The organism is Ciceribacter thiooxidans (genome assembly GCF_014126615.1).
Classification (GTDB): Bacteria; Pseudomonadota; Alphaproteobacteria; order Rhizobiales; family Rhizobiaceae; genus Allorhizobium; species Allorhizobium thiooxidans.
Genome location: NZ_CP059897.1, coordinates 976769 through 1090995, shown reverse-complemented (window position 1 = coordinate 1090995; position 114227 = coordinate 976769). Strand labels below are relative to the sequence as shown.

Annotated in this window: 101 protein-coding genes and 4 pseudogenes (1 of these 105 cut by a window edge); 64 read left to right on the top strand and 41 right to left on the bottom strand. The window is 62.6% G+C overall.

Features of this window, described 5'->3' with window-relative positions; genetic code table 11:
• Nucleotides 1-161 precede the first annotated feature (161 nt).
• The 6 genes from H4I97_RS23075 to H4I97_RS23050 all read left to right on the top strand — a co-directional run bounded on the left by H4I97_RS23075 (nucleotide 162) and on the right by H4I97_RS23050 (nucleotide 6110).
• Complete coding sequence (locus tag H4I97_RS23075) at nucleotides 162-1259, top strand: ABC transporter ATP-binding protein (RefSeq protein WP_182308025.1); 1098 nt, start codon at nucleotides 162-164, stop codon at nucleotides 1257-1259.
• Between the two features lie 31 nt (nucleotides 1260-1290).
• A complete protein-coding gene (locus H4I97_RS23070; RefSeq protein WP_182308024.1) occupies nucleotides 1291-2580 on the top strand; it encodes an ABC transporter substrate-binding protein in 1290 nt (429 codons plus the stop codon).
• Nucleotides 2581-2785: 205 nt separating this feature from the next.
• Nucleotides 2786-3691, top strand: a complete 906-nt coding sequence (locus tag H4I97_RS23065) for an ABC transporter permease (RefSeq protein WP_182308023.1) — start codon at nucleotides 2786-2788, stop codon at nucleotides 3689-3691.
• Between the two features lies 1 nt (nucleotide 3692).
• A complete protein-coding gene (locus tag H4I97_RS23060; protein WP_182308022.1) occupies nucleotides 3693-4511 on the top strand; it encodes an ABC transporter permease in 819 nt (272 codons plus the stop codon).
• Between the two features lie 13 nt (nucleotides 4512-4524).
• Nucleotides 4525-5268 carry an aspartate/glutamate racemase family protein gene (locus H4I97_RS23055; RefSeq protein ID WP_182308021.1) on the top strand — a complete coding sequence of 248 codons (744 nt, stop codon included), beginning with the start codon at nucleotides 4525-4527 and terminating at the stop codon, nucleotides 5266-5268.
• Nucleotides 5268-6110, top strand: a complete 843-nt coding sequence (locus H4I97_RS23050; protein WP_182308020.1) for a GNAT family N-acetyltransferase — start codon at nucleotides 5268-5270, stop codon at nucleotides 6108-6110. Before H4I97_RS23055 ends, H4I97_RS23050 begins: the two co-directional genes overlap by 1 nt.
• On the opposite strand, the gene H4I97_RS23045 is transcribed toward H4I97_RS23050, so the two are convergent.
• Nucleotides 6080-8176 (bottom strand): ATP-binding protein, encoded by a 2097-nt coding sequence (locus H4I97_RS23045; protein ID WP_182308019.1) that lies wholly within the window; start codon nucleotides 8174-8176, stop codon nucleotides 6080-6082. The genes H4I97_RS23050 and H4I97_RS23045 overlap by 31 nt on opposite strands.
• On the bottom strand, nucleotides 8173-8916 hold the full coding sequence (locus H4I97_RS23040) for a response regulator transcription factor (RefSeq protein ID WP_182308018.1): 744 nt from the start codon (nucleotides 8914-8916) through the stop codon (nucleotides 8173-8175). Before H4I97_RS23040 ends, H4I97_RS23045 begins: the two co-directional genes overlap by 4 nt.
• A gap of 249 nt (nucleotides 8917-9165) precedes the next feature.
• On the opposite strand from H4I97_RS23040, the gene H4I97_RS23035 reads away from it, so the two are divergent.
• The 8 genes and pseudogenes from H4I97_RS23035 to H4I97_RS23000 all read left to right on the top strand — a co-directional run bounded on the left by H4I97_RS23035 (nucleotide 9166) and on the right by H4I97_RS23000 (nucleotide 19552).
• Nucleotides 9166-10158 carry an ABC transporter substrate-binding protein gene (locus H4I97_RS23035; protein WP_378144415.1) on the top strand — a complete coding sequence of 331 codons (993 nt, stop codon included), beginning with the start codon at nucleotides 9166-9168 and terminating at the stop codon, nucleotides 10156-10158.
• Between the two features lie 140 nt (nucleotides 10159-10298).
• Complete coding sequence (locus H4I97_RS23030) at nucleotides 10299-11324, top strand: ABC transporter substrate-binding protein (protein WP_182308016.1); 1026 nt, start codon at nucleotides 10299-10301, stop codon at nucleotides 11322-11324.
• 87 nt (nucleotides 11325-11411) lie between these two features.
• Nucleotides 11412-13642: pseudogene (locus H4I97_RS23025) on the top strand (ABC transporter permease).
• Entirely contained in the window at nucleotides 13639-14700 is a 1062-nt protein-coding gene (locus tag H4I97_RS23020; RefSeq protein ID WP_182308015.1) for an ABC transporter ATP-binding protein, read from the top strand. The pseudogene H4I97_RS23025 and the gene H4I97_RS23020 overlap by 4 nt, the downstream one beginning before the upstream one ends.
• A 24-nt stretch (nucleotides 14701-14724) precedes the next feature.
• On the top strand, nucleotides 14725-15522 hold the full coding sequence (locus tag H4I97_RS23015) for an inositol monophosphatase family protein (RefSeq protein WP_182308014.1): 798 nt from the start codon (nucleotides 14725-14727) through the stop codon (nucleotides 15520-15522).
• A 434-nt stretch (nucleotides 15523-15956) separates the two neighbouring features.
• Entirely contained in the window at nucleotides 15957-16886 is a 930-nt protein-coding gene (locus H4I97_RS23010; protein WP_182308013.1) for a sugar ABC transporter substrate-binding protein, read from the top strand.
• Nucleotides 16887-16954: 68 nt separating this feature from the next.
• Nucleotides 16955-18493, top strand: a complete 1539-nt coding sequence (locus H4I97_RS23005) for a sugar ABC transporter ATP-binding protein (protein WP_182308012.1) — start codon at nucleotides 16955-16957, stop codon at nucleotides 18491-18493.
• 30 nt (nucleotides 18494-18523) lie between these two features.
• Complete coding sequence (locus H4I97_RS23000) at nucleotides 18524-19552, top strand: ABC transporter permease (RefSeq protein ID WP_182308011.1); 1029 nt, start codon at nucleotides 18524-18526, stop codon at nucleotides 19550-19552.
• 132 nt (nucleotides 19553-19684) lie between these two features.
• Here H4I97_RS23000 and H4I97_RS22995 read toward each other — a convergent pair whose 3' ends face one another.
• The 9 genes from H4I97_RS22995 to H4I97_RS22955 form a co-directional block, all read right to left on the bottom strand.
• A complete protein-coding gene (locus H4I97_RS22995) occupies nucleotides 19685-19939 on the bottom strand; it encodes a type II toxin-antitoxin system HicB family antitoxin (RefSeq protein ID WP_182308010.1) in 255 nt (84 codons plus the stop codon).
• The gene (locus H4I97_RS22990) at nucleotides 19936-20355 is read right to left on the bottom strand and encodes a putative toxin-antitoxin system toxin component, PIN family (protein ID WP_182308009.1); all 420 of its coding nucleotides are present in this window, start codon (nucleotides 20353-20355) and stop codon (nucleotides 19936-19938) included. The genes H4I97_RS22995 and H4I97_RS22990 overlap by 4 nt, the downstream gene beginning before the upstream one ends.
• A 58-nt stretch (nucleotides 20356-20413) precedes the next feature.
• Complete coding sequence (locus H4I97_RS22985) at nucleotides 20414-21526, bottom strand: Gfo/Idh/MocA family protein (RefSeq protein WP_182308008.1); 1113 nt, start codon at nucleotides 21524-21526, stop codon at nucleotides 20414-20416.
• A 39-nt stretch (nucleotides 21527-21565) separates the two neighbouring features.
• Entirely contained in the window at nucleotides 21566-22381 is an 816-nt protein-coding gene (gene iolB / locus H4I97_RS22980; RefSeq protein ID WP_182308007.1) for a 5-deoxy-glucuronate isomerase, read from the bottom strand.
• Nucleotides 22378-22623: a hypothetical protein gene (locus tag H4I97_RS22975; protein ID WP_114364636.1), complete on the bottom strand. Its 246-nt coding sequence runs from the start codon at nucleotides 22621-22623 to the stop codon at nucleotides 22378-22380. The genes iolB and H4I97_RS22975 overlap by 4 nt, the downstream gene beginning before the upstream one ends.
• The gene (iolE, locus tag H4I97_RS22970; protein WP_182308006.1) at nucleotides 22620-23525 is read right to left on the bottom strand and encodes a myo-inosose-2 dehydratase; all 906 of its coding nucleotides are present in this window, start codon (nucleotides 23523-23525) and stop codon (nucleotides 22620-22622) included. Before iolE ends, H4I97_RS22975 begins: the two co-directional genes overlap by 4 nt.
• 2 nt (nucleotides 23526-23527) lie before the next feature.
• Nucleotides 23528-25348, bottom strand: a complete 1821-nt coding sequence (gene iolD, locus H4I97_RS22965) for a 3D-(3,5/4)-trihydroxycyclohexane-1,2-dione acylhydrolase (decyclizing) (protein WP_182308005.1) — start codon at nucleotides 25346-25348, stop codon at nucleotides 23528-23530.
• Nucleotides 25345-27258 carry a bifunctional 5-dehydro-2-deoxygluconokinase/5-dehydro-2-deoxyphosphogluconate aldolase gene (locus H4I97_RS22960; RefSeq protein ID WP_182308004.1) on the bottom strand — a complete coding sequence of 638 codons (1914 nt, stop codon included), beginning with the start codon at nucleotides 27256-27258 and terminating at the stop codon, nucleotides 25345-25347. The genes iolD and H4I97_RS22960 overlap by 4 nt, the downstream gene beginning before the upstream one ends.
• Before the next feature lie 124 nt (nucleotides 27259-27382).
• Nucleotides 27383-28201 carry a MurR/RpiR family transcriptional regulator gene (locus tag H4I97_RS22955; RefSeq protein ID WP_182308003.1) on the bottom strand — a complete coding sequence of 273 codons (819 nt, stop codon included), beginning with the start codon at nucleotides 28199-28201 and terminating at the stop codon, nucleotides 27383-27385.
• A gap of 164 nt (nucleotides 28202-28365) precedes the next feature.
• Between H4I97_RS22955 and iolG the strand changes: the two genes are divergently transcribed.
• Entirely contained in the window at nucleotides 28366-29361 is a 996-nt protein-coding gene (gene iolG, locus H4I97_RS22950; RefSeq protein ID WP_182308002.1) for an inositol 2-dehydrogenase, read from the top strand.
• Between the two features lie 38 nt (nucleotides 29362-29399).
• Here the strand turns inward: iolG and H4I97_RS22945 are convergent, their stop codons facing one another.
• Nucleotides 29400-30299 carry a LysR family transcriptional regulator gene (locus H4I97_RS22945; RefSeq protein ID WP_182308001.1) on the bottom strand — a complete coding sequence of 300 codons (900 nt, stop codon included), beginning with the start codon at nucleotides 30297-30299 and terminating at the stop codon, nucleotides 29400-29402.
• A gap of 115 nt (nucleotides 30300-30414) precedes the next feature.
• Here H4I97_RS22945 and H4I97_RS22940 point away from each other — a divergent pair, with 115 nt between their 5' ends.
• The 4 genes from H4I97_RS22940 to H4I97_RS22925 are packed head-to-tail and all read left to right on the top strand — an operon-like array spanning nucleotide 30415 to nucleotide 34144.
• Nucleotides 30415-31497: a 4-oxalomesaconate tautomerase gene (locus tag H4I97_RS22940; protein ID WP_182308000.1), complete on the top strand. Its 1083-nt coding sequence runs from the start codon at nucleotides 30415-30417 to the stop codon at nucleotides 31495-31497.
• Nucleotides 31498-31542: 45 nt separating this feature from the next.
• Nucleotides 31543-32544 carry an ABC transporter substrate-binding protein gene (locus H4I97_RS22935; RefSeq protein WP_182307999.1) on the top strand — a complete coding sequence of 334 codons (1002 nt, stop codon included), beginning with the start codon at nucleotides 31543-31545 and terminating at the stop codon, nucleotides 32542-32544.
• 12 nt (nucleotides 32545-32556) lie between these two features.
• Nucleotides 32557-33387 carry an ABC transporter ATP-binding protein gene (locus tag H4I97_RS22930; protein ID WP_148157021.1) on the top strand — a complete coding sequence of 277 codons (831 nt, stop codon included), beginning with the start codon at nucleotides 32557-32559 and terminating at the stop codon, nucleotides 33385-33387.
• The gene (locus H4I97_RS22925) at nucleotides 33371-34144 is read left to right on the top strand and encodes an ABC transporter permease (protein ID WP_182307998.1); all 774 of its coding nucleotides are present in this window, start codon (nucleotides 33371-33373) and stop codon (nucleotides 34142-34144) included. Before H4I97_RS22930 ends, H4I97_RS22925 begins: the two co-directional genes overlap by 17 nt.
• Nucleotides 34145-34223: 79 nt before the next feature.
• On the opposite strand, the gene H4I97_RS22920 is transcribed toward H4I97_RS22925, so the two are convergent.
• From H4I97_RS22920 to H4I97_RS22910, 3 genes are read right to left on the bottom strand one after another with little or no spacing between them, the layout of a single operon-like run.
• A complete protein-coding gene (locus tag H4I97_RS22920) occupies nucleotides 34224-35309 on the bottom strand; it encodes an ABC transporter substrate-binding protein (protein ID WP_182307997.1) in 1086 nt (361 codons plus the stop codon).
• Complete coding sequence (locus tag H4I97_RS22915; protein WP_182307996.1) at nucleotides 35306-36697, bottom strand: sensor histidine kinase; 1392 nt, start codon at nucleotides 36695-36697, stop codon at nucleotides 35306-35308. The genes H4I97_RS22920 and H4I97_RS22915 overlap by 4 nt, the downstream gene beginning before the upstream one ends.
• Entirely contained in the window at nucleotides 36684-37361 is a 678-nt protein-coding gene (locus H4I97_RS22910; protein WP_182309048.1) for a response regulator transcription factor, read from the bottom strand. Before H4I97_RS22910 ends, H4I97_RS22915 begins: the two co-directional genes overlap by 14 nt.
• Before the next feature lie 370 nt (nucleotides 37362-37731).
• Between H4I97_RS22910 and H4I97_RS22905 the strand changes: the two genes are divergently transcribed.
• From H4I97_RS22905 to H4I97_RS22895, 3 genes are all read left to right on the top strand, one after another.
• Nucleotides 37732-38706, top strand: coding sequence for a Bug family tripartite tricarboxylate transporter substrate binding protein (locus tag H4I97_RS22905; RefSeq protein ID WP_378143624.1), 975 nt, complete (start codon nucleotides 37732-37734; stop codon nucleotides 38704-38706).
• A 203-nt stretch (nucleotides 38707-38909) separates the two neighbouring features.
• Nucleotides 38910-39368 (top strand): tripartite tricarboxylate transporter TctB family protein, encoded by a 459-nt coding sequence (locus tag H4I97_RS22900; protein WP_182307994.1) that lies wholly within the window; start codon nucleotides 38910-38912, stop codon nucleotides 39366-39368.
• Nucleotides 39369-39418: 50 nt separating this feature from the next.
• Nucleotides 39419-40930 (top strand): tripartite tricarboxylate transporter permease, encoded by a 1512-nt coding sequence (locus tag H4I97_RS22895; RefSeq protein WP_182307993.1) that lies wholly within the window; start codon nucleotides 39419-39421, stop codon nucleotides 40928-40930.
• 86 nt (nucleotides 40931-41016) lie between these two features.
• Here H4I97_RS22895 and rbsK read toward each other — a convergent pair whose 3' ends face one another.
• The 6 genes from rbsK to H4I97_RS22865 all read right to left on the bottom strand — a co-directional run bounded on the left by rbsK (nucleotide 41017) and on the right by H4I97_RS22865 (nucleotide 47231).
• Nucleotides 41017-41946, bottom strand: coding sequence for a ribokinase (gene rbsK / locus H4I97_RS22890; RefSeq protein WP_182307992.1), 930 nt, complete (start codon nucleotides 41944-41946; stop codon nucleotides 41017-41019).
• Complete coding sequence (locus H4I97_RS22885; protein ID WP_182307991.1) at nucleotides 41943-42404, bottom strand: RbsD/FucU family protein; 462 nt, start codon at nucleotides 42402-42404, stop codon at nucleotides 41943-41945. The genes rbsK and H4I97_RS22885 overlap by 4 nt, the downstream gene beginning before the upstream one ends.
• Before the next feature lie 59 nt (nucleotides 42405-42463).
• On the bottom strand, nucleotides 42464-43480 hold the full coding sequence (locus H4I97_RS22880; RefSeq protein WP_182307990.1) for a LacI family DNA-binding transcriptional regulator: 1017 nt from the start codon (nucleotides 43478-43480) through the stop codon (nucleotides 42464-42466).
• A gap of 14 nt (nucleotides 43481-43494) precedes the next feature.
• Entirely contained in the window at nucleotides 43495-44406 is a 912-nt protein-coding gene (locus H4I97_RS22875; RefSeq protein ID WP_182309047.1) for a carbohydrate ABC transporter permease, read from the bottom strand.
• Nucleotides 44406-45524, bottom strand: a complete 1119-nt coding sequence (locus H4I97_RS22870; RefSeq protein ID WP_182307989.1) for a carbohydrate ABC transporter permease — start codon at nucleotides 45522-45524, stop codon at nucleotides 44406-44408. The genes H4I97_RS22875 and H4I97_RS22870 overlap by 1 nt, the downstream gene beginning before the upstream one ends.
• Nucleotides 45525-45590: 66 nt before the next feature.
• A complete protein-coding gene (locus H4I97_RS22865) occupies nucleotides 45591-47231 on the bottom strand; it encodes an extracellular solute-binding protein (RefSeq protein WP_182307988.1) in 1641 nt (546 codons plus the stop codon).
• 344 nt (nucleotides 47232-47575) lie between these two features.
• On the opposite strand from H4I97_RS22865, the gene H4I97_RS22860 reads away from it, so the two are divergent.
• From H4I97_RS22860 to H4I97_RS22850, 3 genes are all read left to right on the top strand, one after another.
• Entirely contained in the window at nucleotides 47576-48637 is a 1062-nt protein-coding gene (locus H4I97_RS22860) for an ABC transporter ATP-binding protein (protein WP_182307987.1), read from the top strand.
• 280 nt (nucleotides 48638-48917) lie between these two features.
• Nucleotides 48918-50015, top strand: coding sequence for a carboxynorspermidine decarboxylase (locus H4I97_RS22855; protein WP_182307986.1), 1098 nt, complete (start codon nucleotides 48918-48920; stop codon nucleotides 50013-50015).
• A gap of 51 nt (nucleotides 50016-50066) precedes the next feature.
• On the top strand, nucleotides 50067-51305 hold the full coding sequence (locus H4I97_RS22850; protein ID WP_182307985.1) for a saccharopine dehydrogenase family protein: 1239 nt from the start codon (nucleotides 50067-50069) through the stop codon (nucleotides 51303-51305).
• A 103-nt stretch (nucleotides 51306-51408) separates the two neighbouring features.
• Here the strand turns inward: H4I97_RS22850 and H4I97_RS22845 are convergent, their stop codons facing one another.
• A complete protein-coding gene (locus tag H4I97_RS22845; RefSeq protein WP_182307984.1) occupies nucleotides 51409-52314 on the bottom strand; it encodes an alpha/beta fold hydrolase in 906 nt (301 codons plus the stop codon).
• A 276-nt stretch (nucleotides 52315-52590) separates the two neighbouring features.
• Here H4I97_RS22845 and H4I97_RS22840 point away from each other — a divergent pair, with 276 nt between their 5' ends.
• The 3 genes from H4I97_RS22840 (at nucleotide 52591) to H4I97_RS22830 (ending at nucleotide 53721) form a co-directional block, all read left to right on the top strand.
• Nucleotides 52591-53094, top strand: a complete 504-nt coding sequence (locus H4I97_RS22840) for a hypothetical protein (RefSeq protein WP_182307983.1) — start codon at nucleotides 52591-52593, stop codon at nucleotides 53092-53094.
• Between the two features lie 65 nt (nucleotides 53095-53159).
• Complete coding sequence (locus H4I97_RS22835; protein WP_182307982.1) at nucleotides 53160-53462, top strand: BrnT family toxin; 303 nt, start codon at nucleotides 53160-53162, stop codon at nucleotides 53460-53462.
• Nucleotides 53446-53721 (top strand): BrnA antitoxin family protein, encoded by a 276-nt coding sequence (locus H4I97_RS22830; protein ID WP_182307981.1) that lies wholly within the window; start codon nucleotides 53446-53448, stop codon nucleotides 53719-53721. The genes H4I97_RS22835 and H4I97_RS22830 overlap by 17 nt, the downstream gene beginning before the upstream one ends.
• Before the next feature lie 179 nt (nucleotides 53722-53900).
• On the opposite strand, the gene H4I97_RS22825 is transcribed toward H4I97_RS22830, so the two are convergent.
• Nucleotides 53901-54674, bottom strand: a complete 774-nt coding sequence (locus tag H4I97_RS22825; protein ID WP_182307980.1) for an AraC family transcriptional regulator — start codon at nucleotides 54672-54674, stop codon at nucleotides 53901-53903.
• A 92-nt stretch (nucleotides 54675-54766) separates the two neighbouring features.
• On the opposite strand from H4I97_RS22825, the gene H4I97_RS22820 reads away from it, so the two are divergent.
• Entirely contained in the window at nucleotides 54767-55513 is a 747-nt protein-coding gene (locus H4I97_RS22820) for an SAM-dependent methyltransferase (protein ID WP_182307979.1), read from the top strand.
• Nucleotides 55514-55588: 75 nt separating this feature from the next.
• On the opposite strand, the gene H4I97_RS22815 is transcribed toward H4I97_RS22820, so the two are convergent.
• From H4I97_RS22815 to H4I97_RS22805, 3 genes and pseudogenes are all read right to left on the bottom strand, one after another.
• Nucleotides 55589-56341, bottom strand: a complete 753-nt coding sequence (locus tag H4I97_RS22815) for an ABC transporter ATP-binding protein (protein ID WP_182307978.1) — start codon at nucleotides 56339-56341, stop codon at nucleotides 55589-55591.
• Nucleotides 56335-57416, bottom strand: a pseudogene (locus H4I97_RS22810) (FecCD family ABC transporter permease). The gene H4I97_RS22815 and the pseudogene H4I97_RS22810 overlap by 7 nt, the downstream one beginning before the upstream one ends.
• Before the next feature lie 121 nt (nucleotides 57417-57537).
• Nucleotides 57538-58674 (bottom strand): ABC transporter substrate-binding protein, encoded by a 1137-nt coding sequence (locus H4I97_RS22805; RefSeq protein ID WP_182307977.1) that lies wholly within the window; start codon nucleotides 58672-58674, stop codon nucleotides 57538-57540.
• Nucleotides 58675-58787: 113 nt separating this feature from the next.
• Here H4I97_RS22805 and H4I97_RS22800 point away from each other — a divergent pair, with 113 nt between their 5' ends.
• The 4 genes from H4I97_RS22800 to H4I97_RS22785 all read left to right on the top strand — a co-directional run bounded on the left by H4I97_RS22800 (nucleotide 58788) and on the right by H4I97_RS22785 (nucleotide 62693).
• Complete coding sequence (locus H4I97_RS22800; protein ID WP_182307976.1) at nucleotides 58788-59594, top strand: class I SAM-dependent methyltransferase; 807 nt, start codon at nucleotides 58788-58790, stop codon at nucleotides 59592-59594.
• A gap of 179 nt (nucleotides 59595-59773) precedes the next feature.
• Nucleotides 59774-61888: a bifunctional diguanylate cyclase/phosphodiesterase gene (locus H4I97_RS22795; RefSeq protein WP_182307975.1), complete on the top strand. Its 2115-nt coding sequence runs from the start codon at nucleotides 59774-59776 to the stop codon at nucleotides 61886-61888.
• A 129-nt stretch (nucleotides 61889-62017) separates the two neighbouring features.
• Complete coding sequence (locus tag H4I97_RS22790; protein WP_182307974.1) at nucleotides 62018-62278, top strand: type II toxin-antitoxin system prevent-host-death family antitoxin; 261 nt, start codon at nucleotides 62018-62020, stop codon at nucleotides 62276-62278.
• The gene (locus H4I97_RS22785; protein ID WP_182307973.1) at nucleotides 62271-62693 is read left to right on the top strand and encodes a hypothetical protein; all 423 of its coding nucleotides are present in this window, start codon (nucleotides 62271-62273) and stop codon (nucleotides 62691-62693) included. The genes H4I97_RS22790 and H4I97_RS22785 overlap by 8 nt, the downstream gene beginning before the upstream one ends.
• A gap of 53 nt (nucleotides 62694-62746) precedes the next feature.
• Here H4I97_RS22785 and hutC read toward each other — a convergent pair whose 3' ends face one another.
• Together hutC and H4I97_RS22775 are read right to left on the bottom strand one after the other, a co-directional pair.
• Nucleotides 62747-63544 carry a histidine utilization transcriptional repressor HutC gene (gene hutC, locus H4I97_RS22780; RefSeq protein WP_182307972.1) on the bottom strand — a complete coding sequence of 266 codons (798 nt, stop codon included), beginning with the start codon at nucleotides 63542-63544 and terminating at the stop codon, nucleotides 62747-62749.
• A 40-nt stretch (nucleotides 63545-63584) separates the two neighbouring features.
• Entirely contained in the window at nucleotides 63585-64931 is a 1347-nt protein-coding gene (locus tag H4I97_RS22775; RefSeq protein WP_182307971.1) for a formimidoylglutamate deiminase, read from the bottom strand.
• 110 nt (nucleotides 64932-65041) lie between these two features.
• On the opposite strand from H4I97_RS22775, the gene hutI reads away from it, so the two are divergent.
• The 4 genes from hutI (at nucleotide 65042) to hutU (ending at nucleotide 70390) form a co-directional block, all read left to right on the top strand.
• Nucleotides 65042-66256 (top strand): imidazolonepropionase, encoded by a 1215-nt coding sequence (hutI, locus tag H4I97_RS22770; RefSeq protein WP_182307970.1) that lies wholly within the window; start codon nucleotides 65042-65044, stop codon nucleotides 66254-66256.
• 112 nt (nucleotides 66257-66368) lie between these two features.
• Complete coding sequence (gene hutH / locus H4I97_RS22765; protein ID WP_182307969.1) at nucleotides 66369-67904, top strand: histidine ammonia-lyase; 1536 nt, start codon at nucleotides 66369-66371, stop codon at nucleotides 67902-67904.
• 1 nt (nucleotide 67905) lies between these two features.
• Nucleotides 67906-68706 carry an N-formylglutamate deformylase gene (gene hutG, locus H4I97_RS22760; protein WP_182307968.1) on the top strand — a complete coding sequence of 267 codons (801 nt, stop codon included), beginning with the start codon at nucleotides 67906-67908 and terminating at the stop codon, nucleotides 68704-68706.
• A 10-nt stretch (nucleotides 68707-68716) separates the two neighbouring features.
• Nucleotides 68717-70390, top strand: a complete 1674-nt coding sequence (gene hutU / locus H4I97_RS22755) for a urocanate hydratase (protein ID WP_182307967.1) — start codon at nucleotides 68717-68719, stop codon at nucleotides 70388-70390.
• Nucleotides 70391-70411: 21 nt separating this feature from the next.
• Here the strand turns inward: hutU and pdxA are convergent, their stop codons facing one another.
• A complete protein-coding gene (gene pdxA, locus H4I97_RS22750; protein ID WP_182307966.1) occupies nucleotides 70412-71404 on the bottom strand; it encodes a 4-hydroxythreonine-4-phosphate dehydrogenase PdxA in 993 nt (330 codons plus the stop codon).
• A gap of 56 nt (nucleotides 71405-71460) precedes the next feature.
• Nucleotides 71461-72594 carry an iron-containing alcohol dehydrogenase gene (locus H4I97_RS22745; RefSeq protein ID WP_182307965.1) on the bottom strand — a complete coding sequence of 378 codons (1134 nt, stop codon included), beginning with the start codon at nucleotides 72592-72594 and terminating at the stop codon, nucleotides 71461-71463.
• Between the two features lie 400 nt (nucleotides 72595-72994).
• On the opposite strand from H4I97_RS22745, the gene H4I97_RS22740 reads away from it, so the two are divergent.
• On the top strand, nucleotides 72995-74089 hold the full coding sequence (locus tag H4I97_RS22740; protein WP_182307964.1) for a four-carbon acid sugar kinase family protein: 1095 nt from the start codon (nucleotides 72995-72997) through the stop codon (nucleotides 74087-74089).
• On the top strand, nucleotides 74082-74870 hold the full coding sequence (locus tag H4I97_RS22735) for a FadR/GntR family transcriptional regulator (RefSeq protein WP_182307963.1): 789 nt from the start codon (nucleotides 74082-74084) through the stop codon (nucleotides 74868-74870). Before H4I97_RS22740 ends, H4I97_RS22735 begins: the two co-directional genes overlap by 8 nt.
• A 9-nt stretch (nucleotides 74871-74879) precedes the next feature.
• On the opposite strand, the gene H4I97_RS22730 is transcribed toward H4I97_RS22735, so the two are convergent.
• The 6 genes and pseudogenes from H4I97_RS22730 to H4I97_RS22705 form a co-directional block, all read right to left on the bottom strand.
• Nucleotides 74880-76520, bottom strand: a complete 1641-nt coding sequence (locus H4I97_RS22730) for a GNAT family N-acetyltransferase (protein ID WP_182307962.1) — start codon at nucleotides 76518-76520, stop codon at nucleotides 74880-74882.
• 131 nt (nucleotides 76521-76651) lie between these two features.
• Nucleotides 76652-77128, bottom strand: a pseudogene (locus tag H4I97_RS22725) (hypothetical protein); the annotation flags it as partial.
• Between the two features lie 22 nt (nucleotides 77129-77150).
• On the bottom strand, nucleotides 77151-78500 hold the full coding sequence (locus tag H4I97_RS22720; RefSeq protein WP_182307961.1) for an HlyD family type I secretion periplasmic adaptor subunit: 1350 nt from the start codon (nucleotides 78498-78500) through the stop codon (nucleotides 77151-77153).
• A 3-nt stretch (nucleotides 78501-78503) separates the two neighbouring features.
• The gene (locus H4I97_RS22715) at nucleotides 78504-80813 is read right to left on the bottom strand and encodes a type I secretion system permease/ATPase (protein ID WP_182307960.1); all 2310 of its coding nucleotides are present in this window, start codon (nucleotides 80811-80813) and stop codon (nucleotides 78504-78506) included.
• A 22-nt stretch (nucleotides 80814-80835) separates the two neighbouring features.
• Entirely contained in the window at nucleotides 80836-82860 is a 2025-nt protein-coding gene (locus H4I97_RS22710; RefSeq protein WP_182307959.1) for a hypothetical protein, read from the bottom strand.
• A 126-nt stretch (nucleotides 82861-82986) separates the two neighbouring features.
• Nucleotides 82987-83940 (bottom strand): fibrinogen-binding protein, encoded by a 954-nt coding sequence (locus tag H4I97_RS22705; protein ID WP_182307958.1) that lies wholly within the window; start codon nucleotides 83938-83940, stop codon nucleotides 82987-82989.
• 759 nt (nucleotides 83941-84699) lie between these two features.
• Between H4I97_RS22705 and H4I97_RS22700 the strand changes: the two genes are divergently transcribed.
• The 3 genes from H4I97_RS22700 (at nucleotide 84700) to H4I97_RS22690 (ending at nucleotide 86719) form a co-directional block, all read left to right on the top strand.
• Entirely contained in the window at nucleotides 84700-85401 is a 702-nt protein-coding gene (locus H4I97_RS22700) for a helix-turn-helix transcriptional regulator (protein ID WP_378143621.1), read from the top strand.
• A gap of 502 nt (nucleotides 85402-85903) precedes the next feature.
• The gene (locus tag H4I97_RS22695; protein WP_182307957.1) at nucleotides 85904-86206 is read left to right on the top strand and encodes a type II toxin-antitoxin system TacA family antitoxin; all 303 of its coding nucleotides are present in this window, start codon (nucleotides 85904-85906) and stop codon (nucleotides 86204-86206) included.
• A gap of 3 nt (nucleotides 86207-86209) precedes the next feature.
• Entirely contained in the window at nucleotides 86210-86719 is a 510-nt protein-coding gene (locus H4I97_RS22690; protein WP_182307956.1) for a GNAT family N-acetyltransferase, read from the top strand.
• Between the two features lie 37 nt (nucleotides 86720-86756).
• On the opposite strand, the gene H4I97_RS22685 is transcribed toward H4I97_RS22690, so the two are convergent.
• Nucleotides 86757-88520: a hypothetical protein gene (locus H4I97_RS22685; RefSeq protein ID WP_244658835.1), complete on the bottom strand. Its 1764-nt coding sequence runs from the start codon at nucleotides 88518-88520 to the stop codon at nucleotides 86757-86759.
• A 149-nt stretch (nucleotides 88521-88669) separates the two neighbouring features.
• Between H4I97_RS22685 and H4I97_RS22680 the strand changes: the two genes are divergently transcribed.
• The 3 genes from H4I97_RS22680 to H4I97_RS22670 are packed head-to-tail and all read left to right on the top strand — an operon-like array spanning nucleotide 88670 to nucleotide 91340.
• Nucleotides 88670-89773: an inositol-3-phosphate synthase gene (locus H4I97_RS22680; protein ID WP_182307955.1), complete on the top strand. Its 1104-nt coding sequence runs from the start codon at nucleotides 88670-88672 to the stop codon at nucleotides 89771-89773.
• Entirely contained in the window at nucleotides 89770-90369 is a 600-nt protein-coding gene (locus H4I97_RS22675) for a histidine phosphatase family protein (RefSeq protein WP_182307954.1), read from the top strand. Before H4I97_RS22680 ends, H4I97_RS22675 begins: the two co-directional genes overlap by 4 nt.
• Nucleotides 90370-90395: 26 nt before the next feature.
• On the top strand, nucleotides 90396-91340 hold the full coding sequence (locus H4I97_RS22670) for a glycoside hydrolase 5 family protein (RefSeq protein ID WP_182307953.1): 945 nt from the start codon (nucleotides 90396-90398) through the stop codon (nucleotides 91338-91340).
• Here the strand turns inward: H4I97_RS22670 and H4I97_RS22665 are convergent.
• Together H4I97_RS22665 and H4I97_RS22660 are read right to left on the bottom strand one after the other, a co-directional pair.
• Nucleotides 91314-92744: a Coenzyme F420 hydrogenase/dehydrogenase, beta subunit C-terminal domain gene (locus H4I97_RS22665; RefSeq protein WP_244658834.1), complete on the bottom strand. Its 1431-nt coding sequence runs from the start codon at nucleotides 92742-92744 to the stop codon at nucleotides 91314-91316. The genes H4I97_RS22670 and H4I97_RS22665 overlap by 27 nt on opposite strands.
• Nucleotides 92719-93822 (bottom strand): polysaccharide pyruvyl transferase family protein, encoded by a 1104-nt coding sequence (locus H4I97_RS22660; protein WP_425306248.1) that lies wholly within the window; start codon nucleotides 93820-93822, stop codon nucleotides 92719-92721. Before H4I97_RS22660 ends, H4I97_RS22665 begins: the two co-directional genes overlap by 26 nt.
• A 298-nt stretch (nucleotides 93823-94120) precedes the next feature.
• Here H4I97_RS22660 and H4I97_RS22655 point away from each other — a divergent pair, with 298 nt between their 5' ends.
• A complete protein-coding gene (locus tag H4I97_RS22655; protein ID WP_182307952.1) occupies nucleotides 94121-94393 on the top strand; it encodes a WGR domain-containing protein in 273 nt (90 codons plus the stop codon).
• A 45-nt stretch (nucleotides 94394-94438) separates the two neighbouring features.
• On the opposite strand, the gene H4I97_RS22650 is transcribed toward H4I97_RS22655, so the two are convergent.
• Nucleotides 94439-94675: a type II toxin-antitoxin system CcdA family antitoxin gene (locus tag H4I97_RS22650; protein ID WP_182307951.1), complete on the bottom strand. Its 237-nt coding sequence runs from the start codon at nucleotides 94673-94675 to the stop codon at nucleotides 94439-94441.
• A gap of 104 nt (nucleotides 94676-94779) precedes the next feature.
• Here H4I97_RS22650 and H4I97_RS22645 point away from each other — a divergent pair, with 104 nt between their 5' ends.
• From H4I97_RS22645 to H4I97_RS22625, 5 genes are read left to right on the top strand one after another with little or no spacing between them, the layout of a single operon-like run.
• The gene (locus H4I97_RS22645) at nucleotides 94780-95481 is read left to right on the top strand and encodes a CerR family C-terminal domain-containing protein (RefSeq protein WP_182307950.1); all 702 of its coding nucleotides are present in this window, start codon (nucleotides 94780-94782) and stop codon (nucleotides 95479-95481) included.
• Entirely contained in the window at nucleotides 95478-96494 is a 1017-nt protein-coding gene (gene hlyD / locus H4I97_RS22640) for a secretion protein HlyD (protein ID WP_182307949.1), read from the top strand. The genes H4I97_RS22645 and hlyD overlap by 4 nt, the downstream gene beginning before the upstream one ends.
• Nucleotides 96495-96498: 4 nt before the next feature.
• Complete coding sequence (locus H4I97_RS22635; RefSeq protein ID WP_182307948.1) at nucleotides 96499-98223, top strand: ATP-binding cassette domain-containing protein; 1725 nt, start codon at nucleotides 96499-96501, stop codon at nucleotides 98221-98223.
• A complete protein-coding gene (locus H4I97_RS22630; protein WP_182307947.1) occupies nucleotides 98220-99371 on the top strand; it encodes an ABC transporter permease in 1152 nt (383 codons plus the stop codon). The genes H4I97_RS22635 and H4I97_RS22630 overlap by 4 nt, the downstream gene beginning before the upstream one ends.
• A gap of 1 nt (nucleotide 99372) precedes the next feature.
• Nucleotides 99373-100485, top strand: coding sequence for an ABC transporter permease (locus H4I97_RS22625; RefSeq protein ID WP_182307946.1), 1113 nt, complete (start codon nucleotides 99373-99375; stop codon nucleotides 100483-100485).
• Between the two features lie 8 nt (nucleotides 100486-100493).
• Here the strand turns inward: H4I97_RS22625 and H4I97_RS22620 are convergent, their stop codons facing one another.
• Nucleotides 100494-101654, bottom strand: coding sequence for a glycosyltransferase family protein (locus H4I97_RS22620; protein ID WP_182307945.1), 1161 nt, complete (start codon nucleotides 101652-101654; stop codon nucleotides 100494-100496).
• Between the two features lie 310 nt (nucleotides 101655-101964).
• Here H4I97_RS22620 and rfbB point away from each other — a divergent pair, with 310 nt between their 5' ends.
• From rfbB to tnpC, 13 genes and pseudogenes are all read left to right on the top strand, one after another.
• Nucleotides 101965-103017, top strand: a complete 1053-nt coding sequence (gene rfbB / locus H4I97_RS22615) for a dTDP-glucose 4,6-dehydratase (protein WP_182307944.1) — start codon at nucleotides 101965-101967, stop codon at nucleotides 103015-103017.
• Nucleotides 103018-103125: 108 nt separating this feature from the next.
• A complete protein-coding gene (gene rfbC, locus H4I97_RS22610) occupies nucleotides 103126-103698 on the top strand; it encodes a dTDP-4-dehydrorhamnose 3,5-epimerase (protein ID WP_182307943.1) in 573 nt (190 codons plus the stop codon).
• 13 nt (nucleotides 103699-103711) lie between these two features.
• Nucleotides 103712-104617 (top strand): dTDP-4-dehydrorhamnose reductase, encoded by a 906-nt coding sequence (rfbD, locus tag H4I97_RS22605; protein WP_182307942.1) that lies wholly within the window; start codon nucleotides 103712-103714, stop codon nucleotides 104615-104617.
• Nucleotides 104614-105542: pseudogene (gene rfbA / locus H4I97_RS22600) on the top strand (glucose-1-phosphate thymidylyltransferase RfbA). Before rfbD ends, rfbA begins: the two are co-directional and overlap by 4 nt.
• Nucleotides 105543-105672: 130 nt before the next feature.
• On the top strand, nucleotides 105673-106866 hold the full coding sequence (locus tag H4I97_RS22595) for a glycosyltransferase family 2 protein (protein ID WP_182307941.1): 1194 nt from the start codon (nucleotides 105673-105675) through the stop codon (nucleotides 106864-106866).
• A gap of 24 nt (nucleotides 106867-106890) precedes the next feature.
• Nucleotides 106891-109071 carry a capsular polysaccharide export protein, LipB/KpsS family gene (locus H4I97_RS22590; RefSeq protein WP_182307940.1) on the top strand — a complete coding sequence of 727 codons (2181 nt, stop codon included), beginning with the start codon at nucleotides 106891-106893 and terminating at the stop codon, nucleotides 109069-109071.
• Between the two features lie 44 nt (nucleotides 109072-109115).
• Nucleotides 109116-109898, top strand: coding sequence for a hypothetical protein (locus tag H4I97_RS22585; RefSeq protein ID WP_182307939.1), 783 nt, complete (start codon nucleotides 109116-109118; stop codon nucleotides 109896-109898).
• A gap of 14 nt (nucleotides 109899-109912) precedes the next feature.
• Nucleotides 109913-110995, top strand: coding sequence for a GSCFA domain-containing protein (locus tag H4I97_RS22580; protein WP_182307938.1), 1083 nt, complete (start codon nucleotides 109913-109915; stop codon nucleotides 110993-110995).
• 209 nt (nucleotides 110996-111204) lie between these two features.
• On the top strand, nucleotides 111205-112152 hold the full coding sequence (locus H4I97_RS22575) for a radical SAM/SPASM domain-containing protein (RefSeq protein ID WP_182307937.1): 948 nt from the start codon (nucleotides 111205-111207) through the stop codon (nucleotides 112150-112152).
• A gap of 140 nt (nucleotides 112153-112292) precedes the next feature.
• On the top strand, nucleotides 112293-113111 hold the full coding sequence (locus tag H4I97_RS22570) for an SDR family oxidoreductase (RefSeq protein WP_244658833.1): 819 nt from the start codon (nucleotides 112293-112295) through the stop codon (nucleotides 113109-113111).
• Nucleotides 113080-113487 carry an IS66-like element accessory protein TnpA gene (gene tnpA, locus H4I97_RS22565; RefSeq protein ID WP_182307262.1) on the top strand — a complete coding sequence of 136 codons (408 nt, stop codon included), beginning with the start codon at nucleotides 113080-113082 and terminating at the stop codon, nucleotides 113485-113487. The genes H4I97_RS22570 and tnpA overlap by 32 nt, the downstream gene beginning before the upstream one ends.
• Entirely contained in the window at nucleotides 113484-113834 is a 351-nt protein-coding gene (gene tnpB, locus H4I97_RS22560) for an IS66 family insertion sequence element accessory protein TnpB (protein WP_182307263.1), read from the top strand. The genes tnpA and tnpB overlap by 4 nt, the downstream gene beginning before the upstream one ends.
• A 60-nt stretch (nucleotides 113835-113894) precedes the next feature.
• Nucleotides 113895-114227 carry the 5' end (the start) of an IS66 family transposase gene (tnpC, locus tag H4I97_RS22555; protein WP_182307264.1) on the top strand. It continues 1305 nt past the right edge of the window, so the window shows 333 of its 1638 coding nt (coding positions 1-333); its start codon is at nucleotides 113895-113897; its stop codon lies beyond the right edge, outside the window.

Below are 114227 nucleotides of genomic sequence, written 5' to 3'. Positions count from 1 at the left end.
GATCGCCATCAGCCGTCCAGAATCTGTGCACAGCAGGCCGGACGCGGCTCCATGCACGACAATCGAAGCGCAATAGCCTTTCCTTTTCAATTAGTTGAAGCAGCCAGACAAGAACTGGCACGGGCGATGCATGCTCTTTTGCGGACCTGGAGAGGGCGCGCATGAGCAAAGCCGCAGACATAGACATCGCATCGATCACCAAGATCTACGGCACCACGACGGCCGTGGATGCCGTCAGCCTGAAGATCCGCGCCGGCACGTATTGTTGCCTCCTCGGCCCCTCGGGCTGCGGCAAGACCTCGACGCTCAGGATGATCGCCGGCCACGAGACGGTCACCAGCGGCGACATCCTGCTCGGGTCCACGATGGTGACCGACCTGCCGCCCGCCCGGCGCGGGACGGCGATGATGTTCCAGTCTTACGCCCTCTTTCCCCATCTCGATCTCGTCGACAACGTCGCCTTCAGCCTCAAGATGAAGGGGATGGGGCGTGAGGCGCGCCGCGCCAAGGCGCTCGAGATGCTGGCGCTCATGCAGCTAGAACCCTATGCGACGCGACGGTCGGCGCAGCTTTCCGGCGGCCAGCAACAACGCGTGGCGCTCGCCCGCGCCCTGATCACCGATCCGGCGGTGTTGCTTCTCGACGAACCGCTTTCGGCGCTCGATCCCTTCCTCAAGGTCCGGATGCGCGCGGAACTGAAGAAGCTCCAGACCTCACTCGGCATCACCTTCGTCCATGTCACCCACAGCCAGGAAGAAGCGATGGCGCTCGCCGATCTCATCGTGGTGATGAACGACGGCAGGATCGAACAGGCGGCTGCGCCGCGCACCGTCTTCGAGGCGCCGGCGACCGCCTTCGTTGCCCGATTCATGGGCGACCACAACGTGATCTCCGGCCGCGTCGCCGCCTCCGACGCCGCGGGGCCGGTCATCGAGGTGCCGAACGGGGGCCGTTTCCGGGCAAATGGACCGGCGGCGGAAATCGGCGCGCTGGCGGACATTGCGGTCCGCACCGACCGTGTCCGCCTCGGCGATCCGATCGCGGAAGGCTACGGCTTCCAGGGGATCGTCGGCAACATCGAATATCTCGGCGCAACCGTACGGCTTTCGATCACGGGGGCCGGCCTCGACGAATTCACCGTCGTTGCGCGCGATACCGACTTCTTTGCCCGCGAACCGAAAATCGGAGAGGCCCTGCCGCTCTCCTGGAGCCAGAGCGACGCGATCGTCCTCGGCCGCCCGCAACACCGCAATCCCTGAGCAACCAAGAAAAACCAGAGGAGAACTGCGCATGACCGAGACCAATACCGAGAAGACGGGCATCACCCGCCGCAACCTGCTCAAGACCGCCTCCGCCGCGGCCGGTCTCGCCGCCGGCTCCGGCGCGATCACCGGCTTCCCGACCATCTGGGCACAGAACCCGATCACGCTGCGCCAGTTCGGCACGGGCGTGTCGAACATCAATGCCATCGCCGAGAAGTGCAAGGCCGATCTCGGCATCACGCTCGAGATGACGGCGACCGACAGCGACGCAGCCGCCCAGCGTGCCGTCACCCAGCCGAATTCCTACGACATCGCCGACATCGAATACTGGATCCTGAAGAAGGTCTACCCGACCGGCGTGATCCAGCCAATGGAGACGAAGAAGCTCAAGTATTACGACAAGGTCGTGCCGCTCTTCAAAACCGGCAAGCTCCTGCCCGACAGTGTGATCGCGCAAGGGACCGCGCCGCACACCGTCGGCTATGTCGAAAGCAAGGACGCCAAGACCTTTGCCAAGGGCGAGACCGAATTCTTCACGATGATGCCGACGATCTACAATGCCGATACGCTCGGCATCCGTCCGGACCTCGTCGGCCGCGAGATCTCCAGTTGGGCCGACATCATGGACCCGGCCTACAAGGGCAAGACCTCGATCCTCAACATTCCGTCGATCGGCATCATGGATGCGGCGATGATCATGGAGGCCATGGGCAAGATCAAGTACGCCGACAAGGGCAACATGACCAAGGAAGAGATCGACAAGACGATCGATTTCCTGATCGAGGCCAAGCAGGCCGGCCAGTTCCGCGCCTTCTGGAAGTCGTTCGACGAGAGCGTGAACCTGATGGCCTCCGGCGAGGTCGTCATCCAGTCCATGTGGTCTCCGGCGGTCGCCGCCGTGCGTTCCAAGGGCATCGCCTGCAAGTACCAGCCGCTGAAAGAAGGCTACCGTTCGTGGGGCGGCGGTCTCGGCCTCGCCTCGCACCTTTCCGGCGCGCAGCTCGACGCGGCCTATGAATACATCAACTGGTACACGTCCGGCTGGGTCGGCGGCTACCTCAACCGGCAGGGCTACTATTCCGCCTGCATGGAGACGGCGAAGGAATTCATGTCCGCCGACGAATGGGGCTACTGGATCGAGGGCAAGCCGGCCGCAGGCGACATCATGTCTCCTGAAGGCAAGGTGATGGAAAAAGCCGGTGCCGTGCGCGACGGCGGTTCCTTCGAGGAACGCATGGGCAAGGTCGCCTGCTGGAACTCGGTCATGGACGAGGACCGCTACATGGTCCGCCGCTGGAACGAGTTCATCGCGGCTTGATTGTCCACCCTCCTCTTGAGGGGGAGGGTCGGCGCATAGCGCCGGGGTGGGGTGATCGTTGCCAATGGGTCACCCCACCCGCGGCTACGCCGCGACCTCCCCCCTCAAGGGGGAGGTGTTTCCCCCTTCTCCCCGCTTGCGGGGAGAAGGTCCCGGCAGGGGGATGAGGGGCATTTATTGCGACCAATCGAAGGGTGAGACAATCATGACCACAGTCCGATTTCTCGGCGTCGGCGAACCGAAGCCGAAACGCGTGATCCGCGTCCCGCTCGGGCTTGTCTCCTATCTGCAGGCGACGCCGCTAGCGCTGATCCTCGGTTGTTTCCTGCTCCTGCCGATCCTGATGATCGCGACCGTGTCCTTCTGGGACTACGACTTCGCCCAGATGTATCCGGATTTCGTCACCTTCAACTATTCCGAGACGCTCGGCTCCTGGGTCACCTGGAAGACCTATCTCAACACGATCAAGTTTGCGGCGATCGTCTGGGCGATCACCCTCTTCATCGGTTTCTGGGTCGCCTATTTCCTCGCATTCCACGTTCGCAGCGCCGCGATGCAGACCGTGCTCTTCCTCGTCTGCACGGTGCCGTTCCTCACCTCGAACATCATCCGCATGATCTCGTGGATACCAGTCCTCGGGCGCAACGGGCTGATCAACAGCGCGCTTGTTTCCTCGGGCATCGTCACGGAGCCGGTGGAATGGCTCCTCTATTCCGATTTCGCCGTCGTGCTCGCCATGGTCCATCTCTATACGCTGTTCATGGTGACGCCGATCTTCAACACCATGATGCGTATCGACCGCTCCCTTCTCGAAGCGGCACGGGACGCCGGTGCCTCCGGCTGGCAGACGCTGGCGAACGTCGTGATCCCGCTTGCAAAACCCGGCATGGCGATCGGCACGATCTTCGTCGTCACGCTGGTGATGGCCGATTTCTCGACCGTCCAGGTGATGTCCGGCGGCCAGAGTGCCTCGGTCGCGCTGATGATGAAGAACCAGATGTCGCTGCTGCAATATCCGGCAGCGGCGGCGAATGCGGTCGTGCTGCTCGTCCTCGTCCTCCTGATGGTCGCAGCGATCCTGCGCGTCGTCGACATCCGCAGGGAGCTCTGACATGTACCGGGAAAAGCGTTCGCGCGAATTCAACGTCCTCGCCATCTTCTTCGCCCTCTTCGTGCTGTTCCTCTACGGTCCGCTCTCGGCGATCCTCATCCTCTCCTTCCAGGGGCCGAACGGCGGCCTGACCTTCCCGCTGAGCGGCGTGTCGCTGCACTGGTTCGCCAATCTCTTCGAACAGCAGGCGGTCGGAGATTTCGGCGGTTCCTTCCGCCGCTCCTTCGCGCTCGGCCTGATGGTAATGGTGGTCACCGTCCTCGTCTCGCTGCTTGCGGGGCTCGCCTTTCGCCGCCGCTTCGTCGGCGCCTCGGCGCTCTTTTATCTTTCCGTCGCAAGCCTCGTCGTCCCTTCGATCATCATCTCGCTCGGGATCGGCGTGCTCTTCAGCCAGCTCGGATTGCAGCCGGCCTGGTACTCGTCGGCCTTCGGCGCGCACCTCACCTGGACACTTCCCTTCGGCGTGCTGATCATGTTCGCCGTCTTCAACCGCTTCTCGCCCGCTTACGAGGAGGCCGCCCGCGACCTCGGGGCGAGCGCCTGGCAGACCTTCCGCCACGTCGTGCTGCCGATGATCGCGCCCTCCCTCGTCGGCATCGGCCTCTTCGGCTTCAGCCTCTCCTATGACGAGTTCGCCCGGTCGCTAATGACGTCCGGCACCTACAACACGCTGCCGCTCGAGATCTACGGCATGACCACCAACGTCACCACGCCTGTTCTCTATGCGCTCGGCACGGTGACCACGCTCTTCTCCTTCCTCGTGATCGGCGGGACGCTGGCGCTGATCTCCTTCATCAATCGCCGTCGTCGCGACGGTTGAGGTTTGCCCGCTCATGCGCATCGCCGTCATCAATCCGAACACGACCGCCAGCATGACCGCGACCATCGGCGATGCCGCCCGTCGCGTCGCCAATCCCTCGACCGTCATTGACGCGGTCACCTCTTCGATGGGGCCGACCTCGATCGAGGGCTACTACGACGAGGCGCTCGCGGTACCGGGACTCCTGCTCGAAATCGCCCGGGCGGAGAGAGAGGGCGCCGCTGCCGCGATCATCGCCTGTTTCGACGACACCGGACTCGACGCGGCGCGCGCGCTTGCCGCAATCCCGGTCATCGGCATCTGCGAAGCGGCACTCGCCGCGACCTCCTTCATCGCCCAGCGCTTCTCCGTCGTCACGACCATGGAACGGTCACGCCTGCCGGTCGAGGCGCTCGTCCACCGCTACGGCATGGCGGGGCGATGCAGGGTGCGCGCCGCTGACATTCCCGTGCTCTCGCTCGAAGACCCGCAATCGAACGCCCGCGACCGGCTGCGCAGCGAAATCGCAGCGGCGCTGAAGGAGGATCGGGCGGAGGCGATCGTGCTCGGCTGCGCCGGCATGGCCGATCTCTGCCTCGATCTCCGGCGCGAATTCGCCGTACCCGTGGTCGACGGTGTCGCGTCCGCCATCAAGCAGGCGGAAGCGCTGGTGGCCATGGGCTTGTCCACGGCCAAGCGAAGCGCTTATGCTCGGCCGGTCGACAAGCGATATGACGGGGCGATGGAGGCCTTCGCGCCGTCAACCATGGGGGTGTGATGGACCAGCCGAAACCGGAAATCCGCGTTCTCGACGGTGCCGGGGTCGAGCGCCTCGTCGTCTGGGCAAGAGACGAAGGCTGGAACCCCGGGCTTGCCGACGCTGCGGCATTCCAGACGGCTGACCCTGAAGGCTTCCTCGGCTGCTTCCTCGACGCCGAGCTAGTCGCCGGCATTTCCGCCGTCGCCTACGGAGAGGGCTTCGGCTTCATCGGCCTCTATATCTGCCGTCCGGAGCATCGCGGCAGGGGCTACGGCAAGCTGGTCTGGGACGCTGGCATGGCCCGGCTTGGGGCGCGCACGATCGGGCTCGACGGCGTCCCGGCGCAGCAGGCGAACTACGCCCGCATGGGCTTCGTCGCGGCCTACGACACGCTGCGCTGGAGCGGGCGCCCCGCGCACCCGCAACCAGGAGCCCATATCGTCACCGTGACACCGGAGCTTGTTCCCCAGATCCTCGCCTATGACCGCCCTCACTTTCCGGCCGAACGGGACGACTTCTTGCGAGCATGGCTGGCTCAGCCACGTCACGCCCGCGCGGTACTGCGCAACGGAAACGTGTACGGCTATGCCGTCGTCCGGGAGTGTCACGAGGGCTTCAAGATCGGGCCGCTCTTCGCTGACGGCCTCCAAGATGCAAAGGCCCTTCTCGCAGCCTGCGCCGCGGCTTCGGGCAGCGGCACGCTTCATATCGACGTCCCTGTCGGCCAGGAAGCGTTCGCCGAACACCTCTGGGCGCTCGGCTTTTCGGAAGGGTTCGCGACCAAGCGAATGTACCGGGGGCCGGCGCCGAGGCTTGCGATGGGCGGCATCTACGGCACGACGACACTCGAACTCGGGTGAAGCTCCAGCGTCACGGTGGTTCCCACTCCAGCCCTGGACTCGATCTTTGCGTCTCCACCGCTCTGCCGGACGAAGCCGTAGACCATCGCAAGCCCGAGGCCCGCTCCGCCGTCTTCGCTTCGGGTGGTGAAATACGGTTCGAAGGCCTTGTCGACGGCTTCTGGCGACATGCCGACACCGCTGTCCTTCACGGACACCGAAACGACGTTACCATCCGCCCTCGCCCCGACCTCGATAGTACCGCCATCCGGCATCGCTGCAGCGGCATTCAGGCAGAGGTTGAGAACCGACTGCTCGAAGAGCGCAGCGTCGACGTCGATCGTCGGAAGATCGCTCGCGAGATCGAGCCGGATATGACATTTCGGGCCGACGGCGATCTCCAGAATGTCGGCCATGCCGCGCAGAAGGGCAGAAAGGTCGACCGTGCTCGGGCTGATCGGATGCTGGCTGCCCACCGACAGCATGCTCGCGGCGAGGGCCCGGCCGCGGTCGGCCGCCTTCCGGATACGGGCGATGTGACGTTTCTGACGATCGTTGAACCCCTGATCCCGTTCCAGGAGCCCGAGACTGCCGGTTATGATGCCGATCATGTTGCCGACTTCGTGGCTCACCTGATGGGTCATGCGCATGATCCCGTCGAGGCGCTGGGCCTTGGCGGCTTCCGCCTCCTGGCGATCTGTTTCGGTCACGTCGCGCGCGAGAAGCACGATGCCGCCGTCCGGCTGTCGGGACAGTGATATCTCGATGATACGTCCGCTGTCCGAGCGATGGCGCAGCACGGCGCGCTCGGCAAGCCGCCCCGCCTCGTCCGCCTGTGGCAACAGGGCCGGGTCGATCTCCGGGATCTGTTCGACAAACCGGCGCAAGGGAAGCTTGCGCGCGGAGCCCGACTGTCCGACGAGCTCGATCACGCGGCGGTTCATGGTGATGGGGCGACCGGCGGCATCAAAGAGCGCGATGCCTTCGTTCATGGTGCGAAAGGTCGAGCGTATGGTGCGGGCGGCCGCCTCAGCCGTTCGTCGCAGCCGCGACACGCGGTCGACGCTTTCCTTGAACGCCGAGAAGGCGACCAGCAGCCGCACCAGTTCCGTCTCGGAGCCATCATAGGCAGGCAGCGCGACATTGCTTTCACCCTTGGCGAGGGCGTTCATGCCGTTCGAGAGCGCGACGATGCCGCGCGAGACGCGCATGACGGAGCGTATCGAAACCACCGCGACGACGAGAACCAGGAGCGAGGCCACGGCAACGATCACCAGCAGACGGCTCAGCGCCGCCGACGTCGTGGCGAGATCCTCGTTGAGGCTGCGGGTTATTACCTCGCTTTGGGTTTCCGTCGCATGCGAGAGCTGGCGGGAGACGGAATGGAGACGGGTTACGGCTCCCCGGATCGCGAACATTTCGAGCAGGTAGCGTGTCTGCGCGTCGAATACGCGCTTGTAGGGTTCAAGGTCCGCCTCCGCAACGACGACCGACGGTGCTGAGGTTTCCGCGACGTAGCGGCGCAGCAGTTCCCCGAGCTGGAAGAGGCTGTCAGAATTCGATGCCGCCTGAACGATCCCGTTGAGGCGCCGCCGCAGACCGGTATCGACGATGATCTGCCCGGTGGCGATTTCGCCGAGTGCCGCCGCCGCATCCGCCTTGTGCCTCTGGGCAGCCTCGGCATCGTCCACCAGATGCACGGTTTGCGTGCGGATCGTCTGCAGGAGCATCAGAACCTCCCGGCTCGCAAAGCTCTTCTGCGCGTTCTCGCGCGACTGGCTCTCTATGGTCTTCAACAGATTGTCGACCTGGATCACCACAGCACGGCTTTCACTGGAGACGCGATACGGCGATGTCGCATTCATGAGGAAGGGGGCGCTGGACACGAGGTCGGATACTTGCCGTGAGACCAGCGAGGCCTTGGCAAGACCGGAAAAGGCCTGGAGCCCATAGGCCGCCATCTCGTCGCGTGCCTTCTGAAGACCGTAGATCGCCGTAACCGCCAGGCTGAGCGCCAGAAAGCAGATGAAGAGAATGGCAAAGGGCAGTCGGAATGCGATGGAGGAAAGGAACGGACGACTGATCACAGCACCGGCTCGGCATCGTCGGTGTGGAGGACGTAGCCCTTGCCCCGGCGTGTCTGGATATGCCGCGGCAAATCCGGGTTGCGCTCGATCTTGCGCCGCAGCCGCAGGATCAGAACATCGACATTGCGGTCGATGTAGCGATCGCTTTCCGCCCCGAGGCGATCGAGGATCTGGGCGCGGCTCACCGGCACGTTCGGACGCTCCGCCAAGATCTCGAGCAGCGCAAATTCCGCCGTCGTCAGTGTGCGGCTGCGGTCGACGAGGCAAACCGCGTGGCGGCCCTTGAGATCGACGGCCCAGTCGCCGAGGCGGAGCGACGATGAGGGTTGCTGCTCGCGCTCACCTTCCCTTTCCTGTTTCAGCGAAGGGACGGTCCGTCGAAGCACCGCCTTGATGCGGGCAGTGAGTTCGATCGGTTCGAACGGCTTGACGACGTAATCGTCCGCGGCGGTTTCGAGCCCGAGTACGCGGTCGGTCGCACTTCCCGCGGCTGTGACCATGACGATGCCCACGCTGGTCTGCGCGCGAAGGCGCTGGGCGAAGGCGCGACCGGAGGTGCCCGGAAGATTGTGATCGACCAGAACCAGATGGACGGTCTCATGCTCCAGCAGCCCGGCCGCCTCCTCCGCCGAGCCTGCGGTGACCGGCTGCCAACCTTCGGTCTCGACGAGATCGGAGATGAGCTCCGCCATATCCGGATCGTCCTCGACGATCAGAATCCTCACCTTCTCCTTCAACATGCGTCAGTCCTCCCCCGCCATCATAGGCAGACGGAGCGCAATGTTCAAAGGCTCGCTGGTTATGGCCGTTCGTCACATTTGTAACTTTTGTAACGCCTGCAACGCCCTTCGGCACTGCGGCGAAATATCGGTAACCATTCTTAAATTGCAGCTTGCGCGGGATCTGCCATGTTGTCTCGCAGGATCGGAACGGGGAGGTTCCGAGGGAGGAGCGTCAAGGTGCGAACAGTCGTCGTCATCAGTCTGGGAGTGGCCGTCTGGCTCGGCTCGACGCAGCCGGGCGCAACGGCGGCATCCCTCAACGTCCTCTGCGGCGTCGACGAGAGCTGGTGTTCGGTGATGAAGGCTGCCTTCCAGGCGAAGACCGGCGCCGACATCACGATGGTGCGAAAGAGCACGGGCGAAATCCTCGACCAGATCCGCGCCGAACGCGACCAGCCGACGGTGGACGTCTGGTGGGGCGGCACAGGTGACACGCATCTGCAGGCCGCGTCCGAAGACCTTCTTCTCGGATACACGTCGTCGGAGGAACGGGATCTCCTTCCGTGGGCGCAGAACTTCTACGCGATGTCCGGCGGCCGGTCGGCGGGCGTCTATGCCGGGGCGTTGGGCTTTGCCTACAATTCCGAGCTTCTTGCCCGACACAAGGTGCCGGCGCCGACCTGCTGGCGCGATCTCGCCAATTCCGCCTATCGCGGCCTTATCCTTGCGGGCAATCCCAACTCCTCGGGAACGGCGTTCACGACCCTTGCGACCTTCGTGCAGCTCTTCGGCGAAGAGGAGGCATTCCGGTTCATGGAGATCCTCGACCGCAACATCGGCGATTACACGAAGGCCGGTGCGGATCCGGTCAAGGCTGCCGCCCGGGGCGAAACCCTGATCGGGATATCCTTCATGCATGACGCGGTGACGCAGAAGGAGGCAGGCTTTCCCCTGGTAATCGTCGCGCCCTGCGAGGGAACGGGCTACGAGATCGGCGCCGTCAGTATCGTCAAGGGCGCCCACAACCTTGACGCGGCACGTGCCTTCGTCGATTTCGCCCTCAGTCCCGAGGGTCAGGCGACGGGGATCGCGGCCGGGCAGAACCAGGTTCCGTCGAATGCGAAGGCGGCGCTGCCGGCGACGGCACCCGACATCTCGATGATCAAGATGGTGGACTACGACTTCGCCACGTTCGGCTCGCCGGAAGAGCGAAGTCGATTATTGAGACGCTTCGACACGGACATACTCGCCGTCCGCTGACGGCCCGCAGAGTTCCAGAACCGAACTAGATTCCACGTAACGGACCGCGGCAGCGCGGCACCGAAGGGCCCGGCCGTGCCCGCAACGACCACGGCTCGGTCCCGAACAAATGTCAGACGCAACGCAACAGGAGGAAAGCCATGCGACTGAAATCCCTCTCGATCCTGCTCTTCGCCGGCACCGCACTCGGTGCCGTCGAGGCCCGCGCCGCGGGCGAACTCAATCTCATCTGCTCGGCCGATGTCGTCATCTGCGAACAGATGAAGGGCGACTTCGAAAAGAGCCACGACATCAAGGTGAACATGGTCCGCCTGTCGTCGGGCGAAACCTATGCCAAGATCCGCGCCGAAGCCCGCAATCCGAAGACCGACATCTGGTGGGCCGGCACTGGTGACCCGCACCTGCAGGCGGCATCCGAGGACCTGACGCTCGAATACAAGTCCCCGGCGCTCGACCAGTTGCAGGACTGGGCGCAGAAGCAGGCGGAAAGCTCGGGCTACCGGACCGTCGGCGTCTATGCCGGCGCCCTCGGCTGGGGCTACAATTCCGAAATCTTCAAGACGAAGGGCTACAAGGAACCGGCCTGCTGGGCCGATCTGCTCGCGCCGGAGCTGAAGGGCGAGATCCAGATCGCCAATCCGAACTCCTCCGGCACCGCCTATACCGCACTTGCGACCCTTGTGCAGATCATGGGTGAGGACCAGGCCTTCGACTACCTGAAGAAGCTCAATGCCAACGTCTCGCAATACACCAAGTCCGGCTCGGCGCCGGTCAAGGCGGCCGCACGCGGCGAGACCGGCCTCGGCATCGTCTTCATGCATGACGCCGTCGCCCAGGCGGTGGAAGGCTTCCCCGTGAAGGTTGCGGCTCCCTGTGAAGGCACCGGCTACGAGATCGGCTCGATGTCGATCGTCAAGGGCGCCCGCAATCTCGACAATGCCAAGGTCTGGTATGACTGGGCGCTCTCGCCCGAAGTGCAGTCGCGCATGAAGGACGCGAAGTCCTTCCAGCTCCCGTCCAACAAGACGGCCGAAGTACCGGAACAGGCGCCGAAGTTCGAGAACATCAAGCTCATCGACTACGACTTCAAGACCTACGGCGACTCGGCCAAGCGCAAGGCGCTGCTGGAGCGCTGGGATCGCGAGATCGGCGCGATCGCCAACTGACGAGGCAATGACCGCCGCACCCGGGCGACAAGCCGGGGTGCGGCCCATTCTCAGAGATTTTCAAACGTGACGAGAGCGAGGTTCGCCGTGATGAATGGCAATCGCAAACTGGACATCGTCCTTGCGCTGGGGGCGGCGGCACTGACGCTCGTGCCCTGGTACCGGATCGAGGGCGGGTTCTTCGGCTTCGGCTGGATCGCCGACTTCCCTGCCACGGCAGATACCGCACCGGGGCTGCTGCAGATAACGAGCCACGGCAAGATCTGGCTCGCCGGCGCGGTGTTGTTCCTCGCGCTCGCAGGCCTCGCCCGAACCCTGCGCGATCCGGCGCGGCGTGGCCGCGGCCTGGTTCTCGCCGGATCTCTCGGGCTCCTGTTCCTCTCGCTTCAGGGCCTTGCGATCGGCTTCACGGGCTGGACCTGGACGATCAGCGAGCAGCTGTTCGGCATGCTTGCCGACGGCCAGCCGTCCATGGGGGCCGGCGCCGTCCTGATGTCGATGGTCTTCGTGCTTCTTGTCGCCTTCGGCCTTGCCGAGCAAGGTGCGATGAAGGGCGACGCCTTCATCGTCGGCTCGATTTCCATGCTCATCTTTCTGGTGACGGTCTTCGTCTTCTATCCGATCGGCAGCATGTTCGTCGGCGCGGTGCAGGATTTCGATGGCTCCTTCAATCCGGACAATTTCATTCGCAACGCTCAGGACCCGGGCATCTGGAGCCTCGGTTGCGTGTCTGGCGGCGAGCGTTGCGGTGTCGCCTGGCGCACCCTCACTCTCGCGATCATGACGGCGCTCGGCTCGACCCTGCTCGGGCTCGCATTCGCGCTTCTGTCGACACGCACGCGCTTTCCTTACAAGAAGGGGCTGAGGCTGCTGACCGTCCTGCCGATCATCACGCCGCCTTTCGTCATAGGCCTTGCCCTGACGCTGCTCTTCGGGCGTGCCGGCGTCGTTACCGAAGCGATATCCGACCTGTTGGGTCTCGAGCCCGGCCGGTGGCTTTACGGTCTGACCGGCATCTGGATCGCACAGGTTCTCTCGTTCACGCCAATCTCCTTCCTGGTGCTGATCGGCGTCGTCGAAGGTGTGAGCCCCTCGATGGAGGAGGCCTCGCAGACCCTGCGCGCAGACCGCTGGCGGACGTTCGTCCGCGTGTCGTTGCCGCTGATGAAGCCCGGCCTCGCCAATGCCTTCCTGATCGGCTTCATCGAAAGCATGGCCGATTTCGGCAACCCGCTGGTGCTGGGGGAAGCCATGGCGTACTGTCGACGGAGATATTCTTCGCGGTCGTCGGATCGCAGAACGATCCGTCCCGCGCCGCCGTACTCGCGATTGTGCTTCTCTGCTTCACGCTTTCCGCGTTCGTCGCGCAGCGCGTCTGGCTCTCCGGCAAGAATTTCGCGACAGTGACCGGCAAGGGCGACAACGGCGTTCACATCGCCCTGCCCCGCGGCCTCTCGATCGCCGTGCATGCGGTGGCGATCCCGTGGATGATCTTTACCGTGGTCGTGTACGGGATGATCCTGTTCGGCGGTTTCGTGAAGACCTGGGGCCTCGACAATTCGCTGACCTTCGACCACTACGCGCGGGCCTTCTCGGTCGGCTTCGAAAACGGAGCGATCGCCTGGACCGGCGTTGCGTGGAACTCCTTCTGGACGACGATGGAGATCGCGCTCGTCTCGGCGCCGCTCACCGCCGCTGTCGGGCTGCTCACCGCCTATATCATCGTCCGGCAGAGATTCACCGGCCGCAACCTCTTCGAATTCGCGCTGATGATGAGCTTCGCCATTCCGGGCACAGTGATCGGCGTCAGCTACATCATGGCCTTCAACCTACCGCCGGTCGAAATGACTGGGACCGCGCTAATCCTGATTGCGTGCTTCGTCTTCCGGAATATGCCGGTCGGCGTACGCGGCGGGATCGCGGCGATGAGCCAGCTCGACAAGAGTCTCGACGAGGCGTCGCTGACATTGAGAGCCGACAGCTTCCGCACCATCCGCAAGGTGATCCTGCCGCTCATGAGGCCGGCGATCAACGCCGCGCTCGTCTATTCGTTCGTGCGGGCGATCACCTCGATCAGCGCCGTCATCTTCCTCGTCAGTGCCCAATACAACATGGCGACGTCCTACATCGTCGGCCTCGTGGAGAACGGCGAATATGGCGTGGCCATCGCCTATTCCTCGATGCTGATCGTCGTGATGCTTGCCGTCATCACAGGTTTCCAGTTCCTCGTAGGAGAGCGTCGCCTGCGCCGCGAAAATCGTGTCGCCGGCAGCTCCCGCACTCCCTCTGTCGCCATCGGCCAGGAGAAAACCGCATGACCAGCCATGAGCCCGGTTCCGTCGTCTTCGAGAATGTTCGCAAGAGTTTCGGCGCCTTCACCGCAATTCCCGATCTTTCCCTCACCATAGAGCCCGGTACGCTAGTGACCCTGCTCGGGCCCTCCGGTTGCGGCAAGACGACGACCTTGCGCATGTTGGCCGGCCTCGAACACCCGACCTCGGGACGCATCCTGATCGGCGGCAAGGACGTCACCATGCTGCCGGCGAATGCTCGCGACGTGTCGATGGTGTTCCAATCCTATGCGCTCTTCCCGCACATGACCGCGCTCGAGAACGTCGCTTATGGTCTCGAGTCCTCCCGTCTCGGCAAGAAGGTCGCGCGGGAGAAGGCGGAGCACGGGCTGGAACTCGTGGGCCTTGCCGGAATGGGCGGGCGCCTGCCCGCGGAACTCTCCGGTGGGCAGCAACAGCGCGTCGCCGTCGCACGTGCACTGGTGCTGGAGCCGCAGGTGCTGCTCCTCGACGAGCCGCTTTCCAACCTCGACGCGCGCCTGCGCCGCAAGGTGCGCACCGATATCCGCGATCTTCAGCAACGGCTGGGCTTTACCGCGGTCTATGTGACTCATGACCAGGACGAAGCGCTCGCCGTGTCCGACCGGATCATCGTCATGAAGGACGGCGTGATCGCACAGTCCGGCGCACCGCGCGAACTTTACGAGGCGCCCGCCTCGCCCTTCATCGCGGACTTCATGGGTGAAGCGAACGTCGTTTCCTGCGAGGTTCTTTCCGTCGATGCCGGTCGAGCGCTCGTGAAGGTCGGCGGTCTCGAACACCACCTGCCGGGACACAACGCGAAGCCCGGAAGCGCCAGGCTGGCGGTGCGGCCGGGCGCGATCCGCCTCGGCGGCGGCGATGAACCCGGGCTCAGGGGCCGAGTCGTGCACTCAGCCTATCTCGGCGACCACATCGAATACGAGGTCGAAACGGATTTCGGCGCCTTCTTCGTCATCGATCATTCCGTCGAGCGCAGCTTCGCTCTTGCCGCCGACGTCACAGTGGCTTTCAAGAACCGTGGCATTGCACTGATCACGGCCTGACATCTCTACCCGAAGGAAAGAAGCATGAGCATGCAAGACACCGATGTCGATCAACGGTTTTCTCTGGCCCGGTCGATTGCGGAGGAGGCCGGAAGGCTTGCCTTCGACTATTTCGAGAACCGCGGCAGTCTCGTGATCGAGACGAAGCGCGATCTTCAGGACGTCGTCTCGATCGCCGACCGCAACGTCGAGACGCTGATCCGCGACCGGGTGGCGTCCGCCTTCCCGCAAGACGGCTTCCTCGGCGAGGAGTTCGGGCACGTCGACGGAACCTCCGGTTTCACGTGGGTGGTCGACCCGATCGACGGGACGGCGCCCTTCGTCAACGGGATGCCGACCTGGTGCGTCTCGATCGCCGTCCTTCGCGGCAGCGTCCCGGTGGTCGGCGTGGTGCATGTGCCTTGCGACGGTGAACTCTATGCCGCGGCGGCGGGTCGCGGAGCGAGCCTCAACGGCAAGCCGCTTACACTCGACCCCACCCGCACCATCCAGAACGCGATGACCGGAATCGGTTGCAACACCTATGTGGCTCCCGAACGGGTCGGCCAGATCATTGCGGGCCTGCTCGGCATCGGCGGCAACTTCATCCGCAACGGGTCCGGCGCGCTGATGCTGGCTTACGTCGCCGCGGGTCGCCTCGTCGGCTACTACGAACCCCATATGCGCGCCTGGGATTGCATGGCCGGCTACTGCCTCGTGAAAGAAGCCGGCGGCGACTATCTGCCGTTCCCGGCCGAGGGCGAAGCCCTGATGGAGGGGCATCCGGTTCTGGCGAGCAATCTCTCCGTCTATTCCGAGCTGCTGGCGCTTCATCAAGGCTGACCGCAGCCCAAGTTCCGGCCGGATCCGACGAATGATGCAGCCCCGCGACCTCATCGCGGGGCTTTTTTGTTCCGCCAGGTCGCGCGCAAGATGCCTGCATTCGACCCCGCGCGGCCGCCACAGCCGCCGATGACGGGTGAAGCGGTCGTTGCCCGCGGGGTCTCACCCCCGTGAGAAATGGAACAGGAATTCCAGTTCCGCCTGCTCTCCGTCGTTCCCTTTTCCACAATTCACCGGATTCTTTGCCGCAGGCTCATATTCGCCCGTTGACGGCCCTCCGAAAAAATGGAATAAATTATCTGCATTTTGACGAACACGGTCTGTTTATTCCGTTTTGCACATCGCGTGGGGAGCGCGGGCCGAATGCACAGGGCCGGAAAATCCGGCTTCCGGCAGGAACAAGGTGACGCCGGGCACCACTGAGGAGGAAAGAAATGAAGAAGTATATTCTTGGCGCTGCGCTGTCCGTCCTTATGGGCACGGCCGCCCACGCGGAAACCATCGGCGTCTCCATGGCGCTGTTCGACGACAACTTCCTGACGGTCCTGCGCAACGGCATGTCCGACTATGCCAAGACGCTCGACGGTGTGACCCTGCAGATCGAAGACGCCCAGAACGACGTTGCCAAGCAGCAGAGCCAGATCCAGAACTTCATCGCCGCCGGCGTCGACGCCATCATCGTCAACCCGGTCGATACCGACGCCACCGCCGCGATGTCGAAGATTGCCGCCGATGCCGGCGTTGCGCTCGTCTACGTCAACCGCGAGCCGGTCAACGTCAACGAACTGCCGGAGAAACAGGCCTTCGTTGCCTCCAACGAAGCCGATTCCGGCACGCTCGAAGCCAAGGAAGTCTGCCGTCTGCTCGGCGGCAAGGGCAAGGCCGTGCTGATGATGGGCGAACTCTCCAACCAGGCCGCGCGCATGCGGACCCAGGACGTCCATGACGTCGTCGCCACCGACGAGTGCAAGGGCATCGAGATCGTCGAAGAACAGACCGCCAACTGGTCGCGCACCCAGGGCGCCGACCTCGTGACCAACTGGCTGTCCGCCGGTCTCGAGTTCAATGCCGTCATCGCCAATAACGACGAAATGGCGATCGGCGCGATCCAGGCGCTCAAGGCCGCCGGCAAGGACATGAAGGACTACGTGGTCGCCGGTGTCGACGCCACGCAGGACGCGCTCGCAGCCATGGAAGCCGGCGACCTCGACGTCACCGTGTTCCAGAATGCCGCCGGTCAGGGCAAGGGTTCGGTGGACGCCGCCTTGAAGCTCGCCAAGGGAGAGGCTGTCGAGAAGAAGGTCTACATTCCCTTCGAACTCGTCACCCCGGAAAATCTGAAGGACTATCAGGCGAAGAACTGATTTCGCCAGCGAGACTGCGGGAGTGCGGGTCCGCCCGCATTCCCGATGCTTAGGGAGGAGAAGTCGCGATGGTCAGCCCGTCCACCATGGCCGCCGTCCGCAAGAGCGGTGCGGTTCCGAACGCCGAGTACCTTCTTGCAGCCGAAGGCGTGCGCAAGGAATTCCCGGGCGTCGTCGCCCTCGATGACGTATCCTTCCGCCTGAAGCGCGGCAGCGTGCATGCGCTGATGGGCGAAAACGGCGCCGGCAAGTCGACGCTGATGAAGATTCTCGCGGGCATCTACCAGCCGGATCGGGGAACGGTACGGCTGAAAGGCGCTGAAATCGAGCTCAACTCGCCGCTCGACGCGCTGGAAAACGGTATCGCCATGATCCATCAGGAGCTCAACCTGATGTCCTACATGACGGTCGCCGAGAATATCTGGATCCGCCGCGAGCCGCTCAATCGTTTCGGCTTCATCGACCACGCCGAGATGCACCGCCGCACGGCAGCCCTTTTCGACCGCCTCAACATATCGATCCATCCGGAGACGCCTGTCGGCGAGCTTTCCGTCGCCAATCGCCAGATGGTCGAGATCGCCAAGGCCGTTTCCTACGAATCCGACGTCCTCATCATGGACGAACCGACCTCGGCGCTGACCGAGCGCGAGGTGGAACACCTGTTCCAGATCATCCGCGGCCTGCGCTCGCAAGGAATCGGCATCGTCTACATCACCCACAAGATGAACGAGCTCTTCGAGATCGCCGACGAATTCTCCGTCTTCCGTGACGGCAAGTATATCGGCACACATGCGTCGAGCGACGTCACCCGCGACGACATCATCCGCATGATGGTCGGCCGTGAAATCACCCAGATGTTCCCGAAGGAGGACGTTCCGCTCGGCGACGTCGTGCTCTCGGTCAAGAACCTGACGCTCGACGGCGTGTTCCACGATGTTTCCTTCGACGTGCGCGCCGGCGAAATCCTCGGCGTCGCCGGCCTCGTCGGCTCCGGCCGGTCGAACGTCGCCGAAACGCTCTTCGGCGTGACGCCGGCATCCTCCGGCGAAATCACGATCGACGGCAAGCCCGTCGCGATCGACAGCCCGACGGAAGCGATCCGCCACCGCATGGCATTCCTGACGGAAGACCGCAAGGATACCGGCTGCCTGCTGATCCTCAACGTTCTCGAGAACATGCAGCTCGCAGTTCTCCAGGATCGCTATGTCCGGAACGGCTTCGTGCAGCAAAGCAGTCTTTCGGCCGATTGCGAGGAGATGTGCCGGAAGCTCCGGGTCAAAACCCCGAGCATGGACGAGCGCATCGAAAACCTTTCCGGCGGCAACCAGCAGAAGGTGCTGATCGGCCGCTGGATGTTGACGGACCCCAGAATCCTGATCCTCGACGAACCGACCCGCGGGATCGATGTCGGCGCCAAGGCCGAAATCCATCGCCTGGTCACGGAGATGACCCGGAAGGGCGTTGCGGTCATCATGATTTCATCGGAAATGCCCGAGGTCCTCGGCATGAGCGACCGCGTCATGGTGATGCATGAGGGCCGTGTCACGGGCTTCCTCGACCGGGCGGAAGCCACACAGATCAAGGTCATGGACCTGGCGTCGAGCTGACGCCGTCTGGGGACCGACAGGGAGGTTAGAATGAATCAACAGACCGCGACCAAGGGCGATGTCGACCTGAAGATGGGCCAAACGCGTACGCGCCGGATGCCCTCCGAGGCCAACATCTTCCTGGTGCTGATCGGCATCGCGCTCGTCTTCGAACTGCTCGGCTGGCTGTTCGTCGGCCAGAGCTTCCTGATGAACCCGCAGCGCCTGACCATCATGATCCTTCAGGTGTCGGTGATCGGGATCATCTCCGTCGGCGTGACGCAGGTCATCATCACCGGCGGCATCGATCTTTCCTCCGGCTCCGTCGTCGGCATGACCGCAATGTTTACCGCGAGCCTTGCCCAGGCGTCGTCATGGTCGCGGGCGCTCTATCCGAGCCTCACCGACCTGCCCTTCTTCATCCCGATCGGGGTCGGCATCCTGATCGGCATGCTTGCCGGCTTCATCAACGGACAGCTCATCGCGAGGACAAAGATCCCGCCCTTCATCGCCACGCTCGGGATGATGGTGACGGCACGCGGTATTTCGAAGTGGTATACCAAGGGTCAGCCGGTTTCGGGCCTGACCGACCAATTCAACTTCATCGGGTCCGGTGTCTGGCCGGTGATCGTCTTCCTCGTCGTCGCGCTGATCTTCCACATCGCGCTGCGCTACACACGCTACGGCAAGTTCACCTATGCGATCGGCGCCAACGTGCAGGCCGCCCGCGTCTCCGGTATCGACGTCGAAAAGCACCTGATCAAGGTCTACGCGATCGCCGGCATGCTGGCGGGCCTCGCCGGCGTCGTCACCGCCGCTCGCGCCCAGACCGCACAGGCCGGCATGGGCGTGATGTACGAACTCGACGCGATCGCGGCGGCCGTCATCGGCGGCACCTCGCTGGCAGGTGGTGCAGGCCGCATCACCGGCACGGTGATCGGCACGATCATCCTCGGGGTGATGACCTCCGGCTTCACCTTCCTGCGCGTCGACGCCTATTACCAGGAGATCATCAAGGGCATGATCATCGTCGCGGCCGTCGTCGCCGACGTCTATCGCCAGAAGAAGCGCAAGGTCTGACGAACTCCTCCCCGTCAAACCGACTGGCGGCGCTCCGGCGCCGCCTTTGTTCTTCCGGGCTTCGCACAGCGGATAACCGTCGGCCGACACGGCGCGGCCCAGGCGACCCGGGTGCCTCCCGCGACTGTCTTATCAGATGCTGTCCTCAGGAAGCGCCGGCGTGTCCGGCGCCTTGTCGAGCAAGCTCGTCAAGTCGCCGCGCGTTGCTGCACCGGCTCGCGACTTCAGAAACTCACTGGCCGTCTCGACGGCCCCGATCTTCTGCGCCACTGCCGAGACAATCCACTGATTGAGCGACACGCCATCCTCCAAAGCGAGACGGGTCGCCGTCTCCTTGAGCGACTGAGGGAGCTGCAACGGGTATTTGTAGCGTTGGGTCTGGGTCATGTGTTCAGCATCCTGACAATTTCTCCCGGCGTGATAACAGTGACGCCAAGCCTGAGCGCCGGACGAAAATCCTTGACGTTGTGCGTCACGATCGCCTCGGCCTGTCCGTTCAACGCGGCCTCGAGCACCATCTCATCCGCAACATCGGAAAGCATCGGCCGTGTCCGAAAGGAGATATCGACGCCCTCGGAGATGGCGGCGAGCGCGCGCATGACCGCGGCGACCCCTTCAAGGCTATGGCCGGTTGCCTTGCGAATTTCTTCCCGGCTCAGGACAGCCTCGTACTCCAAAAACAATGCCGTCGAACAAAGCGGCGTCACCATGCCGCGATCGGCGAAACGCAGGAGCAGGTTGCTCGCTCCGTTGCGGCTACGGAATGCCGCCACGATCACGTTGGTGTCGAGAACCAATCTCATGCGAATAGATTATAGACATCTCATAAGATGTCAATGTACTGTGGCGTAACCCCCGCCGTCAGACGACCACCCATCGCCGTTCGGCGAAGGAGCGCGCCATGGCGTGGACGGACTGCTCGATCCGCAATCCCTCCTCGAAGTCGACGACGTGCGCCTTGTCGCCGCCGATCGCCGCGATCAGCTCGCGGCATTCGATCACCTTCAGATCGTTGAAGCCGAGGCCGTGGCCGGGTGCGGGAATAAAGCGGTCATAGGGCGGATGATGGGGTGCTGCCAGAACGGTACGGAAACCCTGTTCCTCGGGCCGGCCATCCGCCTGATAGATCTGGAACTCGTTCATCCGCTCCTGGTCAAAGAGGATAGAGCCCGCAGAACCGAAGATCTGAAGCGCGATGCGCCCCTTGCGACCCCAGGCGGAACGGTTCGCCATCAGCACGGCTGAAATGCCGCCTTCAAGCGTCATCAAGACACTTGCAACATCGTGGTTCTCCACCGCCCGGTTTCCGCCCTCTTTCAGCGGCCGCTCCGCATAGGGTTTCACGAGATCCGCGACGACCGTCGCGACATGCCCGAAGAGGGTGAAGAGCAGCGAGAGCGGATGGACGGCGAAGTCATCGAGCGCGCCGTAGCCGGAGGCGGCCTCGCTCTTCCAGTAGAAGGGCACGCAAGGATCGGCCATAAAATCCTCGTCCATCTCGACGCGGACATGGTTGACGATACCGATTGCGCCCTCATCGACCAGCCGCCTGATGTGCCGGATCATCGGGTTCTGGATATAGTTGTATCCCATGACGGCGGTGCGGCCGCTCCTCACCGCCGCGTCACGCATACGGACGGCGTCGGCGTAGGCAGGCGCCATCGGCTTTTCACACCAGACGTGCTTGCCGGCGTCGAGGGCGGCGATCGCCATTTCCGGGTGGAAGGCGTTGGGCGTCGTCACCGAGATCACGTCGATTTCCGGATTGGCAAGCAGGTCGTGCCAGTTCCCGGTCGCGGTTTCGAAGCCGAACTCGGCGGCCTTCTTCGCCGCGAGCTCGGCGTTCACCTCGGCGAGCGCCACCAGCCGCGGCCGTGCCACGTCACCGAAGACGCTCGCGACATTGTTCCACGCGAGTGCATGGCATTTGCCCATGTAACCGGTGCCGATGAGACCGATTCCGAGACCTCTCATGCCTTCCTCCCAGAAGCAGGATTTCCGATGAACTGCAGGTCAGGCTTGCGGGTTGTCGCGCCTGAAGATCCAGTCATGGTCCGGATGGTTCTTGAAGCGCCATTTGCGGAGCGGCCCCGCCATGACGTTCAGGTAGTACATCTCGTAGCCGTAGGGCGAACCGCAGGGATGGTGACCCTTCGGCACCAGGACGACATCGCCGTCGGAGACCGCCATGGTTTCGTCGAGCGAACCGTCTTCGGTAAAGACGCGCTGGAAGCCGAAGCCCTGGGCGGGGTTCAGGCGGTGATAATAGGTCTCCTCGAGATAGGTCATCTCGGGATAGTTGTCCTCGTCGTGCCGGTGCGGCGGATAGGACGACCAGTTGCCGGACGGCGTGAAGACCTCGGTGACGAGCAGACTGTCGGCGACGTCGCGGTCTTCCATGGCGATCGGATAGATGTAGCGGGTGTTCGCACCCTTGCCGCGCTCGGTGAGCGCGATGCCTTCCGGCCCGATCACCTGTGCCTCGCGGCCCGGCATGGCGGGTGCGGTGCAGACGGCGAGCGTGCAGTCGGTCGCAGCCGTCGCCGACCAGTCGTTGCCGGCCGGCACGTAGACGCAATGCGGCGGCTTGCGCTCGAAGACATTCATGCGGTCGCCGAGCGCGCCGAAATCCTTACCGCCGCCCGAAATCTCCGCCTTGCCCTCGACCAGCACGAGGATCACCTCCGTCTCGCCGGTCTTCTCGGCCGCCTTTTCACCGGCCTTCAGGCGATAGAGCCCGAAGCCGACATAGCCCCAGCCCGCACTTTCCGGCGTGATGTCATGAACCTTGCCGTTCGTGCCCTGCGGCTTGCGCAGAAGATCGCTCATGCCTCGTCTCCCTTATCGGTTTCCCGGCTTTCGGCAGGCTTTTCGTCAGTTGACGGGGCCTTTGCGTCCGGCGACAGGAACAGCTGCCAGCCGGCATAGCCGGCGGCAGCCAGAAAGATGACCGCCCAGCCCGTCGCTCCGTTCGACCACTCGACCACGGCCCAGATCGCCGGAAGAACGACCGTCAGGATACGCAGCCAGAGCGGCCGGAAGAACGGATGCTGCGGGTCGAGAAATTTCACGCCGTCTCCTTGTCCAGGCCGGCGGTCTTCGCCATGGCCTTCAGCGATTTCAGTCCGAGGCTCTGGTATTCGAAGGGATTGCGGACATCGGGGTCCTGCTCGGCTTCGATCACCAGCCATCCTTCGTAACCATGCTCCGCCGCAATCCGCAAGACCGGCGCGAAGTCGACGCCGCCTTCCGCATCGCCGGGAACGGTGAAGACGCCGCGGCGCACGCCTTCGAGGAAGGAGAGGTTCTCCTCACGGACCTCTTTCGCGATCGCCGGACGGAGGTTCTTCGCATGGATGTGGCCGACGCGGTGCATATACTTCTTCGCGACCCGTTCCGGGTTGCCGCCGCCGAAGAGGCAATGACCGGTGTCGAGGAGGAGATGGGCGTGCGGCCCGGTGTTCTCCATCAGCCGGTCGATCTCGTCCTCGCTCTCAACGATCGTCCCCATGTGATGGTGGTAGACGAGCGTGATGCCCTGCCCCGCGGCATATTCCGCAAGTGCCTCGACGCCGGCGCCGAAGGTTTTCCAGTCGGCGTCGCCAAGCTTCGGCCGAGCATTGACGGCCACCGCGTCGTTGCCGTGGATGGCGTTCGAGGTCTCGCAGACGATGATGACCTTGGAGCCCATGGCCTTCAGGAGGTCGAGCGCCTGCTGCATCGCCGCCTTTTCTTCCTCGATCGTGCTCGTCAGCAGGTTCAGCGAATGCCAGCCGGAAACGAAGCGCAAGCCCCGCGGCTCGAGCACGGCCTTGAGACCCGCCGGGTCGGTCGGGAACTTGTGGCCTTTCTCGATGCCGTCGAAGCCGATCTTCGCCGTCTCGTCCAGGCACTGGTCGAGGCTGATATGGGCGCCGAGCGTGCGGTCGTCGTCGTTGGACCAGGCGATCGGATTGGTTCCGTAGAGGATCATGTCTAGCGTCTTTCCTTCAGCGCTGCTTCATAACGGGTGCGGGCTTCGTTGACTTCCCGGCGGGCGGAGACTTCGGGGACCGCGACGTCCCACCAGAAGCCGCCGGCATCCGGCGTGGGATAGGGATCGGTGTCGATCACGATCACGGTCGCAACCTCCGCCTCGCGAGCAGCCTCCAGCGCCTCTTCGAGTTCTGCGATGGATGAAACCTTGCGGGCGTCGGCGCCCATCGACGCCGCATGCGCGGCAAAATCGATCGCGATAGGGTTCACGTTGGTATGCGCATAGAGATTGTTGAACTCGGCGCCGCCCGTTTCCATCTGCAGCCGGTTGATGCAGCCGTAGCCGCGATTGTCGGTGATCACGACTGTGATCTTGACGCCCATGGCAACGGCGGTCGCGAGTTCGGAATTCATCATCATGTAGGAACCGTCGCCGACCATGACGATAACGTCGCGATCGGGTTCGGCCATCTTGATGCCGAGGCCGCCGGCAACCTCGTAACCCATGCAGGAAAAGCCGTATTCCATGTGGTAGGAGAGCGGCAGCTTCGCTTTCCACAGCTGGTGCAGTTCGCCCGGCATGGTGCCGGCCGCGCACATGACGACCGTGTTGTCGCGCGAGGCGCGCTGCACGGCACCGATCACCTGCATGTCGGTCGGGAGCGCATTGCCGTCCTTCGGCGCAGCGGTGACGGCATCCGCCCTTGCGAACCAGGCGTTCTTGAGATCGGCATCGGGCGCCGGGAAGACCGTGCCGCCGAGCGCCTCCGACAGGCGTTCGAGCCCGATCTTCGCGTCCGCCGTCAAGGCGATCGCGTCGTGCTTGGCGCTATCATAGGGCTGGACGTTGAGGGCGAGGATCTTGCGCGCCAGGTTCTTGAAGAGCGCCCAGGAGCCGGTGGTGAAATCCTGGAAACGCGTGCCGACGCCGAGGACAAGATCGGCATTTTCCGCGACGATGTTGGCGCAGCCAGTCCCTGTGACCCCCACAGCACCAAAATTGAGCGGGTGGTCCCAGGCGAGCACCGACTTGCCGGCCTGCGTCTCGACGACGGGGATGCCGTGTTTTTCGGAGAAGGCCTTCAGCGTTTCCGTCGCGCCGGCGAAGTGCACGCCGCCACCGGCGACGATGACTGGGTTCTTCGCCGCCTTCAGCGCCGCGACGGCGGCTTCGAATTCCGCCGCATCCGGTTCCGGGCGGCGCTGGCGCCAGACCCGCTTTTCGAAGAAGCTCTCGGGGTAGTCATAGGCCTCTGCCTGGACGTCCTGGCAGAAGGCGAGCGTCACCGGGCCGCAATCGGCCGGATCGGTCATCGTGCGCATCGCCCGCGGCAAGGCGGTCAACAACTGTTCCGGCCGGGTGATACGATCGAAGTAGCGGCTCACCGGTTTGAAGCAGTCGTTGACCGACATCGTGCCGTCGCCGAAGTCCTCGAGCTGCTGGAGGACGGGATCTGGACCGCGATTGGCGAAGACGTCGCCGGGAATCAAGAGGACCGGCAGGCGGTTGACGTGGGCGAGTGCCGCAGCCGTCACCATGTTCGCCGCGCCCGGCCCGATCGAGGAGGTGACCGCCATGGCGCGACGGCGGCGAAGCTGCTTCGAATAGGCGATCGCCGCATGGGCCATCGACTGCTCGTTCTGGCCGCGATAGGTCGGAAGCTGGTCGCGAACCCCGTAAAGCGCTTCCCCGATGCCGGCGACGTTGCCGTGGCCGAAGATCGCCCAGACCCCGGCAATATAGGTCTCGCCATGCTCGTTCATCTGATTGGCGAGGTAGCGCACCATCGCCTGTGCAGCCGTCAGTCTCACCGTTTTCATGCCTTTCCTCCCTTGGCGCGCGCATTGTCCCAGACCGCGCAAAGACTGCTGTAACGTCCCGCCATTTCCTCGACCGCCTCGGCGTCGGTGACCGCACCGGCAAGCCAGCCGCGGGCCACGTCGCCGAAGATCGTCCGCCCAACGGCGAAACCCTTGACCAGATCGAAGCCGGCGGCAAGCGCGAAGCTCTCCTCCAGTTCCGCGGCAGGAGCATCGAGACCGAGCACCACGATGCCGCGGGCATAGGGATCGTTTCGGCGAACCGCTTCGCAGGCATTGGCCCAGGAGGCTTCGGTCTTCATCGGCTCCAGCTTCCACCAGTCAGGGTAAACGCCGATCTCGTAGAAGCGGTCGATGATCTTCGCGACCGTGTCGTCATCCGTCGGAGCGACCTTCGACGGGATGACCTCGAGCAACATTTCCAGCCGGTTGCGCCGGGCCGCGGCGAAGAGCCGTGCGACCGTCTCCTCCTGGTTCGCCCTGAATTCCGGCGGGTCGTCGGGATGATAGAAACAGAGCACCTTGACGACATGTTCGACCGGCCATTCGCAGAGACCGCCGAAATCGGGACCGATCTCCGGCTCCAGCGTCAGGGGTCGGGAGCCCGGCCATTCGACGGGGCGGCCGATCCAGAGACCGGAGCCCGCGGCCCGGTAGAGCGTGTCGCGGCCGAGCCGTCCATCGCAGAGAATGCCGTAGCCGCTGCCGCCCGCGGCAACCTGCTGGGCCGCTTTCAGGCAGAGTTCCTTGAACGCGCCGATGCGTTCCGGGGCGGCGCCTGCCTCCTCGGCCATGGCTTCGAGCTGCATGCGATGGTCGAAGGCGAAGACGCGCATGACCGGCCAGTCGGTTTTGCGGTTCGTCGACCAGTGCACCTGTTCGAGGGCGGCATCCTTGCGCAGCGCCTTGTTGCGGATGCCGCGCTCGAAGAAATACTGAAGCTCCTCCCAGCTCGGATAGGCCGGCGTGCAGCCGTGGCGGGAGACGGCGAAGGCGCCGCAGGCATTGGCGTATTTGAGGCTCGTCGGCCAGTCCTCGCCGGTGAGCCAGCCCTTCAGCAGGCCCGACATGAAGCCGTCGCCGGCGCCGAGAACGTTGAAGACCTCGATCGGAAAACCCTGGCCCTTCTGGCCGGCGTCGAGGCTGTCTGGAATTTCGCCCTCGAAAACCACGGCGCCCATCGGGCCGCGCTTGCAGACGAGCGTCGCCGGCGTGATGCGGCGGACGGTCCGCAGGGCCTCCAGCGTGTCGGTCGATCCGCCGGCGATATGGAATTCCTCCTCCGTGCCGACGATGAGGTCGAAGAGCGGCAGCGTCGACTGCAGCTTGGCGGTGACGGCTCCCGATTCGATGTAGCGGCTTTCGCCAGCACCATGACCGGCAAGGCCCCAGAGGTTCGGCCGGTAGTCGATGTCGAGCGCGGTCTTCGCGCCGTTCTCGCGTGCGAGCCTGAGCGCCTTGAGCACGGCCTTTTCGGTGTTCGGATGGGAGAGATGCGTGCCGGTCGCGCAGACGCAGCGCGCGTCGGCGATGAAGGCCGGATCGACGTCGTCCTCGCAGAGCGCCATGTCGGCGCAGTTCTCGCGGTAGAAGATCAGCGGAAACTGGTCCTGGTCGCGGATGCCGAGGATAACGAGCGCCGTGAGGCGCTCGGGATCGGTCTTCACGCCGCGTACGTCGACGCCTTCGCGGACCAGCTGCTCGCGGATGAAGCGGCCCATGTGCTCGTCGCCGACACGGGTGAGAAGCGCCGACTTGAGGCCGAGCCTTGCCGTTCCGGCGGCGATGTTGGTCGGGGAGCCCCCGATATACTTGTTGAAGGAGGCCATGTCCTCGAGCCGGCCGCCGACCTGCACCCCGTAGAGATCGACCGAGGAACGGCCGATCGTGATCAGATCGAGTGATGTCAAAAGCCTGCCTCCCTGTTTGCAGGCGATGCGGATCGCCTGTCGTTCATGCAGCGCTCCCCGCCCGTCCGCTGCCTTACAGGTTTTGAACTTTAAATTCCATTTCTGGAAATTTCAACACAGATATTCAATTTTCTTGCCGAGCCGTTCCAACCGCCACCGAGAGCGTGATCGCGAGGCAGAGCGTCGCCGAAAGCGAGCGGAAGGCGCCGAAGTCGACTTCGGAGACGAGCAGGGTCTGGGCGTTGAATTTCCGCAACGGACTGACGATCGTGTCGGTGATCGCCACCACCGGGATGCCCCGCGCCGAAACCGCTTCGACGATGTCCAGCGTTTCGGCGGAATAGGGCGCGAAGGTCACGGCGAGCAACGCGTCGCCGGAACGCACCGCATGGCGGTTGTCGAGCTTGCCGACGGCACTGTGCAGCATGGCCGGCACGCCCATCTTCTCGAAGGCGTAGGCCATGTAGCTCGCGACCGGGAAGGAGCGGCGCATACCGATGATATGGACCATCTCGGCGGCAGCGAGCGTCTTCACCGCCTCTTCGAGGGCTGCCGGATCGACCGTCTTCAGCAGGCCTTCGAGCGAGGTGCGTCCCGCCTCGACGAATTCGGCGAGCAGTGCCGAGGGGCTGCCTTCGGCCTTTTCGCGGAGGTGGTGGAGCCTGGTCGAATAGTCCGGCCAACCGCCAACATAGGATTCGCGGAAGAGCTTCTGCATCTCGGAGAAGCCGGAAAAGCCGAGAATCTGGCAGAACCGCATGAAGGCCGACGGCTGCACGCCGGCACCCTCCGCCATTTCGGCGACCGTCGACACGGCGATGCGGTCCTTATTGGAGGCGACGTAATCGGCGCATTGCCGCAACCGTTTCGGCAGTTTTTCGGAGACCTGCAGGAGCCTCTCCTCGAAGCCCTTGATGCTCATCGGCGCGCCGGTCTCTGCCATCGTCATCCTTCCCATAAGTCTATTGACATAAGCGATGCCGCAATCTAGCAAAATGGAACGTATATTCCAAATGAAGATTTCGGCGGCACCTGAGCGCCCCGGAATCTCTCCGCAGGTCAGCGATGCCGCCCGCCTATAGGACGCGGCGCAGGGAGGAAAGCAAGATGGTAACGAGACTGGCGCTTCTTGGCGCGGGACGAATCGGCAAGGTGCACGCAAAGGCGATCGCCGAGGACAAGCGGGCGAAGCTGGTGGCTGTCGCCGACGCCTTCCCCGAAGCGGCGAACGCCATCGCCTCCGCTGCCGGCTGCGCCGTCCGGACGATCGACGAGATCGAGGCCGACAAGGACATCGACGCGGTCGTCATCTGCACGCCGACCAACACCCACGCCGACCTCATCGAGCGCTTCGCCAGGGCCGGCAAGGCTATCTTCTGCGAGAAGCCGATCGACCTCGATGTCGCCCGTGCGAAGGCATGCCTCGAAACCGTGCGCCAGACCGGAGCCAAGGTGATGCTCGGCTTCAACCGCCGCTTCGATCCGCATTTCCAGGCGGTGCGCCGGGAGATCGACGCCGGCACGATCGGCAAGGTCGAGATGGTGACGATCACCAGCCGCGATCCGGGCGCTCCGCCGGCCGAATACATCAAGGTATCGGGCGGCATCTTCCGCGACATGACGATCCATGACTTCGACATGGCCCGCTTCCTCCTCGGCGAGGAGATCGAGACGGTCGTCGCGACCGGTTCCGTTCTCGTCGATCCGAAGATCGGCGAACTCGGCGACTACGACAGCGCCTCGCTGATTCTGACGACAAAGAGCGGCCGCCAGGCGGTCATCTCGAACTCTCGCCGCGCCACGTATGGCTACGACCAGCGCATCGAGGTGCACGGCTCGCTCGGCGCCGTCTCGGCCGAGAACCAGCGGCCGGTCTCGATCGAGATCGCGACGAAGGACGGCTATACCCGTCCGCCGCTGCACGACTTCTTCATGACCCGCTACACGGCCGCCTATGCGGCGGAAATCTCCGCCTTCATCGACAGCCTCGAGAAAGGCACCGCCCCGTCGCCGTCCGCCGAAGACGGGCTGATCGCGCTGGCGCTCGCCGACGCTGCGCTGAAGTCGGCGAGAGAGAACAAGGTGGTGCGCGTCGAACTCTGACGCGCCTCGCTTCGCGGCGGCCAGTTTCCGGCTGCCGCTCAATCGCGTCCCCATGCGCCGATGAGCATGTTGAGAAATCGCTCCGCCGCCGGCGACAAGGTGCCGCCCCGGCGACGAACCACCCCGATGGTACGAGATATCTCGGGGTTGCGAATGGGCCGCGTGATCAGGAACGGATGGTCGTCCTGCGGCGTCGCCATACGCGGCAGGACCGAGATCCCGAGCCCTGCCTCCACCAATCCGAGCGAGGTCGACAGATGGGTAACCTCGTAGAACCAGCGAAGCTTGATGTTGGATTTTGCGAGCGCTGCATCGAGCAGCGTCCTGTTGCCGCTCGACCGATGAACGGTGATGAGATGGTACGGTTCGAGATCCGCCCAGCCGACGGCTGATTTGGCCGCGAGCGGATGATCCTTCCGCGCCGCAAGCACGAAGGGATCTTCGACGAGCCGGTCGAAGGTCAGATCCGGGTCCGACGTTCCCATGATGTTTATGCCGAACTCCACCTCCCCGCGTGCAACCGCCTGGAGACCGTCGGTCGCCGGCAGGTCGAGGATGCGAAAGCGGATGTGCGGATACTCCTCGTTGAACTGCCGGATAACGGTCGGCAGGAAGTAGAAGGCCGCCGTCGGCAGGCAGGCGATCGTGACCAGCCCGCCCCGGTTGGCTCCGACATCCCGGACGGCGAACAGGGAGCCATCGAACTCTTCGAGCATCCGCCGCACGAGCGGTACCAGTTCGGTCCCGAGCGCCGTCGCCGACACATGGCGGGTCGTCCGTTCCAGGAGCGGCGCGCCGATGACCTGCTCCAGTTTCTGGATGCGCCGGCTCAAGGCGGGCTGCGACAGATTCAAAGCGTCGGCCGCGCGGTGAAAGCTCTCCAGCTCGACGACGGCGAGAAAAGCCCGAAGATCGAGGATCTCACAATTAATGCTCATTCTGCATCAATCTCCCAAATCTTAGCATTTCACAAATAAAAACCTCTTCCGATAATTGGATCAAATATAGCCGATTAATACGCCGAATGACATAATTCAAACGGAAGCACAAGCGATGAACGACCTGCTGGCGATCCCATGCGTCCTGATGAGAGGCGGTACCTCGAAGGGTCCGTTCTTTCTGGCAAGCGATCTTCCCGCCGACGCTCGTGAGCGCGACCATATCTTGCTCTCGATCATGGGTTCGGGTCATCCGCTGCAAATCGACGGCATCGGTGGCGGCAACCCCGTGACGAGCAAGGTGGCCATCGTCGGGCAGCCCGGCATTCCCGGCGCCGATGTCGATTATCTCTTTGCCCAGATCCGGATCGATCAGCAGATCGTCGACACCTCCCCCAATTGCGGCAACATGCTCGCCGCGGTCGGCCCGTTCGCCATCGAGGCCGGACTTGTTCCGGTTCGTGGAGAGACGACGCTGGTGCGGATCCACAACGTCAACACCGGCAAACTCATCGAAGCCGAGGTTCCGACACCGAACGGCAGCGTCTCCTATCTCGGTGACGCCGCAATCGATGGCGTACCCGGCCATGCGGCACCGATCGCGCTCACCTTCATCGACGCCGCCGGTGCGCGGACAGGCCAGCTCTTTCCCACCGGAAAGTCGATCGACACGATCGATGGCGTGACCGTCACCTGCATCGACTGCGCGATGCCGATGATATTGCTCGAAGCGGCGGCGCTCGGCGTCAGCGGGATCGAGACGGCGGCGGAACTCAATGCCAATCAAGCGCTCCTCGATCGGCTGGAGAAGCTGCGCATCGCAGCCGGAGAACGGATGGGTCTCGGCGACGTGCGCAACCAGGTCACCCCGAAGCCCGTGCTCGTCTCGCAGCCGAACCCGGGGCACGACATCAATGTCCGATATTTCATGCCGCACCAGTGTCACCCGTCGCTGGCGACGACCGGCGCGGTCGGGATCGCGACCGCCTGTATCGCCGGCGACACGGTCGCTTCCCGCCTCATCGGCAGACGTACCGCGCCGGTCGTGCTGTCCATCGAGCACCCGAGCGGGCACCTCGATGTCAAGCTCTACGAGCGGGACGGCAAGATCGCCGCCGGTATCCTGAGAACCGCCAGACGGCTCTTCGAAGGACATGCTTTTGCAAAACCTGTCACGCAACTGTTTTGCGCGGCATAATGACCGTGGCTGCCGGGAGAGCGCCACAAACAGGAGGAGAATGAAATGAACAAGCTCATGCTCGCGCTCGCCGCCAGCGTCGCCCTTGCCGGCTCGGCTCTCGCGGATCCCGTCCGGATCAGCGTCGGCTCCTACAATCTCAACAACCTGCCCTTCCCCGTCGCGCAGGGCCTTGGCCTTTACGAGAAGGAGGGCCTCGAGGTGACGGTGGAGAACTTCGCATCGGGCGGTTCAAAGACGCTCCAGGCACTCGTCGCCGGATCGACGGACATTGCCGTCGGCTTCTATGATCATACGATACAGATGCAGTCGCAGAAGAAGTCCGTCGTCGCCTTCGTGCAGCTTGCCCGCAACTCCGGGCTGGTACTCGCCGGCGGCAAGGGCAGCGCATTCGATCCGGGCAAGCCGGAGACGATCAAGGGTGCAAAGATCGGCATCACCTCACCGGGCTCGTCGTCGGACTTCTTCGTTCGCTATTATCTCCAGCGCAACGGCCTGTCGGCCAACGACGTCTCGCTGATCGGCGTCGGCTCCGGCTCGGCGGCGGTCGCCGCACTCGAACAGGGCAAGGTCGATCTGCTGGTCAACTATGACCCTGCGGCGACCTTCATCGAGGCCAAGGGCGTCGGCAAGATCCTGATCGACGGTCGCAGCGACGATGGCGCCAAGGCGATCTACGGCGGCATCTACCCGACCTCCGTTCTCTACGCCACGCAGAGCTACATCGACGAGAATCCCGAGACTGTCCAGAAGGTCGCCAACGCGACGGTCAAGGCGCTCGCATGGATGAACAGCCACTCAGCGGAAGAGATCGTCGACAAGCTGCCGAAGGAATTCATCTCCGGCGACCGCGACACCTACATCAAGGCGGTCGAGAACGCGAAGGCCATCTTCTCGAAGGACGGTCGTATCAGCGCCGAAGACATCAAGACGCCGCTGGCCGTCCTGAAGAGTTTCAACGAGAAGGTCGCAGCCGCCGAAATCGACCTGACGAAGACCTACACGAACGAGTTCGTCGACAAGGTCGGCAACGTCGCCGCCAACTGACAGGAGGAGGTCATGGCATTGGCCGTAGTGAAGACAACACCCCCGGCGGACAGTCCGCGGCAGGCGAAGTCGATGGTTTCCATCGACTCCGTCACCATGTCCTTCGGCGCCTATGTGGCGGTGCAGGATGTGAACCTCCGCGTCGCCGACGGCGAGTTTCTCGCCATCGTCGGACCCACCGGTTGCGGCAAGAGCACGATCCTGAACGCGATCGCCGGGCTGCTGAAACCGTCGAGCGGCACCGTCTCGATCGACGGCCAGCCGGTGCGCGGGGTTCAGAACGACATCGGCTACCTGTTCCAGCAGGATGCGCTGCTTCCGTGGAAGACGGCGCTAGAGAACGTCGAACTCGGGCCGATGTTCAAAGGCGTGGGCACTGCGGAGCGACGCGAGCAGTCGATGAAATGGCTGGCGAAGGTCGGACTGAAAGGGTTCGAACACCGCTATCCGCATCAGCTCTCCGGCGGGCAGCGCAAGCGCGTGCAGATGGCACAGGCGCTGATCACCGGCCCCAAGGTCATCCTGATGGACGAGCCCTTCTCGGCGCTGGATATTCACACCCGCCACCTGATGCAGAACGAACTCCTGCGTCTGTGGCAGGAAGAACGACGCGCCGTGGTGATGATCACGCACGACCTCGAAGAAGCGATCGCGCTCGGGGATCGGGTGGTCGTCCTTGCGGCCGGACCGCGCTCGCGTGTGATCGACAGCTTCCCCGTCGATCTCGAGCGTCCGCGTGACGTCGCCGAAATCAAGCTCGATCCACGCTTCATGGATCTCTACCGCAACATCTGGTCGTCGCTCCGCGGCGAAGTGGAGAAAAGCTATGAACGCCATGACTGAACGCCTCGTCCAGATCGTACTGCTGGTGGTCATTGTCGGAGGCTGGCAGGCCGGCGTCACAACTGGTTTCATCGACCCCTTCTTCTTCCCGGCGCCCCTCGACATCTTCAATCAGGTGGTGTCCTGGGTCATGGACAGCAGTTTCTACAATCACGTCGTCATCACGCTGACGGAGACGGTGCTCGGCTACCTTGTCGGGACAGCACTCGGCGTGGCTGCGGGTGTCTGGCTCGGCCTCAGCCGCTCGGCGGCGCGCATCCTCGACCCTTTCATCAAAGGCCTGAACGCGATCCCCCGCGTCGTTCTGGCGCCCATCTTCGTGCTGTGGCTCGGCCTCGGCCTCTGGTCCAAGGTGGCGCTCGCCGTGACGCTGGTGTTCTTCGTTACGTTCTTCAACGCCATGCAGGGCGTTCGCGAAGTCAACCCGGTGGTGCTGTCCAACGCCCGCATTCTCGGCGCCAGGCGCTCGGACCTGCTTCGCCACGTCTACTTCCCGGCCGCAGCGAGCTGGATCCTGTCGTCGCTGCGCACCTCGGTCGGCTTCGCCGTCGTCGGCGCGATCATCGGCGAGTATCTCGGCTCCTCCGCCGGGCTCGGTTATCTTATCGCTCAGGCGGAAGGCAATTTCGATGCGGTCGGCGTCTTCGCTGGCATCGTGATCCTTGCCCTTTTCGTCCTGATCATCGACAGCATTCTGGATGTCGCCGAGAAGCATCTGATCAAATGGCGGCCGAGCGCCACCGAACGGCCGGCGTGACGACGGAAAGGGCGATCTTCAAACGTCACAGACTGATAATGCCGGCGTAACCGCCGGCATTTTTCCGCTACAGCTCCGCTCAGCGCACCGGCCGTGCGAAGAGGTCCATCCAGCCGGCGATGAAGCGTTCGCGCTGCGCCTTGTCCTGGGCGGCGAGCAGGGCAGGTCCGATGCGGATCGGCCGACCAATGCCTGAGTCCATCAGCGCCGGCGGACCATCCACACCGGTAGGCAGCGGTGCCCGCTCGGAAAAGAAGAAAGCCTTCTCGCGGGCGACGCGTTGGCCCCGGCCGGACAGCAGGTAGTCGAGGAACCGGGCCGCCAGGTCCGGCCGTCCGGATTTCTCCGGAATCAGCACGCCGCGCGACAGCACCAGCGTGTAGTCGCGCGGCACGACGATCTTCAAATTCGGGTTCTGCAGATAAGCTGCATAAGCATAAGAGCCCAGGATATTGTACGCGATGCGAAGATTGCCGCTCGCGATCTCGCCGAGCACTTCGTTGTTGCAGCAGCGGGTGACGGCTTCTGCACGACTGAAGCTCTCCAGAAGTCGGCCGTAGACGGTCGGCGCCTGGCGCGCATCGTTGAAGGCAAGCAAATAGCCGATGCCCGAGGCCTGCACGTCATACGTCCCGATGCGCCCGCGGTAGACATCCGGCTTCCGCCGCAGAAGTTCGGAGAGTTCCTCATGGGTGTGCGGCACATCCTCCGGCGGCACGCGCGAACTGTCGTACACGATGACGGCGGGCTCGAAGGTGAAACCGTAAACCTCCTCCCGCCAGTTCGCCCAGTCGGGCACCTGCGCCGTGACGAAGGAGCGGTGCGGCCGGGCACAACCGTCATTGGCAAGCTTGACGAGCTGGTCGACCGACGATGAAAGCCAGAGATCTCCGTGGACTCGACCCTCGCGGCAGGCTTCTTCCGCCTCGCGGAAAAGATCGTTGGTCACGTAATCGGTGAACTCGACCGTGACGTTCGGCATGGTTTCCTGAAAGTCGAGGATCAGCGGACGGATGGCGTTGAGGTCGGTCGCGCCATGGATAACGAGCTTCGCGTTTTCTCCTGAAGGAGCAGGAAAAACTGCGCGTTCGCCCTCGATCGCAAGGACCGGCGCAGACCAGAGTCCGGCGAAGAAGAGGACGACAGCGGCAGCGAAACGGTTCATGGCTTCCCCTGGCCGCGCAGCGGCAATTTCAACACCACGGTGAAGCCGTGCTCCTCATTCCTTGAACGGAACGTCAGTTCGCCGCCGAGGGCTGCCGCCACCTCCGAGGAGATGGCAAAGCCGAGGCCGGCACTCCCCTCGCCCGATTTCGATGTCACGAACCGTCTGGTCACCTGGCCCCAGTCCGCCTCCGGAATGCCGGGGCCGTCGTCCTCGACCTCGACCAGTCCGAATTCCGGTGTGTGGACCACCCGCACCTCGAGCCGCGAGACCGTACCGTGGCGTAGCGAGTTGTCGATCACGTTGACGATCGCTTCCCGCAGGCTGAGTTCGTCGCCGAGCACGACGACATCCTCGTCCGGGGCCTCGAAGGAGACGACAATGTCGGGATCTATGGTGATTGGTATGGCGGCCCGGAAGGCCTTGCGGGCGACCCGCGTCAGGTCGAGCGGCACGAGCTGGGCAGAATCGAAGCGATGGATGACCATTGCATGGTTCAGCAGTTGATTGGTGAAGCGGGCGAGTTCGCCGGCGCGGTTGCGGACCCGCTCCAGATGCCGCCGATCGCTGTCTGGCAGGCTATTCTCATCGATCAGGCTGACCTGCGCCGAAAGTGCTGTGAGCGGCGTACGGATTTGGTGGGCGCTGTCGGCGATGAACCGCTGGAGCAGCTTCACGCGCTCATCGAGCCGTCGCATGAAATGATTGATCGACGAGACGAAAGGCGAGAGTTCACGCGGCACATCGACGGTGAGCGGCGTCAGGTCCTGCGGATCGCGCGCGACGAGTGTCTCGCCGAGGGCGGAAACCGGCCGCAGCGAATAGCGGATCGCCAACGCTGTGCCGGCGAGAGCAAGCGCACTCATGGCTGCGACGAGTGCCAGCGCCCGGGTGGAGAGCTCTGAGGCGAGTACCTGCCGCGCCTGCGTCGTCTGTCCGATCACGACATGAGCCCAGCCGGAGGTGGATGGGTCCGAGATCGCCTTTCCGGCGACGATGACCCGCAGAGGCTCGCCGCGATAGTGCATGTTGAGCAGGATCGGACCCGGCCTTGCGCGCGAAAGATCGACCTCCGGCGTCAGGTCCTCGTAGCCGGTCATCGTCTCTCCGGCAGGGTCGATCACCCGGTAGAAAATGCGGTCGCGGCCGGCGAGCCCGAGCAATTCGAAGGCCGACGAAGGCAGGTTGACGACGAGTTTGCCGTCCTCGACCGTCAGGCCTTCGAGCATCTGCAGGGCGGCGCCCTGAAGGAGACGGTCATAGGCCTCGTCTGCGGCAGTCCGCACATAGAGCCAGGCTGCGCTCATCAGGATGGCGGCGCCGACCGCCAGGACGATTGCGACACGCAGGAGAAGACGGGAGAAGAGTGACGATTCAGGCCTGTACATCGGCGACCAGTTGATAGCCGAGGCCGCGGACCGTGACGATCCGCGCCTGAGCACCTTCGAGCTTCTTGCGCAGCCGTCCGACGTAAAGCTCGATAGCGTTCGGGCCAGCCGGCTCCTCGAAACCGAAGAGCTGGTCGAGAAGCTGGTCCTTGCTGAACACCCGGCCGGGGCGCGTCGCCAGGATCTCCAGCAGCGTCATTTCCCGACGCTTCAGCTGCACTTCCCGCTTGCCGACGCGCACGCTCCTGTTGGCGCGGTCGAGCACGATGTCGCCGCAGGCGATGATGTTGGTCGCCTCGCCGCCGCTACGCCGACGCATCAGCACGCGGGCGCGGGCCTCGAGCTCGCGGAAATCGAAGGGCTTGACGAGATAGTCGTCGGCGCCGAGGTCCAACGCACTCACCCGGTCGTCGATCTCGGAACGGGCGGTCAGCACCAGGACGGGGACCGCGTTGCGACTGTGGCGCAACCGCTTCAAAATCTCGAATCCGTCGAGGCCCGGCAGCATCACGTCGAGAATGACGAGATCGTATTCGGTGAAATCGAGGATGTCGGAGGCCGCACGACCGTCCGTCTCCCAGTCGACCGTATGCCCGATCGTTTCGAAACGACGGATGATCGCTTCACCGACATCGTGAGTATCTTCCACCAGCAGAATGCGCATGGCTGACCGTGGCACGGATGGCCCCGCCGATCAAGCGCGCGCTTGGGCCGGGGTATGCCTGAGGCTCATTAATACCCGTGACAGCATTGTGACAGGTTTGCGTCTTAAAACAGGATCGCCTGATCCGGGAGAGAGTGCCGGGCAGGTATGGGGAGGAGCACTCCGAAAAACGACTGCCGAATGCGAGCCGAGGCCGGGCCTCGTCGCAACGACGTCCCGTAGGCGGACGACCGAAGGCATACGGTTTCTCTTCCCCGATCATGGCACCTTCTTCACGCGACGAGGGACGCGCCGCAAGACGAACCGCGCGAGGCGGCCCCGAGAAGAAAACGGGATCGCCGGGCGCTGAAGATCACATGGGAGAGAGATGATGATCCGTTTTCTGACCAAGACTCTGGCGGGAGCCGCACTGGTGACGCTCGCCGCCGGCACGGCCGCCTTCGCCGAACCGGCAAAGCCGGAATGCCTTGCCGGTGCCAAGCCCGGCGGCGGCTTCGACCTCACCTGCCGGCTCGCCGCCAATGCACTGCTCGAAACAAAGCAGATCTCCACGCCGATGGCCGTGACCTATATGGAAGGTGGCGTCGGTGCGGTTGCCTACAACCACGTGATCGGCAAGCGCGGGAGCGACGGCAACCTGATCACCGCCGCATCCTCCGGCTCGGCGCTTCTGATCGCACAGGGCAAGTTCGGTAAGTATGATGAAAACGCCGTCCGCTGGCTCGGCGCGCTGGGTGCGGACTACGGCGTACTCGTCGTCTCGGCAGACTCCCCGTACAAGACGCTCGGCGAACTCGTCGAAGCCTACAAGGCCGATCCCAACAGCTTCGCCATCGGCGGCGGTGGTGCCGTCGGCTCGCAGGACTGGATGAAGGGCTCGCTGCTCGCGAAGGCTGCCGGCCAGGATCCGAAGGCCATGCGCTACGTCGCACTGGAAGGCGGTGGCGCTGTGCTGACCGCACTCGAAGGCGGCCACGTCAAGGTCGGCTCGGGCGACGCCGCCGAGATGGGCAAGCATCATCTGGCCGGCAAGGTCCGCATCCTCGCCGTCATGGCGCCGGAACGCCTGTCGGGCGAGCTCTCCGGCGTCCCGACCGCTCGCGAACAGGGCTTCGATATCGACTGGCCGGTCTGGCGCGGCTACTATGTCGGCAAGGACGTTTCCGACGCCGATTACGACTGGTGGGTCTCCACCTTCGAAAAGATGAGCAAGACGCCGGAATTTGCCAAGGAGCGCGAATCCCGCGGCCTGTTCGAGTTCACGCTGCTCGGCAAGGATTTCGACAAGCGCGTCAAGGACGACGTCGCCAAGTTCAAGATCCTCGCCAAGGAAGCCGGCATGTAATTGCCGCCTGAACCCGCACGACGAGACCTTCCGGGAGCAATCCCGGAAGGTCGTTTCCGGGCCGCTTCCGGGTCGCCGCAGGAGCCTCGTGCTCGCCATGCCCGCGACCCTGAGATCCCGCCCGTGCCGCACGACAGAGCCGTCGCCTGCCTATGCTGACCGCTCGTGCCAGGATTTCCCTTTCGAAGGGTGGAGACCAGACCATGTCAGACCATAGCAGAACATCCCTCCTCACCGGCCGCATCGGTGCGATCTGCGTGCTCGCCTTCGCCGTTGCCTACGGCATCGGCGCCAGCCGCATCGACTATTCCTTCTCGTCCGATCCGCTGGGGCCGCGGGCCGTGCCGCTGATGCTCGCCGGCGTCCTTGGCGTGCTTGCGCTCTTTTATCTGCGTTCGCCGGGAAGCGCCGAAGGCTTCCCGACGGGGACACTGCTTCTGCGAGTGCTGGCCGTGCCGGTCGTGCTGGTCGCCAGCGTTGCCGTCTTCGAACCTGCAGGCTTTGCCGCGTCGATCTTCCTGCTCACCTTCGGGACCGGCCTGATTTTCGGCGCTCCGCCGCTCAAGGCCCTGATCGGAGCAGCCGGTCACGCCGCGCTGTGGTGGGTGGTCTTCGACTGGTTGCTCGAGGTCTATTTGCCGGTCGGCGCGCTCTTTAGCTGAGCCGACGGCACAACCGAACACGTCTCCCCTAACCGGGAAAGGTCTTAGTCATGAATTTCGAATATCTCGCCCAAGGCTTCGCCGTCGCGCTGACCTGGCAGAACCTGCTGATCGGCTTTGCCGGTTGCTTCATCGGCACAATGGTCGGCGCACTTCCGGCGATCGGACCGATCAACGGCATCGCGCTCCTGCTGCCGATCGCCTATACGATGGGCCTGCCGCCCGAGAGCACGATGATCCTCCTCGCATCCGTCTATTGCGGCGCTGAATATGGCGGACGCATCTCCTCGATCCTCCTCAACGTACCCGGCGATGCCGGCGCCGTCATGACGGCGATGGACGGCTACCCGATGGCGAGACAGGGCCGCGCCGGCGAGGCGCTGGCACTTTCCGGTCTCTCTTCCTTCGTCGGCGGTATCCTCGGCTCGATCGGACTCGCCCTCTTCGCGCCGCTGCTTGCCGGGCTCACGATCGGCTTCGGCCCGGCCGAATATTTCGTGCTGATGGTCTTTGCCTTCGCAACCCTCGGCTCCATGGTCGGCGACCAGCCGGTCAAGACCCTGATCGGCTGCACTCTCGGTCTGATGCTCGCAACCGTCGGCATCGACGCGACGTCCGGCGCCTACCGCTTTACCTTCGACGAGCCTGAACTCGGCGACGGCATCGAATTCGTCGTGCTGGTGATCGGGCTCTTCTCGATTTCCGAGGCACTCATCATCCTGGAACACCAGGGCCGCGGCTTCACCATGATCCGCGATCTCGGCCGGATGACCGCCCGCTGGGCCGACATCGTCAAATGCAGCGGCACGACACTCAGAAGTGCGCTGATCGGCTTCGTCGTCGGCGTTCTGCCGGGGACCGGCGCCTCGGTCTCGAGCGCCGTCTCCTATACCACCGCGAAGCGCATTTCCGACACCGAAGGCACCTTCGGCAAGGGCGACGTTCGCGGGCTTGCGGCGCCGGAAGCAGCAAACAATGCGACCGCGTGCGGCGCCTTCGTACCGATGCTCACCCTCGGCGTACCCGGCTCGGGTACGACCGCCGTCATGCTCGGTGCACTGATGCTCTACAACATCCAGCCCGGTCCGATGCTGCTTGCCGAGCGTCCGGAGATCGTTGGTGGTCTCGTCGCCTCGCTCTTCGTCGGCAACTTCATCCTGCTCGCTCTCAACCTGCCGCTCGTCAACATCTTCGCCCGCGTGCTGACTATTCCCAACTGGCTGCTCGTTCCCGGCATCCTGGTGCTGTCGATCATCGGCGTCTATTCGACCCACGCCTCGATCTTCTCGATCTACCTGATGCTCGGCATCGGCATTATCGGCTGGCTACTCCGCAAGGCCGGCTTCGACATGGCGCCGCTCATCCTCGGCTTCGTGCTCGGCCGCGTGATGGAGGTGAACCTCCGAAACGCATTGGCCATCAGCGGCGGTGATCCGTCGATCCTCTTCCAGAGCACGATCTCGATCGTTCTCTGGTTCATGGCCGCAGCCGTCGCCATCCTTCCCTGGTACCTGTCGTACCGCGCGAAGAAGCGGATCAAGCAGGCCGCGCTGACCGCCTGACCTTTCGCGAAGCTCCCGAGAGAGCGCCGCGCCGATCGCTTGCTCAAGCGTCGGCGCGGCGCACGCATGTCGGTGAGGGTGTTCGTCTAGGCGTTCGAAAGAAGGGCGTCGATCTCGGCGCGCATCGGCATGGCCGGGGCCGTACCCGGCCGCGTCACGGCGATCGCCGCCGTTGCGCAGCCTAAGCGCACCGCCTCCACAGGATTCCGGCCTTCCGAAAGCGCGGTTGCGAACCCGCCAAGGAAAGCATCCCCCGCGCCGGTCGTATCGATCACCTTGCCGGCGGAAAAGGCTGGAACGAACTCGCTCCTTCCGGCCGTGTGATAGAGCGCGCCACGGGCACCGAGAGTGATGATCGCCGCGCCAACGCCTTTCCGGAGCAGCAGATCGCCTGCGGCGCGAGCCTGTTCGTCCGTCTCGACGGGATGCCCGACGATCTCGGCCGCTTCGACCTCGTTCGGCGCAAAGAAATCACATAAGGCGTAGATTTCATCGGGGAGAGACCGGGCAGGCGCGGGATTGAGAATGGTCGTCACACCAGCCGCCCTCGCGATCGAAAGGCCATAGATGGCCGCTTCGATCGGTTGTTCGAGCTGAGTCATGAAGATCGCCGCATTCTCGATATCTTGCCGGTTGGCATCGACGTCCTCCACTCCGATCAGACCTGCAGCCCCAGCAGCGACGATGATGGCGTTGTCACCATTCTCCTCGTTGACGAAGATGAAGGCTGCCCCCGTCGGCACCTCGTCCATCTGAATGACATTGGCCTTGACGCCGGCCGCCTTGTAGGCCGAGAGCGCCATCTCGCCGAACGGATCCTTGCCGACCCGCGAGATGAAGGTCACCTCCCCGCCGGCCTTGGCGGCAGCGATCGACTGGTTGGACCCCTTTCCGCCGGGACCGAGTGCAAAGCCGGATCCCATGATCGTTTCGGCGATCCGCGGCAAGCGCTTTGCCTTATAGGCAGTGTCGGCGGCGAAGATTCCGAGAATGACGATGCCGCGGCGCGCACTCATCTGACGATGTCCTCAGCCGGGATGACGCCCTTCGTCAGCAGGAAACATCCGTAGAATCGAAGTTCGCCGGTGGCGATCACGCAGTAGGCCTTCTTCGCCACCTCGTAAAAGGCCATCCTCTCGACACCGTACATCGGCGATGGGCGGCCTTCCACGCGATCGACGATGGCCTGTACCTCCGCCTGAACCCCGGGGATCTCGTCGGGCTTGCCCATCACTTCCATGCGGCCGACCGACGGCTGAACCGGCGTGTCCAGCGGAAAGACCGACAGGATCGCGTCAATCGCACGCGGTGCGGGAATGTTGTCCATCGTCAGGAGCTTGCCGATGCGGGTTTGCCTGGCAATCGCATCGGAGGGGAAATTCGCATCCGCGACCACCAGGTGGTCGCCGTGCCCCATGGTGCTCAGTGCTTCGAGAATGGCGCCGTTCAGTTCGGCCCTGATGCCTTTCAACATGTCCTTCGTCCCCTTTTTTCAGGCAGCTATCTGGTCTTCTTCATGCTCAAGGTCGTGCCTCAGGCGAGGCTTGACCCTCTTCCCGGCACGGGCCCCGTCGATCTGCGAACAATCAGCGAGCCCTCGACCATTTCATCCTCGTCCGGTGACTTCTGATCCAGGAGACGCTCGACGGCGCGCGCAGCCAACCGATCGGTCGGCTGACGAACCGTCGTCAGGCGCGGCACGACAAGCTTGGCCAGTGTGATGTCGTCGAACCCGGTCACCGACAGTTGGTCCGGCACGTCGACCTTGAAGTCTCGGGCAGCGCGCAGGGCACCAATAGCCTGCTGGTCGCTGGCGGCTGCTATTGCCGTCGGCCGGTCGCCCGGCTCTCGCGCCAGCAGCGCGCGCGCTGCTCTCTCGCCGGATTCGTAGTCGAACCGCCCGGTGACGATTTCCAGTTCGATCGTTTCGCCGGCCTCGCTCAGTTGCTGCACCCGCGTCACGAAGCCTTTCTGGCGCATTCGCCCGGCCTCGGTTTCAGGCGGACCGGCAATATAGGCGATCCGCCGATGCCCCAGCTCGTAAAGGTGGTCGACGACCAGGGATGCGGCCTGCGCATGGTCAGTCGAGACCAGCGGGTACGAACCGAAGCGGCGGTCGAGCGATATGATCGGAACCGGCGCATTGATCTCCAGGTGCGAATTGCCGTTGCTTGCGACGACGATGATCCCGCGCACGGAACGGTCGAGGAATGCCAGGATGTGGCTCTGTTCTGCCTCCAGATCCTCATGAGAGCTCGCCAGCATCACCATATGACCGGCTTCGAGCGCGGCACGCTCAACGCTCGCAGCGAGCTGTGCAAAGAACGGGTTGGTGATGTCCGGTACGACGAGACCGATCACGTCAGTCTTGCTGGTCCGCAGGGCACGCGCGGTCACGTTGGGGCGGTAGCCCAGTTTCGCGATCGCCGCGTTGACCTTCTCCCTGTAGACCGGCCTTACCGCCTCCTCCCCTGCGATCACACGCGAGACCGTACCCACGGAAACGCCTGCCTCGACAGCTACATCCTTGACCGTGGGCGTCTTTCGCATGCCAGCTCCCGCTTCTACTTGACGGCCCCGGCAGTCATACCCGCGATGATGTGCTTTTCAAGCAGGACGCCGACGAAAACCAGAGGAAGGATGCCGGCCGTGGAAAGGGCCGCCATCGACCACCAGTTGATGCCCTGGCTGCCGGTCTGACTGGCGATCATCACCGGTAGCGTGTTGGTGTTGGTGGACGTCAGCAGGGCGGCGAAGAAATACTCGTTCCAGCACAGGATCAGCGCCAGGATGAAGGCGGCGATCATCCCCGGCAGCACCAGCGGCACGATGATGCGCGAGAAGGCACCCCAGATCGAAAGACCATCGACAAGCGCGGCCTCTTCGAGCTCCACCGGTATGGTGGCGAACTGGTCGCGCATGATCCAGACCACGATCGGCAGGACCATGAGCGTGTAAACCGCGATCATGCCGACATAGGTATCGAGAAGAGCGAGCTGCTTGTAGAGGACGAGGAACGGCAGCGCGAGCACGACGGGTGGCATGATGAGCTGCGACAGGAAGAAGAAGGAGATGTCGGAGTTCCGCATGTAACCGAACCTGTAGCTGAACCGGCTGAGGCCGTATGCTGCAAGTGTCCCGAGGAAAACCGCCAGCGTTGACGAGGCGCCAGATATGATCACGCTGTTCCAGAAGCGGCGCATGAATTCGGCGCGCACCGTGGACGTTTCGAAGATCGTGTCGGGAGAAAGCCCGAGCGAACGCCAGCCAAGCCATGACGGCTGAAAATCGAGGAGCGGTACGAGATGGCCGCGCATCACGTCGGCCGCAATCTTCAACGACGTGGTAACCGTCCAGAATACCGGGGCGATGCAGATGACTGCCCAGATTGTAAGGAGGCCGTAGACGACGAAGCGCATGGCCCACCAGCGCATCCGCTGCCGGCGATCGAATTTGTCGAGGTCAACAGAAATCATCATAGCCTTCCCGTCATACGTTGCACGATACGGTCGGCAATCTTCATCAGGAGCGTCATCCCAAACACGATGATCACCAGATAGGCGAGCGCCAGCAGGGTGCCGTAACCGACATTCGAACGATCGCGGTATTCGCGATAGATGAAGCTCGTCACGGAATCGGTCGCTCCACCCGGTCCCCCGCTTGTAACCGTAATGACGATGTCGGCGAGCTTCAGCTTGAAGATAATGCGGATCATGACGGCGGTGACCGAAACTGGCAGCATCAGCGGAAAGACCACCTTCCAGAAGCGCTGCCATTTCGTCGCGCCGTCCACTTCCGCGGCCTCCAGGACCTCTTTCGGCAGAGCCTGCAGCCCGGCGAGCAGCATGACCATCATGAACGGTATGAAGGTCCAGGCGTCCATGATCATGATCGAGAGCCTGGCTGTCAGGGGATCCCCGAAGAAGGACGGGTTTTCCCAACCGAGCCAGCGGGCAAAGCGGGCGATGGGACCGAAGCGGGTTTCGAGCATGGACTTGCCGACCATCCAGCTCACCGCAACCGGCGACAGCATCAGTGGCACCAGAAACGTAACTCGCCAGAACTTTCGCGCGACGATGTTCTGGTTGAGCAGCAGCGCCAGCCCGAACGCGATGGCATATTCCACCACGATTGCAAGGCAGTAGTAGATCATGTTGACGAGGGCGTTGATGTAGAATGGATCGGACACCAGACGCCGCAGATTATCGAGCCCGTTGAAGCGCCGTCCCGTCGGCGAGGCGAGGTTCCAGTCGGAAAAGCCGATCCAAACTGCAAAAAGAAGCGGGAACACCACCATGGAGATCACGAAGAGTGCCGCGGGCAGCACGAACAGTGCCTTCTTGCCGGCCTCGCCATAAATCACCACTCGGGTGACACAGAGAACGCCCGCCCAGATGAAATACGCATAGAGAACCGGGCGCCAGTTCTCGAAGCCCAGGCTCGTCCAGCCGAGATCATGCGCGGCTTGCAGACAGAAGGATGTGAGAAGCCAGAAGACACTCAACCACAGAGCTGCCTTGCCCCAGAACTTCCGGCCTTGCGAAATGGAGTCCGTCTCCACCGTGTGCAGCAGATCGCCGTCGACCATAGACATCGATTTCCTCGTTCCGACGAATGCAGGCCGGCGGATAGACTTCCGCCGGCCTGCAGGTTCAATCGATCAAAGCCCGAGGCTCGCCCGGTAGAGCTTCAACTGGCTTTCACGTCCGATCTGGTCGGTGATCTTTTCCCAGGCAGCGGCAATCGCATCCGCAGTCTCCTGGGCCGACTTGTATTGGCCGGCAAAGCCCTTAGCCAGTTCGTCCTCGGCGACGGAGTAGTACTGGAAGATGCCGGGAATACGCGGCTCGATCGCTGCATTCGGGTGGTTGTAGCTGTCCGCGTTGGAGCCGAGGTAATCCTCGACATAGGCCCGGTCGTAACCGGCAGCCGCCCATTCGTCATAGTTGAAGTGGGACTGACGGTAGGGCTGGAAGCCCGACGGATAGGCCGAGGTCCAAAGCGAGATGTCCTTGCCACCGAGGTGGGCTGCGGCAGACCACGCCGCCTTGCGCTTCTTTTCGTCACCAGTGACCTGTTTGGTGACGTAAATGCCCCAGCCGAGATAAGCCATGTTCGGCGCTTCGTTGTACTTGTCTTCCCACGCACCGGTCTTGCGGTTGTAAACGCGGTCGGAACCACGATTGATACCGAAGCCGACGACGTCGCCGACGACGGACGTGTCGGAGGTACGGGCGCTGGAGCCGACATCACCCCACCACATCAGCATGGAGCCGGTGCCTGCGAGGAACTGCGAGAAGGCGGTCGTGCCCGGATCGGCGTTGATCTGGTCGGCCGGATAGACATTGGCGGCGATCAGGTCCATCACGTCCTGGATGGCCTGCACCCACGCTGGATTATTGACGAGCGGCTTCATGTCTTCCGGATCGAACAGCCAGGCCGGATCGCCCGGATATTTCGCGTAAGCCGTCGCGCGGTTCTCGATGAAGTAGAAGCCGAAACCGCCCCAGCCCTTCAGCGGGTCGAGATAACCGTAGGCGGGCAGCCCAGTCAGCGGATCGGTCTTTCCAACGAGCGCCTTTGTGGCGGCATTGACCTCCTGCCAGGTCTTCGGCGGATTTGCCATGCCGCTGATTGAACCCTCGCCGAAATAGTCCTTGCGGTAAGCGAAGGTGTGGCAGTCGCCGTCGATGGTGACGCGATAAGTCTTGCCATCCCAGGTACCGACCGGCGGCTTCAGATAGCCGACGAGGTCGTCGGCCTCAATCTGTGCGGCAACCCAATCCGGCATTTCGTCCAGGAGACCGCGGCCTGCCGTATCGCCTTCGAACGGCGCACCCATTTCCATGATGTCGAAATCGACGGTGCCGGTCGCGATGGACTGCTGCAGGCGAGCGTTGTAATCGGCCTGCGCGAGGTCGATCCAGTTGATCTTCGCACCCGTATAGGCTTCCCAGGGTTTCAGGAAGCCGCGGAACAGGAAGTTGTGAAGGTTCTGGTTGTTGAGGCCCATGAAGGTCAGTTCGACCCCGGCGAATTCGCCCTCCGCAACATTCGCCTTGGTCGGGCCGAGGCAGAGCTCACCTACCTTCTGCCAGTCCGCATCCGTCGGCGAACCCTTGCCGACGCCGGGGATCTGCAAGAGCTGCGCGCGCAGATCGTCTGCCGCGAAAGCCATACCGGGGATGCCGCCCATCACGCTCGAGACGCCGAGCAGGGCGGCCGCACTGGCCGTGCCGCGCAAAACGTCGCGACGGCTGGCCTGGCGCTTCATCAGCGCATCATAGATTTCGACTTTCATTTGTGTGTTCTCCTCCACATATCCGTTAGACGTCTCGCCCCGTCGATGAGGGGGTTCTTGCAGGGCCGCCTTTTGCCGCTAGCCACGGACAGAAGTATCTGCTAAGCAAGAAATGAAACGTTTCATATTTCGGGTGAAGCCGCTCCTCTCAGCCTCGATGTCGAACATCAGACTCCCGGAGGGAAATGTCAACAGGAAATGAAACGTTTCATGGAGGAGGTGCCGAAGGCTATCGGGCGGCGATGCGGAGAGGAGTCCCGCGCGCATTCACGCTCGGCCTTTCGGCAGAAATGGAGCGCCGAACATCGTGCCCGTCGGGCCAGATGTCCGGCAGGAGGAGAAAAATGGCGGAAGTGAACATATCCGGCGTTCGGAAAGTCTATGGCGCCCTCAACGTGCTTCACGGCATAGATGTCGACATAGCCGACGGAGAATTCGTCGTACTCGTCGGCCCGTCCGGATGCGGGAAGTCGACGCTCCTGCGCATGGTCGCGGGGCTCGAGGGCATTACCAGCGGCACGATCTCGATCGGCGGAAAGGCGGTCAACAATCTGCCGCCGAAGGACCGCGACATTGCGATGGTGTTTCAGAGCTATGCGCTCTACCCGCACAAGACCGTCGCTGAAAACATGGTCTTTGCACTTCGCCTGCAAAAGCAACCTGCCGATCTCATCAAGCAGCGCTTGCAGACCGCCGCCGAAACGCTGGACCTCGTCCCCTATCTCGACCGATATCCGCGCCAGCTCTCCGGCGGTCAACGTCAGCGCGTGGCGATGGGCCGCGCCATCGTCCGCTCGCCGCAGGTCTTCCTGTTCGACGAGCCCCTGTCGAACCTCGATGCTAAGCTGCGCGTTCAGATGCGCAAGGAAATCAAGGAGCTGCACCAACGCTTGAAGACGACGACCATCTACGTCACCCACGACCAGGTCGAGGCGATGACGATGGCCGACAAGATCGTCGTCATGCAGGGTGGCAACGTCGAGCAGATCGGTTCGCCGCTCGAGCTTTACGACCGGCCCAACAACACATTCGTCGCAACCTTCATCGGCTCGCCCTCGATGAATCTCATCCAGGGCACCTACAAGGCCGACGGCAATCTGTTCGTCACCGAGACGGGTGACGAGATCGCCCTTGGATTTTCGCCGAAAGCCAACGACGGTCAGGCAGTTCAGCTCGGCGTCCGGCCGGAACACCTGTCGCTCGGCGACGCTGGTCTCAAATCGACGATCGTCGTGACGGAACCGACCGGACACGAGACCATGGTGTTCCTGCGCTACGGCGGCAGCGAACTCGTCTCGGTCCTGACGGAACGCTACGACTTCGGCCCTGGACAATCGATTGTCGTTTCCCCGCGGACGGACAAGCTGCATCTTTTCGATGCTCAGAGCGGCAAGACCCTGCGATAGGTCTCCCTCGCCTTTGCGGGCGAGGCTGCGTTTCGAGAGATCGGAATGTCCCCGCCTGCGGTTCACCGTGACGGCACCGCCAGTCGTCGTCACGGTGAACCATCTTCGGATCGCTCCAAAAAAGCCTGATGTGCCTGACTCGGGTTGCCTATTCGCCCCAAATTCCCTAGGACCCCCGCTAGCGCGGTGGATTGACTTCCCCTCGGGCGCCAGGACGGCCTCGGTGGGAATGCGGTTTCGAAAAGCCGCATCCGTTTTCACCAGAGAGGCGTGGCAAACCTTGATCCAGACCCCGTACTACCTGATCGACAAGACGAAGCTCCTCCGCAACATGGAGAAGATTGCGTATCTGCGCGAGAAATCCGGTGCGAAGGCTCTGCTGGCGCTCAAGTGCTTCGCGACCTGGGGCGTCTTCGACTTCATGCGGGACTATATGGACGGCACCACCTCGTCCTCACTGAACGAAGTCCGCCTCGGCCACGAGCGCTTCGGCAAGGAGACGCATGCCTATTCGGTCGCCTATGCCGATTACGAGATCGACGAAGTCGTCAGCCACGCCGACAAGATCATCTTCAACACGATCGGCCAGTTGCAGCGTTTCGAAAAGCAATCGGCCGGTATCATCCGCGGCCTTCGCCTCAATCCCGGTGTTTCCTCTTCCTCCTTCGATCTCGCCGACCCTGCCCGTCCCTTCTCCCGCCTCGGAGAATGGGACCTCGCCCAGGTCGAGCCGGTCATGGACCTCATCTCCGGCTTCATGATCCACAACAACTGCGAGAACAAGGATTTCGGCCTCTTCGACAAGATGCTCGGCGACATCGAGGAGAAGTTCGGCCCGCTGCTCAAGAAGGCCGAATGGGTGAGTCTGGGTGGCGGCATCCATTTCACCGGCGAGGACTACCCGATCGACCGTTTCGCCGAACGGCTGAAGCGATTTGCCGGCGCCTACGGCGTCCAGGTCTATCTGGAACCCGGCGAAGCCTCGATCACCAAATCGACCACGCTCGAAGTCACCGTGCTCGACAAGCTTTACAACGGCAAGGACCTTGTCGTGGTGGATTCGTCCATCGAAGCACACATGCTGGATCTGCTGATCTACCGTGAAAGCGCGAAGGTCTCCCCCAACCAGGGACCACATCGGTACATGGTCTGCGGCAAGTCGTGCCTCGCCGGCGATATCTTCGGCGAGTTCGATTTTCCGGACGAACTGAAGGTCGGAGACCGGATTTCGATCCAGGACGCAGCCGGGTACACGATGGTCAAGAAAAACTGGTTTAACGGCGTGAAAATGCCGGCAATCGCCATCCGGGAACTGGATGGCAGCATCAGAACGGTCCGCGAATTTTCCTATGCGGATTACGAACAAAGCCTCTCCTGACCAGGATCAGGACGGCCTCTGACGATTGGACATAAGGAGTTGGTCCCCATCATGAGAAAGAATGTACTCATCGTCGGCGCCGGTGGCGTCGCACAGGTCGTGGCGCACAAATGCGCGCAGAACAACGACGTGCTCGGCGACATCCACATCGCCTCGCGCACGAAGGCGAAGTGCGACGCGATCATCGCCTCGGTTCACGAAAAGAAGGCGATGAAAGAGCCCGGCGCGCTCGAAGCCCATGCGCTCGACGCACTCGACATCGAGGCCACCAAGGCGCTCATCAAGTCGACCAAGTCCGAGATCGTCATCAATGTCGGCACGGCGTTCCTCAACATGTCGGTGCTGCGCGCCTGCATGGACACCGGCGTCGCCTATATCGACACCGCGATCCACGAAGAGCCGAACAAGATCTGCGAGACGCCGCCGTGGTACGGGAACTACGAGTGGAAGCGCGCCGACGAGTGCAAGGAAAAGGGCATCACCGCCATCCTCGGCGCCGGCTTCGACCCGGGTGTCGTCAACGCCTATGCGCGGCTTGCCAAAGACGAATATCTCGACAAGGTGACCGACATCGACATCGTCGACATCAATGCCGGCAGCCACGGCAAGTACTTCGCCACCAACTTCGACCCGGAAATCAACTTCCGCGAGTTCACCGGCGTCGTCTATTCCTGGCAGGGCGGCGAATGGAAGGTCAACAAAATGTTCGAGATCGGCAAGGACTACGACCTGCCGGTCGTCGGCACCCGCCGCGCCTATCTCTGCGGCCATGACGAAGTGCACTCGCTGGCGAAGAACATGGACGGCGCCGACGTGCGCTTCTGGATGGGCTTCGGCGACCACTACATCAACGTCTTCACCGTGCTGAAGTCGATCGGCCTCCTCTCGGAGCAGCCGGTGAAGCTCGCCGACGGTTCCGAAGTCGTGCCGCTCAAGGTCGTCAAGGCCTGCCTGCCGGACCCGGCCTCGCTTGCCCCCAACTACGAAGGCAAGACCTGCATCGGCGACTATGTGAAGGGCTTCAAGGACGGCAAGGAAAAGACCGTCTTCCTCTACAACGTCGCCGACCACAAGGAAGCCTTTAACGAAGTGGGCAGCCAGGGCATCAGCTACACGGCAGGCGTCCCGCCCGTCGCAGCAGCCATGCTCGTCGCCACCGGCGAATGGGATGTGAAGCAGATGGCGAACGTCGAAGAACTGCCGCCGAAGCCGTTCATCAACCTCCTGAACAAGATCGGCCTGCCGACGCGGATTCAGGACGAGGATGGTGATAGGGCCGTGGAGTTCTGAGCCGGGCTAGGGCTTGAGAATTGAGGCCCGCGGGAATGATCCCGCGGGCCTCTCGTTTTGGTGGAAGCTTCGCCGAAACAGCCAAGGCCTAAGACGACAATCATCAGGACGAACCTGAGGCGACGTCATCCTGGAACCTGCGTGCTGGACCTTCCGGGATGGCGAGAAAACGCGTCAGCTCCCACCAGACGGCTTCGGGTTGTTCCTCGGGCGAAAAATGCCCACAATCGTCTATGACTGCGCCACGAACGTCTCGAAATCCTGCGCGTCGAAAGCCACTCAGATAGTCCTCGATTGCGCCGTGTTCGTCCTTGCCTCTCATGTATAGAAGCGGAACGTCGACCAGACTTCCCGACTGCGCTGCGGCGGCATTCTCCTCGGCATCCCGACCGAAAGAGCGGTACCAGTCAAAGCCCGTCCTGAGTGCACCCGGCACGCGATAGGCGCGAGCGTACTCGGCACGCGCTCGCGCCGTTATCCTCGCCGGATGGCGTGCAATCGTGTCGTAGAAATAGTCGAAATATCGACGTTCGCGTTGCCTGACCAACGCTTCCGGAAGGTCGGGTACGGCATGGAAGGCGAAATGCCAGATCGCCGGATTCCTCCAGATCTCCTCCCAGGGAGGAATGCCGGGAACAGCGACGTTCATGATGACGGCGGCGGCAACGTCGCTCGACCAGTCGCGCGCACAGCGATAAGCGATCTGCCCGCCTACGTCGTGCCCGACGACCACGACGGACTGCAGTTCTCTACTGCGCACGAAACTGTGCAAGGTCGCGGCGATGTCGCCACTCCCCCGAAACGGTGTTTCGAACAGCGATCCCCCGACCCCCGGAAGATCGACCGCAATCACGTGAATTCTGTCGCACGCAAGTGCCATAACGCGACGCCAGGCCGCCCAGCTTTGCGGCCAGCCGTGAAGAAGCACGACGGAAACGTCGGTCTCGGCCCCGGCCTCCACGGCATGAATTGTCCTGCCGCTCACGCGGGTCTCGGTGTGTCTGAACACGTCTGTCCCTCCGCTTTGCATGGCTCACAGCAGTAGATACGGATGGGCGGGGATATTGTTTCGCATCCTGCGCATGACGCCGTACCGTCCACCGCAACCATCTGCTGGCGCCCCCAGCATTCGAGGTGAACCGCTGAATAGGACGAGGCGGCATCGGACGCGACGCCAGCGATTGATTGATCGCTTTACTCCCTCCCCCCATATCCACCCCGACCCCGCCGTGCTACGAGACGCCCGAGAAACACTCCCCATCCGCGCCCGCCCCGAGACCTCGTCATGCCCCCTGCCCTTTATCTCGACCTCACCGCCTCACTCCGCCCCCTGCTGGACGAACTGCATCAGGCGCCGGAGCGCTTCCAGACATGGGATGCCCACCTGGAGCTTGTCGCCGCCGGCGGACTGGTCGTCGTCAAGACGAAGCGGGAAAAGGGCGTGGTCGACAGCCTGTTCTGGGGTCGAGCGCCGAAGGCGACGGAAAACCAGCAGCTGCCGGAAGCGACCGCCTATGCCGCGATCGACCGCTTCCTCGGGCTGGGCGCGCATCTCGCGCTCGCCGATGCCCTGCCCGAAGGCGCAGTGCTGGACGAGGCCTATCCGCATTGCGCGGTGAAACTCTCCTGTCGCAAGAAAGGCGCGCCGAAGTCTCTGGCGCTGTCGATGGTCTTCATCGGCTTCAACGACGAGACCGACGCCATGGCCTATGCAGACCGCGCCGGAGGCAGCCTGCCGCTCACCACCACACGGCCGCTCAAGGGCGAGAAACTGCACGAGTGGCGCTGAGCACCTCCTCTTCGTGCCTTCGACTCCGGCCTTGAATTGAGCGTATATTATGACAATATACATCGATGATTGATTGGGAACGGATCATCGGGTTCGAGTGGGACGAGGGAAATGCCCGTAAGAATGCCGACAAGCACGACGTCAGCCCGAACGAAGCGGAGCAGGTGTTTTTCAACGAACCTCTGCTGATGGTCCCAGATCCCAGGCACAGTCTGGACGAGCAGCGAATTCACGCGCTCGGCCACGCCGATGACGGAAGGTTGCTCCATATCACCTTCACGCTGCGGGCAGAAGAAACGAGAATCCGGGTGATTTCCGCCCGCGACATGAGCCGAAAGGAGCGGAGCTATTATGAGCAGGAAGCCTGAGCCCGTGCCGCACTTCAGTACCGAAGCCGAGGAGCGGACGTATTGGGAGCATCACGACTCCGCCGATCATATCGACTGGAGCAAGGCGGCGAAGGTCCGTCTGCCGAACCTGAAGCCGTCATCCACGTCGATCTCGCTGCGTCTGCCCAACTCTCTGCTGGATCAGATCAAGATCGCCGCTGGCAAGCGTGACGTGCCGTATCAGTCACTGATCAAGATCTGGCTTGCCGAAAAGATCGATACCTCAGCGAAGCGATGATCTTGCCGGATCGCTGCCACCGGTGACCCGTCTATTGTCACCCGCAAGGCCAAGGCTGGGACGGCAGTCGCCTTGACGACTCGAGAGGTCTGGACTTCGTCCGGTTGGCCATCCCGTCTCTCGCCAGGCGACACGCCCCACACCCGGCCTTACGGCTCGAACCGTTCCGTCGACCTCGATCAGCTGACGCCCTTCGCCTGCCGGCGTTCGGAGGGTGCATGACCGAAGTGCCGGCTGTAGGCACGGGAGAAGGCTGCCGCACTACCGAAGCCGACAGAAGCCGCGGTTGCCTTCACGCTCTTGCCGGCGCGCAACCGGACGCGCCCCAGCGTCAACCGCCAGCCATTCAGGTAGCTGACCGGGGTTGTGCCGACGGTCGCGGCAAACTCGCGGATGAAACGGCTGCGTCCCATGCCCGCGATCGTCGCCAGTTCCTCGAGCCTCCACTGTCGCGCGGGCGCGTCGTGCATGGCGACCAGGCTCGCGTGAAGCTCCGGATGCGCAAGCCCCATCAACAGGCCGGCATTCACCGTTCCGGCGGCGATCGCCCTGCGGACCGCCAGTACCACGACCACCTCCGCCAGCCGCTCGCGGATCGCGGCACCGCCGCATCTGGGTCTCTCCGTCTCGTCGATGACCAGCACCGCAAGTGCCGCGAGATGTGGTTCCTCTTCAAGTGGAAGCGTGATCTCCTCCGGCAGGGCACCGACCAGCGGATTGATGCTTCCGCCGAAGTCCACTTTTGTTCCCGCAAGCATCATCTTTGCCTCCGGCAGGTCCGGCACCACGCGCGGTCGGAACAGGATCTGGGTCGGCTGCCGCACGGTGGCGGAACCTACGATCAGCAGATTGGCCTGGCCAATCTCGTCACATGGCACGGCAGTCAATGGAAAGGTCTCCAGAAAGGCGGCGAGCCGATCATGACTTTGGGCCGACTTAGGATTCTTGATCATGTTTTTCTCCGAACGCGCGATCCAAATTCTATTAGATCTTGAAGGAGGACAAGGCCACCCAGGCCAACTGAAGCGTCATCTGGAGGAAGGGAATGAGCGAACACGCGGCAGACAAGTTCGACGACGTCCGCGCGTCCGAGTATGCGCGACAAAGCCGGATCGCGCTGGCTGGCTATGAGGCCTGCCACCAGCTCTCGGCCTGCATGCTTTCGGCCGCGCTCGGTCCGATAGGAACGGCAAGGATCCTCGTGGTCGGCGCCGGCGGCACCGCCGGCGAGATTGTCGCGGCGGCGCGCCTCGAAGCTGGCTGGACCTTTCTTGGCGTCGATCCTTCAGACTCGATGCTGGGCTTCGCCCGTGCTGCAATCGCCGAGAACGGATTGTCGGAGCGGGTGGAACTGCGGCACGGCGACCTCACAGGTGTTACGCCAGAGACCGGTTTCGACGCCGCCGTGATGATCGGCGTCCTGCACCACCTTCCGGGCGATGCCGCGAAGCGGCATCTGCTGGATGAGCTCGCGAAGCGCGTGCGCGAGGGTGCTCCACTGATCCTGGCGGGCAATTGCGGGTCCTATCGTGACAACCCGCTGTTCATGGAGGCCTGGGCCAACCGGTGGCGGATGCATGGAGCCGAACCGGATGATGTCCGCATCAAGATGAACACGATCCTGAGAGGCGCCGATCCGCCACCCTCCGAGGAGGCGGTGGCAAGGCTGCTCACCGACGTCGGTTTCGAGCATCCTCGACGCTTCTTCACAAGCCTCTTCTGGAGTGCCTGGCTGAGCCGCCGACGTCGAGAGGGCCTCGGCGATTCCCGGCAGGCGATGCGCGTACCCTGATGGCCGCGAACGGTCCGGATCACCGTCCGGCAGTCAGTTCATCGCGACGCGAAATGCTCCCTCTCGCTCCGCCGCTCACGCCGTTCCGTCGACGACGATCATCGGGCGGCCTTCGCTGCAGCATTCGACGCGGGCGGCGACCTTGTAGACGTCGCGCAGCATGGCGGGCGTGATGACCTCGTCCGTCGGGCCGCTCGCGACCAGTCTCCCGTCGGCGATCACCATGGTGCGCGTGCAGTAGCGCAGCGCATGGTTGAGGTCGTGGAGGGCGATCAGCACCGCCATGCCTTCGCTCGCCGCCGTCCTGCGCATAAAATCGAGCACCTCGATCTGGCGAAAGAGGTCGAGTGCCGAGGTCGGTTCGTCCATCAGCAGCACTTCCGGCCGGCGCACCAGCGCCTGGGCGATAGCGACCAGCTGCCGCTGGCCGCCCGAGAGTGCGCCGAGATTCCGGAAGGCGAGATCGGCAATCCGCAGTTCCACGAGCAAACGGTCGATGGCACGAAGGTCGTGCTCGGCGACCCGCCAGCCGCCTCCTTGCTTGGCCGCAAGCAGGACGGATTCGTAGACGGTCAGCACGGCATTGGCGCCGGTATCCTGCGGCATGTAACAGACGGCCCGCCGCTCGGGGCGGACATCTTCGACATGCACGGTTCCGGGACCCGAAAGCAGGTTCGCGACGCGCTTGAAGAGCGTCGACTTGCCGGCGGCATTCGGCCCGACGACAGCCGTGAGTTCGCCGCCCGGCAAGCGATCGGTGCTGATGCCTTCGAAGACCTGCGCGCGGCCGTAGCGGGCGCCGAGCCCTTCCAGTCTGATGGCTACCATGCCCGCCTCCGGTTGGTGAAGATGAGGGAGAAGAAGAAGGGAACCCCGACCAGCGCCGTGATCACCCCGATCGGCAAAATGGCGCCGGGATCAGCACCTTCGAGACGACCGAGGTGACGGAGAGCAGCAGCGCCCCGCAGATCGCCGAGCCCGGCAGGAAGAAGCGCTGGTCCTCGCCGACGACCATCCGGGCGATATGCGGTCCGACGAGCCCGATGAAGCCGATCGTGCCGACGAAGGAGACCGGGATCGCCGCAAGCAGGCTGACGAGCATCATCGTCTCGAGCCTGAGCCGCCGGACATTGACGCCGAAGGAGGCCGCCTTGTCGTCGCCGAGGCGCAGCGCCGTGAGCGCCCAGGCGTTGCGGGCAAAGAGCGGGATGACGAAGACGAGCACGGCCGCTGTGACCGCGACCTTGGGCCAGGTCGCCTTGGTGAGCGAGCCCATGGTCCAGAAGACGACGGCGGCGAGCGCCTGTTCGGAGGCGAGATATTCGAGCAGCGACAGAAGCGCGTTGAAGGTGAAGACGAGCGCAATGCCGAGCAGTACGATCGTTTCAACCGTCACGCCGCGGAGCGTCGAGACCCCGTAGATGAAGAGCGAGGCGAGCATCGCCATCAGAAAGGCGTTGATCGGAATCATGTACTCGATCGCCGCCGGAAAGATCGCCACACCGGCGACGAGCGCCATCGCGGCGCCGAAGCCGGCCGCCGCCGAAATGCCGAGGGTGAAAGGGCTCGCGAGCGGATTGGCGAGAATGGTCTGCATCTGAGCGCCGGCGACCGAGAGGCAGGCCCCTACGGTGACTGCCATCAGGGCGACCGGCATGCGGATGTCCCAGATGACGACGCGCAGCTGATTTGCGACGTCGGAGGGAGAGAAAACCGCGGAAACGACCTGGCTGAGGGTATAGCGGGCAGGACCGAGTGCCATGTCGGCGGCGACCGACAGCAGCAGGGCGAGGAAAAGCAGGACCAGGATCGCGAACCGCCGGCCGGCGAGTGCCCGATACTGCCGCCGGGTCTTCTCCGGCTCCCCCGCCCGAGGAACGCGTATGTCGGTAACGGCGACCATCAAATGTCTCTCTTGTGCAAAGAAATGCCCGGCGAGGGTGTGAGCACGCTGAAAATCGTGGAAATGCGCATTCCTGACCTCGTGGAATGGAGGGCCGGCGATCGTCGCCGGCCCGGTGTCGTCAGAGGCCGGCCTTCAAGGAGGCGAAGTATCCGGTGTGGTAGGCGACCGGCAGGAAGCGCTCGTGCAGTTCCTTGAACGTCGCATCCGGGTCGAGATCCTTGAAGAGGTCCGGATGGAGCCACTTGGCGATCTGCTGTACCGCGACGAACTGGTAGGGGCTGTTGTAGAACTGGTGCCAGATCGCGTGGACATTGCCTTCCTCGACGGCCTTGACGCCGGTGAAGGCGGGGCGCTGCATCAGGACCGCAAGCTTCTGCATGGCGGTCGCCGCATCCGCGCCGGGGCCGACGCCCACCCATTTGCCGCCCGGCACGTAAAGCTCCCAGTTGGAGCCAGTGACGATGACCTGATCCGGATTGGAGGCGATGATCTGCTCGGGATTGACCGTGCCGAAGGTGCCGGGAATGATGTCCTTCGCCATGTTCACGCCACCGGCGATTTCGACCATCTTGCCGAAGTTCTCGTCTCCGAAGGACATGCAGCAATCGTCGCTGTAGCCGCCGGCGCGCTCCATGAAGACCACGGGCTTGTCGATCCCTCCCGCCCTGGCGAGTACGTCGGTCACGCGGGCGAGCTGCTCGTCGTGGAACGTCACGAATTCCTCGGCGCGGGCCTCCTTGCCGAAAAGCTTGCCGATGATACGCATCGATTGGTCGGTGTGCTGCATCGGCTTCTCGCGGAAGTCGATGTAGACGAGCGGGATGCCGACCTTGGCGAGCTTCTCGATATAGCCGGACTCCTCGGTCGCGGACTTCGCCTCGGTGTTCATGATGATGACGTCGGGCTTGAGCGCCACCGCCTGTTCGATGTCGAAGGTGCCATCCTTCATGCCCCCGAAGGTCGGGATCTTCGCCATCTCCGGGAATTTTTCGAGATAGATGTTGTAACCGTCGAGGTCCGCCTTCTTGAAGTCGTCGCGCCAGCCGACGACGCGCTTGAAGGGCGCATCGGTGTCGAGCGCGGCGGTGAAATAGATCTGGCGGCCTTCGCCCAGAATGACCCGCTCGACCGGTACATTCACCTGAACCTCACGGCCGGTGATATCCGTGACGGTGACCGTTTCGGCGGAGGCGGCGCCAGAAAAAAGAGCGAGCGAAAACGCGGCGGCGGAGGCCACCCTATTGAATCCGAACAATTTATCTCTCCTGCGATGTGTGCTGCGGCGATTTATTATTTTATGACTTTTCGAGTCAAGAATTATCTTTTAGAAAGCTTCCAGCTTCACTCCACTTTTCAGGAAAGCCCGGAATGCAGACGGTCACGACATTTTCGAATCATGATCTTCGCGATGAGATCAAAGCCTATTGGTCAGTGCGGGCCGCGACGTTCGACAGCCAGCCCGGCCACGAGATATTTTCCGAGGCCGAAAGAACGGCATGGCACGCGCTGTTGCGGCGCCATCTCGGCGAGGGCGACGGTCGCGAAGCGCTCGATCTCGCCTGTGGCACCGCAGTCGTTTCGCATCTCCTCGACGATCTCGACTTCCGCGTCACGGGCATGGACTGGGCCGAGCCGATGCTGGAGCGAGCACGCGCGAAGGCCAGCGCCCGCGGACGGACGATCCGCTTCCTGATGGGCGACGCCGAGAACACCATGGAGCTCGATGACTCCTATGACGTGATCACCAACCGCCATCTCGTGTGGACGCTCGTTGATCCCCTCGCCGCCTTCCGCGAATGGCACCGGTTGCTGAGGCCCGGCGGCCGATTGCTGATCGTCGACGGCGACTTCGTCAATCCGGGCCTTGTCGCCCGTCTCGCAAGGAGGGTCTCTCGCTGGCTGACCTCCGCCGGGAACGCACAAAACGGGCCGTCGGCCGAGGTCCTTGCCGAAACCCATCAGAGCATTCTCTCCCGGGTCTATTTCTCCGGCGGTGCGCGCGCGGAGGCTGTCGTCGCCCTCCTCCGCCAGGCCGGCTTCGACAGGATCACCGTCGACACCGACATGCGTGCGATCCACCGCACCCAGAAGAAGAACTTCGGTTTCCTCAAGGGGCTCGAACGGGCGACCCAGCACCGCTATGCGATCTGCGCGGAGAAGAGCGCGACCGGCTGAAGCGGCGGCGATGAGAAACGCATCCGCCGTACCGGAAATGTGCGTGGGGCGATTGCGCCCGGTAGATCGTACCAATTTGGAAAGGAATTTCTGCTATTCGGAAGGATGCAGCGCTCGGCGAACATGATGTTTCCTGCGGTCCACCCGGACATGACGATGTAACCAGCAAGACCTCCGACATGATTCCGGTGAAGACGAAGCGCGCGATAAGACAGAACCGTGGTGTGATCCTGGCAACGACCTTTGTGCTTGCCATCGCCTTCACGGTGGCGTTCCTGTCGGGCAACGTCGTCACGGCGATGCGTGACGCGGCAAACAGCATCGATGCCAACCGGTCCGTGAACGCCATGCAGGCGGCAGTCTCATCGATCAAGAAGAAGCTGGGCGCAACCGTCAGGGACAACGCCGTCTGGGACGACGCCTATGCGGCGGTATCCTCGCAGGACGCGGATGCCTGGATCTACGACAACTGGGGTTCGACGAGCGAGGACTACCCGCTCTATGACGGCGCGATCGTCCTCGACGCGAAAGGCGCTCAGGTCAAGGCCTACCTGAAAGGCGAGGAGTTCGACGCGATCTCGGCGTTCGGCCCCGACTTCGTCCGGCGGGCAATCGCGGCGTCCGGTAATCGCAGCCCCGACCCCCTCGTGAATTTCTATCCGTTTTCCGGCCATGTGATGATGCTCGCCACCATGGCCGTCCAGCCCTTTGGGGATCAGCCGGAAAACGAAGCCTACAAGTCTCTCACCTTCTTCAAGGAACTGACCCCGGACTACGTCACGACGATCTCCGAAGACTTCCAGATCGAAGGACTGGTGCTCAGCGATGTGCCGCAACCGGGGCAGCTCACCCGGGCCCTCCACGGAACGCAGGGACAGCCCGTCGGATACCTGAACTGGCCCGAACTGCGCCCCGGCACCGCCGTCTACGACCAAGTGAAGCCGCGATTGGCCATGCTGGTTGGCCTGTTCATCCTCTTTCTGGTGGTGGTCGTCGTCTTCTCTGCTTTAGAGCTTCGTAAGGAGCGTGCCGTCGCCGCGAAGGCCGCTCATGACGCAAGCCACGATTACCTCACGGGTCTTCTGAACAGGGTCGGCCTCGTCCGGGCGATCGGCGAGGCGCCGGAACGTACATCCGTGATCCACCTCGTCGACCTCGATGGCTTCAAGGCGGTCAACGACACCTGGGGACACGCGGTCGGCGACGAGCTCATCCGCCTTGTCGCAAGGAAACTGGCGACCATTCATCCCGACGTTCTCGCTGCCGCGCGCCTCGGCGGCGACGAGTTCGCCGTGATCCAGCACGGCGCCTCGGGCGCTGCCGAATTCGGCGCCCGCATCGTCCGCGCGCTCGCCGAACCTTTCGACATCGACGGACGCACCGTAGAGGTCGGGGCAAGTGTCGGCTTTGCGGTCAAGGCCGCGCACCTGCCCGAACTCGAGATTATTCGTCGGGCCGACATGGCGCTCTACCGCGCCAAGGAGGATGGCCGTGGACAGGTCGTCGCCTTCGACGAGCAACTGGACAGGGAGCGGGAGGATCGGGCCTTCGCCGAGAGGCGCCTGAAGACTGCGATCGAGGACGACGAGATTCAGATCGTCTTCCAGCCGCTCGTTGCGGCATCGGGCGGAGAAATCACCGGAGTCGAGGCGCTTGCGCGTTGGGCGCCGCCGACCGGCACGGTCAGCCCGGAAGTGTTCATTCCGCTCGCGGAGAAGTCCGGCCTCATCGAGGCATTGACCCGAAAGATGCTGCTCGGCTCGATCCGCGCCGTTTCCTCCTGGCAGTCTCTCGAGCTTTCCGTCAACGTCTCTCCGATCCAGCTCTGCAATCCGAATTTCGCAGGCGAAGTGAAGACGATGCTTGTCGAAGAAGACTTCGACGCCAACCGACTCATTCTCGAAGTCACCGAAGGTGTCCTGATCTCCAAGCCCGATCGCGCCCGGCGCTCGATCGACGCGCTGCGCGCCGTCGGCGTTCGCTTTGCCATGGATGACTTCGGGACGGGACACGCAAGCGTCGGCACGCTCCGGCAATTCGGATTCGACAAGGTGAAGATCGACCGCTCCCTGATGAGCTCGGACAACAACGAGGTGCTGAAGGCGACCATCCACCTCGCCTCCTCACTCGACATTCCGGTGACGGCAGAGGGGATCGAGACCGAAGAACAGGCACAGACCGCCCGGGAAGCGGGCTGCCAGCTGCTCCAGGGGCATCTCTGCGGAAAGCCGATGACCGTCGAGCAACTGCGGGACAGGTTGATACCCGATGGGCGGCCGCTGCGAATTGCGTGACACGGACCACCGTCCTCCGACGTTCAAGGTCGCCGAACGGCCCAGCCGAATGTAATTCGTTGGCGCGGGGCCAGCTTGTGCAATCCGACCTTTTCTGTATTATTCAGGAAATACAGAAAAGGTCGCGCCATGCACACCGTCACCACCGCAGAATTCGTTCGCCACTTCGGCCACTATCATGACGAAGCCCGGAAGACTCCCATCACGCTGACGAAGCACGGCCGTCCGTCGGTGGTCGTTGTTCCCGTCGAACTATTTGAAATGCTGAAGGGCCATGCGGATCCCCGTCGTGTCTACAAGGCGGGAGAAATGCCTGAGCAACTCGCGGCAATGTTCCTGCAGCAGTTAGAAAGCGATTCCGCCGACTATCAGGCCTCCGCGGATGAGTGAGCGATTTCGACGTGGCGACATCGTCTCCTACCCTTATCTCTGGCGTTGGCAGATCGAGGAAAATCCAGGTCGCGAACATGGTGAAAAGGATCGCCCCGTCTGCCTGATCCTGACTGTCACGGACCATCAGGGACTCACCCATATCCTGCTGCTGCCGATTTCCTCGAAGCCACCGTTCGACGGGCAGGCAGCTATCGAGATACCGGGACTGGAGCTACGCCGGGCGAAGTTAACAGGCTACGAGCGCGGCTGGATCACTGTCAGCGAGTGCAATTATGACGTCCTGCAACGGTCATACTACCTGGATCCCGCCCAGAAACCGATCGGTCGCTTCAGCGACGCATTTCTTGAAAAGATCCGCCAAGCTTTCGCACCGTTCCTGGCGGCGGGAAAGGCACGAGTCAATCGGACCTGATCGACACGGCGACTTTTCACCGACATCCGCGACCCTTCACATCGTCCGCTACCTCACGACCGTTCCGTCTGGTTCGACGCCGGTGTGAAACGGGCGACGAGCGCGTGGCTCTCGCCGGGATAGGTGAAGCGCACCCATGTCACCGGCCCCTGTCCGCTCCATGTGCGTCGCTCGATCACGAGACAGGCCGCGCCCTTCGCGATCCGCAGCATGCGAGCCGTTTCGGCCTCGGCAGAAACGGCGCTGATCCTATGTTCGGCGGTGGTCCACGGCACCTGCCGCAGCAGCCAGCGTCCGGGCGGCATTCCGGCAAAATCCGAGCCTACCGCTTCGGGCACAACGGCGAGGTTGATGAGGCGTTCCTCGATGCAGAAGGGGCGCTCGCCGGCAAAGTGAATGCAGAGAACCTGCACCACCGCAGGACCATCCCCGATCTCGAGCAGCCGACGGTCGTCGGCCGTCGCGACACGTTCCTCCTTGCGAACCAAGGTGAAACCATAGGCGAGGCCGAGCGATTTCACCTCAGCCTCGATGTCGTGGATTTCCAGCACCGCCGACTGCGCCTGCGGCTGACGGACGAAGCTGCCGGCTTTCCTGTGCCGCTCGACGAGCCCCGCCTTGGCGAGCTCAGTCATCACCTTGTTGACCGTCATGCGCGAGCAATCATACTCGGTCGCGAGGTCAACCTCGAAGGGGATATGATGTCCCGGCGGCCATTCGCCGCTCAGGATCCGGCTCTCGATGTCGCGCAGGATGCGCTGGTGCAAGGTCGCTTCCTTGCCTGAACCGGTTTTCGTCGTCACTGGTCGCCTGTCCCCGTTGGCATGATCGCCCTGCTTTAACGCAGCCATCGGCCGGACTGAACCGGAATCTTGGCCGGGCGGCGCCGTTTCAAGCCGAGACGAGCTCCGCCATGACGTGCCGGAACCGCGTAGCGATCTCCTCGCGGCGGAGATGCCGTCCGCCGTCGACGACTTTCCGTCCGCCCGCCCAGACCGAACCGACGCCGATACCGGTCGCGAAGATGAAGTGATCGAGGATCTGCTCGGCGCCGACATACCGGGCGGCGGAACGGTCGAGCGTCATCATGTCCGCCGGCGCACCGGCTACAAGCCCCGACCGCACACCGAGCGCCTGCGCACCGCCTGCAACCGCGCCGTCGAAGAGGCGCCGCCCGGTCGAACCGCCGGGAATAGCGACGATATTGCGCGCCCGACTTGCGAGACGTTGCGCATATTCGAGCTGCCGCAACTCGTCACGGATGCCGATCAGCACGTTGGAGTCCGAGCCGACGCCGAATGCACCGGCGTTTGCCAGATAAGTCTCCGCCTCGAAGAAGCCGTCGCCGAGATTGGCCTCGGTGATCGGGCAGAGGCCTGCGACAGCGCCGGAGCGGGCGAGCCCCCGCGCCTCTTCCGCCGTCATGTGGGTGGCGTGGATCAGGCACCAGCGCCCGTCGACGCCGGCATTCTCCAGCAGCCATTCGACGGGGCGCCGGCCGAGCGCGGCGATGCAATCCTTCACCTCCCTCACCTGCTCCGCCGCATGGATATGGATTGGCCCTTCGGGAGCGAGGGTCGTCAGGGCGGCAAGCTCGTCGGGCGTGACGGCGCGCAGGCTGTGGGGGGCAAGCCCGGTGACGGCGCCCGGCAGGCGGCTCGCCGCACGCCTTGCACCGTCGAGGATACGCCCGAACGACTCGAGGTCGCAGATGAAGCGCCGCTGACCGTCGGTCGGGGCACGCCCGCCGAAATTCGAGTGGGCATAGAAGACGGGTAACAGAGTAAGCCCGATCCCGGTCTCCTCCGCCGCAGCGACGATACGGGTGGCCATCTCGGCGATATCGGCATAGGGCCGGCCGTCCCTGTCGTGGTGGAGATAGTGGAACTCACCGACGCGGCAAAACCCCGCCTCCAGCATCTCGACATAGAGCTGGGCCGCGATCGCCTGCATCTGGTCGGGGTTCATCGAGAGGGCGAACCTGTACATCACCGTCCGCCAGCTCCAGAAATTGTCTTCGGCCGGCCCGCGCGTCTCGGCAAGCCCCGCCATGCCGCGCTGGAAGGCATGGCTGTGAAGATTGGCCATCGCCGGAAGAAGGATGTCGTGACGTTCGTCATTCGGAGCGGCCTCGACACCGGTTTCCACGGTTTCGATGTCGCGCCCGTTCAGGCCGATCCGGACATCCTTCGCCCAACCGCCCGGCAGGAGCGCCAGCTTCGCATGTATCGAGGCCATCGGGCCATCCTCCCTCGCTTGATCGATTTTCGTCTTGCATCGCTTTCGATTAAGTATATACATATTCCAGAAACGGGCGTTGCGCAACACCGTTGAGGAGGAGGAACGACATGGCGACTGCTGTTCGCGTCTGGACCAATGCACGGCTTGCGACGCTCGATCCGAGACGTCCCGGGCTCGGCATCGTCGAAGACGCCGCTCTCGTCGTCCGCGACGGACGCATCGCCTATGCGGGACCGGCGGCCGACCTGCCCTCCGTGCTCATTACCTCCTCCGACGTTGTCGATTGCAAAGGTCGCTGGATCACGCCCGGCCTCGTCGACTGCCACACCCATCTCGTCCATGCCGGCAACCGCGCAAACGAGTTCCAGATGCGGCTTGCCGGGGCGAGCTACGACGAGATCGCGCGGGCGGGCGGCGGCATCGTCTCGTCGGTCGGCAAGGTCCGCGCGGCAAGCGAGGACGACCTCGTCCGCGAGAGCCTGTCGCGCCTCGATGCGCTGCTCGCAGAAGGCGTCACCACGATCGAGATAAAGTCGGGCTACGGCCTGACCGTCGAAGACGAGTTGAAGATGCTGCGGGCGGCACGCAGGCTCGCCACGATGCGGCGGGTGTCGATCACCACGACCTATCTCGGAGCACACGCGACGCCGGCCGAGTACAAGGGCCGCAACCGCGACTTCATCGGTGACGTGGTCATCCCCGGCATGAAGGCCGCGCAGGCCGAGGGCCTCGTGGACGCCGTCGATGGCTTCTGCGAAGGGATCGCCTTTTCCCCGGAAGATATCCGGCTGGTCTTCGACGCGGCCCGGGAGCTCGGCCTGCCGGTCAAGCTTCACGCCGACCAGCTCTCGAATCTTTCCGGTACGGCGCTCGCAGCGTCTTACGGCGCGCTGTCAGCCGATCACCTCGAATATGCCGACGAGGCGGGCGCCATCGCCATGGCGAAGGCCGGCACCGTCGCGGTTCTCCTTCCCGGCGCCTTCTACTTCCTGCGCGAGACGCGAAAGCCGCCGGTCGATCTCTTCCGCAAGCACGGCGTGCGGATTGCACTCGCGACCGACAACAATCCGGGCACCTCGCCGCTCACCTCGCTGCTCCTCACCATGAACATGGGGGCGACCCTCTTCGGGCTGACGGTCACGGAATGCCTCGCCGGTGTGACGCGCGAGGCGGCGCGCGCGCTCGGCAGGATCGGCGAGACCGGAACGCTCGAGGTCGGGAAATCCGCCGACTTCTGCCTCTGGGACGTCGAAGAGCCGGCGGAGCTCGTCTACCGGATCGGCTTCAATCCCCTGCACCGGCGCGTCTGGAGGGGCGAATGACGCGCGGCCGGCATTCAACGCGCGATCGACGCCTGGCCTCACCTGCCGCGGAGACCAGCGCAAACCCAGCAGGACAGCACCATTCACCAGATGCCAGCACTGGAAAGAACTCATGACCATTACCCTTCACCCCGGCAGCGTCACCCTTTCTGATCTCGCCGCCATCTACTGGAACGACAAATCCGCAGTGCTCGACCGCAGCTTCGATCCGGCCATCGAGAGAGCGGCGGCCCGGATTGCCGCGATCGCGGCCGGCAACGAGCCCGTCTACGGCGTCAACACCGGTTTCGGCAAACTCGCCTCGATCAAGATCGACGCGGCCGATACGGCGACCCTCCAGCGCAACCTCATCCTCTCCCACTGCTGCGGCGTTGGTGCGCCCTTGCCGGAAAATATCACACGGCTGATCATGGCGCTGAAGCTGATTTCGCTCGGCCGCGGCGCGTCCGGTGTCCGGCTCACCCTGATCCGCCTCATCGAGGCAATGCTGGAACGGGGCGTGACGCCGGTCATCCCAGAAAAGGGTTCGGTCGGCGCCTCCGGCGATCTTGCGCCGCTCGCCCATCTCGCCGCCGTGATGATGGGCGAAGGCGAGGCGCTTTTCGAAGGTGCCCGGCTCCCGGGTCGCATCGCTCTCGAAAAGGCGGGGCTTGCCCCCGTTGTGCTCGCCGCCAAGGAGGGCCTTGCGCTCATCAACGGAACCCAGGCCTCGACGGCGCTGGCACTTGCCGGGCTCTTCCGCGCTCACCGCGCCGCCCAGTCGGCGCTGATCACCGGCGCGCTGTCGACCGATGCCGCGATGGGTTCGTCCGCCCCCTTCACCGCCGATATCCACACGCTACGCGGCCACAAGGGCCAGATCGACACCGCGGCGGCGCTCCGCAGGCTGCTTTCCGGATCGGTGATACGAGAGAGCCATCTCGACGGCGACGAGCGCGTGCAGGACCCCTATTGCATCCGTTGCCAGCCGCAGGTCGACGGCGCCTGCCTCGACCTCCTGCGCATGGCCGGCCGCACGCTGGAAATCGAGGCCAACGCGGTCACCGACAATCCGCTGGTGCTTTCCGACGACAGCGTCGTCTCCGGCGGCAATTTCCACGCCGAGCCGGTTGCCTTTGCCGCCGACCAGATCGCCATTGCCGTCTGCGAGATCGGCGCGATCTCGCAGCGCCGCATCGCCCTTCTCGTCGACCCCGCCCTCTCCTACGGCCTGCCCGCCTTCCTGGCGAAGAAACCCGGCCTCAATTCCGGGCTGATGATCGCCGAGGTGACGTCTGCCGCGCTGATGAGCGAGAACAAGCAGATGTCGCATCCGGCCTCAGTCGACTCGACGCCGACCTCGGCCAACCAGGAAGACCATGTCTCCATGGCCTGCCACGGCGCCCGCCGCCTCTTGCAGATGACGGAAAACCTCTTCGCGATCGTCGGCATCGAACTTCTCGCGGCGGCACAGGGCGTGGAATTCCGCGCACCGCTTGCGACCAGCCCGGAACTCCTGAGAGCCATCGCGACGCTGCGTTCCGTGGTCCCCGCGCTCGACGAGGACCGCTACATGGCACCGGACCTCGCGGCTGCCGCCGCGCTGGTGGCCGGCGGCACGCTCAACGCCTCCGTCTCCGCCGGCATCCTTCCGGGCCTGGAGGGGTGAGATGGCCGTCTTCGAGCTCACCCGCGGCACCTCGCCCGTAATCCTCGCATTTCCTCATACAGGCACCGACGTCCCGCCTGACATCCGGGCACGCCTGAACGACAACGGAAGGCTGCTCGTCGATACCGACTGGCATATCCATCAGCTCTACACCGGCCTGTTGCCCGATGCGACGACGGTCAGGGCGACCTTCCACCGCTATGTGATCGACGCCAACCGTGATCCGGAAGGCGTCAGCCTCTATCCCGCCCAGAACACCACCGGCCTCGTGCCCGAAACGGATTTCGACGGCGTGCCGATCTGGAAGAACGGCGAGGCCCCGACCGAGGATGATGTCGCTCGCCGACTCGCGACTTTCCACGCCCCCTACCATGCGGCGCTCGCCGCCGAGATCGAACGAGTAAAGGCGCTCCACGGCATCGCGGTCGTCTACGACTGCCATTCGATCCGCTCGCATATCCCCTTCCTCTTCGAGGGCAGCCTTCCGGATTTCAACATCGGCACCAACATGGGCCGCACCTGTGATCCGCGGATCCAGGAAGCCGCATCCGAGATCGCCGCCTCTGCCGCGGGCTACACCTCCGTCGTCAACGGCCGCTTCAAGGGCGGCTGGACGACCCGCCATTACGGTCGGCCCGAAACCGGCGTGCACGCGATCCAGATGGAACTCGCGCAGATCACTCACCTCGCGACTGAGGCACCGCCGTTTGCTTATGACGCCGGGAAGGCCGAGCGGCTGCGCGTCCATCTCGAGACCATTCTGGAACGCATCGAAGCAATCGCGCTCGACGTGAAACACTGAGGAGAACGTCATGACCAATCCGCGTCATAACATTCGCGAGGTCCGCGCGCCGCACGGGTCAAAACTCAACGCGAGGAGCTGGATGACCGAGGCGCCGCTCCGGATGCTGATGAACAACCTCGACCCGGAGGTGGCCGAGCGGCCGCACGAACTCGTCGTCTATGGGGGCATCGGTCGGGCGGCGCGCACCTGGGACGATTTCGACCGCATCGTCGCCGCGCTGAAGACGCTCGAAGAAGACGAGACACTGCTCGTCCAATCGGGCAAACCGGTCGGCGTGTTCCGCACCCACAAGGATGCGCCGCGCGTGCTGATCGCCAATTCGAACCTCGTGCCGCACTGGGCGACCTGGGACCACTTCAACGAGCTCGACCGCAAGGGGCTCGCCATGTATGGCCAGATGACGGCGGGCTCGTGGATCTATATCGGCACGCAGGGCATCGTGCAGGGCACCTACGAGACCTTCGCCGAGGCCGGCCGCCAGCATTACGGCGGCAATCTCAAGGGCAAGTGGATCCTGACCGGCGGCCTCGGCGGCATGGGCGGGGCACAGCCGCTCGCGGCCGTCATGGCCGGCGCCTGCTGCCTCGCGGTCGAATGCGACGAGACGCGCGTCGATTTCCGCCTGCGCACCCGGTATCTCGACGCCAAGGCCTATACCCTCGACGAGGCGCTCGCGATGATCGAGGAATGGACCCATGCCGGCGAGGCGAAGTCGGTCGGGCTGATCGGCAATGCCGCGGAGATTTTCGCCGAACTCGTGCGGAGGGGCGTCAAGCCGGACATCGTCACCGACCAGACCTCCGCCCATGACCCGCTGCACGGCTACCTGCCGATCGGCTGGACGGTCGCCGAATGGCGCACCAAGCAGGAGAGCGACCCGAAGGCCGTCGAGCGGGCCGCGCGCGCCTCGATGAAGGTGCATGTCGAGGCCATGGTCGACTTCTGGAACATGGGCGTGCCGACGCTCGACTATGGCAACAACATCCGCCAGGTGGCGCAGGAGGAAGGGCTGGAAAACGCCTTCGCCTTCCCCGGCTTCGTGCCGGCCTATATCCGCCCGCTCTTCTGCCGCGGCATCGGCCCATTCCGCTGGGCCGCCCTTTCCGGCGATCCGGAGGACATCTACAGAACCGACGCCAAGGTCAAGGAACTGCTGCCGGACAATGCCCATCTCCACAACTGGCTGGACATGGCGCGTGAGCGCATCACGTTTCAGGGCCTGCCGGCGCGTATCTGCTGGGTCGGGCTCGGCGACCGCCACAAGCTCGGCCTCGCCTTCAACGAGATGGTGAGAACCGGGGAACTCAAGGCACCGATCGTGATCGGCCGCGACCACCTCGATTCCGGTTCCGTCGCCTCGCCGAACCGGGAGACCGAAGCGATGAAGGACGGCTCCGACGCGGTCTCCGACTGGCCGTTGCTCAATGCCCTTCTCAACACCGCCTCGGGCGCGACCTGGGTCTCGCTGCATCACGGCGGCGGCGTCGGCATGGGCTTTTCCCAACATTCTGGCATGGTGATCTGCTGCGACGGCACCGAGGACGCCGCCCGCCGCATAGGCCGCGTGCTCTGGAACGATCCGGCGACCGGCGTCATGCGCCACGCCGATGCAGGTTACGAAATCGCGCTTGACTGCGCCCGGGAAAAGGGCCTGCGCCTGCCGGCGATCCTCGGCAACTGACCGAGAGGCGCCGCAGGACGGTCAGGCGGACGCCTTCTCCCGCGGCGCCCGCGCCATCTTGCGGGCATAGGCGATTGCCGAAAGCATGTTGGCGTGATTGGCCTTGCCGCTCCCGGCGATGTCGAAGGCAGTGCCGTGGTCGACCGACACACGGTCGATCGGCAGGCCGAGCGACACGTTGACGGCTGTTTCGAAGGCGACGAGCTTGATCGGGATATGGCCCTGGTCGTGATACTGCGCGACAACGAGGTCGAAGGCGCCGTGATAGGCACGGACGAACACCGTGTCGGCGGGGATCGGGCCGATGACGTCGATGCCCTTCGACCGGGCGATTTCCACCGCCGGTGCCAGGAACTCCGCGTCCTCGGTGCCGAAGAGGCCGTTTTCGCCGCAGTGCGGATTGAGGCCGGCAACCGCGATCCGCGCCGTCATGCCGAGCCGAAGGAAATGGCGGTGCCCGGCCTCGATCGTCGCCAGCACGCGCTCGGTCTTTGCTCGTTCGATGGCGCCCCTCAACGAAACATGGGTAGAGACGTGGATGGTATTCAGCCGTTCGGAGGCGAGCAGCATGAAGGAGCTCTTCGAGCCGGTGAGATGCGCAAGCAATCCCGTATGGCCGTCATGATGGTGGCCGGCGAGGTTCATCGCCTCCTTGTTGATCGGGGCTGTGACAATGACGTCGGCCCTCCCGGACGTGGTGAGTTCAACCGCCCGGGTGATATAACGAACCGCCGCCTCACCCGCGACCGGGCTGACCTTTCCGATTTCGGGAAGCGGCGCATCGATCGCGACCTCCTCGACAGCCACGGCGCCCGTAGGCACCTCTCCGAAAGGTGCAAAGCGCAGACCTGCGCCGGTAGTACGGTCGGCCCGCACAAGAGCCTCCGTGCTGCCGACCACCACGAAATCGCCCCGCTCCCCGGCCGGAAGGCTCGCGAGCGCCTTGACGATCACCTCCGGGCCGACGCCCGCGGGATCACCGAGCGTGATCGCGACCTTTGCTGAACTTTCCATCGATATCGCTCCTTGCGGGGCATCCTTGGCCGTCCGGCCGGATTGCCCCGTCTCGTTCAATAGGCGGTCTGGTAGATCGCGCGGATGTCGTTGCGGCTCAAGTCGCGCGGATTGTTGTCCAGCAGCCGGCGGATCGCAAACGCGTCCTCCGCCATGGCATCGAGATCGCTTTCCGGGACGCCGAGGCCCGACAGCTTCATCTCAATGTCGAGTCCAGTGCAGAAGGCATGGGCCGCTTCAAAAACCGTGCCGACGTCGCCTCGCCCCTCGTGGCCCAGCGCGGCCATGACGGCCGCAGTCTTCTCCGGCACGGCCGGAGTGTTGAAGGCGAGCACATGCGGGAAGATTAGCGCGTTCGCCGCGCCGTGCGGCACGTGCCAGCGTGTGCCGAGGGGGTAGGCGAGCGCATGGCCTCCGGCGGTATTGACTGGTCCGAGGCAGAAGCCGCCGTAGAGCGAGGCGAGAGAAAGGCCGGCACGGGCTTCGGCATCCGAACCGTCGCGCACCGCCCGCGCCAGATAGCGTCCGACCAGTCTCGTGCCCTCCAGCGCGTAGAGGTCGATTATCGGGTGCGCCTTCCGGTTCGTAAAGGCCTCGACGCAGTGGGCCATGGCATCGACCCCAGTTGCCGCCGTGGTGCGCGCCGGCACCGTGAAGGTGAGCGCCGGATCGACGATCGCGATATCCGCCAGCATGTGCAGGCTCTCGACCGCAAGCTTCGCCCTGGTATCCGGATCGGTGACCAGCGCGCGGATGCCTGCCTCGCTGCCGGTCCCGGCCGTCGTCGGCACCTGGGCGAGTGCAACCTTGCGCGGCCCCGTCACCCGGTTCGCGCCGACCACGTCCGCGAGCTCCTGCGACGAACCGCAAAGCACCGCAGCGAGCTTCGCCAGATCCATGGCGCTGCCGCCACCGAAGCCGACCACGAGATCAGCATTCGCCTCGCGCGCCGCTGCGAGCACCTGGTCGAGATTATGAGTGTCGGGCTCCGGCTTCACATTGGCGAAGACCGAGACCGATCCCGGCAGTTCGAGAACGTCGACGCGGGAGGCATTGAATGCGTCGGAAATCACCAGTATGCGACGATAGCCCTTGCCCGCCGCCCAATTGCCCAGCCGGCCGGCCGTCGCGACGCCGAATTCGATGATTTCCGGCCGGATGATGGCGATTGGCGATTGAAGACTGGCCATCGAAGAACTCCCCCTCAGGTTCCCGCGCGACATGTAAAGTTGTTATCGCATGGATATCCGTCGCGCAAGCGGTTGGCGCCAGAAGGTCCGCTTACCTGTCAATTGAGCAAATTGCCGTAAAGCCGGTGCATTGGATCGGACCGCAGCGGATTTGCTGCTGAGGCCGTGTTTGTCGCACTCGTACGGAGGCGCTGCGGTGCGAAAAATGAGCCCATCCTCAGTCGGTAGTAGCGACCGACCGCGGCGCACGGTCCCCCCGGACGGTTTTCGACACGCTATCCTCCCTATCCTTGTCCGCAGTCGTCACCGCCTGCAAGCCAGCATCGATCTCCTCGTTGACATGTTTACAATAACATCGCAGTCTTCCTCGTCCCTGTAACGCTGAAACGTGTCTAGCTTCATGACGCTGAAAGTTGCGATCCTCGCCGACGATCTCACCGGCGCGCTCGACACAGCAACGCCCTTCGTTGAGTGCGGCCTGTCGGTCGGCGTCGTGCTGGACAGCCGGCGTCTCCACACTCCGCACCATGGATGCGACGTGCTGGTGCTCAATACCGCCTCACGGGCGCTTCCGGCGACCGACGCCGCAAAACGGGTCCGCGCCGCGGCGCTGGAGATCGCCCCACTCGAACCCCGCATCGTCATGAAGAAGATCGACTCGCGGCTGAAGGGAAACGTCGCGGCCGAATGTGCGGCGCTCGCCGCCGTCTTCGGTCGGACACGCATGGTGATTGCTCCGGCGATCCCTGACCAGCAGCGTTTTACGAAGAATGGCTTGATCGTCGGCCGTGGCGTCGACACCCCGCTCTCGATCCGGGCCGTGTTCGGAGCGAAGGCGCTGCCCTCGACGATCGCCGACGCGGAGAGCGATACTGATCTCGACAACATCGTCCGCGCCCCTGACTGGCAGACCACGCTCGCCGTCGGTGCCCGTGGACTCGGCGCCGCGCTGGCGCGTTTCCTCGGAGACGCCCGGGAGGGGGGAGCGACTCCGTTTGTTCCGGCCGAGCGCACACTCTTCGCCTTCGGTTCGCGCGATCCGATCACCACCGAACAGATCGCCCGCCTCGAAGCGAGCCGATGGCTGCGGCATGTAAGAGACGCGCCGATGGGCCAGGTGCCGGACGATCCGGCGTCGGTCGCGCTGCCGGCGCTCTTCCGCTGCACGGGTGCGATCGAGGAGGATGGCGCGACGGTCGCCCGTCGCTTTGCCGCCGGCATAAAATCCGTGATAGACCGGACGGGGCCGGACATGCTGATGCTCGGCGGCGGCGACACGGCACTTGCGGTTCTCGAGCGCCTCGGCATAGAGCTTGTCCGTCCCATGGGCGAGATCGAGCCGGGGATCCCGTGGTTCGAGGTGACGGATGCAGATCATCGTTCGTTCCGTTGCGCGGTGAAATCGGGCGGGTTCGGCGGCCCGGACAGTCTTTTGGCGCTCGTGACGGAGAAATCGCGGACGCCGAATATGAACCAGGAGACAAGCATTGGGTGAACCGGAAAGCTCGGTCCTGAACGTGGAGACGAGTCCGACGAAGCCGGAACGCGGCAAGGCGGTCAGGCTCGTCGACCGGGTGGTCGATCAGTTGCTGGAGCGCATCCGCGCCGGCAACCATCCGCCGGATTCGCGCCTTCCGGGCGAGCACGAACTCGCCTCGATGCTCGGCGTCTCGCGGCCCGTCGTCCGCGACGCCCTGGCACGGCTCCGAGAGCAGGGCATCGTCTACGCCCGTCAGGGCGCGGGGACCTTCGTCAGCGCACAGGGCTCGCCCTCCGCCCAGCTCTCCTATTCGCCGGTCAAGACGATCGCCGACATCCAGCGTTGCTACGAGTTCCGCCTGACCATCGAGCCTGCCGCCGCCTATTTTGCGGCAAAACGCCGCGACGAGGCGGCCCTCCAGAAGATCGCGGCGGCGCTTGCGGAACTTCGCGAGGCGACGAGCCACCAGCTCCATCGCACCGATGCCGACTTCGTTTTCCACCGGGCGGTCACCGAAGCGGCCAACAACCATTATTACACGGCCTCGATGGATGCCCTGAAGGCGCATATCGCCGTCGGTATGCATCTGCACGGGCTCTCGCTGCTCGGGCCGAAGCTCGGGCTGGAACAGGTCTACGAGGAACACAACACGATCTATCGGGCGATCGGGGAGGGCCGGGCGGAGGACGCCCGCGAGGCGATGCGCAAGCACCTCGAAGGGTCGCGCGACCGCCTCTTCGAAGGCCGAATGCTCGACCTTTCCATGGAAACCAGCCCGTCGGATTCGCCCGCCTGAGCCACGTTTTCAAACGGGAAGCGGAGCCGGCGACAGCGAGAACACCTCGGGCGGGGGAAAGACCGGTTTTGCCGGCTCGAACGCCCGCGGCGCCGTCGGCGTCAATGCGGGTGCGATCCGCAGGAGGAGCGCACGGGCCTTTTCGGCATAGCGCCGATCGCTGTCTTCCGCCGATGGCAGCGCGACGAGGGCTTCAAGAACCGCCGCTGCGTCATTGAAGCGTTTCTCGGCGACGAGCGCGACGCCCCATTTATACCGCGCCTCGCGATGGCCCGGCGCCTTCCGGCAGATGTCGCGGAAGGTCTCGGCCGCGTCGCCGTTGCGCCCTGTTGCGAGCAGCACGTCACCGAGGCGCACGAGTACGGGCGCCGGATCGGCAAGCCGTGGCGCAAGCGCGCGGTAGGACGCCTCCGCCGCTGCGAGGTCACCCTTCTCGAACATCAAGTTGGCGAGCCCGAACTCCGCTCCGCGATGGGCCGGTGCCGATTGCAGGATCTGCCGGAAGCCGATCTCCGCATCGGCCTTCTTTCCCTTATGATAGTCATCGATCGACATTTCGTAGACGTGGCGGATGCTGCGTGGATTGAGCACGCCGCCGAGATTGCGGCCGTCGCGGGTTCGAAAAAGGGTGCAACTGATCGGTCGTTCCTCGACGCCGAACATGTACTTGTAGGGCTCGTTGCCACGCAGGAAATCGTAGGACCGGAAGCCGTCGTCGATCGCCCGACGGATGCAGGTGCCATGGAGAACGAGGCCCGGCGAGGGCAGCTTCCACTCCTCGTCCCGTCCGGTGATGTAGAAGAGAATGGCCTTCTTCTGCCGATCGATGATGTTTGCGAGTGCGCCGAGTGGCCGGTTCTCGTACCAGAGGACCGGCACGTCGAGATTGCCGTCGGCAAAGCAGTCCATCAGCATTTCGCGCGAGGCCCTGACCAGCCGCTCCGTCATCTCCGCACCCTTCTGCGGCTGCCAGCGGATGCGCCAGAAATCGAAGAGGATGTCGAGGTCGCGGTCGATCGTCTCCGGGGTCGCAAAGGCTATGCGATAGGCCGGGTCACCTTCCACCTTGCGCAAGAAGCGCCGCAGCTTCTGCCGTGTCTGGGCGCTCATATGCTGTTCGAGGTAGGACTCCCATGTCTCGGGGAGGGCGATGACCGGGCAGACGCAGTTGTCGATGTTGTTCGGGTTCGAACGCTTGCTGTCGCGGAACATCACCTCGGGTCCCTGCAGTGCCTTGATGAGCGCTATCCTCCTCGATGGAGGACCGCCGAAATAGTCGAACTTGATCTCGGTCCAGTTCTGGCGCTTCAGGTAGGCCGCAAAGCCCGCGACCGCCCGGTCTTCGTAGGCCGGATCGGCAATGAAGCCGGTATAGTCGGCGGCATAATTGCCCGCCATGATGATCTCGTCATAGAAGAACCCGTCCTTGTCCCGGCGCGTCTGCAGGCGAAGCGGAAAGAAGGCGACATAGCGGGCGTCCACATTTTCCCGGAGCGCCAGAATGAACCAGCGGCGGCGGTGTCCGAGATACCGGCTGAGCCAGGTCCAGGAGAGGAAATGCTGGGCATGGGGATCCGCTTCGAAGACCTCTTCCCATTGCGGACGAACGGCCTCGAAGGCCTCAGGCGTATCTATGACCTCGATCAGCATGGCACTTCATCCTTCCCGTGACGCGTTACGAAAGCCGGAGGAACAAAGGTTCGACCAAACGGGAGGCGAAGCGTGGCCGAAGCGGCGACGAGTGTCGGGGCGGAGGGCACGAGGCATCTACAGCTCCCCCGCAGGCGCGGGCTTGCGTGAATGAAGGCCCAGAGCGCCTTGCTGATCTCGGCGATCTCCGCGATCGACTGCTCCAGCTGACCCAGCTCCCGCGCATCCATCTGCTCGACTTTGCCGTAGCGGATCTCGCTGTCGGTTTCGACGAGGCGCATCAGCTGGGTGCTGGAGATGTCGCCGCGCTCATCGAAGGAATAGATGCTGTGATTGTATTTGTTGCGGACCTTCGCCTCCTTCTTCAGCCGTGCCATCAGCGCGAGGATCACCTCGCGTTCGGCGGGTGGCGTGGCTGCGCGCTTGGCGAGCCGCTCCACCAGATCGATGCGGGCACGGGTAGTGTTGAGGGTCAGGAACACAACGACGGCCGTCTCCTTGTCGGCCGCCAGCATATGGGCGATGATGTAGATCAGCAGGCTCTCGGTATTCGTCCAGACGTAGTTGAGCCGCCCTACTCTCAACAGGACATCAGTCATACTGCCCATGGTGCCCTCCCCGTCATCGGCGTCAACGCTCCTTGAATGCCCGTGACATACTGTCGGTGATCGGCTTCGTGATGTATTCGAAGAAGGTCCTCTCCGAGGTCTGGATCAGCACGTCGGCCGGCATGCCCGGAACGGGATGAAAATCGTGCACACGCGCGATCTCATCCTCGGGAAGCGCGACGCGCACGATATAGACGTCGCGTGGCGCTGCGATCGAACCTTCCTCGATCGAGTCCGCGGAGACGTAGAAGACGTTGCCGGTCAGCACCGGCGTCGTGCGGCGGTTGAGGGCCGAGAGGCGGATTGCAGCGGCCTGGCCTTCACGCACCTGGTCGATCGAGGTGCGCAGCACCTGCGCCTCGATGATCAGCGGAACTCCGGCCGGCAGGATCTCCATGATGGGCTTTCCGGTGGTGATGACGCCGCCGGCGGTATGGTAATAGGAGCGGACGACCGTGCCCGTGACCGGCGAGCGGATAACGGTACGGTCGAGAACGCCCGCCACCTCGCGCATCTGCTCGCGAACGCTGTCGAGATCGGATTCGGCAGTCTCCAGCGCATCGAGCGCGGCCTGCTTGTTTGAATTGACGGCGATGATTGCTTCCTGGCGGAAGCGCGCGATCTGGGCTTCGCTTTCGTTCATTTCCCCCTGGAGACGCGAGATGTCTCCCATCGCGTCGGCAATCGCCCGCTCGATGGCCAGCAGATCCATCTTGCGCATGTAACCGACTTTGACGAGGCGGGCCTTGGAATCGCGTTCCTCTTCAAGCAGTGCGAGCTGCCGCTCGAAGGCCTGTTTCTGCCCCTCGTAGCCGGTGAAGCGGAACTCGAGCGACTTGATGTTCTTCTCGATGAGATTGAGCTGCTCTTCGAGCTTCACCTGCTTGCTGTGGAAAATGACGTTCTGGCTCTGGATGATCGTGTTGATATCCGGGTCACTCGCCTCGTCCATAACGATCTTCGGGATCTTGAGCTGCCCGACGCCTTCTGCCTCGGCCCTAAGGCGTGCAACCACGGCCTCCAGCCGCAGGCGTTTCAGCTTCACCATGCGTTCGTCGGCAAGCGCCGCAGTCGGATTGAGCGTCAGCAACACATCGCCTTCCTTGACAGTGTCGCCTTCGTTGACCCGCATCTCCTTGATGATGCCGCCTTCCAGATGCTGAATGATCTTGTTGTTGCCCGTCGCGACGAAGCTTCCCTGCGCGATGATCGCGGAGGCAAGCGGCGCCGTTGCCGCCCAGAGACCGAAGCCGCCGAAAGTGCTGAGCAGCACGCCGAGGCCGACGACGGTGTGTAGACGGATGGAGCGTGGCACCTCGCTGTACCACTCCACCGGACCCGAACCGTCCTTGATCTTCAGATCGCGTGCCATCACTCACCTGCCCTCGATCGTCTTCTGCCCGGCATTGCCGCCGTTGTTCCTCGACAGCGCCTTCAGCACCTCGACGCGCTCGCCGAACATGGCGACCGAGCCATCCTTGAGAACCAGTATCTTGTCGACCGCCTGGAGGAGCGACGGGCGCTGCGTGATCGTGACGGTGGTGATCCCCTGCTTCTTTGCATGCAGCAAAGCCTTGGCGAGTGCCGCTTCACCCTGAGTGTCGAGGTTCGAATTCGGTTCGTCGAGCACCACGAATTTCGGGTTGCCGAAGAAGGCGCGGGCGAGCGCGATGCGTTGCTTCTGCCCACCGGAAAGCGGCGCCCCGTCCGCGGCGACCACGGTCTCGTACCCCTGCGGGAAGGTTGCGATGAGTTCGTGCACGTCGGCGAGCACCGCCGCCTCGTAGATCTGCCGGTCGTCGACGTCGTCGCGCATGCGGCTGATGTTCGCCTTGATCGTGCCGGGGAAGAGCTGCACGTCCTGCGGCAGGTAGCCGATGCTTTCGCCGAACTGCCGCTGATCCCAGTTGCGCAGGTCCATCAGATCGAGCCGCACATTGCCCGAGGTGGGCAGGATCGACCCGACGAGCATCTTGCCGAGCGTCGTCTTGCCGGAACCGGAATTGCCGATAACGGCGAGTGCCTCACCCTTCTTGAGCGAGAAGGAGATGCCGTTCAGGATCACCTTCTTCTGCGGTGGCGGTACGAAGAGTACGCGCTCGACGTCGAGGCGGCCTTCCGGATTGGGCAGGCGCAGCCGCGGGAAATTGAGCGGCGAGCTCACGAGCAACTGCTTGATGCGGCCATAGGCGGCGGCCGATTTGTTGAACTGGTTCCAGCCTTCGATCGCCCCTTCGATCGGCGCGAGCGCGCGTCCGGAGACGATGGAGGCCGCAATTACCATGCCGCCGGTCAGTTCGCCGGAAAGCGACAGATGCGCACCCCAACCGAGGAGGCCGATCTGCGTCATCATCCGGCAGGCCTTGGAAAGCCCGGCAAAGACGATGTTCCGGTCCTGAGCGGCGACGTGTGACTTCAGGGAACCTGCGGTTTCCTGTCCCCACATCCTCACCGCTTCGGGGATCATCGCCAGCGCATTGATGATTTGCGAATTGCGCGACATCGAGTCGAGATGGAAATTGGCACGGCCGAGATAGCCGTTCGCCTCCGCGAAATGGCGGGCGGTGAATTTCTGGTTAAGGTAGGCGATCACGAAGAGCACGGCGCAGCAGCCCATGATGATCATGCCGAGATGTGGGTGGACGAGATAGACGACCACGACGAAGAGCGGCATCAACGGTGCGTCCAGAAACGCGATCAGCGTGCCGGAGGTCAGAAAGGACCGCAGTTGCTGGAGATCCTGGAGCGTCTGGTAGTCCTTGCCGGAACCGTGCAGCGAGGCGCGTGCGGCGGCGCTCAGGATCGGGGAACCGAGTTGTACTTCGAGTTCGACGGCCGTCCGCATCAGGATGAAGCGGCGAATGGTATCGAGAAAGGCCTGCAGGAGAACCGCCCCGATGACCGCGATTGTGAGCATGATGAGCGTGTCCATCGACCGGCTGGTGAGCACGCGGTCGGAAATCTGGAACAGATAGAGCGGAATCGCGAGCAGGAGCACGTTGATTGCGACCGTGAAGACCATCACGATCGCCATGTTGCGGCGGATGACGGCGATGGCGCGCGCCAGGCTCGCGGCGAAATTGATCGGGCCGCTACGCTTGTGGAAGCCCTTGTGGCCATCACCACCCCCACCGCCTCCGCCTCCTCCGGAAGCGGGAACCTTGCCGTCGCCGCCGTGACCGGGGGTCGGGCGACGTTCTTCACTGCGGATCGGGCCGCTGTCGCCTTCGATCGTCCTGCCGAAGTGGATGTCCGGCTCCTGGCCGACCTTGTCCTCCACGGTCTTCCCTTCGACCACGGCTGGGCCAGGATCGGGCATCCGGTCCCGAATAGCGTCGTCGCTACCCTGTTGGTCGGCCTCTTGCTCGCGTCCCGGCGGCGTCACTCCCGGCAGGCGAGCCATCGGGACACTCGCCGCCTGCGGGGCGGAAACCTCACTTTCAGGGTCGGCGGGGCGACCGGCGACGCCTGACGCCGGTCCACCCCGCCCTGAGGTGGCAGTCGCTTGCCGGGCCGGCACGGCCGCACCGTCTGCCAGCGTTCTCAGCGTTTCGACCGCCTCCTCGATCGCCGAAATACAGGCATCGGTGAGTGCGTTTTCCTCATGGGCAGCAGCGATGTCGCGCGGGATACCGGGAGCGACCAGCCGGCTCCCGACGAGGGTATTCTTCGAAATGTGGTTCATATGCTCCCCCTGCCCCTTTCGCTCACGCCACCGCCGTCTGCATCACGTCGACGGGACTTGCATGCGACCAGGAAAGATCGTGTCCCGCATTGATCACGCCATCGACCCCGCCGCCGTCTCCGCTGGCATCGTCGTCGAGGAAGGCGATCACCTCGTTCGCAAGCCCGTTCTGGACCGGCTGCGGCTTCGTATCGTCATCCTCGATGATCCCGCCCTGGATCAGGACGGCGTCGGAATAGAGATTGCCTCCGAGATAGGTCGTGTCGCCGAAGCTGTCGTAGTCGACGATCTCGGCGACGTTGACGACGGCATTGCCCCCGGTGTTGATGGTCACCGTCGCATCCCCGGCACCGTCGAGCACTTCTTTCGCGACGGCATCGACGTGGTCTGCATCTCCGACCACGTTGACCTGCTTGATGAAAGTCACGTCGAAGAGATTGCCGGTGATGTAGAGGACGTTGAGACCTTCATAGCCTTCGAAGTTCTCGTCATGCGCGAGGCCTTTCGGCATGTCGGGGTCCCGGTCCTCGATCGCCTCGATCGTCTTCGGAATATAGTCCGGCATGGTCTCGAAGCGGTCGTTGGCGCCGACATTGTGGATGGTCGCCTCGTTCCACAGCAGATTGTCACCGGTCTGGACATCCGCGCCGCCGCTGCCGCTGCCGACCACCCAGTCGTTGTCGTAGAGAACGGAGAGCTGGCTGATGATGTTCATGTCGAGGACATCGCCGCCGACGATCACCAGGTCGTATTGCATGCCGAGGCCGAGAAGCCCGGCGAAATTGATCGCGGAGTTTCCACCCGTCAGGATGGTCGTTTCGCAGCCCGTCGTCGTCACCACCATCTGGTCGTTGTCGGTGACGAAATTGTATTGCTCGATCCACTGGACGAAACAGACATCGCCCTCGACGACGCTTACGCGCCACTGGGTCGGAAAGACCGGATCGCCGGCGCTCGTGTCGTCTGACGCATCCGTGGAAGGATCACCGAGACTTGACCGCCCGAAGGTCGCGATGTTGAAGGCGAGCGTGCCGGCATCCTCTGCCGCGCTGTTGCCGAGCAGCCCTTCTGGGCCGCTGTCCCGGTCGCTGTAGACATAGGCCTGCGTGATCATGTCGACCTGATGATAGTCGCCCATGACAGCGCTCACCGGCGCGATGATCCCGGTCGTCGTGACCCCGGCGATGTTGGCGACCATGTTGGCGCCGGCGCCGACCTCGAGGTTGTCTTCGGGGCCGCCGTTCTGGGTTGCGCTGTCGCCTTCAGAAACCGGCTCTTCCGGCGGTGCGGCGATACCGCGGTCCGGCAGGAAATCGTCGAGAACGGGGAGCTCTTCGACGATCGCACCGTTGACGACGGTGCCATCGATCTCATCCCCTGCGGCCACGAAGTCGACCGCATTGCCGGTGCCGAGCGAGGTGGTCCCGCTTTCGACGAGATCATCCTTCAGCGTGTGCGCATCGTCGGCGATCGCCTGCAGACCGTCGTAGCTGTCTGTCCGTTCATAGCCGGAGAACGGGGTATAGGGTTCCGCCTCGTTGGCGTAGGCCGTGACGCGCTCGACGACGAAGCGCATGTCGAGCGGAGGCGCACCTGTCCCAGTCATGTCGAAATAGTCGTCGTCCTGCAGGAGATTGACCTGGGCGACGTGCGAGATCGCCGAGCCCGGACCGATGAAGATCGGCAGGACCTGCGGCGCGTCCGGTGCGGGCACGTCCCAAGGCAGACGGTGCGACGGAAGGTCTCCGATATCCGCTCCGGGAAGACCCGAGATGGTGAATTGAAGGTCGGCGCCGAAGGGAACATGCCGCCCGCCACCGCCAAGATCCTCGTCGGATAGCCCATGGCGAACGCCGGGGTCGTAATCCTTCAGCGGAAGTTTCGACGCGAAGTCCGGGTCGAGCGCGGCAAGGTCGGGGGCATCGGCGCGCAAGCCCTGTGCAACCTGGCCTTCGGTGTAGCCCACGCGCATGCGCGCATCCTCGACGGCCGCGTCGAAGTAGCCGATGAAGTGCGCGATGATGTCGGAAATCCTCTCGGTATGCATTGCCGCCGCCCTCATCTTCCGTCCGAAGGAATACCGGCTCCACCGGGTCCTCTCGATTCGGCTTCTGACCGCCGAACTGCACCGGCCGCGGCCGGTGCAGCTTTTCTTGGTTGGGGGATTTGGTGATCAGGCGCCGGTATCTTCGCCGACGTCGCTGACATGCGAGTCGCCGCCGATGATGCTGCTGTCGATCGTGTTGCCGAGCAGGTTCGCACCCTGGACGAACTCGAAGTGGAAGCCCGAATTGGCGAGGATCGCCGAGGCGTCTGCCGTGCTGCTGCCGGAGACGTCGTCACCTGCCTTGAGATCCCAGCACTTGCCGTCGAGTTCCATGCCCTCCGCGCTGTCGGCATCACCGCCGTTCGCGGAGAGCTGGTTCATGGCACCGCCATTGTCCATCCGAACGTTCCAGGCGCTGTCCTGGTCGGCCAGGTGGTTCGCCTGTACCGCACTGAAGCCGGCGTCATTGCCCTGACCGTTCAGCGAGTCATTGAGGATGTTGTCGACGTCCAGCGTGAACGAGAAGTCGTCACCGAGGTTGAAGGTCAGGTCACCGCCGGCAATCCCGAGATTGCCGTTGTCCTTGACGTCGTCAAGGACAGCAAAGTCGGTGTCGGTGCTGTTGTAGCTGTCGGTCGCGGTTTCCGTGACGGTCTTGATGTCGGTATCGGTCACCGTCTTGATGTCAGTGTCGGTCTCGGTGTTGGAGTAGGACTTGCTGTCATAGCTCCAGTCGTAGTCCGTCTTGATGTCAGTGTCGGTCACCGTCTTCGTGTCGTTGTCCGAGATCATCTTGATGTCGGTGTCGGTCTCGGTGTTGGAGTAAGACTTGCTGTCATAGCTCCAGTCGTAGTCGTTGTCGCGATTGTCGCCGTTGTTGGCCGCGATATCGACCTTTGCATCGACGTCGACGTCAGTCGAGTTGTCGGTGTTGTTGCGGTTGTCGCCATTGGCGACACCGCCGACATAGCCGGTGGAGCCGTCATCGACTTCCGTGGAGTTGATGGCGCTGTTGGCAAAGCCGTCGGCCAGTGCACCAACATTGTTTTCGGTATCGGAACCCTTCGGGTCATAAGACATTTCGAACTCTCCCAAAAAAGGGGAGCAGTCGTGAAATCCCTCTCATCTCGACTGGGATCTTTTCTCGCCTGCTCCGCACCGTTGAATTCGACAGATGTACGCATCACGTGTTCATCTGCCCTGTCACAAGTCATGCAAGTCATACGAGAATAGAAACCTCGCATGAGGTAATATTCTCCGACCCCGGAAGCGAATAGCCGCACCCGAGTAGGTCATTTTTCTTTCACGAAGTTCGCATGCGACCTGCAAGAACGAGCGGATCGTCGTTCTCGGTCCCGCAGGGCCTCAATGCGAGGCAGAACTGAACATGAAAACTGGCGGAGTTCCTAGCCGCGAAATGGGATTAGTCACTCCGAGAGCAGGTGTACTGCCGTCTTGCAGTTCGCCAGTAAATCGAAAAACTCTCGTAAAAGCAGGAGGAATTGACACCATGCCCGGCTAGCGTGCAGTGCCGTCGAAACGCGACAAACAGCGCTAGAACAGAATAAAGTCAGTATAGCTCCACGTCACCATCACACGAAAGAGCGATTAAAGTTCCCAATTGTAACCCGAACTGGTTATTTTCTTCGTCGATAGGACGAGATAACATAATTGGCACAATAACAGCCGTAATCCATCAGATGAGGACCTGGGCCACAGCGGGCTCTCCCGGGAAGTTCACTGTATTGCGTCGAAAGCAAGCGGGAGCATTGAATGTTGATGACCGAATCTCCTCTACACGATGCGGCCCGGAGAGAGCGGAGCAGCTCCCAACCCAATTTGTTCGTTATGGTGGCCAAGCAGGATTTGCTGTCGGAATGCCTCGCCGAGGTTCTGTCGAAGCACTTTCCCGAGACGGAGATCGCCGTCTATCGCAGCGCCGGAGAGATGACGCACGAGGAGTGGGAGAGCGTCAGGCTGCTTCTCCTCTACGACCTTACCGCGGACCACGTTCACGAGATTGTAGAGGACGCTTGCAAGGAAGCACCCGATGTTTCGATCGCAATCGTGCTGGACGGTGCCAACGCTTATGACGATTACCTGAAGCATCTGGTCGCGACCGGTGCGATCGACGGCATCCTGCCTCTCACGCTTCGGCTGGACGTTTTCCTCGCGGCTATCGACCTTCTGGCAAAGGGCGGCGAGCATTTTCCGGCGGCCCTCCTCAACCGGCTCCATGAGGTCGGACCGCGCAATGTCGGGGCGGTCAGTACAAGCGGCGTCATCCGGAGCGCCGGACAGCCGACAGTTCACGATCACCAGCTTTCCGTGCTGACCACCCGGGAGGTGCAGATCCTGAACCTCATCTGCCAGGGGACGCAGAACAAGACGATTGCCGACCAGCTCCATCTCTCGGAGAATACGGTGAAGGCGCATATCCGCAGTATCTACAAGAAAATGAAGGTGAAGAACCGGACGGAGGCCGCCTCGCGCTTTTTTTCGGACGAACGTGCGGCGGCGGCCGGCAGGGAGTATAACTGACCGGCATTCGCCCTTGGGAATTTTTGGCAACCCCGCGGGAACCGCGAGCCGCGGCAGATGTTCGGTAGACCGTTCGGTCAAGCACAGGCAAACGGGTCATGCTGCCATCTTCGCTAAGCAGATCTGAGGCTGCGCTGCCAGGCGGCAGGGACCTCCTTGCGGCAAGCAATCTGCCGGAATGGGTGATCCGCTCACTCGCTGACAACGGCATCACACGGTTCAGCGAGGTGTCCGAAATGTCGGATGCACAACTCCTCAAACTGAGGGGCGTCGGCCGCCGTTCGATCGCGCTCATCCGATCAAGCGGCGGAGTCCACGCCGAACCGTCTTTCCGCTTCTAGCGTCGATAGAGAAGAAGGACGACCGGAGAGGCCGTTCCTCCCCTGCATCCCGCCTGATTGCCGGCAGTCTTAGTCTCGATCGCTTGATCTGAGGTAACCCCCTTGCGCCCTTGATTTTTCCGGCCATTGGCCGTACCTTTCCTCTCAACTGGAGACTAACAATGGCAGAAGCAGCAAAGGGACCAAAGGTTAGCCGCGCCCGCGGAGAACGGCTTGAAACCCGCATTACGGCTGATCAAAAACGGCTCATCGAGCATGCGGCAGCGCTTCAGGGGCGTACAGTGACGGATTTCGTTCTGTCGAGCGTGCAGGACGCCGCACGACGCGCTATCGAGGAACACCAGCTGCTGGAGCTTTCGCTGCGGGACAGTCAGGCATTTGTTCAGGCTCTGGTCGAGTCCCAGCCGATCAACGATCGGTTGCGTGATACCGTTCGCCGTTATCGCGAAAGAACAGGCGTCTGACCGGTGGGCGGACCGGATGATTTTCTGCGGGTGGAGCTTCTCGGCTCCGGACATGATCGGTCCGAATTTGAGAGCGGCGTGGAGCCGCTCGACCGATATTTTCGCATACAAGCCGGGCAGGACGCCAGGAAGAAGCTGGCTGCGCCATTTGTTCTCGTGCTGACGAATGGCGCCATCGCCGGCTATTATACCCTTTCTTCGACGGCGGTACGGCTTCCGGAATTGCCGAGCGCAGTCGTTCGCAAGCTTCCGCGCTACCCGCTCATTCCCGCGACACTGTTGGGGCGTCTTGCCGTCGACCGGCGCTACCAAGGGCGAGGTTACGGCCAGTTCCTCCTCGCCGACGCACTCTACCGGGCAACGAGAAGCGAGATTGCCTCCTTCGCAGTCATCGTGGACGCCAAGGACGAAAATGCGAGGCGTTTCTACGAGCATGAGAGCTTTTTGCCTTTTCCGGACCAACCGTTGAAGTTGTTTCGGCCGATGTCGGACATCGAAGCACTGTTCCGGTGACGGACGAGTTGACCCCCTCCACCCCAATAAGATGCGATCAGCAATCCCGGTCGTCGAGCAAACACGCGGCACGCCGACGGTAGCGCGAGAGAAGTGCGGCGATCAGCGGGCGGTCTTGCCCGTGCACCCGCGCGAGCGCCATCGACCAGAGGCCCGCCTGGAAACCGAGGTAGCAGGCTTCGCACAGCGCAAGCACATCATCGTCGAGATTGCCGTCGGCCATACATCCCACCGCGTCGGCGAGATACCGCCGTTCGGACGCAGACAGGTCGAACTCGACGGCCGCGCCGGCGACGTCCCAGGCGATGTCCTGACGCCCCACGAGATCATGCGCGCCGTTATGGTCGAGGGCATCGGCCTTGACGAGATCTCCCCCCCGTGTCACCAGCCATTCCCAGGCATGCAGCCGGTTGTCGCTGTCGATCCGCCGCAGCATCCGCGACGGGCGGCCATTTCTCCGCGCAAGACGTCTCACTTCTTCCGCGGACTCTTCACCGAAGGCTTCGCCGAGATTGTAAACGGCCATGTCGCACAGGTCTCCCAGCCCTGCCCCCTGCCCGCCGGCTGGAAGATGTCGCGCGCGAAAACCGAGGTAGCGCGCCAGATGATCAAGAACCTGTCGACGCGGAAGGGCCGTGATCGGTGTCGGTGCCGTCTCGACCCATTGCTGCACGACAAATCCGTGGCAGGTCCCGACGATCCTCGGAGCAAAGCCCGCTTCGCAGAGACGTCCGCCGCGCCGCGCCTTGGCGGTGCCGATTTCGCCAAGTCCGGCGAACTTCACGAGAAAGCGTTTGCGCCGTCCGTCTGCCTCGCTCTCGAAGAGGACCTTGCGTCTCTCGAATTGCGCATCCGCCGGCGGCCGCGGCCTGTCCTGCAGACCGTCGACCTCCCGCCACGTCCCGCCGGAAATATCCCGCCAGCCGGTGCAGCGTGCTCCGGCGACGTCAGAAACCATCGAACGAAGCGTGGATGTCTGCGGATCTAGAAGGAGCGCGTCCGCCGTGACGACGTGGTGCGGGCGCTCCTTCCAGCGGCGCACATGCGTCTCGCTCGCCTTCGGACCCGGATCGCCGTCGTGGCTCGGAAAGAAGTGGATCCGGGCGCGATCGACACCGTTTCGCTCCAGCCAGTCCGCGACACTCCCGAAAGAACTCCCCGAAAGACCCGGCCCCTCGTCGACGATGGCGTACGGGCGATCGCGAGAGGCAAGCAGGCGGCGGGTGAGCGCCGGACCGATCGCGACGCACCGGTCGAAGGGATGGCCGTGCGGACGAAGGCTGAAAGCGGGTGCGGCGCCGAGCGCCGCCGAAACCATGGCAGCAAGGCCGGTGCCGATGCTGCGGATGCCGATCACAACCGTGCTTGCAGGGAGCCCGGACCCGCACGCCGCCTCGGCGTAGCTCTCCGGATAGACGGCATAGAAGGCGTAGCCCTCCGGCTGACGGAGCCGCACTGTACCGGATCCGGCGAGGCGCTCGAGGAGATCCGGCCAAAGCGGATCGCGCGACTGCCCGCTCTCGAAACCGCTTCGCCACGACCCGATGATTGCGTCCGCCTCGATGCGCAGGAGCCGCGCGCCGGCATCCTGCAGCGGCGACCATTCGTCGATGCCGTCCTTTTCGAAGGCCTCGTCAAGTAGGCCCTGAACCAGTTCGCCGGTGCGGATGAACGCGGCGACGAGCCGCTCGTGGCGGGCGAGCCCGGGCGGCATGGCAAAGGCCTTTTCGAGGTTGCGGGCAGTGGCAGCACGGATCGCCGCCACATCCTCCACGCGTTCGATGTCGCCGAAAACCTGCATCTGCCTCTCCGCTCCGGGCCGGAATGCAGCAACGCGCATCGACCGAAGATGATCCCAAGAACAAGCGCGTTTCGGAGAAACTTTGAAAATGCAGGGAACGGTTTCGCCCGCCGAGGGTTCGAAAACCATTGTAGATGCTGGAGTGCACCATGCGTTCAAAGAAAATCCGCGTCGGCCTGGTCGGGGTCGGCAACTGTGCCTCGTCGCTGGTTCAGGGGATCAGTTACTATCGCGACGTCACGGACAACGAGCCGATTCCGGGGCTGATGCACCCCAGCCTGGGCGGATACGCGGTCGAGGATATCGAGGTCTCCGCCGCATTCGACATCGCCGAGACCAAGGTCGGGCGAGACGTCGCCGAAGCGATCTTCGCAGAACCGAACAATACCCGACGCTTCTGCGAGGTTCCGCTGACCGGGGTTCGGGTCGCGCGGGGAAGGACGCTCGACGGCGTCGGCCGCTATCTGCGTGACATCGTGAAGGAATCGGCCGAAGCAGAAGGCGATGTCGCCGAGATCCTGCGCCAGTCCCGAACCGACGTCGTCGTTTCCTATCTCCCGGTCGGTTCGGAGGAGGCGACGCGATGGTACGCTGAGCAGGCGCTCGAGGCGGGCTGTGCCTTCATCAACTGCATCCCGGTCTTCATCGCCTCCGAGCCGGAATGGCGGCAGCGTTTTGCCGACCGCGGCCTGCCGATCATCGGCGACGACATCAAGAGCCAGGTCGGCGCCACCATCGTGCATCGCATGCTCGTCCATCTCTTTCGCGAGCGGGGCGTGCATGTCGACCGTACCTATCAGCTCAATTTCGGCGGCAATACCGACTTCCTGAACATGCTGGAGCGCGAGCGATTGGAATCGAAGAAGATTTCGAAGACCCGCGCGGTGACGAGCCAGCTCGATGTTCCCCTTCCCTCAGACGACGTCCATGTCGGACCGAGCGACCACGTGCCTTGGCTCGAGGACCGCAAATGGGCCTATATCCGGCTGGAAGGCACCACCTTCGGTGGCGTTCCGCTCAATGCCGAACTGAAGCTCGAAGTGTGGGACTCACCCAATTCCGCCGGGGTCGTGATCGATGCGATCCGCTGCGCCCGCCTCGCGCTCGACCGCGGCATCGGCGGCGCCCTGACCGGTCCCTCCAGCTATTTCATGAAGTCGCCCCCGCGTCAGTTCAGCGATCACGAAGCGCGCAGGCGTACTGAGGACTTCATTGCGGACCGGGAGGAGGTGCTCGACGGAGCAGCCGAATGACGGTCACCGTCCTCATGGTCCGCCACGCCGCGCACGACAATGTCGGCGGATTTCTCGCCGGGCGGATGGAGGGCGTCAGGCTCGGCCCTGCGGGACGAAAGCAGGCGGAGCGGCTCGCCGAACGGCTGCGCGGCGCGGACATCGCCGCGATCCATGCGAGCCCGCGCGAACGGTGCCGTGAAACCGCGGAAGCAATCGCCACCGCCTGCGGATTGCCGGCGCCGCAGGTCGCCGCCGAACTCGACGAGATCGACTTCGGCCGCTGGTCGGGCTCGACATTTGCGGAGCTCGACGCCGATCCTCTGTGGCGGCGCTGGAATGCGGTTCGCAGTTGCTGCCGAACACCCGCCGGCGAAAGCATGCTCGACGTCCAGCAACGGGCGCTCCGCTACATCGAGGCGCTTGCCGCCGAAAACGCCGGAAACCGGGTCGCGGTCGTTTCCCATGCTGACGTGATCAAGGCGGTCGTCATGCATGTGCTCGGCCTTTCGGTCGACGCCTGGCCCCGTTTCGATATCGCCCCAGCTTCCGTGACGACGATCATCGGGGACGACTGGGGCGCGAAACTCATCACCCTCAATGACGTGGTGTCCTAAAGCCACGAGAACGCCAAGGAGAAACCATGATCGAAGCTGCGATGATCTGGAACGAGCCCAACAACAAGTCCCACTGGGATCCCGAGATCGATCCCGATTGGACCCGCTTCGCCGAGATGGCGATCCTTGCGGCTGATGCGATCGGCGCGGCCAATCCGGCGGTCACACGCGTGCTGGGCGGAATTTCGCCGATCGATCCGCGCTTCATGGGACGGATGCAGGACTTCGGCGTCCTCGACCATGTCGATGCGGTGGCCGTGCACGGCTTTCCGCTCGACTGGAACCTCTGGCAGATCCACGAATGGCCGTCCAAGATCGACGAGATCCGCGCCGTGACGGGTTTGCCCGTCTGGGTGAGCGAGGTCGGCGTCTCGTCCTTCGGGGCGGAAGAAATCCAACGGTGGGGGCTCGAGCGGACAGCCGAGCTCCTCAAGGGAAAGGTGGAGCGCTGCCAGTGGTACAGCCTCTACGATCTCCCGAGCGAATGGGAGGCGACGACACGGCACAAGGAGGCGGAGGGCTCCTCCTATTACCGGCATTTCTATATGGGCCTGCTGCGGGAGGACGGAACCCCGAAGCCGGCGCTGGAGGCCTTCGCGCGACATGCGGCGGATTTCGGGCTGGTGCAGTGGTTCCATTTCGAGGACCACAGGCTCGACGACGCGGTGTCCTGGATGAAGCGGCTCGGCGTGCGCCAGCTTAGGACCGGCCTTTCCTGGGCGGACCGGTTCCAACCGAATGCGCTGGACTGGTTCGACCGTCAGATGCAGGCGCTCGAGGACTTCGACGTCACCATTACTTTCTGCTTCACGCCCGAGCACCGCGGTATCGCACCCCACCACACGAGCGCCCCGCAGGTACCGGAGGAGTTTGCGGAATTCTGCGCCGAGATGATCGACCGCTATGCGCCGAAGCAGGAACGGCGGCTGGCTACATCGTCACCATCAATGGCCGTCCTCGGCCCCCGTTAAACCGAGGCGCTCCACCAACCGGCCGACGGGGCCGCGGGCGTAGGCAAGTCCGTGATAGGTCGACAGCGCGACCTTCGCCCAGGCGAGATAAAGCCCCGGCCGGCGCAGGAGGCGCGCGGCGAGAAAGATCCTGTGGCTCCATCGCGCGATGCCGTAGCGCATCCGGTAAATCATCTTCCGGCGCACCGAAAGGCCGGCAGACGAGGCCTGCACCCTCTTGCGAGGCATGAGCCCGGCGCGCCGCCAGGTCAGGCGAAAGGAAAGCCCCTCCCGCCGGTGGCGAACGCCGGCGGCCTGGGTCGCCGCCACGAAGCCGGCGTCCACCGGCTCAAGGACGATACGACCTGAGGCAATTCCGTCGCTGACGATCTCATGCAGTTTGCGGGAGCGGACGATCACCACGTTCGTGCCGCGCCCGTCGGACGAATAGGGTTCGACCCAGGCATCGCCAAAGGAGATATCCGCGGTTTCGGCGACCACGTCGTCACAGAAGTTGCAAGCGTGATTCTGGAAGAAGCCGGCGCCCCAGTCGCCGTCGACCATGTGCCACCAGTCCTCCACTCGCGTCGTTCCGTCGCTGAGCGACATCTGTGCCCGATACCAGTTTGCCGGCCGGTCAGGAGATTTCACGCGATAGTCCAGCGTCGTCACCTCCTCCATCCCCGCTCCCATCTGCCAGGCGAAGCTCTCGGCCATCCGTGCGCTCTTCATATGGCCGCAGAAGAGCCCGAGCGTGAAGGTGATGCGTTCGGCGAGAACGGGGTCCTGCGCCGTGGCGAGGCGCACCGCCTTTATGAAGCAGGGAATGCCGATGACGGCATAGCGTCCTGGCACGGACCGGATGGTCCGCAGCACGCCTGACAGCTCCACGGGATAGTAGCGTGATTTTGCCCCCTGCCGGAGCGCCTCGACGCTGCGGGAGATCGTATAGGCAAAGAGCGGCTCCTCCGCTTTGCGCCCGGGTGACGGTGCGACATGGGCGACACCATCGACGAGACCTTTGCGCAGGAGTTCCACAGCAACCCAGGTCACGAGCCCGCCGGAACTGCCGCGCGCGCGAAACGCATCCTCTTCGGCATGGCCGACATAGGCCGCTTCATAGCGGCCGATCAGGGGATCGCGGCCGCAAGCATCGGGGAAGTGGCTGTCGGCGATCACATCCTCGTTTTCCGCATCGGGCGAGAACGGGCAGGACGCGGCGAGCGGCATGGTGGGGCGGTTGAGCCACGCCCGGGACCCGGCCGGTTTCATCTGACCGTAGACGTCAAGGCGCATCTCGACGGTCTCGCCGGCGCATTGCGCGACGCAGGCGCCGCAGCCAATGCAGAGACCCGAACGGATGACATCGGCGGGTGCTAGCGCCGCTCCGCCCGTCATGTCAGGCGCTGACCGGAGCAAGGACATGGGCAAGGAAGGCCTCCGAGCTGCGACGCAGGCCCGCAACCCGGCGGTTGATCGATGAGGAAAGTGGTTCAGAAAGTACGGCCTCCATTTGCTTCTCCGCATTCTCGGGCGCGATCACGTGGTGCTCGGCCCCGAGCATCGACGTCAGGTCACCGAGCTTGTTGCTGCGGTAGTCGGAGAGCACGCAGGCAAACGGCTTTTCGTCGACCAGCGCGACAACGCAGCCGTGAAAGAAGTTGGTGAACACCGCTTCGGCACCGGCCATTGCCGCGGCGAACTCTTCCGGGCCCGCGTCAAGCCATTGGCGGTCGGCAAATTCGTTGTGGTATCCAACGCTGAGCAGCCGAAGGCCGCGGCGATCCGCCCAACGGCGGACTGCCGAGGCGAACCAAGCGGGGAAGCTGTGTCCGTAAACGACCGCGAAGGGGGCATCGGCCTCATGGGGCGCGATGCCTTCGATGCTCTCGGGAAACTGGAGGCACGGATCGAGCACCAAGGCCGGGGTGATCCCGAGCACTTCTTCGATGAGACGCCTCGAATTGTAATCGCGCACCGAGATCACCGAGAAGTCGCCAAGGCCGTCCGCCCAGCGCCCCCTGAGGAGGCCGGCGGTCGTGAAATTGCCGAAACTCGCGGCGTAAGAGGCGAGGCACCGGGCCGGCAGCCCCTCTCCGTAAAAGATCGATGACCCGCCATACCACGGATGATTGAGGTTCCAGACCTCGTCGCTGCCGACAAGCACGAGATCGAAGACGTCAAGCTCGGTCGGGTCGTCGAGCGGAAATGGTTCCGTGCAGGGGAGCACCTCGAAAGCGTCGAGGAACTTGCGGATCTTGCGGCTATAACCGGCGCGTGCCCCGGGACGGGTGAGATCCGGCAATTCGGGCTGCAGGGCACAGCGCCACTCGGCGCGCTCGACCCGGGGTGAGCGGTGCTCCAACAGGAGGACTTCACTGCCTATTCCGTCGAGACCTTCGACGAGGCACCGCGCCTGCCAGTAGGACCCGTAGTTGATGCAGCGATGAAAGGTGAGAATCCCGATCCGGCCCTTCGGCGACAGCGCAGTTCCGCTCGGCAGCGAAACGGGAGAGCGGCCGTCCCGTGAAGAGGTCGGGCGCACAGTGGGCCCGTGTCCATTTATTTTTCCAGGATATGCCACGATCACCGCCCTCGTCTCGACAGCAATGAAACCGCAGGCGGCGGACAATGTTCCGCAAGGACCTGTCGAGGGGCGCGATCAGGCCGTCGCGCGTTCAACCTTTTGACGAGGATGAGATTTTGTCCCCAAGTCATTCATAAAGAAAATGAATCGGTAAGCGCAAACCGATTCAACAAAGTCGTTGGACGTCGCGAATCGATTTGGCGACAGTCCCGCCATGACCGATCATCAAACCTACTCCACCGATCTTCGCCGCATCGATCCCGAACGCAACATGGCGCGCTTCTATCTGCTGTCGATCCAGCCGACCCTCTTCGGCGGCATCTCCCTCATCCGCAATTGGGGCCGTATCGGTACCAGCGGCCAGGTGAAGATCGAGACTTACGACCGGCCGGAGGAAGCGCATCGCGCCTTTCGACGCCTCGAGCGCGTGAAGCGCAGACGGGGCTACGTCGACCCGCGTCAGGTGGAGGGTGGGAATCTGGTCTAGGGTGGAAGGCCGGCGGGGTCGCAAGCTTTGGAGTCATCGCGAACATCAGAACTGCCGATACCGCGCCAGCGGCAGGCCCTCTTGGTCCACCCAGCGGTTCGAACTGGCGAACGCTTTGGCATTTTCGCGTCGCCACCACTCACCAATCGTCTCCGCCGGTGCCGGCTGAGCGCAGGCCTCTGCACCCCGCCGGAGGCGCGGGCCTCGAGATTTCGCATCCTCCAGAGGAGCGTGTTCTGGCGCGTGTTTAGCCGGTGTTTTGCGCGTGGGATCTGTCGGCATTCGCTCGCCTCCTCCGAACATGCATGATGCACGCGCAAGTCCCTTCCGTGCAACGCCTGAGGCCCTACCTTGACTAATTCATTCGTTTGATTTATTTTCGCGTTATGAAGAATCCGAGCCCCTCCCTCCGAGACAACCGCCCCGAACGCGGGGACGCGACGCGCGACCGCCTGCTGGCCGCTGCGATCGACGTCTTCGGTCGCAACGGATTCGATGCGACCACCACGCGTGCGCTAGCGCACGCGGCAGAGGTCAATCTTCAAGCGATCGGCTACTATTTCGGCGGCAAGGAAGGCCTCTATCTCGCGGCCGCAGATCACATCGCGAAATCCGTCGCAACGCATATCGGAGCGGTCCGCGAGAACCTCGAAGCCCGCCTCGCCGCCGCTGATGGTTTCGGCCCCCGTCCGTCGGAAGCAGAGACCCGGGCCATGCTCGCCGACATCCTCGCCGCGATGGCGAGGCTCTTCACCAGCCGGGAATCGGAGGCCTGGGTTCGCTTCATGGTTCATGAGCAGATGGCCCCGACCGAAGCCTTCGATCGGGTTTATACGAACGCGATGAGGCCGATCCTGCAGGTCGTCGGCAGGCTCGTCGCCCGCCTGCTCGACGAGGATCCGATGTCCGAACACGTTCGGCTCCGGACCCTCTCGCTGGTCGGTGGCCTGCTGATCCTCCGTGTCGCGCAAGGTGCAGTAGAGGCCCATCTCGGCTGGAAGAATTTCGGAGCACGCGAGATCGACGCCGTCCAGGCGCTAGCGCGGGAACTGGCCGCGGGTGTCGTCCGGCAAGAGGAAAAACCATGAAGAAGACCGTCGCCGTTCCCGCACTCCTGCTCGTCGTCAGTGCAGGTCTCGCCGCGGCTTTCTGGACTGACCTGCCGACCAGGTTCGGCTGGGAAAGCACGAAGGCGAATGATCTGACGCTCTACGGCAATGTCGACATCCGCCAGGTACAGCTCGGCTTCCGCGTCAGCGGCCGCATCGCCGGCATGAAGGTGGAGGAAGGCGATGCCGTCCATCAAGGCCAGACGCTCGCAACGCTCGACGCCGGCCCCTACGAAGATTCCATGCACGCCGCCGAGGCGCAGGTCGCCGCCCTGAAAGCAACGCTCGACAAGCTGATCGCCGGCCCTCGACCGGCCGAAATCGAACAGGCACGGGCGGTGCATGAGGAACGAACCGCCGAATTGCAGCTTGCACAGCAGGCCTTCGACCGCGCCCGGCAATTGCGGCCTTCGGACGCAATCTCGCAGGCCGATCTCGACCAGGCGGCGGCAAACCGTGCGGCGGCAACGGCCCGCCTCGCCTCCGCACGGGAATCGCTGCGCCTTCTCGAAGAGGGGTCGCGACCGGAAGACATCGCCGTCGCCCGCGCCAATCTCGAGGCGGCCGAGGCGAGCTTTGCCGGCGCCCGCACCGCGCTTGCCGATACCGAACTCAAGGCTCCGGCGGATGCGATCGTGCTTTCCCGCGTGCGCGAGCCAGGCGCAATCATCTCGCCGAGCGACACGGTCTACGTGCTGTCGCTCGCCCAGCCGGTCTGGATCAGAACATACATCGCCGAGCCGATGCTCGGGTTGATCCACCCGGGAATGCAGGTCGAAGTCCATTCCGACAGCGCACCGGGGAAACCTTATCGCGGCCGCATCGGCTTCATCTCGCCGGTGGCTGAATTCACGCCGAAATCGGTCGAGACGCCGGAACTTCGGACCGACCTCGTCTACCGGCTCCGGGTGATCGTCGACAACGCAGATCCCGGTCTCCGCCAGGGGATGCCGGTCACGGTCCGAATTCCGGCAACCGGTCAGACGGAGTGAGACAATGGGTGAGACGCTCGCCCGCTTCGAGACCGTCACGCGGCGCTTCGGCAAGGGGGCACCCGCCCTCGACGGCGTGAGCGGCGAGATCGGCGGCGGCGAGATCACCGGCCTCGTCGGCCCCGACGGCGCCGGCAAGACCACCTTGATCCGACTGATGACCGGGCTGATGCTGCCCGACGCGGGCCGCGTAGAGGTGCTCGGTATCGATACCGCCCGCTCGCCGCAGAGCATCCAGAACCTGATCGGCTACATGCCGCAACGTTTCGGGCTCTACGAGGATCTCTCCGTTCAGGAAAACCTCGACCTCTATGCCGATCTCCGCGGCTTACCGCGCGAGGAGCGTCCGGCGGCCTTCGACGAGCTTCTCACCTTCACGGATCTCAAGCGGTTCACCGGCCGGCTCGCCGGCAAGCTCTCGGGCGGCATGAAGCAGAAGCTCGGGCTTGCCTGCGCGCTGCTGAAGAAGCCTCGCCTGCTGCTCCTCGACGAACCAGGTGTCGGTGTCGATCCGATTTCGCGGCGGGAACTCTGGGCGATGGTCGAGGACCTGACGAAGGAAGGGATCGGCGTCGTCTGGTCGACGGCCTATCTCGATGAGGCGGAGGCATGCGACCGCGTCCTTCTGCTGAACGGCGGCAAACTGCTCTTCAACGGCGTTCCTTCGGAGCTGACCAATCGCGTCGCCGGTCGTGTCTACAAGATTCTCGACGTCGAGGGACGTCGCCGCCAGGTGTTGACGAGTGTCCTGCAGCAGCCCGGAACGGTCGACGGCGTCATTCAGGGCGAAGCGATCCGCCTGGTGCTCGCGGGTGGCACGCAGCCGACAGTCTTGGAGATCGCCGGATCAGGTGCGCGCCTGCGGCCAACCGAACCACGATTCGAGGACGCCTTCGTCGACCTTCTCGGCGGCGGGCCCGACGGCCGGTCGAAGCTCGCGGAGGCGACGACACCCCTTCCCGCCGACGACGGCCGGGCGGTCATCGAGGCGCGCGGGCTCACCAAGCGCTTCGGCGATTTCACCGCCGCCGAGGACATCAGTTTCGCAATCCCCCGCGGTCAGATCTTCGGGCTGCTCGGGCCGAACGGCGCCGGCAAGTCGACCACATTCAAGATGCTCTGCGGCCTCTTGAGGCCGACGAGCGGGGACGGCCGTGTCGCCGGCTTCGACCTCCGCCGCGACACGGCCGCAGCCCGCAACCGGCTCGGCTACATGGCCCAGAAATTCTCGCTCTACGGCGATCTGAGCGTCGCGCAAAACCTTGATTTCTTCGCCGGCGTCTATGGCCTCGGCAAGGGCCGGCGGCGCGAGCGCATCTCGTTGATGACGGAGATCTTCGATTTCGGCAACCACCTGAAGATGTCGGCGAAGGACCTGCCCCTCGGCCTCAAGCAGCGGCTGGCGCTCGCCTGCGCCGCGCTGCACGAGCCGGAAGCGCTGTTCCTCGACGAGCCGACCTCCGGCGTCGATCCGATCACCCGGCGCGAATTCTGGACCCATATTAACGGCCTCGTCGAAAAGGGCGTCACCGTTCTGGTGACCACCCATTTCATGGAAGAGGCCGAATATTGCGACCGGATCTCGCTCATTTATCGCGGTCGCGCGATCGCGCTCGGCTCGCCGGACGAGCTCAAGGCGCGCGTGGCGAGCGCCGACAATCCCGATCCGACGATGGAGGATGCCTTCGTCACGCTGGTGCGCAACTCGGACCTGGAGGACGCAGCATGACGGGTCACCCTGCCCCCTCCGCCTCTGCTGCCACCGGCCGGCGCCGGCGCTTCCTCGCGCTGATGCGCAAGGAGATCTACCAGATTATCCGTGACCCGAGCAGTATCCTGATTGCCTTCGTTCTGCCGCTCGTGTTGCTCTTCATCTTCGGCTACGGGGTATCGCTCGATGCGACCCGCACCCGTGTCGGCGTGGTGGTCGAGGCCTCGACGCCGCTTGCCGACGACCTCGCGGCGAGCTTCCGGGCCTCGCGCTATTTCGAAGCCGTGATCGGCCGAGATCGCCGCACCTTCGAAGAGGACCTCGTGCTCGGCAAGGTGCGCGGCATTCTGGTGATTCCCTCGACCTTCGCGCTGGACGCCGCAACTGGCGGCAGTCCCCGGATACAGGTGATCGTCGACGGTACCGATCCCAACACAGCGAATTTCGTGCAGAACTATGCGAGAGGCGTCGTCTCCACCTGGGCCGCGATCCGCTCGGCCGAGACGGCGCTCGCACCGCCACGGGTCATCGTCGAACAGCGCTTCTGGTTCAACCCGGAGCTCAGCAGCCGCTATTTCCTCGTGCCCGGTTCGGTGGCGATCGTCATGACGCTGGTCGGCACGCTTCTGACCTCGCTCGTCGTCGCCCGCGAATGGGAGCGCGGGACCATGGAGGCGGTGATGGCGACGCCGGTCGGTGCACTGGAACTGCTCGCCGGCAAGGTTATCCCCTATTTCCTCCTCGGTCTCGTGGCGATGAGCCTCTGCGTCGCCGTCGCGGTCCTCCTCTTCGGCGTGCCGTTCCGCGGATCGTTGCTGGCGCTCTACGCCTTGTCGGCGAGCTTTCTCGTGCCCGCACTCGGCCAGGGACTCCTCATTTCGGCCGCCACCAAGAACCAGTTCCTTGCCTCGCAGCTCGCCCTGCTTTCCGCCTTCCTGCCGGCCTTCCTGCTGTCGGGTTTCCTGTTCGAGATCGATTCCATGCCGGCACCGATCCGCCTCATCACCGCGATCGTACCGGCCCGCTACCTGATCCCGAGCCTCGAAAGCGTATTTCTCGCCGGCGACATTTGGCCGATGTTCCTGCGCTCGATGGCGATCATGATCGCGATCGGCGCCGTCCTGCTGACACTTGCCGCCCGCAGCACCCGCAAGAGGATCGCCTGACATGTGGTGGCTCCGGCTGAAGGCGTTGATCATCAAGGAACTGCTCGCGGTGCTGCGCGACCCCAAGGGCAGGGCGATCGTGATCGGCCCGCCGATCATACAGCTCTTCGTCTTCTCCTATGCGGCGACGCTCGAGGTCCGCAACGTCGACGTCCTGGTGCTGAACCGGGATGCCGGGCGATGGGGATACGAGCTCGTGCAGCGGATCGACGCCGCCCCGTCGTTCCGCGAGATCATCCGCGTCGAGACGCCGGCCGAGATCAGGGAAGGCATCGACCGGCAGCAGGCAATTGCCGCCGTCGTCGTCGGCCCGGGCTTCTCGCGCGACATCGAGAGCGGCACGCCCGCCGACCTGCAGATCATACTCGACGGGCGCCGCTCGAACGCCGCGCAGATCGTCGCCGGCTATCTCGGCGAAATCGTTGCTGCGCTCTCTGCCGACGTCCCGACGGGCGGCCGACCGAAGGCGCGGGCGGTCGAGGTCGTGCCGCGCAACTGGTTCAACCCCAATCTTACCTATCAGTGGTTCATGGTGCCCAATCTGATTGCGGTGATCGCGATGCTGATGGGCATCGTCGTGACGGCACTGTCGATCGCCCGTGAGCGCGAGCTCGGCACCTTCGACCAGCTGATGGTCTCACCGCTCAGGACGCATGAAATTCTCACCGGCAAGGTCATCCCGCCGATGCTGATCGGCGCCTTCCACACCACCGTCTACGTGCTCGCGGCCGTGTTCTTCTTCCACGTGCCGCTCGAAGGCTCGCTTCTCTATCTCTACGCCGCCGCGTTCTTCTACCTGCTTTCAGTGGTCGGAATCGGCCTCTTCATCTCGGCGATCTCAATGACGCAGCAACAGGCGATCCTCGGCGCCTTTCTGTTCATCGTGCCTGCGATCCTGCTCTCCGGCTTCGCGACGCCGATCGAGAACATGCCGGACTGGCTCCAGCCGGTGACGGCCCTGAACCCCGTCCGCTATTTCCTGGTCGTGGTTCGCGGCGTCTTCCTCAAGGATATTCCCTTAGGCGAGGTCGTGCGCAACACCCTCCCCCTCCTCGCCATCGCCTGCGTGACGCTCACCGCCGCTGCTTGGCTTTTTCGGAGGCGGTTGGAGTAAAGGGAGTATCAGGACAAATCCAGTCCTTCTGACGCTGCCCGCGTCATGGCCGCGACACGCGCCCGGGTTGCCGCGGCGGCGGCGGCGCGCCTCACCGGATCATCGATAAGGGTAAGGATGGCATCACGCCACACGACCCTGTCGTATGGCAGGAGAATCTCCGCATCCGCGTCGGGAGGCCCATAGGCAGGAGAGATCGAAAAGACACCCGCAGCGCCTGCTCGTGCCACGTCAATACGTTTCGTAGGAGACCGGCAGTCGTTTACAGAAGAGGGAGCAAGCGGCACTAACATGATGTCGATGTGGGTGGCCAGCATCTCGCCTAAGTACTCAGTCCACGAGACTGGCCGACGTAGTGTAACCCGCTCCATTCCCCGCCAGACGTTTTCCACCTTCGGGCTTCCGAAAACTTCAAACTCGGTCCCTGGTCGCAGCGCCAGAACCTCCTGGATGATTGGTTTGAGAAACCGGTGCTCCTCAACATGAACGCCTGTCGCATGGTAAGCGATGAGCACGGTGCCGCGTGTTGCGTTCTGCGTTCTGTCTGACCCGTTCCACAATCCCTCTGGTGGCGCCGGCAGCAGGACGCGAGCACCAGCCGGCGCAAGACGATCGGCAAGCTGGGGTGTCGACGCCCAGGTGATGTCGAGATGACGGTTTAGACGTCGAAGGGGCCGGAGGGCCCGCAGGAACAAGAGAAATCTGTACGCAAGCGGCGCATCTCGGCCAGTGATGACTGCGGGAATGTCATCATCAAGGAAAAGGCCAACACCGGCGAGACGGCTGTACTCGGCCTCGATCCAGTCCAATACGGATGCCGATGCATAGCGACAAATGACGACGAAGGTTCCGTCAGCGTCTAGACTGCTGAGATCACGTTCGCGCACGTCGACAAAGGCATGCGGAGGCATCCCCTCCGCGGCAAGGCGAGCGGCAAAATAGTAGTCGGACGACGGATTAGGATGACGACCGAAGACGACAATACGCTTCACCGGTCGCCTTGCCCGTCCGGTCGCCCCGGGGCGCAACCGGGGGGTGGGCAGGAACCGGGCAAGCAGCGACAATAACCCGTCATGGCGCGGCATGCTGTCTCCTGAAATCATCCAATGCACGTCACCAAAGGCCAACTCTTTGATCAAGCGTGTAGCAAGCGGATACGTCGCAGCCAATGCCTAACTCAAGCAGCTCGTCTGTCGCGGACGGTGAATGAATGAACTCGGATTTCCGATCGGCACAGGGCGTAATGGCCAGCACGCCTTCCAGCGCGGGGCTTTCACCATTCTACACTGGCCGAAACCGTGCGACACCCGACTAATCCGTGAGATACACACGATACATACTTTACCCCTCAAGCCCCGTCCCAGAAGCCGGTTTACAGTGCCAGCCTCTGCATGCTACGGACGGCCATGAACCCTCCACCAGTTGTGCTTAGCACGAATGTGCAAGCGAAATGATATTTGAGCGGAGAACCCTAAACCCATGCGCGTGTTAGTGACCGGCGGTGCCGGATTCATCGGTTCGGCGGTGGTGCGCCACCTGGTTTCCGACAAGAGCTACGAGGTTCTCAATGTTGACAAGCTCACCTATGCGGGAAGCCTGACATCGCTTAGGCCGGTGGAGAACAACCCTCTCTACCGCTTTTTGAATGCTGACATCTGCGACGGACGAGCGATGACTGAAGCTTTCGAGAGCTTCAAGCCGACACGCGTTATGCATCTGGCCGCTGAAAGCCATGTCGACCGGTCCATCACCGGCGCGCGGGATTTCGTGGAGACCAACGTCCTCGGCACCTTTACCATGTTAGAGTGTGCGCGCGCCTACTGGCAGCGCCTCGATAGCGCAGAGAAGGCAGCTTTCCGTTTCCTTCATGTGTCGACGGACGAAGTCTATGGGTCGCTCGGGGAGGACGGCCTGTTTCAGGAGGCGACGCCTTATGATCCGAGCTCACCTTACTCGGCCTCCAAGGCCGCTTCCGATCATCTCGCCAAGGCCTGGGAGCGCACCTACGGGCTCCCCGTTGTTGTTTCCAACTGTTCAAACAATTACGGCCCACACCACTTCCCAGAAAAACTCATTCCCCTGATGATCATTAGTGCACTGGAGGGTAAGCCGCTGCCGGTTTACGGAAATGGTGCCAACATTCGCGATTGGCTGTTCGTCGAGGATCACGCCCGCGCTCTGGATCTCATTGCCGAACGAGGTCGCGCCGGGCAGACGTATAACGTCGGCGGCCGCAACGAACGTCGCAACATCGATGTCGTGAAGCGGATATGCTCCTTGATGGATACGTTCCGTCCGGCCGGCGGACCACACGAGAGGCTGATTACCTACGTCCAGGATCGACCGGGACACGATGCCCGGTATGCAATCGATGCCACCAAGCTGGAGACCGAACTCGGCTGGAAGGCTCTCGAGAATTTCGATACGGGCATAGAGAAGACGGTGAAGTGGTACCTTGAAAACGAATGGTGGTGGGCGCCGCTACGTGACAACTACGATGGGACTCGCCTTGGCCTTGTGGCAGCGCAATAGCATTGCGATCGAGTTTGCCAGTCGTCTACTCGCGCAACTAGTAGGTGACCGGGGTCGCGCTGACCACCAGGTGAGTGTTGTTGATTGTTCTTCGGTCAGGATCGTCTAATGTGTTCGGAAGTATTGCTCATTAAACCAAAACGTTTCGGTGACGACCGCGGCTGGTTTACGGAAGTTTACAATAAGAAGAATTTTGCAGAGTACGGGATAGATGATGATTTTGTACAAGATAATCATTCACTCTCCGTTCCAGTCGGCACCTTGAGAGGACTTCACTTCCAGACTCCTCCGTTCGCGCAAGCCAAACTGGTGCGATGCATAAAGGGAAGAATATACGATGTCGCCGTCGATGTTCGCCGGGGATCGCCGACCTATGGCCGATGGGTGGGCGCCGAACTTTCGGCCGAGAACGGTCACCAGCTCTTCATTCCGGTTGGTTTCGCTCACGGCTTCTTGACTCTGGAGCCTGCGACCGAAGTCACCTACAAAGTGACTGACTTTTATGCTCGTGAGAATGACGGCGGTATCCGCTGGAACGATCCGCAGGTGAACATCGCATGGCCCTTCCCCACCGGCGACGAGCCGCTACTGAGCCAGAAGGATGAGGTCCAGCCGCTTCTCGCTGATTTTGAAAGCCCGTTCGCTTACGATGGAACACCCCTCACTCTTATCGAAATCTGAAGGAAAGGGTCGCATGCGCATTCTGGTTACCGGCGTTACCGGGCAAGTTGGCCACGAGTTGAGTCGGTACGACTGGCCTGAGGAAGTCGAGATCGTAGCAGCGTCGAGACACGATCTCGACCTGGCGGATCCCGGCGCGATTGAGTCATATATCGCGGCTGGACGCTTTGACGCGGTTATCAATCCAGCCGCTTACACGGCGGTTGACAGGGCGGAAGCCGATCCGGTGACCGCATGGAAAGTAAATGCGCTAGCACCCGCGGCGATGGCAGCTGCGACACATAAGGCGGGAATCCCGCTGATATGCGTTTCAACGGATTATGTCTTTGACGGCACGAAGGCGGACGCTTATGACGAGGAAGATCCGATCAGCCCTGTTGGCGTCTATGGCGCATCCAAAGCGGCGGGCGAACTGGCTGTCCGCACAGGCAACCCGCGGCACGTTATTTTGCGGACGTCTTGGGTGTTTTCTTCCCACGGCGCGAATTTCGTCAAGACGATGCTGCGATTGGCGGCAGACAGGCCCCACCTGCGTGTCGTAGACGATCAGCGCGGGTGCCCTACGTCTGCGCGCGACATCGCCGCAGTTCTTGCAAAGATCACTCTGAGACTTATTGCCGACGCGCAGGCACCGACCGGCACCTACCACTTTTCCAACGCAGAACCCACCACCTGGTGTGGCTTTGCCAAGGAGATCTTTCGCCAGGCAGAGTCTTTCGGCTACCGCGTGCCGGACGTAGAGGCCATCGCGACTACCGAATATCCGACGCCTGCGCGACGGCCGGCGAATTCAGTTCTGGATCCAACGAAAATAGAGCGTGACTTTGCCGTGGTGCCTCGGCCTTGGCGTAAAGCACTCGCCGAGGTGCTATCCGACCTCGCCCATGGCGCGACAGAAGAACCAGAGGTAACTCGATGAAGGGTATTATTCTCGCCGGTGGTTCCGGCACGCGGCTCCACCCCGCAACGCTGGCAGTCAACAAGCAGCTCATTCCGGTTTACGACAAGCCCATGATCTACTATCCACTGTCCGTTCTGATGCTCGCGCAAATACGGGATATCTTGATCATCTCCTCGCCCGAGTACATTGACAGCTACAGGCGATTGTTCCGCGACGGCGCAGATTGGGGCCTGGACATTTCGTATGCTGTGCAGCCGAGCCCGGACGGACTAGCGCAGGCTTTCACAATCGGAGCCGAATTTATCGACGGCCACAAGGTAGCACTGGTTCTTGGAGACAATATCTTCTTCGGGCCGGCATGCGGGAATTGCTCGTCAACGCTCGAGATCGAAAAGACGGCGCAACAGTCTTCGCCTATGAGGTGGACGACCCGGAGCGTTATGGCGTCGTCGAACTCGACGCCCAAGGGCGCGCCTTGTCTCTCCAAGAAAAGCCAAAGCAACCGAAGTCACGCATGGCGGTGACGGGCCTCTATTTCTACGACGAGAATGTCGTCGAGTACGCGCGCAATCTGAAGCCCTCTGAGAGAGGGGAATACGAGATCACGGACCTGAACCGCATTTATATGGAAGCTGGCGCACTGTACGTCGAGCGCATGTCGCGTGGCTACGCCTGGCTGGACACCGGTACACACGATAGCCTGCTAGAAGCCTCGGAGTTTGTTCGCACGATCCAGCACCGTCAGGGCACCAGCGTCGCATGTATCGAGGAAATCGCCTATCTCAACGGCTGGATCTCGCGCGATCGACTGATCGAACACGGAGAATTGTATTCGAAGACAGCATACGGAAGGAACCTCCTGAAACTGGCGGAAGATGTGGGACCATCACTCGCACGCTTGTCAGAGGACGAGTTTTTCAAAGCAGTAAAGACTGCGCGCTGAATTTGTGTTCGGATTCAGCGATAGCAAAAGACGAGATTGTGTGAGCGCTTCAGATAAATTTGTGCTTTTCGGGTGCGTGGTTGCTGTCCGTAGACGCATCATATTTTCCAGTTGTTTCACAGGAGGGGGCATGAAGAACCTTCAGAAGACGATAAAGAAGCTGCTTAAGCCCGCAGCAACAGAGGTGTTTTCCCCTGCGGTGCGAGCTGCATTCGACGGCGATGTCTACCTCAACGCTAATCCCGATGTAGCTCGCGCGGGCGTAGATCCCTTGCAGCATTATTACACCTATGGTGTGCATGAGGGTCGCAGACCGCCAACAGGCTTTGCATCGGCAATCATCGCTCTCGCCCACAAAGGCGATCAATCTGCTGCCCGAATGCGAAGGGCGCAAATTGCGCCGATGCCAAGTCGCTCCCTGCAAGAGTTGGTTATTGACGAGGCGAAGACCGACGACACTCTTGGCGTGCATTTTCCCTTACCGGACGGAGCCACCATTGTCTGCGGCGTTGTTCTCTATAACAATGAAGAAGATGAGATCGAGCGATTATTGCGGTCGATACGTAGAAGCGTGGGCGTCGATCAGGTCTCGTTTGTGATCGCGGTCATAAATAACGGCGAGCAACTGACGAGCGCTATGCACGACGTCCTGCGCGATTATGGGGCTGTGCCTCTGGAAAACAAAGACGGTAATATCGGCTCGTCGGCTGGACACACGCGTCTAATGCAATACGCCTTCGTATCTTTGGGCGCTGTGGCCTACATGACATTGAACCCTGACGGCTTCTTTCATCCCAGAGCGCTTGAACGCATGACGCGCATGGCCCACCGGCATGCCTGGGGAGCCGCGATAGAAGCCGCCCAATTGCCAAATGAGAACGGCAAATACGTCAACCCAGACACTCTTGATACAGAATGGGCAGTTACAGCATGCGCATTGTTCCCGCGGCGCATCTGGGAAAAGGTCGGCGGCTTTAACCCACACATCTTTCTCTACTGCGATGACGTCGACTACGGTTGGGAAATCCGCCGCAAAGGCTTCATGGTCAAGTACTGTGCCCGGGCCTATTATTTCCACGACTATGCAAGCCGAACTGCCGTCTCGGAGTTTTTTCAGAGGAATAGGTTGGAGGCCGGACGATACTTGGGTCACCGATGGCGCAACTCTGAATTTCGCCAGTTTTGCGAGATGCGCTTGCTCGAAATGGGCTTTTATACATCAGTAGAGGAAATGCCTGCTATCGATCATTTGCCTATCATCAAAGGGAGCGTTGACGCCGCCAATTTCGGCAATGAGTTCTTTTTCGCTCAGCGGCGCTGGTAACTTTTGATGAATGGAGTCTCGCGCATGATGTATAAAGAGAAGATCTCGGTCCTAATTCGTTTCCATGATTTGAACCATCTGGAGCAATTATCTATATGCCTCCTGACACTGGCGGGACAGACATTTCGCGACGTCGAACCCGTTCTGCTCACTCAGCGCTTCAGCTCCGACGAAATCGCGGAGGTTCAGGCTCTGCTGGAGCAGTTCAGCTGGAGCGGTCACGTAAACCCACGAGTTCTCAACCTCGACCTTTCCGAACCTGAGGATCTGCGGTCGCATCTGCTCAATCTGGGCATCCGTGAAACATCGGACTCGCGTTTTTTTGCGGTCTTGGACTATGATGATTTCTGCGGTCAACACCATTACGAGCGCCTGATCGACTCTCTTAGAGAGAGCCAAGCAGCAATTTCGTATTCGGGGATGATTCTCGTCGAGCAAGCGACCTCACGTACATACAACTACACGGTAAACAAGAAATTCTTCGTCAAGGAGCATGTTAGACTCCAATCCTTGTTCGAAAACCCTCAATTTCAGATGGGTTGCTTCGTCGTTGACAGATCTAAGGTCGACAATAACGATCTACATTTTGACGAATCGATAGTGTATGAGGAAGATTACAACTTCCATTTACGAATTTCGTTACAGTATCCTTCTTCCTTTTCAGTTGTGGCGGAAAGAGTGCCAGCGTTGATGAGAACCGTCCGCAAGGACGGAACAAACTCGATCGTATCCGACTATGATGAGCCCGAGCTTGCAGCCAAAAAACTGGCACTTAGAAGAGAGGGGCGTCGGGCAAACGGAAGACTCAAGAACAGTCTTTTCCGGAAAGAGTTTGATCCATTCGTACTTTTCTGGACGGAACCCTTTCCGATCCGAGGTGGGACCGCCTACAGCTGGGTCGTATATTCGTTCGGCATCGGCATGTCGAATCTCCCGAAACAAAACCAGTACGGTCATCTCCGCGTTACTTACTCGCAAAGATACAAACCACTAGTGACTTCGTTCTCAAGGACGAACTGGGCCTTTGAGCAAAATAGTAGCCTAGTCTCCCGTATCGAGTCCTTCGTGGACGGTGACGATCTTGCGGAATGGGACGGGACCGGGGTGGCCCTTTGGACAGATCTCATGCGAGGACGCGGAGCTATCTATGAACTCGAACGAGAACTGCTAGATCGCGCGTACGATACCTTCCAATTCCGTACAGTTCTGACCTGGGGCGTGAATGGTGCCGTTGCAAGATACTGCAGCGACAACGATTTGAACCACGTTTCGCTGGAGCTGGGACCGACTCGTATTCCGTTCCTGGAGACTGGACACTGCGATCCGTTTGGCGTCAACGCAGCCTGCGTGATGTCCAAGTTGCCTGAAGGATTCGTGCTTCCTGAACTTGAAACCGAGCGATGGTTGGACCAGTTTGTCGCCCGTTGTGGCGTAGATGTGCCCCCCATGCCCGATCTTTACCGAAATGTTCGTGCCGATGCGCGGAAAATAGCGCTTCTCCCGCTTCAACTTGCGGACGACGCCAATTTCCTCCTCCATGCCGATAGGTATACCTCGTTCGCCGATTTTCTGAGCGATGTAGTTCCGCCTCTGATTGAATCAGGATGGACATGCATTATTCGACCGCATCCGGGTGCCGAACGCGCCGCCTACGTAAGAGCAGACCATCAGAAGTGCCGAGAGTGGCAGCTGTCACAGGACCAGGAGAAGGTCATCTGGTTCGACGAAAGGATCGGCCCGTCACAGCAGATTGGCCTATTGAAGCATGCAGACGCGGTGGTATCCGTCAATAGTTCGATGGCATTTGAGGCCATGCTGATGGGCACACCAGTCGTGTTGATGGGCCGCAGCTCGTTCGACTTGCCGGGACACACCGCGAAGCTGGAAGATCTTGTTGAGCACCGAGACCTGACCGATCTGCTTCTTTTGCAGCGCCGGCTCGTCGCGTTCAACCTGTTCCACCATCTTGTTCCCGTAGGGGAATTGTTTTCACCCAGTCAGCTGATGAGACGTCTCGACGAAGCTGAGCAAATCCGGGAGGCATACACCGCTCGTGGAAGTCAGGGGCTTGCCGAGTATCTGACGCGGAATGTGAGAACACGCTTGACTGACTACTTTACAATGGGCCTCTCCCCGACAAGAGTGTCGCCGGTCGATATGATGGCAAAAGCTACACTATTTGCGAAATCGCCGCCTAGACTTTGATACCGTTGTAGCAGTCTTGAGAGACTCCAAGGGGAAGGAATATCATGCACGCTGAGACCAATATCGTACTGGTCGGACACAGTCATTTACAGGCTGTGATGGCTGCGTCTCGTTCTGCCACGAGCGTTGCGTCAAGTTGCGCCGAAGAAAAATATGCCTTTGTTCCTATTGACGCCAAGAGCAAGACCCAGTCGCCACTGCTGTTGGCTGACGGCACCATAAACATGACACTCGGTGACGCGTTACTGAAGGCCGGACTCTTCGAGCCCAGACGGCAGCGCGTTCTGGTTTCAATAATGGCCGGCAACATACACAATGCGACCGGCTTGATTCAACAAGACCCAGAATACGACGTTGTGATACCGGGTCGCCCAGATCTTCAAGTGTCTCAAGGGGTACGCACAGTTCCCGTGGAGCAATTTCTCCACTATTTTCGTAAACACTATGCCCCATTTGTCGATTTTCTGAAGGCAGCCGGGGCAGCGGCAAAACCTCAAAAGGTCCTCTGGATAGAGCCACCGCCACCAATCGCAGACAACGAACACATATCCAGGAATCTCGACCAGTGGTTCAAGAATAACTATAGTGCCGAAAGGCTCACTCCGGCCCCCGCCGTATTGCGATACAAGTTGTGGCTTCTTAATCGGATAGCGCTTCAGGAAGCCGCAAAAAAGGAGGGGTGGACGTTTTTGACGGCACCCGAAACGGCGATAGACGAGAATGGGTTTCTGGTCAGGCATGCTTGGGCGGGCGATGCGACTCACGGCTCGGCGTGGTATGGCGAAGAGGTATTAAAGAAAATAAAGGCAGCAGTAGCCAGCTCCTGATAGAGGTCAATGCCTTGGTTAGTCGACATCCTTACAAAGAGCTTCCGGATTATGCGTTCTGGTCACGTTCTGTTTCGCGCGTTTCATCTGGAGATGTAGATCCTGTTACAACCAGCCCGCGATTTATTGAACGCCACCATCTTATTGCGACCGCCGGAAGTTGCTTTGCCCAACATCTCGCCCGACGTTTGCGACAGAGTGGTTACAGTTACTATGTGGCGGAGAACATTCATCCGGTTCTTAATGACGACGTAGGAAAGGAGCAGAATTACGGGCTCTTTTCCGCTCGTTACGGGAACATCTACACCGCAAGGCAATTGTTGCAGCTGTATAAGCGGGCCTTTCAAGATTTCAGGCCCGTCGACGACCATTGGAACACGACGGGCGTGTTCGTTGATCCGCTTCGCCCTACTACACAACCGGGAGGATACAGAACGCTTGCAGAACTCGTGCGAGATCGTGATTACCATTTATCCTGCGTCCGGGAGATGTTTCAGAAGCTTGACTTCTTTATCTTTACGCTTGGCCTGACAGAGGCCTGGTTGAACAGCGAGGATGGAACAGTATATCCGATATGCCCAGGGGTCGTTGACGGTCGCTTCGATTCCGGGAAGCACGTTTTTTGCAATTTCAGTTACGACGACGTTCTTGATGACATGAGAGACTTTCTTCGTCTTTTGAGCAACATCAATCCGAAAGCCAAGGTTATTCTTACAGTTTCTCCCGTTCCTCTCGTCGCAACCAAGGAAGACAGGCACGTACTTGTGTCCACTACCTACTCCAAATCGGTGCTCCGGGTGGTTTGCGACACGCTGACTCGACAGTTCGAAAACGTGCACTACTTTCCCTCCTACGAGATCATCACGGGACCGCACGCGCGTGGCCGGTACTATGGCGAGGATCTTCGCGAGATTGACGAGGCAGGAGTTGATCACGTCATGCGTGTTTTTGCGCGTCATTTTCTGAGCCAAAGCCCCGCCGAGGAACTGCCCAAGGTCCCACCGACAGCTGTGCCGGGCGCAACAAGTGTTCAACAAATCGCCCAGCAGTTCGTCGAAGTCGAATGCGACGAGGCTCGTCTTGAAAAGCGTGAGTAGACATACGCTGGAGACAGCTGCCTATTTGGCGGAGTAGCTCTGTACGGCATAATAGCCCCTTAATTGTTTCGCCAGACGGGCGGCACGTGTTCATTTTCTGCTTGCATGCGGACGCCTCTCCAAGAGATCCGAGCAGGAGACACGGCACCTTAGAGTCAGAAAGCTGGACTTGCTTTCGCCAAGAAAGCTCTATGAAGGGAGACTGATCAATGAGCTACTTTGATCTCATTGAGCCCGATCATCTCGCCGCGTTGGATGATCGTGGTGTTGCGCGAAACCTGTTTCGACGAACCGTTTCAATGGTGGAGATCGAGCTGTTTTCCTACTGCAACAGAAAATGTTGGTTTTGTCCAAACGCACATATAGACCGTATCAGTCGGAATATTCATATGTCACCGGCGACCTACACTCGCATAATCTCCCAATTGGCGGAGGTAGAGTATCGCGGGGTCATAAGCTTCAGCCGATATAACGAACCGCTTGCAGACCGCGTAATTCTTGAGCGAGCAGCGCAGGCGCGAGCCGCACTACCAAAGGCGCGCCTCCATACGAACACCAACGGCGACTATCTCGACATAGGATACCTCGATGATCTATATAGTTCTGGATTCAGATCTATAAATATACAGATATATTTGCAGAATGGCGAGAAATACAATCACGAAAAGACGAAACGAAGAGCACAGCAGAGTTTACGACGTCTCCAAATACCGTATGACGTTACGCGAGATGACCCGGGTCTATGGTATGAAATGAAGTTGCACTTCAAAGACATGAACCTGAGGCTTTATGGTCGAAATTTTTCTGAGAACGGTACAAGCCGTGGCAACCAGGTGGACATAAAGCGCGACTACGTTCGTACCTTACCATGTAGCCAACCTTTCTGGGGCGTGTATATCGACTACACCGGCCAAATGATGCCGTGCTGCAATTATCGTTCCGATATCGCAGAACACGGCGAGTATGTACTCGGTGACATCGACCAGGGAGACGACCTCTTCCTGAGCTATGCCAACGGCAAGGCCGCGACATTCAGGCGCTCCCTTCTACGTGACGGTCCCAAAGACGGACCATGCGCGAGTTGTCACTTTGCACTCGAGGAGGTCTCGCCCAAACAACAACAGCGGCTTGACCTCCTTTTTGAGGGTTCAAAGTAGCGTCCCAACCCGCGAGTGAGAGAAGTTGCCACAATCGTATCATGTCGCCCACACGACGCGAGGTAAATCGTGGGACTGAGATAGCGCGCGAACAGCTTTACTATATCGAGCCGCAGGGGTATGCGAAGGCACGATCCGACATGATGAGCGAGGAAACGGCGTTGACAGGACAAAATTGCATTATGATCACGGGAGGTGCTGGCTTTATTGGTTGTAAGTTATCATCGCTTCTACTGTCTTTCGGTCTACCGATCGTCGCCGTCGACAACCTCCATCCTCAGGTGCATCCCGGACAGACTCGCCCCGAGCTTATGCCCGATTACGTGAATCTGTTCGTGATGGACATCTGTGATGGCGAATCTTGGAGGCAGGTTCTATCGAAGTGGAAGCCACGCATCCTGGTTCATTTGGCTGCGGAGACCGGGACGGGCCAGTCGCTCACTGAGTCGTCTCGCCACGCTATGGTGAACGTGGTGGGAACAACAAGGATGCTCGACGCTCTTCTTGAAGCTTCCTACCGTCCGGACCACGTGCTGCTCTCCTCCAGTCGCGCCGTTTACGGAGAGGGAGCATGGAAAGACCCAGATGGGGAGGTCTGTTACCCGGGCATCCGAGGAGTAGAAGCCTTAGAGGCTGGGCGATGGAATTTCACCAATCAAGATGCCCGTGAGATGTCACCGCTGCCGCACCGTGCGGGTTCCACTGTTCCGAAACCAACGAGCGTGTACGGCGCAACTAAGCTCGCACAGGAGCAAATTCTTGGCGCATGGTGTAGCGCGATAGGGGTGCCGCTTTCGATCCTGCGGTTTCAGAACGTCTACGGTCCGGGTCAATCTCCGTTTAACGCTTACACTGGGATCATTAATCGTATGCCTCCGCCAAAGGCCGTCTGCCCTGATTTGATAAATGGCTTTAAGTGCATGCCTTATGTCATGCGCTACAGTCATTTCACAAATTGAGGTCCTGCCTGCCGATGATCTTGGCCGCCGGCGGGACTGGACGGATGAAGAGAAGATCCGCATCGTCGAGGAGAGCTTGCAGGGCTATCGGCAGGGTTCGGCGACGGCTCGGCGCCACGGGCTATCGCGCTCGCTGCTGACAACCTGGCGTCGGGAATACCGGAGCGGCGCTCTTGGCGGTGCGGCTGCCCATGGCTTCGTGCCGCTGGCGATTTCGCCACCGGAAGCCGGGCCGCGTGAGGTGGTGTTGCAGCCTCGGTCTGACGACGAGGTGCAGATCGAGATCGGTCTACCGAATGGCCGCCGCCTGACGATCCCGGCGACGCTTGATCCGAACATCCTGGCCCGTCTGTTGCCGGTTCTGGATGCGTCATGATCGCCTTTCCAGCAGGGGTGAAGGTGTGGATCGCGGGTGGCGTGACAGACATGCGTTGCGGCATGAACAGCCTGGCGCTGAAGGTGCAGGAAGGGCTCGGACGCGATCCCCATGGCGGCGAGCTATTTTGCTTTCGGGGGCGCAAGGGCGATCTGATCAAGATCCTGTGGCACGATGGGGTCGGCATGTCGCTCTATATGAAGCGTCTCGAGGCCGGGAAGTTCATCTGGCCGGTTAGCCAGAACGGCTCTGCCGTTCCTGTTTCGTCAGCGCAATTGGGCTACCTCCTGGAAGGGATCGATTGGCGGAATCCACGCTGGACACAGCGACCTTCGAAGGCGGGTTGACCGTTCATATTTCTATGTTTTTGTTTGGTTTTTTGGCGGGCAGCATGGTAGTTTCCCGCCATGGACGAAGCAGCCTTGGAGATTGCCAGATTGCGCGCCGCGCTTGCGGCATCGGAGGCACGTGCCGCTTCGGCCGAGGCCGACCTCGCACAGGTGCGGGCTGTCGTCACGACGTCCGAGGCGATGATCAGGCACCTCAAACTCGAGATCGCCAAACTGCGGCGGGCGCAGTATGGCCAGAGTTCGGAACGCCGCGCCCGGCTGATCGAACAGATGGAACTGGAGCTCGAAGAACTCGAGGCCGACGCCACCGAGGACGAGATCGCGGCAGAACGCGCCGCGGCAAAGATCACGAATGTTTCTGCCTTCGAACGCCGTCGTCCGGCCCGTAAA

Bases quoted from the DNA above. Each gene is read 5' to 3' on its own strand.
- H4I97_RS23075 (WP_182308025.1), top strand. From the start codon at position 162: ATGAGCAAAGCCGCAGACATAGACATCGCATCGATCACCAAGATCTAC.
- H4I97_RS23070 (WP_182308024.1), top strand. From the start codon at position 1,291: ATGACCGAGACCAATACCGAGAAGACGGGCATCACCCGCCGCAACCTG.
- H4I97_RS23065 (WP_182308023.1), top strand. From the start codon at position 2,786: ATGACCACAGTCCGATTTCTCGGCGTCGGCGAACCGAAGCCGAAACGC.
- H4I97_RS23060 (WP_182308022.1), top strand. From the start codon at position 3,693: ATGTACCGGGAAAAGCGTTCGCGCGAATTCAACGTCCTCGCCATCTTC.
- H4I97_RS23055 (WP_182308021.1), top strand. From the start codon at position 4,525: ATGCGCATCGCCGTCATCAATCCGAACACGACCGCCAGCATGACCGCG.
- H4I97_RS23050 (WP_182308020.1), top strand. From the start codon at position 5,268: ATGGACCAGCCGAAACCGGAAATCCGCGTTCTCGACGGTGCCGGGGTC.
- H4I97_RS23040 (WP_182308018.1), bottom strand. From the start codon at position 8,916: ATGTTGAAGGAGAAGGTGAGGATTCTGATCGTCGAGGACGATCCGGAT.
- H4I97_RS23030 (WP_182308016.1), top strand. From the start codon at position 10,299: ATGCGACTGAAATCCCTCTCGATCCTGCTCTTCGCCGGCACCGCACTC.
- H4I97_RS23020 (WP_182308015.1), top strand. From the start codon at position 13,639: ATGACCAGCCATGAGCCCGGTTCCGTCGTCTTCGAGAATGTTCGCAAG.
- H4I97_RS23015 (WP_182308014.1), top strand. From the start codon at position 14,725: ATGAGCATGCAAGACACCGATGTCGATCAACGGTTTTCTCTGGCCCGG.
- H4I97_RS23010 (WP_182308013.1), top strand. From the start codon at position 15,957: ATGAAGAAGTATATTCTTGGCGCTGCGCTGTCCGTCCTTATGGGCACG.
- H4I97_RS23005 (WP_182308012.1), top strand. From the start codon at position 16,955: ATGGTCAGCCCGTCCACCATGGCCGCCGTCCGCAAGAGCGGTGCGGTT.
- H4I97_RS23000 (WP_182308011.1), top strand. From the start codon at position 18,524: ATGAATCAACAGACCGCGACCAAGGGCGATGTCGACCTGAAGATGGGC.
- H4I97_RS22995 (WP_182308010.1), bottom strand. From the start codon at position 19,939: ATGACCCAGACCCAACGCTACAAATACCCGTTGCAGCTCCCTCAGTCG.
- H4I97_RS22990 (WP_182308009.1), bottom strand. From the start codon at position 20,355: ATGAGATTGGTTCTCGACACCAACGTGATCGTGGCGGCATTCCGTAGC.
- H4I97_RS22985 (WP_182308008.1), bottom strand. From the start codon at position 21,526: ATGAGAGGTCTCGGAATCGGTCTCATCGGCACCGGTTACATGGGCAAA.
- iolB (WP_182308007.1), bottom strand. From the start codon at position 22,381: ATGAGCGATCTTCTGCGCAAGCCGCAGGGCACGAACGGCAAGGTTCAT.
- iolE (WP_182308006.1), bottom strand. From the start codon at position 23,525: ATGATCCTCTACGGAACCAATCCGATCGCCTGGTCCAACGACGACGAC.
- iolD (WP_182308005.1), bottom strand. From the start codon at position 25,348: ATGAAAACGGTGAGACTGACGGCTGCACAGGCGATGGTGCGCTACCTC.
- H4I97_RS22955 (WP_182308003.1), bottom strand. From the start codon at position 28,201: ATGGCAGAGACCGGCGCGCCGATGAGCATCAAGGGCTTCGAGGAGAGG.
- iolG (WP_182308002.1), top strand. From the start codon at position 28,366: ATGGTAACGAGACTGGCGCTTCTTGGCGCGGGACGAATCGGCAAGGTG.
- H4I97_RS22945 (WP_182308001.1), bottom strand. From the start codon at position 30,299: ATGAGCATTAATTGTGAGATCCTCGATCTTCGGGCTTTTCTCGCCGTC.
- H4I97_RS22940 (WP_182308000.1), top strand. From the start codon at position 30,415: ATGAACGACCTGCTGGCGATCCCATGCGTCCTGATGAGAGGCGGTACC.
- H4I97_RS22935 (WP_182307999.1), top strand. From the start codon at position 31,543: ATGAACAAGCTCATGCTCGCGCTCGCCGCCAGCGTCGCCCTTGCCGGC.
- H4I97_RS22930 (WP_148157021.1), top strand. From the start codon at position 32,557: ATGGCATTGGCCGTAGTGAAGACAACACCCCCGGCGGACAGTCCGCGG.
- H4I97_RS22925 (WP_182307998.1), top strand. From the start codon at position 33,371: ATGAACGCCATGACTGAACGCCTCGTCCAGATCGTACTGCTGGTGGTC.
- H4I97_RS22920 (WP_182307997.1), bottom strand. From the start codon at position 35,309: ATGAACCGTTTCGCTGCCGCTGTCGTCCTCTTCTTCGCCGGACTCTGG.
- H4I97_RS22915 (WP_182307996.1), bottom strand. From the start codon at position 36,697: ATGTACAGGCCTGAATCGTCACTCTTCTCCCGTCTTCTCCTGCGTGTC.
- H4I97_RS22910 (WP_182309048.1), bottom strand. From the start codon at position 37,361: ATGCGCATTCTGCTGGTGGAAGATACTCACGATGTCGGTGAAGCGATC.
- H4I97_RS22905 (WP_378143624.1), top strand. From the start codon at position 37,732: ATGATCCGTTTTCTGACCAAGACTCTGGCGGGAGCCGCACTGGTGACG.
- H4I97_RS22900 (WP_182307994.1), top strand. From the start codon at position 38,910: ATGTCAGACCATAGCAGAACATCCCTCCTCACCGGCCGCATCGGTGCG.
- H4I97_RS22895 (WP_182307993.1), top strand. From the start codon at position 39,419: ATGAATTTCGAATATCTCGCCCAAGGCTTCGCCGTCGCGCTGACCTGG.
- rbsK (WP_182307992.1), bottom strand. From the start codon at position 41,946: ATGAGTGCGCGCCGCGGCATCGTCATTCTCGGAATCTTCGCCGCCGAC.
- H4I97_RS22885 (WP_182307991.1), bottom strand. From the start codon at position 42,404: ATGTTGAAAGGCATCAGGGCCGAACTGAACGGCGCCATTCTCGAAGCA.
- H4I97_RS22880 (WP_182307990.1), bottom strand. From the start codon at position 43,480: ATGCGAAAGACGCCCACGGTCAAGGATGTAGCTGTCGAGGCAGGCGTT.
- H4I97_RS22875 (WP_182309047.1), bottom strand. From the start codon at position 44,406: ATGATTTCTGTTGACCTCGACAAATTCGATCGCCGGCAGCGGATGCGC.
- H4I97_RS22870 (WP_182307989.1), bottom strand. From the start codon at position 45,524: ATGTCTATGGTCGACGGCGATCTGCTGCACACGGTGGAGACGGACTCC.
- H4I97_RS22865 (WP_182307988.1), bottom strand. From the start codon at position 47,231: ATGAAAGTCGAAATCTATGATGCGCTGATGAAGCGCCAGGCCAGCCGT.
- H4I97_RS22860 (WP_182307987.1), top strand. From the start codon at position 47,576: ATGGCGGAAGTGAACATATCCGGCGTTCGGAAAGTCTATGGCGCCCTC.
- H4I97_RS22850 (WP_182307985.1), top strand. From the start codon at position 50,067: ATGAGAAAGAATGTACTCATCGTCGGCGCCGGTGGCGTCGCACAGGTC.
- H4I97_RS22840 (WP_182307983.1), top strand. From the start codon at position 52,591: ATGCCCCCTGCCCTTTATCTCGACCTCACCGCCTCACTCCGCCCCCTG.
- H4I97_RS22835 (WP_182307982.1), top strand. From the start codon at position 53,160: ATGATTGATTGGGAACGGATCATCGGGTTCGAGTGGGACGAGGGAAAT.
- H4I97_RS22830 (WP_182307981.1), top strand. From the start codon at position 53,446: ATGAGCAGGAAGCCTGAGCCCGTGCCGCACTTCAGTACCGAAGCCGAG.
- H4I97_RS22825 (WP_182307980.1), bottom strand. From the start codon at position 54,674: ATGATCAAGAATCCTAAGTCGGCCCAAAGTCATGATCGGCTCGCCGCC.
- H4I97_RS22820 (WP_182307979.1), top strand. From the start codon at position 54,767: ATGAGCGAACACGCGGCAGACAAGTTCGACGACGTCCGCGCGTCCGAG.
- H4I97_RS22815 (WP_182307978.1), bottom strand. From the start codon at position 56,341: ATGGTAGCCATCAGACTGGAAGGGCTCGGCGCCCGCTACGGCCGCGCG.
- H4I97_RS22800 (WP_182307976.1), top strand. From the start codon at position 58,788: ATGCAGACGGTCACGACATTTTCGAATCATGATCTTCGCGATGAGATC.
- H4I97_RS22795 (WP_182307975.1), top strand. From the start codon at position 59,774: ATGATTCCGGTGAAGACGAAGCGCGCGATAAGACAGAACCGTGGTGTG.
- H4I97_RS22790 (WP_182307974.1), top strand. From the start codon at position 62,018: ATGCACACCGTCACCACCGCAGAATTCGTTCGCCACTTCGGCCACTAT.
- H4I97_RS22785 (WP_182307973.1), top strand. From the start codon at position 62,271: ATGAGTGAGCGATTTCGACGTGGCGACATCGTCTCCTACCCTTATCTC.
- hutC (WP_182307972.1), bottom strand. From the start codon at position 63,544: ATGGCTGCGTTAAAGCAGGGCGATCATGCCAACGGGGACAGGCGACCA.
- H4I97_RS22775 (WP_182307971.1), bottom strand. From the start codon at position 64,931: ATGGCCTCGATACATGCGAAGCTGGCGCTCCTGCCGGGCGGTTGGGCG.
- hutI (WP_182307970.1), top strand. From the start codon at position 65,042: ATGGCGACTGCTGTTCGCGTCTGGACCAATGCACGGCTTGCGACGCTC.
- hutH (WP_182307969.1), top strand. From the start codon at position 66,369: ATGACCATTACCCTTCACCCCGGCAGCGTCACCCTTTCTGATCTCGCC.
- hutG (WP_182307968.1), top strand. From the start codon at position 67,906: ATGGCCGTCTTCGAGCTCACCCGCGGCACCTCGCCCGTAATCCTCGCA.
- hutU (WP_182307967.1), top strand. From the start codon at position 68,717: ATGACCAATCCGCGTCATAACATTCGCGAGGTCCGCGCGCCGCACGGG.
- pdxA (WP_182307966.1), bottom strand. From the start codon at position 71,404: ATGGAAAGTTCAGCAAAGGTCGCGATCACGCTCGGTGATCCCGCGGGC.
- H4I97_RS22745 (WP_182307965.1), bottom strand. From the start codon at position 72,594: ATGGCCAGTCTTCAATCGCCAATCGCCATCATCCGGCCGGAAATCATC.
- H4I97_RS22740 (WP_182307964.1), top strand. From the start codon at position 72,995: ATGACGCTGAAAGTTGCGATCCTCGCCGACGATCTCACCGGCGCGCTC.
- H4I97_RS22730 (WP_182307962.1), bottom strand. From the start codon at position 76,520: ATGCTGATCGAGGTCATAGATACGCCTGAGGCCTTCGAGGCCGTTCGT.
- H4I97_RS22720 (WP_182307961.1), bottom strand. From the start codon at position 78,500: ATGGCACGCGATCTGAAGATCAAGGACGGTTCGGGTCCGGTGGAGTGG.
- H4I97_RS22715 (WP_182307960.1), bottom strand. From the start codon at position 80,813: ATGAACCACATTTCGAAGAATACCCTCGTCGGGAGCCGGCTGGTCGCT.
- H4I97_RS22710 (WP_182307959.1), bottom strand. From the start codon at position 82,860: ATGCATACCGAGAGGATTTCCGACATCATCGCGCACTTCATCGGCTAC.
- H4I97_RS22705 (WP_182307958.1), bottom strand. From the start codon at position 83,940: ATGTCTTATGACCCGAAGGGTTCCGATACCGAAAACAATGTTGGTGCA.
- H4I97_RS22695 (WP_182307957.1), top strand. From the start codon at position 85,904: ATGGCAGAAGCAGCAAAGGGACCAAAGGTTAGCCGCGCCCGCGGAGAA.
- H4I97_RS22685 (WP_244658835.1), bottom strand. From the start codon at position 88,520: ATGCAGGTTTTCGGCGACATCGAACGCGTGGAGGATGTGGCGGCGATC.
- H4I97_RS22680 (WP_182307955.1), top strand. From the start codon at position 88,670: ATGCGTTCAAAGAAAATCCGCGTCGGCCTGGTCGGGGTCGGCAACTGT.
- H4I97_RS22675 (WP_182307954.1), top strand. From the start codon at position 89,770: ATGACGGTCACCGTCCTCATGGTCCGCCACGCCGCGCACGACAATGTC.
- H4I97_RS22670 (WP_182307953.1), top strand. From the start codon at position 90,396: ATGATCGAAGCTGCGATGATCTGGAACGAGCCCAACAACAAGTCCCAC.
- H4I97_RS22665 (WP_244658834.1), bottom strand. From the start codon at position 92,744: ATGTCCTTGCTCCGGTCAGCGCCTGACATGACGGGCGGAGCGGCGCTA.
- H4I97_RS22655 (WP_182307952.1), top strand. From the start codon at position 94,121: ATGACCGATCATCAAACCTACTCCACCGATCTTCGCCGCATCGATCCC.
- H4I97_RS22650 (WP_182307951.1), bottom strand. From the start codon at position 94,675: ATGCCGACAGATCCCACGCGCAAAACACCGGCTAAACACGCGCCAGAA.
- H4I97_RS22645 (WP_182307950.1), top strand. From the start codon at position 94,780: ATGAAGAATCCGAGCCCCTCCCTCCGAGACAACCGCCCCGAACGCGGG.
- hlyD (WP_182307949.1), top strand. From the start codon at position 95,478: ATGAAGAAGACCGTCGCCGTTCCCGCACTCCTGCTCGTCGTCAGTGCA.
- H4I97_RS22635 (WP_182307948.1), top strand. From the start codon at position 96,499: ATGGGTGAGACGCTCGCCCGCTTCGAGACCGTCACGCGGCGCTTCGGC.
- H4I97_RS22630 (WP_182307947.1), top strand. From the start codon at position 98,220: ATGACGGGTCACCCTGCCCCCTCCGCCTCTGCTGCCACCGGCCGGCGC.
- H4I97_RS22625 (WP_182307946.1), top strand. From the start codon at position 99,373: ATGTGGTGGCTCCGGCTGAAGGCGTTGATCATCAAGGAACTGCTCGCG.
- rfbB (WP_182307944.1), top strand. From the start codon at position 101,965: ATGCGCGTGTTAGTGACCGGCGGTGCCGGATTCATCGGTTCGGCGGTG.
- rfbC (WP_182307943.1), top strand. From the start codon at position 103,126: ATGTGTTCGGAAGTATTGCTCATTAAACCAAAACGTTTCGGTGACGAC.
- rfbD (WP_182307942.1), top strand. From the start codon at position 103,712: ATGCGCATTCTGGTTACCGGCGTTACCGGGCAAGTTGGCCACGAGTTG.
- H4I97_RS22595 (WP_182307941.1), top strand. From the start codon at position 105,673: ATGAAGAACCTTCAGAAGACGATAAAGAAGCTGCTTAAGCCCGCAGCA.
- H4I97_RS22590 (WP_182307940.1), top strand. From the start codon at position 106,891: ATGATGTATAAAGAGAAGATCTCGGTCCTAATTCGTTTCCATGATTTG.
- H4I97_RS22585 (WP_182307939.1), top strand. From the start codon at position 109,116: ATGCACGCTGAGACCAATATCGTACTGGTCGGACACAGTCATTTACAG.
- H4I97_RS22575 (WP_182307937.1), top strand. From the start codon at position 111,205: ATGAGCTACTTTGATCTCATTGAGCCCGATCATCTCGCCGCGTTGGAT.
- H4I97_RS22570 (WP_244658833.1), top strand. From the start codon at position 112,293: ATGATGAGCGAGGAAACGGCGTTGACAGGACAAAATTGCATTATGATC.
- tnpA (WP_182307262.1), top strand. From the start codon at position 113,080: ATGTCATGCGCTACAGTCATTTCACAAATTGAGGTCCTGCCTGCCGAT.
- tnpB (WP_182307263.1), top strand. From the start codon at position 113,484: ATGATCGCCTTTCCAGCAGGGGTGAAGGTGTGGATCGCGGGTGGCGTG.